Source organism: Paenibacillus sp. J22TS3 (assembly GCF_018403205.1).
GTDB classification, from domain to species: Bacteria; Bacillota; Bacilli; order Paenibacillales; family Paenibacillaceae; genus Fontibacillus; species Fontibacillus tuaregi.
The window spans coordinates 687,853-778,942 of record NZ_BOSF01000003.1 but is presented as its reverse complement, the minus strand read 5'-3'; the positions used below and the strand labels follow the sequence as shown (position 1 = coordinate 778,942).

Sequence of the window (91,090 nt, the reverse complement as noted above, 5' to 3'; positions counted from 1 at the left end):
ACCTACGTGTTACTCACCCGTCCGCCGCTAACCCAACGGTTTCCCGAAGGAAACCATTAGGTCCGCTCGACTTGCATGTATTAGGCACGCCGCCAGCGTTCGTCCTGAGCCAGGATCAAACTCTCCATTAAAGTGTTTGACTTGCTCATTTTGAATCTGACGAGAAAGGATGGAATTTTAATTTTCGCCGAAGCTCAATTGAAATTCATCCATTTTAATTCTCATTCGATCAAAGAACCGAAGTTCTTCAATCTTGTATCTCACTCGTTGTTCAGTTTTCAAAGATCAATTTCTCATGCGTTGTGACGGCGACTTTCTAATATCTCGCCAGCAACTCTTATAATATAACACAGCCACCAAGCAAATGCAAGCACCTTTTCAATTGGTAAAACCTTCAGCCAATCTTTCAAGCTTGCCCTTAAAAGGGGCGACCTATAATATAACCCGACCCCTACTATAAAGTCAACACCTATATTATATTTTCAATATATAAATGTCTCTCATTAACCAAATTAACGATTTGTCCATTAACTGACACAAGCGGTCTGGTTGGATGATTCCGATCCGAGAACACAATTTCCCCTACTCTCTCATCACTAAGCCGCACTCTCGTCCCGTTATGGAATTGGGTAACCTTATTGATGAAGGTCTGTACAATAGCAGGATCTAGCTTGCCGAAAGATTCGGCCTGCAACTGCTCCAACACAAGATATGGCGATTGGGCCTTACGATACCGTTTTTTGAGAGTCATAGCATGAAAAATATCCGCTACCGCCACAATGCGAGAGTAGACATGCATTTTATCCCCAGTCAGACGCAATGGGTATCCCGATCCGTCCACCTTCTCATGATGCTGAAGGGCTGCAAGACGAACCCCCTCATTAAGCGCAGGAGAGTTTCTGAGCATTTGATAACCGTATGTCGTATGCATCCTCATCTCCTCAACTTCATCCGATGAGAGAGGAAGAGGGCTGTACAGCACTTTAGGATCGATCTTAGCGTTGCCAATATCATGGAGCAGACCAGCAAAAGCCACCTGCATCCAATCCTTCTGTGGCAGTCCACTCCATTGCGCAATCAGATAAGAGGTGAGTGCGGACAAAATTCCGTTATGATACATATAGTCATACTCATTCATTGCCCGCGGAGTGAAGGTAAGCACATTATAATATTTCAGTTGGGAAATCAGCGCTTCCAGCTGGTTACGCAAATCCAGTACGGGCAGCTCCGAGGCCAATATAGACTGGAAGGAGCTCTTAATCAAATTAAGCATCCTGTCGTATTCAACATAGAGCTGATCTTGAGGAGACTTCTCGAATTCCACCGTACCGGCTGAGCTCGTCACGGGTCCGTTCTTACTTCCGGTCTCTTTTGTACTAACCACTTTGGAGTCAGCCCCTTCAACCTCCACAGACTGCACCAGAAAGGCCTGTAAGATATCCAGATCACGCGGCAGCAGAATCTTCCCTTTATTAAAAAGAACCCCGCCAAGCGGAGTATGTACAGCCGAAGCAATTTTCACACCTGGTTTTAAATCACTAACTGAAATACTAGCCATGATGAGTATACCTCTCAATTTTAGACTTATTCTTAAAATTTATGGTAAGGTTTCCAAGTTCCTAATATCCGACAGTTCCTATTAAGCCCATTATATTACGTTAACAGCTTCTCTAACAATCAGAAAAAAAGAAGCCCCCACAATAGGGAGGCTCCTTCTGGCCGAATCATTATTCCTCAGTGTCTTCCATATCCGGGAGAATCTCTTCATTCTCAGTAAGATCCATCAGATCCTCCGGACCTGGCAGGGACACTTCTTCTTCAAGGAGTTCTTCAGTTTCTTCTGTTTTGTCTGTCCGACATACAGTAGCCACAGAGTCCTCATCCCGTATATTAATCAGCTTAACGCCTTGGGTGTTACGGCCCATGGTTGAGATTCCAGCCATACTTGTACGGATCAATGTGCCGCTGCTGGTGATAATCATCAGGTCTTCTTCGTCCTTAACCACCTTCAGACCCACCACAACCCCGTTCTTCTCGGTTACATTAATCGTCTTGATGCCTTTACCTCCGCGGCTCTGAACACGATACTCCCCAACCGGGGTACGCTTTCCGTAACCTTTGGCTGTAACGATAAGAACGTCCTGCTCGGGATCAACAATGTCCATACCGATCAGTTGGTCATCCCGATCCAAGGTAATCCCCTTAACCCCAGTCGCACTCCGCCCCATTGAACGCACATCACTTTCAGGGAAACGGATCGACATGCCTTGGGCGGTACCCATGATCAATTCCTGACCTGAGTGTGTGAGCTTCACTTCAATCAGATCATCGTCCTCACGAAGATTAATGGCAATCAGCCCGCCCTTCCGAATGTTCACATAATCATCCAGTGGCGTCTTCTTGACGATACCTTGCCGGGTAGCGAAGAACAGATGCTGGTCCTCTTCAAAATTCTCAACCGGGATGACCGCGTTTACAGTCTCTCCCTGTTCAATTTGAATTAGATTAATAATAGGGGTCCCGCGTGCGGTGCGGCCCAGCTCTGGAATCTCATAGGCTTTAATCCGGTAAGCCTTCCCTTTATCCGTAAAGAACATCAGATAGTGATGTGAGTTCGTTACGAATAAATGCTCCACGAAGTCGCTGTCCTTAGTATCCATGCCGACCACGCCCCGGCCTCCGCGTTTCTGGCTCCGGTAAGTGGATACAGGCAGACGCTTGATATAGCCGGTATGCGTAATGGTAATGACCACATCTTCCCGAGGGATCAGGTCTTCATCGAGAATACTCTCTTCCCCTACGGTAATGACGGTACGGCGATCATCCGTGAATTTCTCTTTAATCTCTTGTAATTCCTGATCAATGATCTCAAGAACAAGAGATTCATTAGCAAGAATCTCACGGTATTCCGCAATTTTCTTAAGCAGTTCGTTATATTCATTCTCAATCTTCTCGCGTTCAAGTCCTGTCAGACGCTGTAGACGCATATCCAGGATCGCCTGGGCTTGTTCAAAGCTCAAACCAAACCGTTCAATGAGTCCTTCACGGGCAATTTCCGCCGTCTGGGAGCTGCGGATCAGTGCGATCACTTCATCCAGATGGTCAAGCGCAATCCGCAAACCTTCCAGAATGTGTGCACGTGCCTCAGCCTTTTTCAGATCAAATTCAGTCCTGCGGCGAATAACCTCAATTTGGTGCTGGAGATAATAATGCAGAACCTCACGAAGAGTCAGAATCTTCGGTTCCTTATTCACAATCGCCAGCATATTGATTCCGAAGGTGGACTGCATCGCTGTATGCTTATACAGATTATTGAGCACCACATTCGGATTTACATCCCGGCGGAGCTCAATCACGATACGCATACCGTTGCGGTCAGATTCATCACGCAGATCCGTAATTCCCTCAATCCGCTTCTCACGGACAAGTTCGGCAATTTTCTCGACAAGGCGAGCTTTATTAACCTGATATGGAATCTCATGCACAATGATCCGTGCCTTGTTGTTATTCTCTTCTATGGTTGCATTGGCACGCATTGTAACCGATCCACGGCCCGTTGTATAAGCCTGACGTATGCCCGAGCGGCCAAGGATAAAGCCTCCAGTCGGGAAATCCGGTCCTTGAATGTAATCCATCAGTTCCAGGGAAGTAATCTCTGGATTCTTGATTAATGCCTGAACCCCATCGATCACCTCACCCAGATTGTGTGGCGGTATGTTTGTAGCCATCCCCACCGCAATCCCGGTTACCCCGTTAACAAGCAGGTTTGGAAAACGTGCCGGCAAGACAACAGGTTCTTGCTCTTCCCCGTCGTAGTTCGGCATGAAATCAATGGTCTCTTTATTGATATCACGGAGCATTTCTATCGCAATCTTGGATAGCCGAGCCTCCGTATATCGCATGGCCGCAGCCATATCACCGTCAATCGAACCGAAGTTGCCATGTCCATCTACAAGCATGGTACGCATTGCAAAATCCTGAGCCATCCGCACCATGGATTCGTATACAGCAGAGTCCCCGTGAGGGTGGTACTTACCGATAACCTCGCCTACGATTCTGGCGGATTTCTTGTAAGGCTTGTCCGGTGACATGCCTAATTCATTCATGGCGTATAAAATACGGCGGTGAACCGGCTTAAGCCCGTCCCGAACATCCGGGAGGGCACGGCTAACAATGATGCTCATAGCGTAATCCATAAAGGATTCCCGCATCTCCACACCAATATCCCGATCTATAATTTGCGAGTGTTTCTCTTCCGCCATGCTGTACCTCCTTATCATCTTCCAAAATGCCTATTTGGTTAAACCCATCCGCTAAATAAACAGCCGCTGTCAACCGTTCATTCCGATCGTCATGTATGCGGAGTAAGCTGTACAAATAGACCTGTAAATCAGTCTCAAGATCAATCCACTTAAGTATGAAAAAAGCCGTAAAATCAGCTTAAACGCCTGAAAACCACTAACATTTATTATATTACTTTCACGATATAAGCACAATTAAACGTTAGCTTCGTAAAACTTCCTTTTCTCCATGCGTTTGATGAAAATTGGGGATGTGTCCATTCCCCTTGCCCACCATTCACATACACTACAATCATAGGCATTCCTGAATTGTCCAAAAAACTTGGAAAATCCCCATATCTTATAATTATATCATTGTTTTTCTCTTCTGTCCTATGTTTTTCGTGTATCCATGGATAACCATCACCTGCTGAGGGAAAGGAAGGAAATTGACCTTGAGAATTCAACGAATAGCAAGCAAGTGGCAAAAAACTCAAATTCTACTGCAGGGTCCGCATCTTCAAGTCTATATTCCAGAGACCCAGAAATTCTCGCTCGAAACTCTAAACACGATGATCCATAAATATGGGCTGGTCTACATCAAGCCGGATAGAGGCACCTACGGTCAAGGGGTTATGAGCGCGGAGTATAACGGACCGCTCACTAGCGATATATTGCCCCAAGCTGAACCACAGGTGCCGCAAATACAGGAGCCTTCACCGCTTCCTCCGTCGTATAAGCATCGTTATGGTGTGCAAACTCAAACCTACCTGAGCATTGATGAGCTTTATGCCGTCTTGATTCACAAAATCCAAGGACGGGAGTATCTCATCCAGCAAGGGATTGACATGCTGACCTATCATAGACGTAAATTTGACCTTCGGGTGCTTGTTCAAAAAAACCTCAAAGGAGAGTGGGAAACAACCGGTTATATCGGGCGTGTAGCCGCGCATCAAAAGATTATTACAAACCACCACGGGGGAGGAACCGCTCTTCCAATTGAGCACTTATTAGGTCCACATATGAATGAACGCCAGCTCCAGCTTATGATTCAAGAACTCCGGCAAATCGGAACTCTGGTTGGGTACCAACTTCAGAGTGCATATCCACGGCTTAAAGAGCTCGGACTGGATGTAGCGGTAGACGCAGGTTTCAAGGCCTGGATTCTGGAGGTAAACACACTGCCTGCGCTTTTCCCATTTAAAGAGCTCAAGGATAAAAGCATTTACAAAAGAATCCGGAAATACGCGATTCATTATGGAAGGTTCTCCAGGTCAAGAAGCGCATCATTCCGGTAACAAGATTCGTGCACAACAAAAAAGCCACAGCCATAGGCTGCAGCTTCATCAATTAAAAATCAAGGTTGGTCACATATTTGGCATGTTCCTGAATGAAATCACGCCGCGGCTCGACATTGTCACCCATCAGCGTATCGAAGATCGAGTCAGCCTGAATGGCATCGGCAATGGAGACCTGCTGCATAGTCCGGCTTTCCGGGTCCATCGTTGTCTCCCACAGCTGAGTGGCATTCATCTCGCCCAATCCTTTGTAGCGCTGAATGTTGACCTTGGCGTTCTCACCAAATTCAGCGATGATCTCGTCACGTTCCTTCTCGGAGCCCGCATAACGGACCGTCTTATTGCGTTCAATCTTGAAGAGCGGCGGCTGTGCAATATACACGTAACCAGCTTCAATGATCTTGCGCATATAACGATAAAAGAAGGTTAGCATCAGAGTACGGATATGCGCCCCGTCCACGTCCGCATCGGTCATAATAATGACCTTGTGGTAACGGGCTTTCTCAAGATCGAAATCATCTCCGATACCGGTACCCAGAGCGGTGATAATCGCCCGGATCTCGGCATTGCCGAGAATACGGTCAAGGCGGGCCTTCTCCACATTCAGGATCTTACCACGGAGCGGCAGAATCGCCTGAAAATGACGATCGCGCCCCTGCTTGGCCGAACCTCCCGCAGAGTCCCCTTCGACAATGTACAGCTCACTGATAGAAGCATCCTTGGAGGAGCAGTCAGCAAGTTTACCCGGCAGCGAGCTGACTTCCAGCGCACTCTTGCGCCGGGTCAGTTCCCGTGCCTTACGGGCCGCTTCACGGGCCCGGGAGGCTTGCAGCGCCTTCTCCAGAATCCGCTTGGAGACCGCAGGGTTCTCCTCCATGAATTCCTGAAGCTTCTCAGCGAACAGGGATTCCACGATGCCGCGCACTTCACTGTTCCCGAGCTTCGTCTTCGTCTGACCTTCGAACTGAGGTTCAGGAATCTTCACTGAGATAATCGCAGTCAGGCCTTCACGCACATCATCACCGGTGAGATTGGAGTCACTATCCTTGATCAGGTTATATTTGCGGGCATAGTCGTTAATAATCCGGGTTAGAGCACTCTTGAATCCGGATTCGTGGGTACCCCCTTCATGGGTATTAATATTATTGGCAAATGAGTAAATATTCTCGGTGTAGCTGTCATTGTACTGGAGAGCAACCTCGACCTGAATCATGTCTCTTGAACCTTCGACATAAATCGGATTCTCATGAAGAGCTTCTTTGTTCTGATTCAGAAACTGTACGTATTCACTGATTCCGCCTTCGTATTTGAACGAATTGGACTGTCCTGTACGCTCATCATGCAGGGAGATGGATATTCCTTTGTTCAGGAAGGCCAGCTCGCGGATACGCGTAAGCAGAATATCGTAATCAAAGACGGTTGTCTCGGTGAAGATTTCCGGATCCGGCACAAACGTTGTTTTGGTTCCTGTCTCATCCGTGTCACCAATAATACGCAGATCATACTGAGGCACACCGCGCCGATATTCCTGCTGATGGATATGACCGTCCCGCTTGACTTCAACAACAACCTTCTCAGACAGTGCGTTTACAACCGATACGCCCACCCCGTGCAGACCGCCGGATACCTTGTATCCTCCACCGCCGAATTTACCGCCGGCGTGCAGCACAGTCATGACTACTTCCAGCGTGGAACGCTTCAGCTTCGGATGTTCTCCTACCGGAATTCCGCGCCCGTTATCAATAACCGTCACACTGTTGTCCTGGTGCACAATAACATCGATGTGGTCGCAGTAACCTCCCAGCGCTTCATCAATACTATTGTCCACGATTTCCCATACCAAATGATGCAGACCTCTGGCGCTGGTAGAGCCGATATACATACCTGGACGTTTCCGTACGGCTTCTAGGCCCTCCAGCACCTGTATCTGATTCTCATCATAGGATTGTTCATTCATCGACATGCTTTCACCTGCTTCTTATAGAAATTCAGTTGTTGCATTTACGCATTTGCAAAAAAATGATGTGCCCGCTTCTTGAGCGTAGCTGAGGAGATCGGTGAATAGTACACAGTCTGCTTCGTCACCACAATCGACTTCGATTCTTCCTCACTAATGTGAACCACCTGCTTCATCTTGAGCGCATGGGTGACGAATTGCTTGGAGATTTTCGAAGACTTCTCGACAGATATATCAAAAATAGCGACAAGCTCAGCAGAAGAAATAATCTTCTCTCCGCCTAAATGAATGTACATACCGTTCCTCCATCCTAGCTATTTACTTGTCCGTCCTGGACATGATAAATACTGGCGTCCTTCAGCTTGCCGGCATTGATCGTCTCAATCCCGGTAGCGGTAATGAACGTCTGTACTTTGCTTTGAAAGGTCTCAATCAATTGAGTCTGGCGGTACGGGTCCAGCTCAGAAAGAACATCATCAAGAAGGAGAACCGGGTATTCTCCGATCTCCTCATGAATCAGCTCGATTTCCGCCAGCTTCAGGGAGAGGGCCGTTGTTCTCTGCTGGCCCTGAGACCCATAAACTTGGGCTTCTTTGCCGTTGATATGGAAGGCCAGATCGTCCCGGTGCGGTCCTGCAAGCGTCATGCCCCGGCGCATCTCCTGATCCTTCATTTGTGATAACTTTATCATAAACTGCCGCAATAAGACAGCTTCATCTTCTTCCTCTGCCTCTCCGAAGGAAGGCAGATAAGCGAGCTCGAGCTTCTCCGTTCCGTTCGTTATGCCCTGATGGATATCAGAGGCCCACTTTTGCAGCTTTCTTATAAATTGTTTCCTTTTCCTGATAATTTTAACACCATGCTCGGCCAGCTGCTCATTCCAAATCTCCAGCATCGTGGACATGTCGCTCCCACTGCCCCAGGATTGCTTAAGCATGTTGTTGCGTTGAATCAGAACTTTCTGATACATCTGCAGATGATACAGATAACTTGGTGTAACCTGTCCAATCTCCATATCCAGGAATCGCCGTCTGATGCCAGGAGTCCCCTTAACAATCTCCAGATCCTCTGGAGCGAACATCACCACATTCAGCGCTCCGATGAAGTCGCTCAGCTTCCGCTGCTCCAAGCCGTTGATCTTAGCCTTCTTCCCCTGGGGAGACAGCCTCAGTTCCAAAGTCACAGCTCCATACTGCTTGTCCACTTCAGCACCTAGATGGGCGGCATTCTCCTGGAATGCGATAAGCTCCCTGTCCTTGCTTGTCCGGTGCGACTTCGTGAGGGCCAGTACAAAGATGGCCTCGAGCAGGTTCGTCTTCCCCTGAGCATTCCGGCCAATGATCAGGTTGACACTGCCGAAGGAATCCATCTTCAGCTCATTATAGTTGCGGTAATGCTGTAGATTTAAATTTTTGACAAACATTGAACGGTTACCCCCTCATCTTACGCTGCCTTTCCCGGGTAGGGCAGTAACGCGGATTACCAGGGAGATTATTCAGCCGTAACTTGAAAAGTACCGCAGTCCTCAACCTCCACAATATCCCCCGGATACAGCTTCCGGCCCCGGCGCTCCTCCGGTTCGCGGTTCACCTTAACCGCTCCCTCCTGCAGCAGGGCCTTCGCCATCCCGCCTGTCGGCACACAATCAGCCAGCTTCAGAAATTGGTCCAGCTTAATATATTCACTGTGGATAAGTATATTTTTCATGCATAATCCCTCCTTCTGAAGTTATCAACAGGTGTATAACTTTTTTTAGTTGGTAGTCCGGTACGGGAGAATCAGGTATAGGCTGCGGCTCTCATCGACCGGCTTAATGATAATTGGACTCATAGGCCCGGTGAATCCAATGTGCAGCTGCTCACTTTCGACAACCTTAAGAACATCAAGCATATATTTAGAGTTAAAAGAAATGCGAAGCGGGTCCCCGGTGAACTCGGCAACATCGAGCTGCTCCGTAACTTTACCAAGTTCAGATGAGCTTGAGGAAATTTCTATTGTACCATCTTCCAAGGTCTGCAGGCGAACAATATTCGTCTTTTCTTCCCTGGAGAGCAAATAAGCACGGTCAATAGATTCGCTGAGCTTCTTGGTATCCAGCACAATCTCCGTTTTGTAGTTGGTTGGAATAATTTTAGAAGTATCGGGATATGTGCCGTCCAATATACGTGAATAGAACAGTACCCGGTCAATTTTGAACAGAACCTGGTTATCTGCCACAACGATATCCACGCGGGTGTTCTGGTCCGGAATGATTTTGCTGAGCTCGTTCAGCGTTTTACCAGAAATGACAATATTGCTGAATCTTACATTCTCGGCATCATCCAATGGAGCCGTACGGCTGGCTAAACGGTGGCGGTCAGTAGCCACGAATTTGAACAGGCTATCACTCAAGTTCCAGAGAACACCTGTAAGAATTGGCGTTGTCTCCTGGGTGGAAATAGAGAAGACCGTCTGCTTAATCATATTGCGGAGCAGATCTCCTGGCATGGAAATAACCTGATCCTCTTCGATGCTTGGAAGTACTGGGAATTCCTCGGGATCAAGCCCTACCATCTGGATGTCGGTTGCGCCAGAGCGGATAAAGGTTTGGAAGCCGTCTCTCACTTCCATCTCAATCTCCTGGGATGGCAGCTTTTTGATGATTTCGACAAAAAACTTCGCAGGCAGTACGACACTTCCCGGACGTTCTACCTGAACGATGGTCTTCTTGTCATCTTCAGCTGGAATAAAAGCCTGAATGGAAATGTCAGTATCACTTGCGGTCAGAATAACGCCTTGAAAGTTAACCTCCAGCTTAATACCGGTCAGAATCGGGATGGTAGTGCGGCTGGAGATTGCTTTGGATACATGCTGGATAGATTCATTCAGATCATTTTTTAATATGCGGATTTTCATAGTTTCAGCTCCTAAAGGTGGTATAGGCAAAAAGTTTGCAGTACAAGGCATATTGGGATTTTGTCATACATATACTCTAATATGCTGCTTATTGGGTTGAAGATGAAGATTGCCGTCAGGGGGATTTCATCTGCACGTGTTATGAAGATGTATATCTTTTAAATAATTATAGAAGTAGTAGGGGGCCTGAATATGTGGATAACCAGGCGAACAACATAAAACGAAGCCTATTCACATGTGTATAAATTGTGCATAGGCTTTTGATCTTTTTATGCTGAAATTTTGAGCTATTTCTGTAAGATGACTTAGGACGAATTCTTGATCTTCTCTGTTAGCGTGTTGATCACTTTATACAGCTCGGGATCGACCTTTAGATGCTGGGTGATCTTCTCATGAGCATGGATAACGGTTGTATGATCCCGGCCTCCGAAGGCATCCCCGATCTTAGGAAGGGAATAATCGGTCAGCTCCCGGGATAGATACATCGCAATCTGCCTTGGGAACGCGATGGCCTTCGTCCGTTTGCGCGCTTTGAAATCCTCCATCCGCAGGTTGTAATAATCGCCAACTTTCTGCTGGATATCCTGGATTGTGATCATCTTCGGCCGGCTGGACGGAATAATATCTTTCAGTGCCTCGGCAGCCAAATGAGTGGTCACATCCTGGTTGATGAGCGAGGAATAAGCTACGACACGGATCAGGGCGCCTTCCAGCTCCCGGATATTCGTATCGATCTGATTCGCGATATACATCATCGCCTCATTCGGAATATCGAGATTCTCAGCCTTGGCTTTCTTGCGGAGAATCGCGATCCGGGTCTCCAGGTCCGGCGGTTGAATATCCGTAATGAGCCCCCATTCAAAGCGGGATCTCAGCCGCTCTTCAAGCGTCGGAATTTCTTTTGGTGGACGGTCACTGGAGATAATGATCTGCTTGCGCTCCTCATGCAGCGCGTTGAACGTATGGAAAAATTCCTCCTGCGTGGACTCCTTGCCGGCCAGGAACTGGATATCATCGATCAGCAGAATATCGATATTCCGGTATTTGTTGCGGAAGCTCTCTGCCCGGTTGTCCCGGATGGAATTAATGAACTCGTTCGTAAATTTCTCGGAAGAAATATAAACCACCTTGCTGCTTGGACTATGTTCGAGAATATAATGTCCGATCGCATGCATAAGGTGGGTTTTGCCGAGACCTACCCCTCCATAGAGAAACAGCGGATTATATGCCCTGGCCGGTGCTTCTGCAACAGCCAAAGAAGCGGCATGTGCGAACCGGTTGCCTGAACCAATAACGAACGTATCGAACGTATATTTCGGATTAAGCATGTGGGTTATCGTGTCTTCACTTGGAACGGGAGGAGGTGTTTGGGCCTGGGGAAGGGATGGTTCGCTTGGTCTTGATTCCTCAATCACAAAGGAAACATCAACTTGCTTGCCCATAATTTCCATGACTGTCGTTGCTACGAGTTTGGTGTAGCGGCTCTCCAGCCACTCCACCGCAAAAGTAGTCGGTGCGGAAATGACGATAGTCTGATCGGTTATAGAAACGGCCTTGGTTGCCTTGAACCAGGTATCATAACTCGGCTTGCTCAGCTTGGTTTGTATGATGGATAAAATTTGCTGCCATATTTCAGAGGTATGGCTGTCCACAGACTGTCACTCCTTTAAAATCATCCAATTGTGGTTAAAGCCATGCGTGGAATGTCGAAAAAAACTGAAATATGGGGGATTTATCCCCATTAATCAGTGAAACGGGAGGATATACACAAAGTATAAAATCGAATTGTTCACAATTTTATCCACAGGCTGTTGATAAGGTTATACGAAAAAGCAAGATATACACAAAGAAAACAATTCAATCATAGCAAAAGAAGTGTTATATTTCAACGCAAAGCCGGAATTTATCCACAAATTCAATAACTTGTGTATAAATATAATTAACACCACTACATATTGTTTATAAATTGTTTAAATTTCGACAGAACCTGTAGAAAACTAAAAAAAATTATTCACAGGTTGTCCGATAACGCAAAAACGGCTGTCCCCAATTTCATGGGGAGCAGCCGTTAGTTTTTTGCCCTAAATTGTGATTTATAGCGCTGATTCTGCATCAAATTTCCGCAAAAATGAAGTTATACACAGCCTGATTTCTGCTTATTGATGGACAATTTTACGCTGATACTCGGATATTGCCATATATTCTTTCTCCAAATTGCGAGAGATCCGGATATAGATCGGCAGGAGCTCCTGATACATCTTTACATGCTCTGGAATCGGGGTATGACGATGGGTTGGCCCTACCATAGTGGAGACAACCGACAAGGAGTCGACCTTGCCTAAAGCGTACAAACCAAGCACAACAGCGCCCAGACAAGAGCTTTCGAAGCTCTCCGGGACAATAACCTCCTGATCAAATATGTCCGCCATCATCTGACGCCAAATTGGCGATCGGGCGAATCCGCCCGTCGCATGAATGACTGAAGGCACCATTTGTTCCTTCATGGCAAGCAGTACGGTGTACATATTGAAAATAACGCCCTCCAGCACGGAGCGCACCATATGTTCCTTTTTATGATGAAGCGTAAGGCCGAAGAACGAGCCTCTGGCATCGGGATTCCACAGTGGAGCCCGCTCACCGGTCAAATAAGGATGGAAGAGCAGCCCGTCAGAGCCGGGCTGAACCCGTTCCGCAATCTTGGTCAGCACATCATAAGGGTTGATCCCCAGTCTCTTGGCAGTCTCAACCTCGGAAGCTGCAAATTCATCCTTGACCCACCGGAAGATCACTCCCCCGTTATTCACAGGCCCTCCGATAACCCAGTGTTTATCGGTAAGCGCATAACAAAAGATCCGCCCCTTCGGATCTGTGACAGGACGGTCTATGACGGTACGGATCGCTCCGCTGGTTCCGATGGTGGCCGCCAGAACTCCCGGTTCAATAGCGTTTACACCGAGATTGGACAGGACTCCGTCACTCGCCCCGATGACAAAAGGGGTTGATGGCAATAGCCCCATCACCCCCGCATATATGGGATCCAATCCTTCGAGCTTGTAAGTCGTCGGTACGAGCTGTGACAGCCGGTCTTTGGTGATCCCAGCCACACGCAGAGCCTCCTCGTCCCAATCCAGGTTCTGAAGATTCATTAGTCCCGTGGAGGAGGCGATGGAATGATCGACGACATATTGTTGGAACAGCTTGGCTGTCACATACTCCTTAATAGAAATAAACTTATCTGTACGGCCGAAAATCTGCGGATGGTCCTCCCGCAGCCAGATCAGCTTAGCAAGAGGGGACATCGGATGAACCGGTGTCCCTGTGCGCAGATATATTTCATGTCCGTTCATGTCCTTCTTAAGCTTGGCAGCCCAGGCTGCACTCCGGTTATCCGCCCAGGTTATGCAGGCCGTCAGCGGCTTGCCTTCCTGATCCACAGCAATGACGCTGTGCATGGCTGAGCTGAATGCGGCGAACATCACCTGCTCCGGCTGTACCCCGCTTGTCTCCATCACTTGCCGGACAGACTGCAGGACCGCAGCAAAAATTTGCTCGGGGTCCTGCTCAGCTACCGAAGAATCAGGAGTATAGAGCGGATATTCTTGGGTCGCTGAGGTAACGACCCGTCCATCTTCTTCAAATAACACGGCCTTTGTGCTTGTAGTTCCCATATCAATGCCAATCATGTAGTTCATATTATTCATGTTTGTACCTTCTTTCTATAATGCTGAGGATGCCTTTATACAAAAGCGCTCAGTATAAGAATGAGGACAAGCCCCATCACGGATAACAGTGTCTCCATCACAGTCCAGGATTTCAGAGTCTGTGGAACCGACATGTTGAAGAATTCCTTAACCATCCAGAAGCCGGCGTCATTGACGTGGGACAGGATGATGGAGCCCGCACCGGTTGCCAGAACTACCAGCTCCACATTGGCTCCTGGAGTCAGTGCAAGTACGGGAGCAACGATGCCTGCTGCCGTTGTCATCGCCACGGTGGCTGAACCAGTGGCCACACGAATCAGAGCTGCAACAAGCCAGGCGAACAAGATGACGTTAACATGTGCGCTTGTGGCTATGTCCGCAATAGCTGTGCCGACGCCGCTGTTAATTAACACCTGCTTAAATGCGCCGCCTGCCCCAATAATTAATATGATGGTCGCTGTAGGGGCCAGACATTCACTGGTGAATTTGCTGATGTCTTCCTTCGAGAATTTTCTGGCAAAGCCAAGTGAGAAGAAGGAGAACACCGCTGCAATCAGAAGCGCAATAATTTCATGGCCAATAAACTCGCAGAACCGGGTAAGCCCGCTTGTGGCCTTGGGATCAATAATATTTGCAACAGATCCAATGAGCATAAGGATGACCGGCAGCAGGATCGTGAACAGGGTGATGCCGAAGCCGGGTAGGCCGCGTTCACTTTTTAGGGCGAACTGTTCAGCCAATTTGGCTGGTGGCTCTACTTTAATGCGCTTACCAATATATTTACCGAACAGAGGACCTGCGAAGATGGCTACAGGGAGTCCGACTAGAATCGAGTATAGAATCGTTTTGCCCAGATCCGCATGGTAGGCTTCAATGGCAATCATCGGAGCTGGATGCGGGGGGACAAGACCATGAACGGTGGATAGACCGGCCAGAATCGGAATCCCAATTTGCAGCAAAGACATCTTTGTCTTCTTGGCCACGGTAAATACAATTGGGATCAGCAGAATCACACCGACCTCAAAAAATACCGGGATACCGACAATAAAACCAACAAACATCATCGCCCAGTGAACTCTCTTCTCACCGAACTTATTCACAAGGGTAGTGGCAATCTGTTCAGCCCCGCCCGATTCGGCCATCATTTTGCCCAGCATGGTCCCAAGAGCTATGACAATCGCAATGGTACCCAGCGTTCCGCCAAGACCACCGGTGATCGATTTAATGACTTCCTCCGGCTTCATGCCAGTAAGCAGACCAAGCATCAGAGCGGAGATAAGCAGGGTCACAAACGGGTTCCATTTGTACTTGGAAATCAGCACAATCAGGAAGACGATAGCGACCAGCGTCCAAACTAACAACGTTGCATTATGACTTAATCCAAAGATGCTGTTCATTGCAATGACTCCTCTGTTTGTAAATTTTTTTATTTCAAGGGTATGAACATAAGAGTGGAAAAGCTGTTCATCCACTTAAAAGCGCTTACAATAACTCTTTGTTTTGACTAGTATGGTTAAAATTAAGATAAATCACTCTTGGCGGTGTATACTTGTCGACAAGTTTGGTGGCAGCAAGTGCTGCTCATCAAAGTCTTATAGGAATGAACTAAATGAAGAACCAAAGACAAGAGGTTGTGTTAAGCCCTTAGTTCATTCCAAAGCCTTCTTATTTATAAAGAAGGAAAGCTGTGGTGAAGTGTATTTCTGGAATCGGAGAAATATTCACGAACCACCTCTTGAATACGCTTCGGGTCCTTGGATTCGAGTCCTTTTACCAGTAGACGGTGTTTATCAATGACAAACTGGACTTTGTCTTCACCTTTGGAGAACACTTCCTCTGTAGTAATCAGCATGACGGTCATGACGATATGGCGGATGCTCTTCCAGAGATGGAGAATCCGGGTGTGGTCGGCTTCCATCACCATCGATTCATGGAATGATAAATCCAAATAAGAAAAATCAACGACATCTTTATGCTTCGCAGCCAGTTCCATCTTATCAATGATCATCTTAAGGCTTGGGATCAGCGTGCCAAGCTTCATCACGGATACCCGCTGCTGAACGAAACTTTCAATCAGGTAACGAACATCATACAGCTCTTCCACATCTTTTAGGCTAAGCCCCAGAACTACGGCTCCCATTCGTTCCAGCCGGATTAGTCCCTCGCTGGCAAGAACCCGCATTGCTTCACGCACGGGCGAGCGGCTTGTGCCGAAATCGGCTGCAATCCGGTTCTCAGACAGAACCTCACCCACCTTGATGGTCCCCTTTATAATTTGTAACCTCAGCTCGCAAGCGATAGATTCACCAAGTGAAGCCCCTTGCAGCCATGATGAAGGATACTGCATCATTTGTAACTCTCCTATCAAGTTCGAGTAACGTTACATTAAACGTATATCCCGATCTTAACACAGGTGCATGAGCAGGTTCTATGGCACATAGCTGATCTGTAAAATCAACTCCTTGTTCATTTGGTATACTTGTATACAACTTGTAAGTGTATATTAACCCAACCAGCTATAACTGTAAACAGGAAATTGTAAGCGATAACAAAAAAGCGCAATATATTTTTTCACACTCTTCTTAAAAAAAGAGGGAGATAAGTTGAACTTAAGAAGAAGCAGGAGTGTGAAATGCTTCAAAAAGAGGGTGAAGCCGTCATGCAACGTCACGCCGCGCGAAGCGTCCGCCTGGGGGACCGGGCTTTTTCTTTATAAGTTTATTTTAAAAAAAATTATTCACATGTGTATAAGTCAAAATAGGGTTTCAAAGGCATTAAACATGTGGATAACTGCATTTATAAAAAATTATCCACTGAAATTTGAATTTAAGATACAGGTTAAGGGGTAGAGGATTGGTTGACTTTCAGCACATTTCATGGTTAAATGTATAAAGGCTTTTTCTGCGGTGATTTTAAAGTAAGAAGAAGACAGTAATCCTGTGAGGGGGTGCAATATATGAAACCGACTTTCAAACCGAATGTGAGCAAACGTAGTAAGGTTCACGGTTTCCGTAAGAGAATGAGCACAAAAAACGGCCGCAAGGTGTTGGCTGCTCGCCGTCTGAAAGGTAGAAAAGTACTTAGTGCGTAAATGATGCGCGTGAAGACCACTGCGGTGGTCTTTTTTTCATAAATGGCAGTAAAAAAGGTAGATCAATCGGATTTTCTTGAATATGATGCTGGTTTAGGGTCTACGGAGATGGTTCATAATACAAGCAATTAACGTACATCTCTTCGGTAAATTGGGTGTGCATTCAAGGAGATTATCGTGCATAAAAAACTGCGTTTGAGAAACCGGGCTGATTTTGGACGGGTATATCGTTATGGCAAGTCCTTTGCCAACCGCCAGCTGGTGGTATATTGGTCTGTTAAAAATGATGTGAAGCAGTTTCGGCTGGGCATTTCCGTCAGCAAAAAGATTGGCAATGCGGTAGTCCGCAACCGGATGAGGCGGCTGATCAAGGAGATTGTCAGGCTGCATAAGCTTGAGATCCGGGATCATGTTGACATTATTTTTATCGTAAGAAAAGCCGCGGTAACGATGGAGTACAAGGAGCTTGAGAAGAGTGTGCTTCATGCGCTCCGAAAAGCAGGCCTTGTAAGGGCTTCACGTGCTTGAGGGGCTTGTTTATTTGTCCTTTCAAATATGGTATGATTTAGGCTGATGGATTGGTTAAGAGAGGGGTTATGAAGTGTCGCGATTGAAGTCAAATAAAAGCAAGTGGCTGCTTATTGCATTGGCCATAGGATTGCTTGTTCTGTTAGCGGGCTGTGCGCCAAGTTCCACCGCCACACATACCACGGCGGATATGGCTAAGAGTGGTTCGTGGTGGACAAGGAATGTGGTTTATTATTTCTCGTATGCTTTGGATACGTTCGCCCAATGGTTCGGCGGCGAGTATGGACTGGCTATTCTGGTCATGGTGATTATTGTGCGGACGATTATTCTTCCGCTTACCCTTAAGCAAGTGAAGAGTTCGAAGGCGATGCAGGCGATTCAGCCGCAGCTGGCTAAGATCAAGGAACAGTATAAGGATAACCCTCAGCTTCAACAGCAGGAGACGATGAAGCTGTTCCAGGAGAATAAGGTAAATCCGATGGCTGGGTGTTTCCCTCTGCTTATTCAGATGCCGGTATTCATCGCGCTGTATAACTCGATTTTCTATAACTCCGCTATTCGGGAGCATCCGTTCTTATGGCTTCAGCTCGGTCAGCCGGATCACTTGTTCATCCTGCCGGCTCTAGCTGCGATCAGTACCTTTGTTCAAACCAAAATGATGTCCAATATGAACCCAGCGGGAATGCAGGGACCTATGCAGTTCATGATGTTTATCTATCCTGTTCTGATCTTCATCATGGCTTACAATTTCCCTTCCGCACTTCCTTTGTACTGGTTCTTCAGTAATATCTATACGATTATTCAGAACTACTTCCTCTACAAGAAGCCAGCTGGTGAAACAGCGGCTGTTGTTGCCGGTGGACCTAGCACAGGCGGCGGTAAATCGAAGAGAGGCGGATCGAATTTGAAGGCCGGAACTCCGGCAAGAGGCACCAACAAGGAGGCCAACAAGAAAAAATGAACAGAGTTGTGACGTCGGGAAAAACCATTGAAGATGCTGTAAAACAAGGATTGGCCAAGCTCGGCACCACCGAGAGTCAAGTCGCCGTGAAAGTGTTAGAGCAGCCGTCAAAAGGATTCCTGGGTCTGTTCGGAGTCAAGGAGGCCAAGGTAGAGCTTACTCTGCTGGCTGACAACGGATCAGAACCGCCTGAGATTGAATCTGCTCATGCAGAGATTGTAGAGCCGCCCGTTACAAGCAGCGATGAATTTCAGCATGAAGATAAAGATCCTTATCAAGAGGCGGCGTCATTTATTACTGAAGTGGGTGCAAGTATGGGCCTGCAGGTTGAAGTTGAGATAGTAAAGCGTAAAGACAGCGCAATACTCAACATCTCTGGCTCTGATCTAGGCCTGTTGATTGGCCGAAGAGGTCAGACACTGGATGCTTTGCAGTATTTGACCAACATTGTAGCCAACCGATACTCGCATAGTTTCATACGTCTGGTACTCGATGCGGAGAACTTCCGGGAGCGCCGGAAGAAGACACTCGAGGAGCTTGCCTTAAGGCTCGCGGGGCGAGTGGTTCGGACACAGAAGGAGGTCTCTTTGGAGCCGATGTCCCCTCAGGAGAGGAAGGTTATTCACTCCAAGCTGCAGGATCATCCCGATGTCAAAACTTACAGTAAAGGCGAGGAACCAAATCGCCGGGTTGTCATTACGGTAAGACAAAGTAAATGAATGTATGGGGAGTGACGTTTGCTTAGGCAATCGTCATTTCTTTTTATCTATATATGAAGAGGTGACTTATGGTTACGGATACGATTGCTGCCATTTCAACGGCAGTGGGAGAAGGCGGAATTGCGGTTATACGTGTGAGCGGTTCTGAATCCATTGCTGAGGTAGGCCGTCTGCTCCGTTCCAGAACACCACTGGTCGAAGCTGACAGCCATACCGTGCATTACGGGTTTATTATAGATCCGGATTCGGGAAATAAATTGGAAGAGGTTCTGGTTACAGTTATGAGGGCCCCACGTTCCTTCACCACGGAGGATGTAGTGGAGATCAGCACGCATGGCGGAGTGATCTCAGTTAAGCGGGTGATGGATCTGCTGCTCCGGCAGCCAGCTATTCGTCTCGCTGAACCGGGTGAGTTCACGAAGCGGGCTTTCTTGAACGGAAGGATTGACTTGTCCCAAGCGGAGGCCGTCATTGATTTGATCCGATCGAAGTCGGACCGCGCTTTCTCAGTGGCTCTAAAGCAGGTCGAGGGAGACCTATCCCGGAGAATTCAAGACATCCGTCAGACGCTTCTAGAGACGCTGGCTCATATTGAGGTGAACATTGATTATCCGGAGCATGACGTGGAGTCTCTAACTTCTGCTTTTATTAAAGATAAATGTTCTCTTGCTATACAGGAAATCGACAAGCTGCTTAAGCGGTCGAACGAAGGTAAAATTCTGCGCGAGGGGATTACAACTGCAATTGTTGGCCGTCCGAACGTGGGCAAATCATCGTTGATGAACGCACTTTCGCGGGAGAATAAAGCTATTGTTACGGATATCCCGGGCACAACGCGGGATGTCATTGAGGAGTTCGTTACGATTAACAATATCCCACTGAAGCTGCTCGATACCGCAGGGATTCGGGAGACGATGGATGTTGTAGAGCAGATTGGTGTGGAGCGCTCCAAAGCGGCGGTGAATGAAGCCGATCTGATCCTGCTTGTACTGAACGGGGCTGAGCCGTTGCATGAGGATGAGGTTAAGTTGATGGAGCAAATCCAAGACCGTCAGGTTATTGTTCTCATCAACAAGAGTGACCTTCCTCAGCAAATTGATCTTGAAACGGTCAGCCGTTATTTTCCGGAGATGAACCGGGTTAAACTGTCGGTACGGACAACGGAGGGGTTGGAGAAGCTGGAGGAGGCAATCACAGAGTTGTTCCTTGGGGGTCAGCTTGAATCCGGCGATCTGACGTATGTCAGCAATGTGCGGCATATTGCTCTGCTTCATAAAGCTGCAGCCTCGCTTAGGGATGCCTATGCGGCCGCAGATGCCGGAATACCTATTGATATTTATCAAATTGATGTACGGCTTGCGTGGGAACAGCTGGGTGAAGTGATTGGAGATTCTGCTCCAGATTCGCTGCTTGATCAAATTTTCTCACAATTTTGCTTGGGGAAATAAAAGGATTTATGCCGGTGTGCCGTTCAGAGGACCCGGATCATGATATGATGGTGAAGGATTGTAATGCAAGGTGAGCTAAAAAATTACCAATAGGCAAAAGTGTGAAATGATTCTGGAGAAGCGAAGCGTTCGCCTTTGTGACCGGGCTTCCACCTTATAAATTTAATTCAAGAAATCTGGGAGCAACAGCGATCGGATGACACGGTTGCTTTACTTGTAAATCAATAGATCAACTTTTCTATTCCATAAATCCAGGAACAATAGTTGATTTTAGGAGCATTTTACGTGCTGTACTTTTCTTGTCCATCATTAGTTCAGCCGTTGTAGGTAATAATGAGATAGATCAGCGTTTCTCGGATGCGGTGAAGATGGAAATCATAAGACGAGAGAAACGCTCTATATAAGGAGGCAAAATATAATGGGATACCCAGCGGGTGAATATGATGTAATCGTCGTGGGCGCGGGTCATGCCGGTGTGGAGGCTGCGCTTGCTGCGGCACGGATGGGCTGCAGTACACTAATGGTCACCATTAATCTGGATATGGTGGCATTCATGCCTTGTAACCCGTCCATTGGCGGCCCTGCTAAAGGCCATGTGGTTCGTGAGATTGACGCGCTTGGCGGCGAAATGGGCCGGAATATCGATAAGACCTTCATCCAAATGCGGATGTTGAACACAGGGAAAGGACCGGCTGTTCATGCTCTGCGGGCTCAGGCGGATAAGTTCCTGTATCAACATGCGATGAAGGAAACGATGGAGAAGGAAGAGAATCTAACTCTTCGCCAAGGTATGGTTGAGAAATTAATTATTGAAGACGGAAACTGTGTCGGCGTTATTACGAAGACTGGAGCAGAGTACCGCGGGAAAGCGGTGGTGTTAACCACCGGTACGTATCTTCGCGGCAAAATTATAATGGGTGAACTGATGTACGAAAGCGGCCCTAATAATCAGCAGCCTTCTGTAGGACTGGCTCACCATTTGAAGGAAATTGGTTTTGAACTGGTTCGTTTTAAGACGGGCACACCGCCGCGTGTTCATAAAGATACGATTGATTTCTCCCAAACTGAAATTCAGCCAGGGGATGATAAGCCGAAGTTCTTCTCTTACGAAACCAAGGGTTCGAATAATGAACAGCTGCCATGCTGGTTGACTTATACTTCAATTGAAACCCACGAGATTATCAATGCGAATCTGCACAGAGCTCCGATGTTCTCCGGAGTTATTGAGGGAACTGGCCCAAGATATTGTCCTTCTATTGAGGACAAAATTGTGCGGTTCAGCGATAAGCCTAAGCATCAGATTTTTCTTGAGCCGGAAGGCAAGAATACTTCTGAGTACTATGTGCAAGGGCTATCCACCAGCATGCCGGAGGATGTTCAGCTGCAGATTCTTCGTTCGATTCCAGGCCTGCAAAATGTGGAGATGATGCGTACAGGTTATGCGATCGAGTACGATGCCATGGTGCCGACTCAGCTCTGGCCTTCGCTGGAGACCAAGCTTGTTCCCGGCCTGTTCACAGCCGGCCAGCTTAATGGGACTTCCGGTTATGAGGAAGCGGCTGGTCAAGGGATTATGGCAGGTATTAATGCCGCACGTAAAGTACAAGGCAAAGAGCCTGTTGTGCTTGACCGCTCTCAAGGTTATATTGGGGTGCTGATTGATGATCTGGTAACCAAAGGAACCAATGAACCTTACCGTCTGCTGACCTCCCGGGCGGAATACCGTCTGCTGCTCCGCCATGATAATGCCGATCTTCGTTTAACTCCAATCGGTTATGAGATTGGCCTGATCAAGCAGGAGCGATATGATCAATTCCTCACCAAAAAGATGAATGTGGAGGTAGAGATTGAGCGGCTCAAGAACACGAAGGTGAAACCGGTGGATGTGAATCCAATTCTGGAATCGATTGGGTCAGCGCCTATTCAGGATGGCAGTACACTGCTGAACATTTTACGTCGTCCTGAAGTTGGCTATGCTCATATTGAGCCTTTGTCTCCTTCTTCGGTAGAACTGGACGAAGAGACCAAAGAGCAGGTTGAAATTCAAGTGAAATACGCGGGATACATCGAAAAGCAATTGCTCCACGTGGAACGTTTGCAGAAGATGGAAAAGAAAAAAATACCGGAGAACATTAAGTATGAAGATATCCATGGCATCGCTATGGAAGCCCGTCAGAAGCTTGATCGGATCCGCCCGATCTCCATTGGGCAGGCATCCCGGATTTCGGGAGTTACCCCAGCCGATATTTCGATCCTGCTTGTCTATCTTGAACACTATAACCGGGTAACCGCAGCAGGGGGATAAGGAATGGATTCTGTTCAGACGGGATTTATAGAATTACTTCAAAATCAAGGTATGGAATTAAGCGAGCATCAGTTGAACCAGTTTGAGATTTATTTCAAGGAACTGGTGGCATGGAATGAAAAAATGAATCTAACCGGGATTACGGAGCGTAATCAGGTTTATCTGAAGCATTTTTATGATTCATTGAGTCTTAGCTTCTATATGGAGATGGGTAAGATAAGCAACCTCATCGATGTAGGTTCTGGGGCGGGTTTTCCAGGCATACCGCTAAAAATCGCTTTTCCTCATTTACGGTTAACGATTGTTGATTCATTAAATAAACGTATTGGCTTTCTTAAACATGTAGTGGATGCTTTGCAGTTGGAGCAGGTTAAGTTAATTCATGGCAGAGCAGAGGACGTGGCCAAACTGGCAGAGCATAGAGACTCTTATGATTTGGCCACGGCGCGCGCTGTTGCACGAATGGCTGTACTGAATGAGTTCTGTCTACCTTTTGTGAAACCCGGTGGGACTTTTACCGCCATGAAGGGCAATGATCCAGAAGAAGAGCTAAAGGAAGCTGCTTTTAGTTTGAAAGAGCTTAAAGGTTCAGTAGTTAAAAACTTCAAGTTTTCACTTCCAGTTGAGCAGTCAGAACGGCATATAATCTTGATTAAAAAGACGGCGGCTACTCCAAAAAAATATCCGCGAAAAGCGGGAACACCATTAAAATCACCTCTAATTTAGGGGTGATTTTTTGGTATATTTTGTGTTCCACGTGAAACAAATACTTGAGGAAGTAAAGTAAATTCCACTTTTCAAAATGTTCTGGAGTCGCCACTTCATTAAAGGGTGGAAAAGAGCAGTTTGGTTTCATGTAAAGTGATGATACATAACGTGTTTACAAAACCTACATTTATCAGAAATCTGGTATGATTCTATAGAAACTGGTAAGATAGAGAATAGGATTATAGAGGAAAAAGTGATAGAATAGATTATATGTATAGCTAACGAATTTCCTTCTGAAATGGGATGGATATCCCGCATGACCTGAGGTAACTTAAGGACCTTATAGGATGCCATTAAACTCATTCCCATGGAATGAAGATCATAAGGCAAGAGAGCCTTATGCTACTTTGAAATTAGGTGGTAATCTACGGAATGAAAGAACAATTTTCTAAATTGTTTGGGTTGACCGAACGAAATCATGGGGAAGAAGTGAAGCAGCTTCCGGTGGACAATATTGTCAGTGGGCCTTATCAGCCAAGGACAATCTTTGATGATGAACGGATTGATGAGTTGTGTCAGACCATCAAGACTCATGGCGTCATTCAACCCATTGTGGTTCGTCTCCGGAATGAGAAATATGAGATTATTGCAGGTGAGCGTCGATGGCGTGCGGTTAGAAAGCTCGGTATCGAGACGATTCCTGCCATTATCCGGGACTTCAATGATTCTCAAGCGGCCTCGATTGCATTGATCGAGAACCTTCAGCGTGAGAATCTGACCTCAATTGAGGAAGCGATTGCTTATCAGAACCTCATTGATCTTCATCAACTAACCCAGGAAAGTCTGGCCCAGAGACTTGGAAAGAGCCAGTCTACCATCGCAAACAAGATACGTCTTCTTCAGCTGCCGGAAGTCGTGAAGAATGCTTTAATGGAGCGTAAAATTACAGAACGTCATGCAAGAGCCTTGCTCTCCCTGGAGACCGAGGAATTGCAGCTGAAAATTCTGGAAGAGATTATTGCCAAAGACCTAAATGTCAAACAGACGGAGGCAAGAATCGCTTTCTACAAAGAAGTAGCTAAAAACAAAAAATCAAAGCGTATTTCTTTCACTAAAGATGTCCGTCTGGCCTTAAATACGATTCGTCAATCCATTGATATGGTATCGGGATCCGGCTTGCAGATTAAGACGGCTGAAACAGATCATGAAGATCATTATGAAATCGTAATCAAAATTCCCAAACGCTAAAACGGGCAAATTTGCGCTAGAAGGCGGCGGCAGAGCCGCTTTTTCTGTCTTTTTGTAGCTGCTTCTTGGTGTTGACTGGCATAGTTGTACAGATATGATAGGCTTAACCGAGATGCTTGGGGAAGAGTACTAGGGTGTTCTGGTTGAATAAGGCAGGGACATTACACTTTAGGTCAGCTATGCTGATACAGGGTGAATTGTCTGATAGTGATGAACAGTGACTGGCAGGGAGTAAGTGATCCTTTGGAACGTAAGTGCTTGCTTTGGTAAGTAGATTTCTATTGTATGACTAGCCATGAAATCATGGAGCCGAGGCACAACGATGAAAGGAACATTTTATTCACGAAAAGGACTGGTCCTGAAATTTCACTATTGAGATTTTCTGTATTAATCAATCCCCTTATTTCAGCAGTTTAACTTAGCTTAAATCGTTCTTCCAGCTTCCGCACAGCCTGTATTCTGTATGGATCTACAAGAAGATTTTTAAATAATATTGAGGTGAACAGGTTGTCTAAAATCATTGCCATTGCCAACCAAAAAGGCGGTGTAGGAAAAACAACAACATCGGTCAATTTGGGAGCCGGGCTGGCTACGTTGGGGAAGAAAGTTTTACTTGTGGATATAGACCCTCAAGGAAATACGACCAGCGGTATTGGTATAAATAAAGCGGACGTTGCCAATTGCATATATGATGTTTTAATTAACGAGGTTCATCCTAAAGAAGCCATCACTTCAACGCAAATTGAAGGGTTAGATATGATTCCGGCAACCATTCAGCTTGCGGGTGCTGAGATTGAACTTGTTCCCACCATTTCGCGTGAGGTGAGACTGAAGAAGTCGCTGCAGATGGTGAAGAGCCAATACGATTATATTATTATCGATTGTCCTCCTTCGCTTGGTATCCTTACGATTAACTCACTGACAGCTGCCGATTCGGTGCTGATCCCGATTCAATGTGAGTATTATGCTCTAGAGGGACTCAGCCAACTGCTTAATACGGTACGTCTTGTTCAGAAGCATCTGAATACCTCGTTGCAGATCGAAGGTGTGCTTCTTACCATGTTTGATGCAAGAACAAATCTTGGTATTCAGGTTATTGAAGAAGTGAAAAAGTATTTTCAGCAGAAGGTATATAAAACTGTTATACCCAGAAATGTCAGACTTAGTGAAGCGCCTTCGCACGGTCAGTCAATTATTACGTACGACCCTCGCTCCAAAGGGGCAGAAGTGTATCTAGAATTGGCAAAGGAAGTGATTTCTTATGAGTAAGCGCCTGGGAAAAGGTCTTGATGCGTTGATTCCATCGCTTACTGTGAGTGAGGACGATAAGGTGGTTGAAATCCCCCTTAATCAACTTCGGGCGAATCCATACCAGCCACGTAAAACTTTTGATGAGGAAGCCATTCGTGATCTTGCGGAATCGATTCGTCAGCATGGTGTTATTCAACCTATTATTGTACGAAGTGTTCTCAAGGGGTATGAGATTATTGCCGGGGAGCGCCGCTTTAGAGCTTCTCAATATTGCGGCAACACAACCGTGCCTGCTGTAGTGAGAAATTTTACCGATCAACAGGTTATGGAAATTGCTTTGATTGAGAACCTTCAGCGTGAGAATTTAAATGCCATGGAAATTGCGGTCGCTTATCAGGGGCTAATGGATCAGTTTGATCTCACACAGGAGGAGTTATCTTTAAAGGTAGGAAAGTCGCGTTCTCATATTGCCAACTTCCTTCGTTTGCTAGCCCTACCTGAAGAGGTGAAGGATTATGTTTCACGTGGAACATTATCTATGGGGCATGCAAGAGCCATAGTTGGATTGAAGGATGCGACTATGATTAAACAGCTTGCTAAGCAATGTATTGAGAATGAGTGGAGTGTTAGAGAACTTGAGGATGCGGTTCAGCAATTAGATCGTAAGAAGCTGGATGCAGCAAAAGTGAAAGTTGCAACTAAGAAACGGGACCCTTATATTGAAGAAGTAGAAGAAAGTTTGCGGGAACGTTTCAAGACAACGGTCAAAATCAAGTCATCTAAGGACAAAGGAAAAATCGAAATTAACTATTTCAGCCAACAGGATCTACAGCGATTACTTGACATGCTTCAATGATGGATTGACATATCTCTCCTTGTAGTCAGGGGCAGGGGTATGTCTTTCTTGATCTTAAAGTCAAAGATTGAAGTGAGCAGAGGGGGAGGGTGAGGAGGAAATGATTTACCTGGATCATGCAGCTACCTCATGGCCCAAACCGGCAGGTGTTATTCAAGCTGTTCAGGAAGTTCTTACCAGCGGCACAACCAATCCTGGACGTGGTACCCATGGGATGGCAATACAGGCGGGCCGGGTTCTGATGCGGACGCGAAGCCGTATAGCACAGCTGTTTAATGTTAAGAATTCAGCAGATATTGCATTTACTTCCAATACTACCAGTGCCCTGAATCTAGCGATCAAAGGGCTGTTAAGGCCAGGAGATCATGTGATAGCTACAATGGTGGAGCATAATTCTGTCCGTAGGCCGTTGGAGTTTCTAAAGAGGGCATACGGGGTTAAGGTTGATTATATAGCTGCGGATCAAGAAGGACAGATTGATCTGGTGGGGTTCGAACGTAGTTTTATGTCCAATAATACAAGGCTGGTTGTCTGCAGCCATAGCTCCAATCTGTTGGGAAGTATTACTCCTGTTAAGGAAATCTCTAAGTTGGCTCATAAGAATGGGGCTTTACTGCTGGTCGATGCTGCCCAGACCGCTGGTGCGTATCCCATCGATGTGGGGGACATGGGCATTGATCTATTGGCTTTCCCCGGGCATAAGGCACTTCTGGGGCCTCAGGGAACCGGTGGGCTCTATATTAGCCCGGAAATTGATTTGGTTCCCCATCTGCATGGTGGGACCGGAAGCCAGTCGGAAGAGCTGGAGCAGCCTTCAGTCCGGCCGGACCGATATGAAGCGGGGACACCTAACACCCCTGGAATAGCCGGCTTGGGAGAAGGGGTTGGTGAAGTATTGTCTGTGGGCGTGGATAACATCCATAAGCATGAGTGGATGCTGACTCAGCTGATCATGAAGGGATTGGCTGAGATTCCTGGAATACACATACTTGGTCCTGCATTGGGCAAGCCAAGAACGGGTATTGTATCTTTTAACGTGGAGAATATGGATGCAGCAGAGGTTGCATTCAAGTTAGACCGCAATTATCAAATTGCTGTGAGGGCTGGTTTTCATTGTACTCCGCTTGGACATGAGACAGCGGGTACACTTCAGAGCGGGGCTGTGAGAGCGAGCGCCGGATATAACACAACGGTAGAGGAAGTTCAGGCGTTGATCACGGCCATGCAGGAGATATATAAGTCATAGATTACTATAGAGGGGTAGAGCCAGGCATGTGGGAGTGGAATAAACTAGTCAGCGAGCAATTGGGATTAATCATCGTAGGTACCGCACTGTTGTTTATCTTATTTCTCATCTGGAATATCGTACAGGGCAGCAAGCTGAAGAAGATGCGCCGGAAATATGAAGTAATGATGGCTGGTGCGGGCGTTGAGAACCTGGAGACTTTATTGATTGATCTTAAAGTGCAGATGGATCAAATTGAGGATGAGCAGGGGGAACAGCAGCGGCAACTGCAGTCCATCCACAAGCTCCTCCCGAAGCAAAAAGCAAAAATAGGCATTAAGCGTTATAATGCCTTTGAAGAACGTGGCAACGAGCTAAGCTTTTCTGTCGCTTTTGTTGATAATCAGCTGGATGGGGTAGTACTTACCGGGATTTACAGCCGGGAGGGCTCCTATGTATACGCCAAGCCCGTAGTTAATGGAGATTCGCCTTATTCATTATCTCCTGAGGAAAAGGACGCCATTCGTCTCGCCGGGCAAGAGGCTTAAAGCTTCGATTCCATTCTTTAATGGCGGCGAACAGGCTGGTCGCAATGATGTCGGATAGACGCATGACCAGACTTAATCTGGTGTTCTGCAGCACAAAATATTCCATAAAGCCGCCGACATTGACGATGCCTGTAAGATGGATATCGCCAACCGGCGGCAGTTCTTTATTTACCCCGGCACCAGGACGCAGAGGGCCCTGCACTACCTGGATGCATCCCACACTGGAAGATTGGCCAAGACAAGCGTCTATTCCTATGACAAAAGGGTTCTCGTGAACCTGCTGAATATGAAGAAGGGTATCTTGAAGATTCATGGCATGTACGGGTTCCTCGAGTGTTCCGTATAAATGATAGCTGCCGCTTTGAAGTTTGGATAAGGCTGTGCCTACCAGAGGGCCTAGACAGTCCCCTGTAGAGCGGTCAGTGCCAATACATACGATTACGATATCTTGCCTGGAAGAGAGCTTGGTGAAATGGAGAAGAAGCCGGTGGATAATAGCCGAATGTATGCCAGGCTCAGTGTGGGGTATTTTTAAATAAGGTGTCTCTTGAGCAGCATGAGTTGGATCTGTAGGGGACATAGTATCTTCCTTTCCATTCAATATAAGAAGAACAAACTTCTGAATAGCCTATGGACTCTAACTTGTATAGTAGTCAGTATATGAATGTATGAAAGATTTTATACTCGCAGGGTATTTTGAAGTTTGGAAGCAAAGGGGTATTCTGATGATGGATAACTGGCTGGTTATGGCTTTTGACTCCACACAGCAGGCGCTGCGGGCGGAAATGCTGCTGGAATATGCGGAGATTGAGATCGACCTGTTTCCCACGCCGAAGGAGATTACAGCCGGCTGTGCACTGTCTATTCAATTTGACAGAGTGGATCTGCCAAGGGTTCAGCGGATTGTCCTGGAAGAAACCGTGGAGATCCGGGGGATATATTCGAAAGATGGCAGAGGTTATGTTAACATTGATATAAATATAGACTAAAGCCGCCATAGAGGACGTAAAGAAAGGCGGAGGTTGGAAGCAGGAGGGAGAGCCATGTACTTTCCATTGAACAATTCGGATGGCGCAGCAGATCAAGCGTTTAAGGGTGTAATGACTTTAAAGGACAAGATTTGGAACTGGTTCACGGATGTAGATATGTGGGAAAAGCTTATGTTTTCCTGCTTAAGAATAATTCTTATCATGGTAATAACGCGGTTATTTATCCGCATTGTCTTTAAGTTTATTGACCACTCCTTGGAGCGGCATGAAGAAAGCCGGATTAACTTGAATCCGCGGCGCTTTGTCACCGTAGGAGCCCTGCTGAAAAATATCATAACTATCACTAGTAATTTTATTATGATCATGCTCCTGCTTCAGGAATTCGGCGTGAATCTGGCTCCGCTGCTGGCTGGAGCGGGCGTTATCGGCTTGGCCGTTGGATTTGGAGCCCAGAGTCTCGTGAAAGATGTCATTACTGGTTTTTTTATCATCTTGGAGGATCAATTTGCTGTGGGTGACGTGATTCAGACGGGAACGCTTAAGGGGACGGTGGAAATTATCGGACTTCGGACCACACGTCTGGTCAGCTGGACGGGAGAGGTGCACATTATTCCTAATGGTATGATCACGAATGTGACCAACTATTCCTTGAATAACGCGCTGGCTGTAGTAGATATCCCCTTCAGCAATCAGAAGAAGCTGGATGATTCCCTTGCGGTTCTGCGCAAATCCATGCAGGAGCTTAAGGATAGCTCCGAGGCTATGGTGAGTGTGCCCAATGTGTTAGGTATTCAGTCGATCACATCAAGTGAGTATGTGGTGCGGATTATCGCGGAGACGCTGCCTGGTAACCGTGCTGATCTGGAGCGTCAAATCCAGACCTACGCCAAGGAAGCGTTGGAAGAGGTTGAAGCAAGGCAGTTGTCTGAGGCCAACGGCGGATAAATCTATAGGTGTAAAGGAGTTGTATCGATTTGGAGCGCAAAGTATTTCAGCTTGGCGATATCGTACAGATGAAAAAAAATCATCCTTGCGGCAGCAATGAAATGGAGATCATCCGCATGGGAATGGATATCCGGATTAAGTGTGTCGGATGCAAGCACAGCGTGCTGATCCCGCGCGCCAAATTCGAGAAGAACATGAAGAAGGTTCTTCGGTCTGCCGAGGCTGAAATGGGTGCAGACGCAAGTCCCAACGACCTTACTTAGGGGCTGAATCCTGAAACACAGGGACCTGGCATGGTTGACGGCCGTCATGAAGCACCCACCTTGTGCTCGGAGCTTCGCAAGGTGCACAATCAGCCAACTAAGAATGTTGCAAAATAACATAGTTTATGCTACAATGTTATTTGCTGCGGAAAGGTACCCAAGAGGCCCAAGGGGGCTGACTCGAAATCAGCTAGGCGTCGCAAGGCGTGCGTGGGTTCGAATCCCACTCTTTCCGCCACTATATATGAACATGAACGCCTCCGTCGATGACGGGGGTTTTTTAGTGCTTATTTATAGAATTTGAACTAACTAAATAAGGATAAGGGAATTAGGCAAAAAGGGAAATGATTCCGAAAAAGCGTAGTGTTTGCTTTTGTGAACGAAAAAGAACATTTCACCCGGAGTCTTCATCCGTGCAGCAAGTTGTTCAACTTATATAAGTTGAAGCCATCTAAGGAAAAAGGCCCCCGAATGGGGACCTCTTTATGGTTGACGGCGTACGAATGGAATTCTTCTCTCACACAAATGCAGGATACGATCCTTCACAGATAATCAAAGCTTACATCCGGCCATCTTCACAGAGGTCAGATATTTCTTCACATTATGCTGAACACTGGTTGTGAATAAGACTCCTGAACAGATGATTCGCTGAAACGGTCCAACGGAACCACACCTCTCTTGTACGCCGTCTGAATATAGAATGTGCAGAAGCTGAGTGGAATATACGAATTGCTTCTGAAAAAGGTAACCGGTTGCTTTAGTGAACTCTGGCTTTCTCGGCCTTCTTCCACTTTCTGTTCTTGTTCGTCGTATCCGGGAACGTGTCTCCACGCTCCAGCTTAATGCGTTTCGGATTTTGAATTTGAGTATGGAAGCTCCGCGCTTCGCCTACCTCGGTATAAACGCCGGGGTTCGGGGCTTTATCCCCTGGTTCGTATTCGGTCTGCTCACCCATATCAGATTAAGCTCCTTTCCTTAAGTTATAAAGAGTACGGATTTATTGTGCACGATTATGGGGAAGTTGATGTGAAGCGAACGGGAGAGCGGTAAGGTAGTTCATGGGATGACTGCTTCCTGGCTCCGGGAGAAGATAGGAAATAACATCACGATGATCTGCGTATGGAAAATGGTGAAAGGCTGCGATGAGCCTAATTAGACTTGCATCGGATGTTCGGATTTGTTATATTATTATGGTGCGAGTTTAGGCTCGCTCCTTGCTCCCAAGCCTTGCATTGGGGGCCGTGAGTCCAAGAGGAGGTGAAAGATATGCGCAAATACGAAGTGATGTACATTATTCGTCCTGATCTTGAACAAGAAGCGGTTCAAGCTGTAGTCGAAAAATTCCAAGGCATCATCCAAAACGGCGGGGAAATTACAAAACATGATGTTTTAGGTAAACGCCGGCTTGCGTATGAGATCAACAAGGTTCGTGATGGAGTTTATGTTCTTGTAAACTTTACTGCGACTCCAGATGTGGTAAACGAGTTGGAACGTATTCTGAAGATTTCCGACGAAGTTATCCGTTATCTCATTACCAAAGACGTTGCTTAAGACCTGTTTGTAAATTATTCGCTCAGAGGAGGAGACCAGATTGTTAAACCGTGTCATTCTCATCGGAAGACTAACCCGTGATCCGGAATTGCGTTATACGCCATCAGGCGTGGCGGTCACCCAGTTTACGATTGCCGTAGACAGACCTTTCACATCCCAAGGCGGAGAACGCGAAGCGGACTTTATACCGGTCGTTACGTGGAGACAGCTGGCTGAGACTTGTGCCAACTACCTGCGTAAAGGTCGTTTGACCGCAGTAGAAGGACGCATTCAAGTACGGAATTACGATAATAACGAAGGTAAACGTGTATACGTGACCGAAGTCATCGCCGATAATGTCCGTTTCTTGGAGTCGAACCGAGAAGGTGGCGGCGGGCAACGGGAAGAAGCTCCATTCGGAGGCGGCAGCGGTGGTAACCGCAGCGGCAGCAGCTCCCGCAGCAATCAGGATCCATTCTCCGATGACGGTAAGCCGATTGATATTTCGGATGACGATTTGCCATTTTAATATTGGAAAGGACTGAAACAGCATGGCTTTTAAACCAAGAGAAGGCGGAGACAACGACAAGAGACCGGCTCGCCGCGGCGGCCGTAACAAACGTCGTAAAGTGTGCTTCTTCACTGTGAACAAAATTACTCACATTGACTATAAAGACACTGAACTGTTGAAGAAATTCATCAGCGAACGCGGTAAAATTTTGCCACGCCGTGTAACTGGCACTAGCGCAAAATACCAACGTTTGTTGACAATTGCTATCAAACGTTCCCGTCAAATCGCATTGTTGCCTTATACGACGGAGTAATAAAGTTAACAGAGCAGCCGAGAAATCGGCTGCTTTTTTGTTTTAAGCAGGATTTATAAATATGCACAAATCTAGGAATTTATACAATCTTATGCATTGAAAATGGAAGTTTTGGAGGCTCCTTTTCTTAAAGAAAAATGAAAATAAGAGGGTGCTACTGAGGGACCTTCCAGGCAAATCGTAGATTGAAAAGTTTTTTCTATACATGACATTAAAAAAAAATTAAAAACAAAACATAAAATTAGTTGGAATTTTGGTAAATTTAATGTATATTATTTACTAATAATGAAACATAGCATTAATAATTCAGATGTTTGTTCGGAAATGTAATAGGGAGACATTAACATTAAATTGACCCGTGGTTAACAAAATTGGTTTTAGGGGACCGCAGCAAGAAATTGTCTTTGAGAATATAATTCCGAGTAAACCCATGTATATTGTGCTTTTTTTATTAGGATATATTGATCAACAATATATTAGAAGTTAATTAAACAGCTTCTCAGATTCTGAACCATGAGGGGGGTCAAAGCCCACGTAGCATGTGAAATGAACTAAAGACTGGTGAAGTCAGCCATGCTGGAGGTGTAGTTGAAGCAGCAATAGCATGTTGTATCTTTAGTTCAATTCATATCGTAGACAGAATTAGGAAAGACGTGAGGTTAGCTTCGACCCGGAGGGCGCTTTACAGCAGTACAATTTTAAAAATGGGAGGAACACGTTAATGGTAAAAACAAAAAAATGGGTTGCCCTATTAGCGACGCTTACACTTGTTGGCGCTCTGTTCGTAGGTTGCAGCAACTCCAACAAATCCGCTGAAGGTGGATCTACTAAAGCGCCTACAGGCTCCGAAACAAATGCCAATAAGTCTACCGATAAACCGGTAGATGGTGGAACACTGACATTCAGCAGCTTCTCTGATATCGTATCGATCAACCCGATCTATATCGATAACACGGCTTCTGCAGATGCAGCCAAGTTCGTGATGGCTAACCTGTATGATCTTGACCGTAAGGGTAACCTTGCTGCTGAACCTTGGTCTCTTGCAGCTGAGCTGCCAAAAGTATCCGAAGACGGCAAAACTTATGAGATCAAGCTGAAGAAAGAAGCTAAATGGAGTGACGGCCAACCGGTTACAGCGGATGACGTTATCTTCACAATTGACACGTTCCGTAACCCTAAAGCAGGTTCTCCGGGTATCGGGCAATTTGACAAAGTGGATAAGCTTGAGAAAATTGACGATCAAACCGTTAAAATTACTTTGAAGCAAGTATTTGCACCGTTCCAATACAGCTTGTTCAACCAGTTGATTCCTTATCACGTGTTGAAGGATGTTAAACCGGAAGAACTGAAGAACAATGCATATGGTAAGGACCCTGCCAAGACTGTAACTAACGGTACTTGGAAATGGACCGAGTGGAAACAAAAGCAGTATCTTACATTTGAGAAAGATCCTAACTACTGGGGTCAACAACCTCACATTGACAAAGTCGTCTACAAAATCTATGCGGACCAAAACACTGAGGTTCAAGCTCTGATTAAAGGCGATGTGGACATGGTCCAAGCGATTCCTGTAACCCAAGTGGAAGCTGTTAAGAAGAAACAAGGCCTGACTGTTCTTCTTGCTCCAGGACCTCAATATGAGTATGTTGCATTCAACTTCAAGCCTGAGAACTTCCCGGACAAATTCGTTCCATTCACTGGCGTGAAGACAAGACAAGCGATTGCTACAGCACTTAACCGCGAAGGTATGATCAACAACATCCTGAAAGGAACTGGTACTAAGCTGAATGCTCCGTTCCTTCCAAATACTTGGGCTGATCCAGGCTCAGCTGTAACTGAGTACAAGTATGACCCAGAAGCAGCTAAGAAGCTTCTTGCTGAAGACGGTTGGGTTGCAGGCTCTGATGGTATCTTGGCTAAAGACGGCCACCGTTTTTCCTTCGAGCTTCAATACAATGCGGGTAACAGCCGCCGTCAACAAGTGGCTACCGTTATCCAACAGAACCTGAAAGAAGTAGGTATCGAGGTTAAACCTAAAGCGATTGACTTCTCTTCCTGGGCTGATAACAACCTGACACCAGGTAAGTTCCCTGCAGTTCTGTTGTCTTGGTCTCTGAACAACCCGGATCCAGATGGAGAGCAAACCTTCTCCTCCAAATACTTCCCACCAAATGGTCAAAACATGGGATGGTATAAAAACGAGAAGCTCGATAAGCTGTGGGTAGATGGATATTCCACAGTTGATCAAGCTCAGCGTAAGAAAATTTATGAAGAAGTGGGTAAGGAAATTTCCACTGACCTGCCATATGTATTCTTGTACCAATATGGACAACCGCAAGGTTTAGGCTCACGTGTAAAATTTGCTGAAGCCGATGCACCTGAAGCATCACTTCCATATGGAGCTTTCTTCCATATTCAAAACTGGTGGGTAACTCAATAATTACACGACTACTAAACGAGGGGGAAGGAGAGTCTTCTCCTCTCCCTTTTTTTGTTTTTAGGCTTAAATCGGTTGTACCATATGTACAATCATGGGAGGATAGTCAATGACTGAATATTTCATTCGCCGTGTCCTGCAGTCTCTTTTGGTTATTGTTTTGGTCAGTATCGTCACTTTCGGTCTGATCCATGCGGCACCGGGCGGCCCTACACAAATTTTCTTAGCTCCGGGCTTATCCCAGGAAGCAGCCAAAATACAGGCTCATAACTTAGGACTTGATAGACCAGTATACGAGCAATACTTCACTTGGGTTGGCGGATTGCTTAAGGGCGATCTGGGTTACACGTTTAAGAACCATGTTCCTGTAGGTCAGATTTTATGGCCAACGGTTGGAAACACTCTTGTCTTGATGAGTGTAGCTTGGCTGCTATCCTTGCTGATAGCGATTCCATGGGGGATTTATAACAGTACTAAAGAATACGGTCTTTCTGACCAAACGGCTTCATTTGTTGCTTATATTGGTTTTGCCATGCCAGCCTTCTGGTTCGGTATTTTGCTTCAGGAACTGTTCGCCCTAAACCTCGATTGGCTTCCACTTTCAGATATGTGGACCATGGGGAAAGAGGGAAATCTGGGCAATTTGTTCATGCATATGATTCTGCCGGTATCTGTATTGACTTTAGGATTCCTGGCCTCTTACTCCAAGTACTCCCGTGCAAGTATGCTGGAAGTGCTTGAGCAGGATTATATCCGTACGGCTCGAGCTAAAGGGGTTAAAGAGAATAAGGTTATTTTCCGTCACGCTCTGCGTAATGCACTGATTCCTATTATTACGGTGCTGGGTCTTGATCTGCCGATCCTGGTGGGTGGTGCCACACTTACGGAAACCGTGTTCAACTGGCCGGGTATGGGCCGTTTGTTTGTTGAAATGGCAAATGCTAGAGAATACTCGGTGTTGATGGCGATTGCCCTGGTTACTGCAGTCGTTGTTATTGTTGGTAATCTGATTGCCGATATCCTCTACGCAGTAGTCGATCCTCGGGTTCAGCTTGGTAAGGGAGGAAAATCGGCATGAGTATGAACGTAAATACAGAAATTGCACAAAGCGGTCAGCCGGGCGTGCAGCCTCCAATGGAGGAGTTCAATTCCACGGCACCTTCCCAGAAACCGCCGGGTCCATGGAAGATCGTCTGGAAGAAGTTCTCCCATAATCCTTATGCGATGACGGGTTTGGTCGTTCTACTTATTTTTGTGCTGGCAGCCATTTTGGCTCCAGTGCTGGCTCCCTATAAGCCGGATGCAATTAATCTGGACGGGGATATGACCGGCGGCAATCATCTGCTAGGCGTGGATGAGATTGGTCGTGACATTTTTTCCAGATTGTTATATAGTGCCCGAATCTCCTTGTTTATCGGCTTTACCGTGGCTGCAGCTTCGGTTATTATCGGATCGTTTGTCGGAGCTGTCTCCGGTTATTTTGGCGGATGGATCGATACGATCTTTATGCGTCTTGTTGACGTTATGAACTCGATCCCATTATTATTCTTGAACATTCTTGTCCTTGCTATTTTTGGATCAAAAGTAAGTTACATGATTATGATCCTGGTATTTACAAGCTGGATGAGCGTAGCCCGGCTGGTACGGGGGAACTTCCTGCAGCTTCGAGAGTCCCAGTACGTGGAAGCAGCCAAAGCAATTGGTGTGTCCAGCTGGGGAATTATATTCAGACATTTGCTTCGCAATGCAAGCTTCCCGATTATTGTTAATGCCACGTTGATGGTAGGGGGCGCTATCCTGAGTGAATCAGCACTATCCTTCCTTGGGCTTGGCATACAGGCTCCGGATACAAGCTGGGGACAAATGCTGAGTAATGCACAGGAATTCATGCTCATTGATCCTATCCAAGCGGTATATCCAGGGCTATGTATCTTTATCGTGGTGTTGTCCGTTAACTTTATCGGTGACGGCATCCGTGATGCTCTTGATCCTAGACAAAAAGCGACGGTATCCCGGAGGAGGCTGAAACAATGGCGGAAAGATTACTCGAAATAGAGAATCTGACAACCGGATTTATGACAGAAAAGGGATTTGTCAAAGCGACAGACAATATCTCTATAAACATAGAAAAAGGAAAGACACTCTGCCTTGTTGGCGAATCCGGTAGCGGTAAGAGTGTAACCTCCTTGTCCATCATGCGGCTGATCGATTATGCGGGCGGAGCCATCTTGGATGGCAAAATTAAATTTCATGGTGAGGATCTGGCCTCCAAAGACCAGGAGGACATGCGCAAGATTCGCGGTAACAAGATCGCGATGATCTTCCAGGACCCAATGTCCGCACTTAACCCTGTATTTACCGTAGGCGATCAGATCGCAGAAAGTATTATTCTGCACCAGAACAAGAGTGAGGCAGAAGCGAAGAAGGAAGCGATCAACCTGCTGAGAATGGTTGGTATTCCTGCGCCGGAAATCCGGGTTAAGCAGTACCCGCATGAATTGTCCGGGGGGATGTGTCAGCGTGTCGTTATTGCGATAGCCTTGGCATGTAATCCCGAGCTGTTGATTGCGGATGAGCCTACCACAGCACTTGACGTAACCGTGCAGGCACAGATTCTTGATCTTCTCCAGCGTTTGAAGGAAGAGCTGGGGATGTCCATTCTTCTTATTACCCACGATATGGGGGTAGCTGCTGAAATGGCAGACCGGATCGCGGTTATGTACGCTGGAGCTATTGTAGAAGAGGGTACTGTTGAGGAGATCTTCTCCAACCCATCCCATCCTTATACCGTAGGTCTGCTGCAATCCATTCCAGGGTTTGAAGGCACGCGTGGAAAAGAACTGTACACCATCAAAGGGACGATTCCGGGTATCGGTAATCTTCCGGGTGGCTGCCGTTTCAATCCCCGCTGTCCGCACGTGATGGATAAATGCAAAGCCCAGGAGCCGCTTAATTTCAAGGTAGGCGACGATCATAGTGCCGTCTGCTGGCTGTATGAGGATAAGGCGCCTGTGGAGATCGGCAGAAACGGGGGCGACACCAAATGAGTATGAAAGAGCCACAAGTACAAGATAATGAGAATCTGATTGAGATTAAACATCTCAAGAAGTATTTCCCGATTAAGGCGGGGTTACTTAACCGCGTTGTCGGCAACGTTAAAGCGGTTGATGACGTATCCGTCACGATCCGCAAGGGTGAGACCTTTGGCCTTGTTGGTGAATCAGGCTGTGGCAAGTCCACATTCGGCCGCGTTGTGCTCAAGCTGCAAAGCGCTACCGATGGAGAAGTCCTGTTCAACGGGAAGAATGTACATTCCCTGAGTGGTTCGGAGCTTCGCAAGCTTCGGGAAGAGATGCAGATTATTTTCCAGGATCCGTTTGGTTCCCTGAATCCGCGCTTCCTGGTCAAAGATATTATCGGTGAGCCGCTGCGCGTTCACCGCAATATGTCCGCCAAGGAGATTGACGACCGGGTGGTCGAGCTTCTGCAGTTGGTCGGACTTGATCCGTCCCGCCGAAACCGGTATCCGCACGAATTCTCCGGTGGACAGCGGCAGCGGATCGGAATTGCCCGGGCAATTGCCCTGAACCCTCAGTTTATCGTAGCGGATGAGGCGGTATCGGCGCTTGACGTATCCGTCCAGTCCCAGGTTATCAACCTGCTGATGAAACTGCAGAAGGAGTTGGGCCTGACCTTCCTGTTCATTGCTCACGGTTTGAATGTGGTGCGCCATATTTCGGACCGCGTTGGAGTTATGTACCTGGGTAAAATGGTTGAGGTATCCGAGACGGAAGAGCTCTTTGCGCATCCGCTCCATCCTTACACGGCGGCACTGCTGTCGGCTATTCCGAAGCCGACTCCAAGCCGTAAGCGGGAGCGTATCGTCTTGAAGGGTGATGTTCCGTCACCTGCAAATCCGCCATCCGGCTGCCGGTTCCATACCCGCTGTCCTCTTGCACAAGAGAAGTGCAGCCAGGTTGAACCGCTGCTGGAAGAAGCTCTTCCAGGCAGACAAGTGGCCTGCCACTTCCCATTGCTGGAAGGCAGCGATGCGCTCAAGAAGCATCAATAGTATGCAGCCTAGGAGCGGGTAAAGGAGTTGTCCTTTACCCGCTTTTTTTGGTGCCTAGGGATAATTAAGTGCTGTGTGCTCACAAGGTCTTATTTAGGAACATTTACAGCTTTCATTCGTATTTTGTTAGAGGATATTTATCATTATAGAAGCGTTATTAGGATAGAAGATCAGGCATATCCCAGTGTTTAATAGTTGATAGATGATAGTTAATTAGGTTATATTGTTCGTTGTGCAAGTGTATTTTAACCTTTTTGTAGTGTTTTGCTGGAAACAACTCAGTACAATGGAAGATAAAGTAGATTTGTGTTGCAAAAGCCTTGATTCTCGTGCTTCGGTAAACGGCTCTAGCGTTTATTAAGGAAGGGGGACGAATACGTTCATTTGAAGCCCAAGGCCACTTATGCCGTAAAAATATGTCGTATGGTATTCTACTATACTTTCGAGTAGGACTTTAATCATGTCTTCTGCTAGGAAAGACATGTATAACATATACATGAAGATGAAGATGTACTCAGGGATCTGAGCTGCGTCTAAATGGAGGCAAATGAATGAGTGATAAACAATTAAGCAGGGTAAAGCCAAAACCCAAAAAGAAAAAGAATAGATTAAGAACATGGGGAATTGTCCTTTTGGTTCTTGTTATTCTGGGTTCAGGCGCTTATGTATACAGGAAACCTCTTGCCATTATGGCATTTGATTTATTTCTGTCTGATCATGTGGAGCAGAAATTGCAGAAATCCTATGCCCCTCTTCAAGGGGAGAAACCCAAGCCGGTGGTCTATCAGACCAAGCCGTTTACCGCGCTTCTTCTTGGGGTAGATCAGCGGGATAACGAGCCAGCACGTTCGGATACGATGATCTATGCGGTGATTCGGCCTAAAGATTCCAAGGTGTTGCTCATTTCAATTCCGCGGGATACGTACACTGAGATTGTAGGCAAGCACAAAAAGGATAAGATCAACCATGCATACGCGTTCGGCGGGGAAAAGATGTCTAAGGATACCGTAGAAGCTTTCCTGGGGCATAAGGTAGAGTATTATGCTGCCATTAACTTCAAAGGTCTGCGGGACGTCGTTGACGCGCTGGGCGGCGTGGAGCTGCCAATTACGAAGGATATTGTGAACAAAGCCAAGGAACACGAGAAGTTCACGATCAAGGCAAACCAGCCTATCTATAACGGGAAGGACGCCCTTAATTTCGTCCGTTACCGGGAAGACAGTGACTTTAACCGGACCAAGAGACACCAAGTCTTCCTGAATGCAATGGTTAGCCGGGTTCTAAAGCTGGATCAAGTCGGTAAAATTCCTGAGCTGATGGACATCGCGGGTGCGAACTTCAAGACAGATATTATGCCAAACAATATTATTGATCTTGCTAAACAGCTGTTGACCGGGGAGAATCCGCCGCAGATTTACAGTTTTACAATCATGGGCAAGGGTGTCCGTATGAATAATATCTTCTATGACCTGGCTGATAAGAAGGATGTGGCTTATGCCGAACAGCTGATTGAAAGCTGGTCTGATCCGAATACAGCAGCTTCACAGCTTATGATTCCTGAGAAGCAGGCCGTTGAATGAGCGTCCTAGAGATGCCATAATATATACAGAAACTGGATGGGTACATCTGCTTTTTGTATGGAGGAGATGTCTGTTCGGCAGTCCGGGGTACCGGCTGCCGATTTTTTCGCCCTGAGAGAAAACGGGCAGGGGTCCATACGGTCCATGGGGGCTTATACTTTCTTGACCTTTAAGAAAGGATAGAGGAGGCTTATTGTTCAATGAATATCGCGTTTTTCCTGCTGCCGAAAAGTGAGGTCGCAACGGTTACTCTGGATTCCACACTAAGACAAACGCTGGAACGCATGGAGTACCATCGTTATACGGCTGTCCCGATTATTGATAAACACGGGGTTTATGTTGGCACAATTACGGAAGGGGATCTGTTGTGGTACATGAAGAATTCTCAAGGTAAGGTGACTTTTGAGAACGCTTCGAAATACTTGCTGAAGGATATTCCGCTTAGACTGGATATCAAGCCAGTCTCGATTGACGAAGATATGGAGGACCTGATTAATTTGGCCAAGGTTCAGAACTTTGTTCCAGTTGTGGATGACATGAACCGGTTCATCGGCATCGTCCGCCGCAGCCAAATCATCGAATACTGTGAGAAATTTGTATCCCGTGGTGAAGCAGCGCCCAGACAATAGGGCACGGGAGCATCCTGTCAGTCACATACCGGCCTTGGGCTGGCCACCGGGTTTTATGCTATAATGGAGAATAAAGCTTTTTCTAGGAGAGAGAGTGATTGGTCTACTATGCATAAAGAAATGGATGTAGCCAAACGGGCGAAGGTCATTGAGTGGCTGAAAACGGAAGTTGTCGATCATGTATCCCGTCTGTTCAAAGCTCTGTGGGAGGGCAGCACGACCCGGATTACCGACAGTCTCGCCAGTCTGATTGTGAGCGGGTATATATTAGGCAGAAGACTGGGCATCTCATATCGTGACTTGGATGAGAATATTATGGAGAAGCTGAAGAAGCACAAGCAGGAAGGCCATCAGCTTGAGGATTGGTATCAAGACATTTCTGCATTGGAAGAACATATGCGTAAGAGGTGAACCTATTTGAAATTTCACTGGACATCCGTTGCCTGGAGCGTGGTCTATTTCCTACTCCTGCTATCTCTGATAACGCCGCTGACTGTGATCACGGCTTTGTTCCTTCTGGTGCCAGGCGTAGTGCTCTACTCAACTTTATCCAAAACATCATTTATTGTGCACATTGTGCCTGTATTAGTTCTCTTATTTTTAGTATTTAATTCAGTATTGTCTAACTCTCTATTTATCTTGATCCCGCTCTATTTCCTGGTTCCTTCTGTGGTTATGGGACATCTGTATAAAAAAAGAGCGTCCGCGCTGCGGACTGTATTATTCGGGGCGGGAACGATCCTGCTGGAGTTCATTCTGCTGCTGCTGATCAGCACACTGTTCTTCGACTTCAATCTTGTACAAACGATTGAGGATGTGATCAACTCGACTGCCTCACCGTTCAGGGACATGGCCGGCAGTGGTCTTGCGCCAGGCCTGGCTTGGACGGAAGAAATGACACGTCAGCTGTCCAGTCTCACGGTGCGGATGATTCCTTTCACCATGACGGTCACCTCGCTTGCTATTGCGATCGTGACCCATGCGGTGACGCGGCCGACGCTCAGCAGCATGGGGCAGATTACACCGAAGATGAAGCCGCTGCGGGACTGGAGACTGCCTCGTTCCCTGGTCTGGTATTATATTATTGGTCTGATCGTGCAGATGTTTGCGGGCGAGGCGGCTCGTCAGGGATTCCTTGGAACAGTGCTGCTTAACCTGATGCCGCTGCTTCAATTCGGTTTCATTATCCAGACAGCAGGTTTCTTCTTCTTTCTGGCCTATCAGAGAAAATGGAACTTGGCCATACCTATCCTGCTGACCATCGCGATTGTGTTCGTTCGCCCTCTATGGCTCATTGGTGTGTTTGACATTGCTTTTCCGCTGCGGGACATGATTACTAGATCAAGACGATAGGGTGAGAAGGCATGCCAAATTTATTGCAAAAGCGCTGGTACGGCTATCAGACCGTGTGGGCGTTCATGCTCATGCTGCTGCTTGTCATTTTCGTATCCTATTACAATTGGATTCTGGGTCTGGTAGGTCTGTGCCTGGTATGTGCGTTAGCCTACATCATGCTTCAAGCGGAGCGAAGATTCCGGAAGGACATGATTCAATATATTACGGAGCTTACCTTTCGCATCAAAAGGGTGGAAGGGGAGGCCATCAGCAGGTTGCCATTCGGCGTCCTGTTGTACGCCGAGGATAAGACGGTAGAGTGGCATAACCGCTTCGTGAAGGGCATGTTCGGCCGCGGGAGTGTGGTCGGGGTTAGCCTGCAGGAGCTTCTGCCGCCCCTCCCTCAGTTAAGCCGTGACAAGCGGGAAGGGGAGCACAACCGTTCGACGGTGGAGGTTGTAGTCAATGGCCGCTATTACGAGCTGACGATTCAGGCTGACGAACGCCTGATCTATGTTCATGATATGACCGAGCTTGCCGTTCTGAGGGAGAAGTATGAAGACGAGCGGCTCGCTCTGGGTATTATTATGCTCGACAATCTGGATGAGGCCTCCCAAGGGATGGATGATCAGCAGAGGGCGGCCCTTATTGCGCGAGTGGCTGCCGCTTTAACGGCGTGGGCGAAGCAGTACAGAGTGTATCTGCGGCGGTTGTCCTCCGAGAGATACCTGATGATGTTCAACCATCTGTCGCTGAAGGAGCTTGAACAGAGCCGGTTCGTCATCCTGGATGAGGTGCGCGAGATGACAGCCGAGCTTAAGGTGCCGATTACCCTCAGCATAGGACTCGCCTTTGGTACGGAGAGCATCAGTGAGCTTGGCGAGCTGGCACAGTCGAGTCTGGATATGGCTCTGGGCCGTGGTGGAGACCAGGCAGCTGTGAAGTCCGGACAGCGGCTGAGCTTCTACGGAGGCAAGACGACAGCTGTTGAGAAGCGGACCCGCGTGCGTGCACGGGTGATTGCCCATGCCCTGCGTGATTTGATGCAGGAAAGCGACCGAGTGATGATTATGGGCCACAGGGTGCCTGATCTCGATGTAATTGGCGCCTCTATCGGAGTGCTGAAAGCAGCGGATATGTACCGTGTGGAAGCTCACATTGTCTTAGAAGGCGTGAATCCAGCGGTCGAGCGAATTATGGAGCGGATTGAGAAGGACGAACCGCTTAGGAAAAGATTCATTTCTCCTGAGCAGGCGATGGCCATGGTAACGGAGAATACGCTGCTTGTGATTGTGGATACACATAAGGCATCTATGACGATGGAGCCGCGGCTGGTGGAAGCCGCACGCCGGGTTGTGATTGTTGACCATCACCGGCGCGGTGAGGAGTTTATTAATGATGCGGTTCTGGTATACCTGGAGCCGTATGCCTCTTCGGCATGTGAGCTGGTCACCGAGCTGCTTCAGTACATTCACGAGAAGGTGGAGCTGAGTCCACTGGAGGCCACGGCCCTATTGGCCGGGATCACTGTGGATACGAAGCATTTTGCGCTGCATACGGGATCGCGGACGTTTGAAGCGGCGGGCTTCCTCCGCCGGAGCGGGGCGGATACCGTTATGGTGCAGCGGATTCTGAAAGAAGACCTTCAAGAATATATCGAGAAGGCCGAGATTATTAAACATGCCCGCATGCTTCATGGGCATATCGCTTTGGCGGTGACGGAGCCGAACCGTAAGATTCCGCAGCTGCTGATTGCCCAAGTGGCCGATACCCTGCTTAACATGACCAATGTTCTGGCCTCGTTCGTGATCAGTGAGCGGCCGGACGGGAAGATCGGCATCAGTGCGAGATCGCTGGGCACGATGAACGTGCAGGTGGTTATGGAGCGGCTGGGCGGCGGGGGACATCTGACCAATGCGGCAGCCCAGCTGGACTGCTCGCAGGCGGAAGCGGAGAAACGGCTGCTTGAAGTGCTTGATGAAATTGAGAAGAAAGAGGGGTTATTCGAATGAAAGTAATTTTCTTGCAGGACGTTAAAGGACAAGGTAAAAAGGGGCAGGTTAAAGAGGTTTCTGAGGGATACGCACAGAATTTCCTGCTGCCTAAGGGTCTGGTTAAGCAGGCGACCCAAGGTAACATGAAGACGTTGGAGAATCAATCTGCTGCAGAGCTTAGACGCAAGCAGCAGGAGAAGGAAGAGGCGATCCAGCTTGGCAAGAAGCTGGAGGAGCTGACTGTAGGTCTGAAAGCAAAATCAGGGGAAGGCGGCCGTCTGTTCGGGGCCATCACCAGCAAGCAGATTGCGGAAGGTCTTCAGGGGCTTGGTATCAAGATTGACAAGCGCAAAATTGAGCTCAATGATCCGATCCGTACGTTGGGGGTTACCCAGGTAACTGTTAAGCTTCATCCAGAAGTAAAAACAACGCTCAAGGTCCAAGTGACGGAGGAGTAAGATGGGCGCAGAGTTATTTATCGACCGAATTCCTCCTCAGAACCTGGAAGCAGAGCAGGCGGTTCTCGGTGCCATTCTGCTGCAGTCTGAAGCGTTAATTACCGCGATGGAACGGGTGCGTACCGAGGACTTCTACGATAAGTCTCATCAAATGATCTATGAAGCCATGATTGAGCTTGGGGAGGCTGGCGAGCCGATTGATCTGATTACCCTGACCTCAAGGCTTCAGGATAAAGGCGAGCTGGAGGAGGTCGGCGGGGTCAGCCATTTGGCCAGATTAGCCCATGCCGTGCCGACAGCGGCCAACGTGGATTATTATGCCCGGATTATAGAAGAGAAGTCGATGCTGCGCAGGTTGATCCGCACAGCCACCCAGATCGTCAGCGATGGCTATACAAGCGGTGACGATGTGGGCGGCATGCTGAGCGATGCGGAGCGCCGGATTCTGGAGATATCCAACGGGCGCTCGGGCAGCGGCTTTATTGCCATCCGCGATGTGCTTATGGAAGTGTTCGAGCGGGTGGAGGAGCTGCATCAGAACCGCGGCACGACTACCGGAGTCTCGTCCGGGTTCGTGGACCTGGACAAGATGACCTCCGGATTTCAGCGTAACGACCTCATAATTGTGGCTGCCCGTCCTTCCGTAGGTAAGACGGCGTTTGCCTTGAATATAGCCCAGAATGCGGCTGTACGCAGCAAGGAGACGGTAGCGATCTTCAGTCTGGAGATGTCCGCCGCCCAGCTGGTGCAGCGGATGATCTGTGCGGAAGCGAACCTGGACGCGGGGGTTATGCGGACAGGGGACTTCAAGAGCGACGATGATTGGTCCAAGCTGACGATGGGCATTGCCGCCCTGTCTGAAGCGGAGATTTATATTGATGATACGCCAGGGGTTACCGTGGCGGATATTCGTGCCAAGTGCCGCCGCCTCAAGAAGGAGAGAGGCCTCGGCATGATTGTAATCGACTACCTGCAGCTGATTCACGGCCGGGGTAAAGCGGGCGAGAACCGTCAGCAGGAGGTCTCGGAGATCTCCCGTACCCTGAAGCAGATTGCCCGTGAGCTTGAAGTGCCGGTTATTGCGCTCTCCCAGCTCAGCCGGGGTGTGGAGCAGCGTCAGGACAAGCGTCCGATGATGTCCGACCTTCGGGAATCCGGTTCTATCGAGCAGGATGCCGATATTGTCGCGTTCTTGTACCGCGATGACTATTACAACCAGGAGACCGAGAAGAAGAATATTATCGAGATTATCATTGCCAAACAGCGTAATGGCCCAGTAGGTACAGTCGAGCTGGTCTTTTTGAAGAACTACAATAAGTTTGCGAATTATGAGCGGGCGCATGCCGATCCTTTTGCAGGATAAATAGAGAAAGCAATCGAACTTTTAACCTTATAAATTTGTATATTCCCGAACAATTCTGCACAGAGGTGTGGAATTGTTCGTTTTTGATTTGACTTTAAAAAAGCGGACTGGTACACTGATATTGCTGCTTTAGGGCAGTAAATGGTTGCAATGCGTATAATGTCCAAGACGTTCCATAAGCTAAGCGAATGGCAGTACCGTTTGCTTTGAAGGTTTGTGGGTGTTTATTTTGAGTGAAAATAAAGGTGCGGGTGCACCGGCGGGGGAATGTACATGTCAACAGTAGTCGTTGTGGGGACACAATGGGGAGACGAAGGCAAAGGCAAAATCACGGATTATCTGGCGGAAAGCGCCGATGTGGTGGCCCGTTATCAAGGCGGTAACAACGCCGGTCACACTATACTGATTGATGGGAAGAAGTACAAACTTAGCTTGATTCCATCCGGAGTTTTTTATGAAGATAAAATCTGTGTCATCGGCAATGGAATGGTTATCAATCCGGAAGCGTTGATTCAGGAGATCACATATATTCATGACAATGGCTTCAGTACAAAGAACTTGAGAATCAGCGACCGCGCACATGTGATACTGCCTTATCATATGCTGCTGGATGCGCTGGAAGAGGACCGCAAGGGGCCGAACAAGATCGGAACGACCCGTAAGGGGATTGGTCCGGCTTATATGGACAAGGCGGCCAGAAACGGAATCCGGATCGCAGACCTGCTTGATGCGGAGGAGTTCGAATTGAAGCTTCGCCATCTGGTCAAGGAGAAGAACCATGTTATTCAGCAGGTATATGGTGCCGAGCCGCTGAATGTGGAGGAGATTCTCAAGCAGTATCTGGAGTATGCAGAATTCATCCGTCCGTATGTCACGGATACTTCTGTTGTTCTGAACGATGCAATTGATGAGGATAAGAAGGTTCTGTTCGAGGGTGCGCAGGGCGTTATGCTGGATATTGACCAAGGGACCTATCCGTTCGTTACTTCTTCCAACCCGTCCGCTGGCGGAGTATGCATTGGCTCAGGCGTTGGACCATCGAAGATCAAACAGGTGATCGGAGTGGCGAAGTCTTACACGACGCGTGTCGGTGATGGCCCATTTCCTACAGAGCTGCATGATGAAATCGGCGATCAGATCCGGGAGACTGGACATGAGTACGGAACCGTTACAGGCCGCCCGCGGCGTGTGGGCTGGTTCGATAGTGTCGTTGTGCGCCATGCCCGCCGTGTGAGCGGTCTGACAGGGTTGTCACTGAACTCTCTGGACGTGCTTACAGGTCTAGAGACCGTGAAGATCTGTACCGGGTACAAGTACCGCGGTGAGGTAATCACACACTATCCGGCAAGCCTTAAGATGCTAGCGGAGTGCGAAGCCGTATATGAAGAGCTTCCAGGCTGGAGCGAAGATATTACCGGCGCTAAGACGCTGGAGGATCTTCCTGAGACAACACGGAATTACGTGAAGCGTGTATCTGAGTTGACGGGTATTCCAATTGCTATTTTCTCCGTTGGACGCAACCGGAATCAGACGAATCAGGTGCTTCCAATTTACGAATAAGCAAAGTAGAGAGCTGTTCCCGGGTCCGGTATGGACCGCGGGGAACAGCTTTTTTATTTTCACAAGCACGGAATGCTGATGTTTGCTGACCCGGAAATATCTACGGTTTTTGGTATCCCTCAGTGATTTCAATGATAGTTACCCAAACCCAAACCCGTTGTAGCCGCGGGATCAAAGAGTCCTCCTCTTGGACTTTTCCCCAAATTCTAGGTAGAAAATGTGCTTAAAAGGGCAATACTTAAGCCTAAGTAAGCCAATGTGCGGCTGGGAAAAGGAGGAGTAACGGATGAAATGGGCCTCAAGGGCTGCTGTGATTGCACTGGGAACCCTATTGGTCTGCGCTATGACTATTCTGACAACGGGATATGTTGTTAATGCGTATGTTCAGTCTTTGTTAACAAGCTTAAATATTAAGTGGGAGGGGCAGCCTTCAAGCTTTGGGGGCATGCTTCAGAGTGCAGTGGGACTTGGTGGGGGTAGTGGGAGCACAGCTAAGAAGGAGAAGGCCGAGTCCAAGGAGCAAGAACAAACGAAGGCACAGACAGGTATGCCAGCAGGAACACAGACAGGGACACATGGAGAAGATCAGGGCCTAAGCGAGTCTGAACATAAGGAGGAGACAGGGAGCCTAGAGCAAAGATCAACGGGCGATAATGCTGCCGCCCTGGGACAAGAGTCCACCGGGGCAGGAGTGCCGGAGAAAGGGCCTAAGTCTGGTGATGGTGCGGAAGACAACGGTGGCACGAAAGGTACCAGCCAGGGGATTCCAGAGAATGCTGTACCGGTAATGGGTGGGGAATCTTCGTCTTCTTCCTCGGCGTCAAAAGATGAGATGGTGATTACACCGGATGATCTGGCGGCGAAGAAGAAGGAACTGGCAGACAAGGACAAAGCGGAAATCTTTCAAATTCTGATGAACAAGCTTCCACAAAAGGAAATGCAGTCGATTACGGCTTCGCTGGAAGACGGTCTGACAGAGACCGAAATGATTGATATTCAGCAGGTGCTGTCCAAATATCTGGACAAGACGGAATATGCTAAAATCATGAAGATGTTAGGGAAATAATCATAGCAGAAAAAATTAACAATATTGTTACTAACGGATGAACGTGCCGGATATAAGCCATAATAGGAAAACCCGCGATTTTAGCGGGTTTTTCATATTTTTGACAAAGTTGAAATAGCCGTTCGAATTATGTTAAGGTTAGTTAGTGTTTAAAAGGTTAATTTTTTGACACTATTTGGGGAGTTATCCACCTCTTTTTGAAATCAGGAAATAAAAAGGAGAGCATCATGAAGGGTTCCAACAAGATACAGAGGTTACGAATCGGTATGGCTGCTGCGGCTGGAGGTTTGCTGGTTGCTGGCACCCTGCTGTGGGCGGGCCATCAATATGTGGAGGCGAATACGGTTCCCTATTACCGGGTATATAAGGATGGCCGGGAGGTTGGCACCGTGCGAAGCAAGGAGTCATTACAGAAACTGTACGACAGCACCCAAGCCGAGTACGAGCGGAAATATCCGGCGGCGGAAATTAAGCTGGATACCCAAGGGATTACTACAGTGTATGAGCAGGCCTATAAGGCGGATATAGAACAGGATACGGCTATCGCGAAGCTTGGCACATTGCTTAAGCCCACCGCTGTGGGCGTGGAGCTGAAGGTAGACGGGAAGACGGTTGGTATTGTCAAAGATCAGGCGACGGCCGACAAGGTACTAAACCAGGTGAAGAGTAAGTACATACCGGAAGCAGCAGTGCCTGTTTTTGCAAGTAAAGTGCAGCGGACCTCTTACACACCGGGTGAAGCCAAGAAACCGGCAGCCGGACAGGCAGCCGCACATATAGAGTCTGCTGTATTTGTGGAGAAAGTTGCGAAAAGGACTGTTGAGACTGACCCTGCAAAGGTGATGACCCCGGAAGAGGCCGTAAACAAGCTCGTTCGCGGAGAGAAAGAGACAGTAACCTATAAAGTTCAGCCCGGCGATACAATCAGCTCGATTGCCAAGGCTGCGGGAATCAGCCAAAAGGAACTGAGAAGCATGAACCCCGGTGTCAAGGAGACCGCGATACAGATCGGAGCCGATCTGAACCTGTCTGTTTCGGAGCCGATCTTAACAGTGAAGACCGTGGAGAGCATCTCGAAGGAAGCGGCGAGCAAGCCGGATGTTCAGATTCGTAAAACCAATCAGCTCCGTAAAGGCGTAACCAAGGTGGTAGCTCCCGGCGTTGAAGGGAAGAAGCTGATGTCCTTCCGCGTCATTAAGGAGAATGGACAAGTTGTACAGAAGCTGTTCTTGAGTCAAAAGGTGATCAGCGCGTCCCAGCCCAAGGTGATCCTGCAAGGGACGAAGGTGGTCAGCACGGCAGGCAGCGGCCGGTTCGCATGGCCGGTCTCCGCTCATTCGATTACAAGCCGCTTCGGGGAACGCTGGAACAAGCTGCACAAAGGGATTGATATGATCTCATCCAACTCCAGCATCATGGCCGCGGACGGCGGGACTGTAAGCTTTGCGGGCGTGAAGACTGGCTATGGCAACTGTATCATCATCAGACATGGCAACGGATATGAGACCTTATACGGGCACCTTAGCCGTATTGATGTGAAGCGGGGGGACAAGGTGGAGAAGGGTGAGCATATTGGAGTGATGGGCGATACGGGCCATTCCTTCGGAATTCACCTTCACTTTGAGATTCACCGGAACGGAGAGCTTCAGAATCCGATCAAGTACTTGAGCTAAAGCAGGTTGAACAGCTGCTTGCACGGATGAGGGCATCCTGGTGAGATAAAATAGGGCTTAGCCGCTCTTCCAAGCTAATTTGGAATTCGTGAATATATACTGCAGCATCCGGGACAAGTAAGGGGTTCCGGGTGCTTTTTTGTGAGTGGAGAGTGGAGGTTATGAGATAGCCTGAGAGGGAATCTGGATTTTAATGGTTATTTTTATGACAGTTTAGGATACGGGGCCTCAGGTGTGCTAAAATAGAGGAAGTGTGGGCGACAGCCTGAAAATATGGGGTGAAAGAGAGAATGCAGGGGAAAATTCTAGTCGTAGATGATGAACAGCCGATTGCGGATATTCTAAAATTTAATTTAGAAAAAGAGGGGTATGAAGTTATTCTCGCCTTCGATGGAATCAGCGCCGCAGAGCTTGCTTTGTCTGAACGCCCGGACCTGATTCTGCTCGACCTGATGCTGCCTGGCAAGGATGGCATGGATGTGTGCCGGGAAGTGCGGGCGAAGCTTGAGACCCCTATTATTATGCTCACAGCGAAGGACGGGGAGATTGATAAAGTGCTCGGTCTTGAGCTGGGTGCCGATGATTATGTGACCAAGCCTTTCAGCACAAGAGAGCTGCTGGCCCGGGTCAAGGCTCAAATGCGGCGGCGCCAGAGCAAGCCGGAAGAGGCGGCAGGGAATGGGGCCGGCAATCAGGGACTTCATTTGTTTGATTTATTCATAGATACAGACATGTATACCGTATATAAGAATGGTGAACCGCTGGATTTGACCCACCGGGAATATGAGCTTGTCTACTATATGGCGCGGAATGCCGGAAAGGTGATGACGCGCGAGCATTTGCTGCAGGCCGTATGGGGCTTTGAGTATTTCGGGGACGTCCGAACGGTGGATGTGACGATCCGGCGGCTTAGAGAGAAGATTGAGGATGACCCGAGCAAGCCGGAATATATTTTAACGCGGCGGGGACTTGGTTATTTGATGAGAAGCTCGAAAACGGGTGGTTTCTAGTCATGAGACTGAAGCTGAAGCTGCCTGCTTTCTTCCGTACAATTCAAGCTAAGCTGATTATTATATATGTCTTGCTAATCCTGATCGCGATGCAGTTGATCGGGGTTTATTTCGTCAGTGCGATGAAAAATTCCCTGACCAGCAATTTCACCCAGGAGCTGAAGGCCCGGGCTGAGCTGCTGTCGGTGCTGGCCGCGCAGAATCTGGGCACCGCAGGGACAGCGGAGACCCGGGGGGAGAAGCTCGATAACCTCGGTGTGCTGGTGGAGAACTTATTCAATCAGCCGGGTGCGGAGATTCAGGTGCTTGATTCCAGCGGCAAGGTGCTTAAGACATCCAAGTGGTCCCATGCTGATTATGTGGGCCGCAAGAATACACAGACAGTAGTCAGTATGGCGCTTCAGGGGATTGAAGATAACGAGGAATATATTATCGATGATGACAATATCCGCAAAAAGGTGGTAGCCAAGCCCGTAGTAAGTGACGGTAAGATCGTTGGCGCCATCTATATTGCCGCTTCGATGAGTGAGCTGTATGCGACCATGGACCGGATCAACAGCATCTTCATCTCGGGGATTCTGCTGGCTCTCGGTCTGACGGCGATCCTGGGCGTAATTCTAGCCCATACCATTACCTCGCCGATCAAAGAGCTTACCCGGCGGGCTACAGCCGTGGCCGAAGGTCAGCTGTACCAGAAGGTGCCTGTGCTGGGGAACGACGAAATCGGCCAGCTCAGTAACGCCTTTAACTATATGACCAGCCGGCTGCGGGATGCGCTCGCTCAGAATGAAGAGGAGAAGGAGAAGCTGGCATCGATTCTCACCAATATGAGCGATGGGGTGATCGCCACCGATGAGCTGGGGACTGTGATCCTCATGAATCGGCGGGCCAGCGCGATGCTGTTCACGGAAGGCGAGGACAAGCTTGGAACGAGCATCCAGAGCCTGCTCAGCCTGCCGAAGGACGGGAATACCACATTCGTGCAGGGCGGCATGCCGACCGAGCTCCTGGAGATCGACACGCCGGAGGGCGGGACATCGTTGATCCGGGTGACCTTTACGCCGATCCACCGGCGTGAATTCGGGATCATCGGTACAATCGCCGTGCTTCAGGATGTCACAGAGCAGGAGAAGCTGGAGGCATCCCGCCGTGAGTTCGTGGCGAATGTCTCCCATGAGCTGCGCACTCCGCTGACGACCATCAAGAGCTACACCGAAGCGCTGGAAGACGGTGCGCTGCAGGACCCGGCTCTTGGACCCCGCTTCGTCGGCGTGATCCAGAACGAGACCGAACGGATGATCCGTCTGGTCACGGATCTGCTGCATCTGTCCCGGCTCGATTCCAAGGAATCGCCGCTGCGGATGCAGATGACCGGGATTGCCGAGATGCTGGACGAGGTGGCTGACCGGTTTTCTTTTCAGATGCAGGAGAAGGAGATCGACATCCATGTTGAAGTGGAGCAAGGCATCCATAAGGTGGCGCTTGACCGGGATCAGATTGACCAGGTGTTGGACAACCTGATTTCCAATGCAATGAAATATACCGCCGGCGGGTCGATTGCAATCAAGGCTCGCAGTACTGAAGATGGAATGCTGGCGATCTCGGTTCAGGATACCGGTATCGGGATTCCCAAGAAGGATTTGGACCGTATTTTTGAACGCTTTTACCGCGTGGACAAGGCCCGCTCGCGCAATATGGGCGGCACTGGGCTTGGATTATCCATTGCCCGGGAAATTGTCAAAGCGCATGGGGGAACGATATCCCTGGAATCCGAACTTGGCAAGGGCACGACAGTCACCTTCACCTTACCGATGGAGATGAGAGGGGGCGGAGAGCTGTGAAGGAGACAGTGAAGTCCACGGTGCTTCTGCTGCTGATCCTCTGCAGCTTGATTCAGAGTTATTTCCTGATTTACCGGCTTCCCGGCAACAATCCGGTGGTAAAGTCGGAGAGCGACTATGTGAAGACGGACAATATGGGTGCGGAGATGAAGGCAGAGGAGCTGGTCTACCCGGCGGAAATGATTATGCATATGGGCAATGGCAAGCATACGATCTTCTATCCAGGATCAACCTTCTACAAGCTGATTAATTCCCGCCTGCAGGGCCGGTTATTCGCCGGGTTCCAGCGATATGACACCAGCGGAATGAACTGGAATACCATCCGGAAGCAGAATGAGGGCATTGAGCTGCGGTTTGGCGCAGGAGTTCCAGTAGCGATGCTGCAGAAGGTTATGCAGATCTCCAATGATCTGATGCTTCAAGAGGAGACGATCAACCGGATTCTGATCTACAATGTGAAGAGCGAGGACAAGGTTCGGGCGTTCTTCTTCAGCTCACGGGGCGGGGCGGTGTATGAAGCCAAGAATGCCGATTTGACGGTGCAGGATGTGCGGCAGCATGTCGGCTTCGGCAAGGAATGGACACCTTCCTACACTCTGATGGACAGCGGTTATTATGTGCCAGATACGAAAATTGGTGCCTTTGAGGTGACTCTGAAGACAGGAGTCTTTACGACGGATCAAATGCAGAAGAGCCTGTTCGCGGACCCGAGCATTACCCGGAATATCCGGGAGAAGGATGGCTCCGAAATTTATACAGATATCAAGCGAAGTCTGCAATTCAAGCAGAATCAGAACTGGATTAACTATACCGACCCGGCGGCATCGGGCGGTACAGATAATAATATCGGAAAGAATGCCCTATCGGCGGTGGAGTTCGTCAACCAGCACGGCGGATGGGATAATGCGGCCGGTTCCTCTTACCGGATGGAAGTAACCAGCGAAGCTGAGTTTAGCGGAGACAGCAAGCGGCGTCAGGATCTGGTGACGTTCCAGCAGTATTATAAGTCCCTGCCGATCCTGGATCTGGATACGTTCCATTATGGCGTGTTGAGGCTGGACATGCATCAGGGGATGGTGACAAGCTATGAGCGGTCACTGATTTATACCCGGAGTATGGATATGAGCAAGACTGTTAAGAGACAACTGCCTGGCGGCAAAGAGCTTGCCGCGCTGGTGAATAAGGCAGCGAAGGACAGAACCGTAAGCTGGCTGTACCCTGCGTATCAGCCGTTCCTTACAGGCGAGGAGCTTCAGCTTCAGCCGGTCTGGGTGCTGGTATTCAGCAGCGGTGAGAAGCAAATTTTGCAGCAGGGTTTCTGAGAATCAACCCGGGAAAGGGGGATGAGGGATGCATTGGGGAAGAGCGAAGAATGTGTTGATCTATGCTTTTCTGCTGCTTAATCTGGTGCTCGGTTATCAGCTGTGGATGGATAAACGCGATCAGGCGAGTGCCAATTTGGACCTCACCTCCTTGACCGAGAGCACACAGCGAAGTATGGATGAGAAACAGATTCAGGTGCGGGCTCAGATTCCGGCAGAGACCCCGGCCCTGCCCAAGATTAATTATAGGCTGATTAAGCCTGCTGGAAGCGAGCCGATCAAGCTGGCAGAGCCGGTCGACAGTCGGTTGATTTTTAATGCGAAGGGGCTCGTAAGTGCTCTGGAGTCTCAAATCCCTCAGATCGGCAGCTACCGTTATGATCAGGAGAGCAGCATGGACAGTGTGTTCATCCTTCATCCCCTAGCTCTGGAGGAATGGCCGCTGTTTAATATTAATCTGGAGCTGAACTATAGCAATCAGAAGGTTACATCGTACCGGATGGAATCGATTGAGGTGGTTCAGATGGATGAGGAGAAGGCGCAGCCGGTGCTGCCCGCTTCCAAGGCGCTTGGGTTTCTGATTGATAAATTTCTGCCGAAAAGGACGATTGTGACCGATATCGAGCTTGGTTATTACGGACAGGTGTTCAATTCGGAGGCCCAGGTGGCTGCGCCAGCCTGGAGATTCACTCTGGGCAATGGGGAGAAGTATTACGTACTAGGCAGCGGAGATGTGATCAGTCCGGATGCAGAGAAAATAAAGGAGTAATCAGCATGGGAATACAATTTACAGTGCTGTCCAGCGGCTCGACCGGGAACGCCACAGTGGTGACGGACGGTCAAGTCACGCTCATGATCGATGCCGGCTTCAGCGCACGGCGTATCGACGAGCTGCTCGGCATGCGTGAAATGACAGGAGATCAACTTCACGGAATACTCATCACCCATGAGCATTCCGATCATATCAAAGGCCTTGGGCCGGTGGCTCGTAAGTACAACCTTCCGGTATATGCTAATGAGAAGACTTGGGAGGCTATTGGCAAAAGTGTCGGGGCGCTTGCTGACGACCAGCGTATCGTCTTCGGAACCGGGGAAGCCCGCGACTTCGGGTCGCTGCGGGTGGAGTCGTTCTCCATTTCCCACGATGCTGCCGATCCGGTGGGTTACGTCTTCCATGATGGCAAGCATAAGCTGAGTGTCGTGACTGACCTCGGTTATGCCAGCGACAAAGTGAAGACGACTATTGCTGATTCGGATGTGCTTGTGCTTGAGGCCAATCATGATATCGAAATGCTTCGTATGGGCCGCTACCCATGGAATACGAAACGCAGAATTCTTGGCGACATGGGGCACTTGTCCAATGAGGCTTCAGGCGAGGTGCTGAGCGAGCTGCTCAACGGCCGGCTGAAGCGCACGTATTTGGCTCACCTGAGCCGGGAGCATAACATGCTTGACCTGGCCAAGCTTGCGGTCCGCGGTGCGATGGAAGACCGGGGCTGCTTCTACAAGGACAGTGAGTTTAAGCTGTGTGAAACTTATTATGATCGGCCTACGCCATGGGATATGGTGGGGGAACCATAAATTGATCGAGTTCGGCGGCCTTCCCCGCGATATCCTCCCGGGTAAGGATGCCCTTCTCAATCAGCAGTTCTATGACTACGCTGAGCGCAAGCACGGTATGATAGTGCTCATCCTTCAGATCCGCCAGCTTGGCCATCACATTCACTTCGTTCATTGGGGATGATAACCGGTCCATAGGTTCAGCTCCTTGAGCGTATTTTTTTTGCAAAAAACGTCCTGGCTCTGCGGGTAAACAGCCCGAAAAAAGGGTAAAAGTACTATACGGTTGCCCCAGTGCAGTACTACCTAATACCCGCTTTACATTCTTCCATTAAAAACCGTAATTTAATTCACCTGCGACGGGATAAAATTTGATAGAATGGACATATCTACTAAGCTTGTACTAGTGTAGTCCAAGACTCGTAGAAACATTCCTTTTTCAGAAAGAAAAAGTTTGTTTTTTATCTTACATTCGGGTAACTATTTGAGTTCTGGTTACGTCAACAATTGCAGAGTGAAGCCAGTATGGTTCGATTGAAGAGACGGGTCTGACAGGAAAATGGAAAATCCGGCGTTTTGCCGGGCATACGGGAACACATCCGGCGCATAACATGAAGAGGCGAATCTCAGCTTAAAGCTTGCTCTCTCATACAGCCGGGCATCAGATTACCTGAACTATTCTCAGGCAGTCCCCTCCATAACCAAGAGCAGTAAGCCACGGGCGAACAGGTGGCTTTAGATAGAGTCTGACAACCATGCAGTTCATATATAGAGATGAGTACAGGTAAGGCGGAGCGCAAGTAACGGAGGGAGAGAATCAACCATGGGATTGTTTGACGACGACTTTTATTCCACAAAAGTATCTAAACGGCTTACCCGCAGGAGCAATACGGACAGCAGCAGATGGTCCTCGGGCACGAAGCGGCGCAAAAGCCTCGGCACCTTTCAAATTTCACTGATCTGTTCAGTACTGAGTGCGGTTGTGGCCGTGGCATTGTACACCTGGATTGCAAGTCCCCCCTCCAGAACCCAGGCGGGAGCGCTTAGCGGCAGCTTCCTGCATAAGACGGATAATGATCCGTATGAGCGGATTGTGCAGGCAGCGGCCAAGGTACGTCCGGCGGTGGTAAGTATTCTGAATCACCGTGATGAATCCTCCAAGGTGGCACCTGATGATGCGGCCCTCGGCTCAGGTGTAATCTTCAAAAAGACAGATAACAAGGCGTACATTATTACTAATGCCCACGTTATTGCCAATACGCAGGATCTGGAGATCGTCACCGTGGATGGGGATTCCCGTACAGCAACGGTGGTAGGCAAGGACACGGTAAGTGATCTTGCGGTGCTTGAGATTAATGCGGAAGGGATCAAGACGGTAGCCGAAATGGGCAATTCCAAGGCTCTCCGGCTGGGCGAGACGGTAATTGCCATCGGCAACCCGCTGGGACTTGGCGATACCTTGACCTCCGGCATTGTCAGCTATCCGAACCGGATTATTCCGGTGTCCCTGAACCAGGATGGTGTCTATGATTGGGAGCAGGAAGTGATCCAGACCGATGCCGCCATCAATGAAGGCAACAGCGGCGGAGCCCTGGTTAACCTGAACGGTCAAGTGATCGGCATCAACACGATGAAGATCTCGGATACCGGCGTGGAAGGGATTGGCTTTGCCATTCCGGTCTCGGATGTGATGAGCACCGTGAACAATCTGATTGAGCACGGCAAGATAGTCCGGCCGTACCTTGGAGTATACTCCCTAGATCTGAACAATCCGTATGCCCCTTTGAGCGAGGATCAGCGCAAGGATCTTAAGCTGCCGCCGGATATCAAGGATGGCGTGCTTGTGCTGGAAGCCCATGGACCAGCGGAGAAGGCTGGTATCAAGCTCAATGATGTGATTACGAAGCTCGATGGCAAGCCTGTAGATTCGACGCTCGCGCTCCGCAAATATTTGTATGATGTGAAGAAGGTTGGCGAAGAGATGGAAGTGACGCTGTACCGGGGCGGGAAGGAAGAGACGGTGAGTGTCACCTTGACCGATAAGCCGACCGAAGACAGCGACGCCGATTCGCAGAAATAAAACAAAATCTAGCCGAAGGCACCTCTTGGAATGTGGAATTCTAAGAAGGTGTCTTTTTTGCGGGGGGAATTTTTGTAGGGGACATCCGGGCTGCTAAATAAAAAAACTTTAAAAATTAACCGATCTCAGCTTCGATCCCGAGTGATTCTGAAGAAGCAGAGCGTCCGCCTTTGTCTCCGAAATGCCCCTACTTGGATGTCTAGTTCAAGCATTTCGGAGACAACAGCGGCCTTAAAGAACACTCGGCATCGCAGCGCCCCATAAGGGTAACCTTCATAAGTACATTTTATATAGCATTATTTATCGGGGGGGGGATCAAGGATTGGACACTTGGGAGGCGGTTTGGTTATTTTTTGGTGTAGGACTTCGTAGATTAGTATTGCAGGCATGTATTTCAGTATGATAAATAAATAGGCAGACTTAAATGGCAATATAACAGAGACTATATAAAATGAACTTTAGAATTAACCGATCTCAGCTTCGATCCCGAGTGATTCTGAAGAAGCATCGCAGCGCCCGAATAGGGTAACTTTCATAAGTTCATTTTATATATATTAAAGGATCGAAAGAGGGACAATATGGCCTTTCATGGACAAAAAATTTTGCCGGCCGCCCGGCATATGAAGCATTTCGAGCGGATTCTGAAAAGTTCTTACGAATATGCGGTCTTTCTGGACACGCATGTGGCCCAGCTGAAGAACATTTACCAAATGGCCCGGGATCACGGTAAAAAAATGCTGCTGCATGCGGATTTGGTTCAGGGGCTGAAAACCGATGATTATGCGGTGGAATATTTGTGTCAGGATATCAAGCCCTACGGGCTGATCTCTACCCGGGCCGGTGTAATTCTTAAGGCGAAGCAGAAGGGCGTAGTTGCAATTCAGCGGCTGTTCCTGCTGGATACCCTGGCTTTGGAGAAGAGTTATGTGCTGCTGGAGAAAACACAGCCAGATTACATCGAGGTACTGCCGGGAATTATGCCTGAAATTATTACTGAGGTGCATGAGCGCACGAATATTCCGATTCTGGCCGGGGGGCTAATCCGCAGCGCTGAGGACGTAGAGAAAGCCATTAAAGCGGGAGCCTCTGCGGTAACCACTTCCAATGAACAGCTTATCAAACAGTACAGCCGGTAAAGAGGGGGCCTGGCAAGGGCCCATTTTTTGGCTTATTTTTATTGTCAATGAAATTTAGTTGTTGACACCGCTTACATTATGATCTATTGTTGAACTACAAGGTACGAACTAACACTCTTACTAAGTGACTTACCTCATGACTTAGTTCGGGCCCGACAAGTTCATAATTGTGGCGGAGATATGGAGACCCACATCAATTTTCTTCCGTGAGGAGGGATTTTTGATGCAGGTCTCTTTTTGTTTGCGCCCGATGAAAGAGGAGGAGAAGATTGTGACGCCATTTGTTGCTGAATTGTTAGGCACCATGATCCTTATTGTGTTAGGAGCTGGCGTATGTGCCGGGGTATCCCTGAAGAAATCCTTTGCCGCAAACTCAGGCTGGATAGTCATCACGATGGGTTGGGGACTTGCGGTGGCTGTGGCCGTCTATGCGGTCGGACAGTTTAGCGGGGCTCACCTGAATCCGGCGGTGACGCTGGCACTGGCACTTAAGGGCGATTTCCCATGGTCAGAGGTACCTAGTTACATGCTTGCGCAGCTGATCGGCGCTATTCTGGGCGCGGTGATCGTGTACTTGCACTATCTGCCGCACTGGAGAGAGACGGAGGATCCCGGCACTAAGCTGGGCGTGTTCGCCACAGGAGGCGCCATTCCTCATGCCTTTTCCAATGTGCTCAGTGAAACCATAGGAACGTTCATCTTCGTTATGGCCCTGCTCGCGATGGGTGCCAACAAATTCACAGACGGATTGAATCCGCTGCTTGTCGGTTTCCTGGTTGTTTCGATCGGGTTATCCCTTGGAGGGACTACAGGATATGCGATTAATCCAGCACGGGATCTTGGACCCCGGATTGCACATATGCTGCTGCCGATTCCCGGCAAGGGATCATCGAATTGGGGGTACGCCTGGATTCCGGTGGTCGGGCCCCTGCTTGGCGGAGGTTTTGCCGGAGTGTTCTACAAAGCGGTGTTCCAGGGTGTATGGACTCAGGCATTCTGGTATGTATTGGCCGCGAATATTATGATATTGTTAATTGCTTTTGTGGCGAGCCGCAAACCTGCCCCACCAGCCCGTCGAGGCAAGGCCGCTGCTTGATCCTTATAAGATTCCTAAATTAAGTACTGGAGGTATCATTCATGGAAAAATATATTATGTCCCTTGATCAGGGTACGACAAGCTCCCGCGCGATACTGTTCAATAAACAAGGCGAGATCGTATATACAGCACAAAGAGAGTTCCCCCAGTATTTCCCTCAGCCGGGCTGGGTGGAGCAGAATGCCAATGAGATCTGGAGCTCCATCCTTGCGGTTATTGCCTCATGTCTTGCGGAGTCAGGCGTAAAGCCTAGCCAGATTGAAGGCATCGGGATCACGAATCAGCGTGAGACCGCAGTTGTATGGGATAAAGAGACCGGAGTTCCGATCTATCACGCGATCGTCTGGCAGTCCCGCCAGACGGCGGATATTTGCGAGCAGCTGAAGGCAGAGGGGCTCGACGATTTGTTCCGGCAGAAGACCGGCCTTCTGATCGATGCGTATTTCTCCGGTACGAAGGTGAAGTGGATTCTGGACCATGTGGATGGAGCCCGGGAGAAGGCGGAGCGCGGCGAGCTGCTGTTCGGCACGATTGATACGTGGCTGATATGGAAGCTGTCGGGGGGAGCCGTACACGTGACCGATTATTCCAATGCTTCGCGGACACTGATGTACAACATACATGAGCTTAAGTGGGATGAAGAGCTTCTGGAGATTCTGAATATACCTAAGGCTATGCTGCCAGAGGTTCGTCCTTCCTCTGAGATATATGGCCATACGGTGGATTATCATTTCTTCGGGGAGCAGATTCCAATTGCGGGAGCAGCCGGAGACCAGCAGGCGGCGTTGTTCGGTCAGGCATGTTATGAGCAGGGCATGGTGAAGTCCACGTACGGCACCGGATGTTTCATGCTGATGAATACCGGTACGGAGCCGGTTACCTCCAAGCATGGGCTTATCACCACAATTGCCTGGGGAATCGACGGTAGGGTGGAGTATGCGCTGGAGGGCAGTATTTTTGTCGGTGGCTCGGCGATCCAATGGCTGCGTGACGGTCTGCGGATGTTCCGTGAGGCCAAGGACAGTGAGCAGTATGCGGCCCGGGTGGAGTCGACGGATGGCGTATATCTGGTGCCGGCCTTTGTAGGTCTTGGCAGCCCGTATTGGGACAGTGAGGTCCGGGGGGCTATGTTCGGATTGACGCGGGGCACGACCAAAGAGCACTTTATCCGTGCTACGCTGGAGTCGCTGGCTTATCAGACGAAGGATATTCTGGATGTGATGGAGCAGGACTCCGGAATTCCGGTGAAGACTCTGCGGGTGGACGGCGGAGCAGTAATGAACAACTTCCTGATGAATTTCCAGAGTGATATTATAGGCCTGCCCGTAGAGCGTCCGGTCATTCATGAGACGACCGCGCTTGGGGCCGCCTATCTGGCAGGGCTTGCCGTCGGATATTGGAAGGATCAAGAGGAAATCTGCAACAAGTGGAGTGTAGAGCGCGTATTTGAGCCGGAAATGGAAGAAGAGCGCAAGAATAAGCTTTATGAGGGTTGGAAAAAGGCAGTTCATGCCGCTATGGCCTTTAAATAATAAAAAATGGGCCAATTCCCCGGTTGGATTGTAATGATTATCATGGTATTATAATTACAAGTTAATAATTTGTCAGGAGATCAGGAGAGACCACATTACATGACAGCCTATGCAAGGCGGCTGGAGTGTATTTGTGGTCTCTTTTGTGTTAATTGGAGGAGGAGCAGGATATGACAACCGCATTTTCAAGCAAGAGAAGAGAGATGACGTTGCAGGACATGGTGAATGGGACTCTTGATGTGCTGGTTATTGGGGGAGGTATTACAGGCTCGGGTATCGCTCTGGACGCGGCATCCCGCGGTATGAATGTCGGCCTGGTCGAGATGCAGGATTATGCTGCTGGTACCTCTAGCCGCTCCACCAAGCTCGTGCACGGGGGACTTAGATATTTGAAACAGCTGGAAGTCGGCGTGGTAGCTGAAGTCGGCAAGGAGCGTGCGATCGTATATGAGAATGGCCCGCATGTGACCACACCGGAATGGATGCTGCTTCCGTTTCATAAGGGAGGAACGTTTGGCAAGTTCACGACCTCCATGGGCCTTCGTGTCTATGACTTCCTCGCTGGGGTGAAGCGCAGCGAGCGGCGCAAGATGCTGTCGGTGTCGGAGACGCTCAGCAAGGAGCCGCTGATCAAGAAGAAGGACCTCAAGGGCGGCGGGTACTACGTTGAATATCGTACCGATGACGCCAGACTGACGATCGAGGTGCTGAAGGAGGCCGTGTCCAAGGGGGCCTTGGCCGTGAACTATGCTAAAGTAACGGAGTTTATTTATGATAAGGATATCGTTGCCGGGGTGGTTATCACCGATCTGCTAAGCGGCAGAACGTATGAGGTCCGCGCCCGGAAGATTGTAAATGCCGCCGGTCCTTGGGTTGATACGCTTCGCGAAATGGATCATTCCAAGATCGGTAAGACGCTGCAGCTGACCAAGGGGATTCATCTGGTAATTGACCAGAAGCGGTTCCCGCTTCGCCAGGCGATCTACTTCGATACGCCGGATGGCCGGATGGTATTCGCCATTCCCCGGGACGGCAAGACATATGTGGGGACGACCGACACCGTCTATAAAGCGGATACCAGCCATCCCCGGATGACGGTAGCGGACCGGAAATATGTGATGGATGCCATCAACTACATGTTCCCGGAGGTGCAAATTACCGAGAAGGATATCGAATCCAGCTGGGCGGGTGTGCGTCCGCTAATTCATGAAGAAGGCAAGGACCCTTCGGAAATCTCCCGCAAGGATGAAATCTGGCAGTCCGATTCCGGACTGATTACGATTGCCGGCGGCAAGCTAACCGGATACCGCAAGATGGCCGAGACAGTCGTGGATAAGGTTGCCTCCCAGCTGCAGGCTGAAGGCCATTCCGCGTTCCCTGCTTGTTCCACCAAGCATATGCCGATATCCGGTGGACATGTTGGCGGCTCTGATAAATTCAAGACTTTTGTGGCAGAGAAGGTGGAGCAGGGAATGAATCAGGGGCTGACAAGAGAGCTTGCGGCCAAATGGACTTCATCTTACGGCTCCAATGTGGACCGTCTGTATGAGATTGCTGCCGAATGCGCGGCTGAGGCTGCGGCAGGACCTCTGCCTCTTGAGGTGCTGGTTCCTCTCCGGTATGCGATGGAAGAAGAGATGACGGTTAAGCCGGCGGATTTCTTCATCCGGCGCACGGGAGCCCTATTTTTCAATATCCAGTGGGTACGCACTTGGAAGCAGCATGTCGTGAACTATATGGCAGAGTCCCTTGGATGGAGCCCGGAACAGAAAATGTCTTACGCCAGCGAGCTTGAAATGTATTTGCATGATGCGGTTGTTCCTGAAGACGCGGAAAATCTGCGTTCAAGTAAGGCGAGAGAGCCTCAGAAGATCAGTTAATGGATAGGATCAAATGCCTTTCGTGTCCCTGGACGTGGGACATATGCGGTTTTCTTTTGGCTGGGAGTATGGTAGAACTGATATAGGGGAGAATCCCCTGACAGACCAAATGGAGATTGCAGCATAGAAAGGATGCGCTTTAGCTTATGTACGTAGTATGCAAAGATCATGTGGAACTGGCGATTGATATGTTCGTGGACGAATTTGAGGATGCCCCGGATATCGTGGATTTGAAGGAGACGGAGTTCTCGGATTGGGATCCGCCAGTCAAGTGCTCGCAGTGTGACCAGGCGGCTGTATTTCTGGTTGTGTAAAGTAAATGTGCAGATGAATCCGGTGAACGAGCGGATATCATAATAGAATCATCAACAAGGGGCGCCCATAGGCGTCCTTTTTTTGTGTGAAAAGGCGCCCGCCGGTGAAGCGAATGGTGGGTGGGGAATAGCTGAAAGCTGGCCAAGGACAAAGAGGTTTAGGGAAGCGGAGAAAGTAAATGATATTTTCCAAATGAGAGGAGTATTGGAATGACCTTAGAAATTGAGACAGCGACAGCAAAGGACAAATAAATGCAGTCCTAAACCGCCGCATCTCTTTTTTTCGAATTTTTTTAGAATCGTAATTTGTTCCGAATCAAGCGACCAGACTGATCAAATTGCCATCAGGGTCCTTTATGATTGCATAACGCTCGTTCCAAGGCGTATCGTTCGGCTCAAGATGCCCTTTATATCCCCGTTCTGTCAATCGGTCATAGGTTTCATCCAGCGCTTCCTTGCTGTCCAACTGGAAAGCAATCTCCATCCGGTAACCGGCAGGCTCCTGCTTGACGCCTAGAACCATCTCCGCTGCTTCCAACGTATCAAAAGCAAGGAGAACATCGTGATATGCTACTTCGACATGTGCTTCTCCATTTGCGCTTTCCGGTATTTCCAAGCCCAATATCCGATAAAATTCTAAGGACTTTTTCATTTCTTTTACGAAAAACGCTATTCTTTTTAACTTAACTGCCATGCTTCCCAGCTCCCATCTAATGAATTGATTGTTCACCTCCCATTGTATCGATGACAAAGACTGCTCAAATAGGAAAAAACGGACTCCTTTTACCTCTTTCTTATCAAGCCTTTAAGAGACATTCCATAATATTGTGTAAAAGTATTGGTAAAATGCGACTCGTCGTAATAGCCATATTTGAGCGCAAGATCCGCTAAACTGGAATACCTGCCTTGATGAAACTCCTGCAGTGTGCTTTGAAACCGGACAATGCCCAGCATCTCCTTCGGACTTAAGCCGAATTCCTGATCGAATACCCTTCTAAGATGCCGTTCACTACAGTGAACTTGATTGGCCAAGTTCGTTACGGATAGATTCCCTTTGCGGTCATAAATAATCTGCATGCTTTGGTACACTAGTGGGGAAATGGCTATATCGCTATCCGCCAAAATCCGATCTAAATGTTGCTCGGCAACCGCAAGAATGTCAGGGATCGTTTGAGCGGCCAATATTTCTTCGACACAGTACATTCCTTTAAGACTCAGGACATCTTCCAAATAGATACGTTCTCCCTTTAACGCCGAAAGGGGCGTTTTTAGAATCGAACGGGCTGACTCCGAGTATAACCGAATGCCAAATAAGGAACGTGCTTCCGAGAACTGAAGTACTTCTGATTGAGTTGTAAGCCCCACAACATAGGCAGCCTTCCGACTGGCGGGAGAAAGAAGATTCACGACAATATCGACACAGCCATCGGGTATAACCCGATGGCCTATTTGGTCCGGAACAGGACGGAAATCCATTGTCCAAAAAGAAGCCACATGCGATTCCAAGCGAGGACTAGGCGGATATTCCCGGCATTTATACCATGGTTGATGCAGCTCTGGCTGCAATTTGGGAGAATGAACGGGATGGAACGAATGAGTCATTCTCAGTCCCTCCTTGATCGAGATCATTTCTGTCACAACTTTGTATTCATTAAAGCCTTTGTATCCCAATACAACCATAACTTTGGGGTAAAGTTCAAGGTCAAGAGTGCAAATATAAAAGACTTTAAACAGAATCAAGTATTTATTTTCAAGGGATAGTATTAAGAAGGGTGACCTTGTCTCGATTGCTTTTCTGAAAATAATGCTTTATTATTATAGTTCTAAAATATTAGAACTATTAAATAAAATATTTGCCTACTGGAGAGTGATTACGTATGACACAGATGTTAAATAACCGTTCTATCCTCCTGCGTTCCCGTCCGCAGGGGCTGCCGACGGAAGACAATTTCGAATTTATACAATCCCCGGTAAGTGAGCTTAAGGAGAATGAGGTGCTCATCCGGTCCATTTATTTGTCCGTCGATCCGTACATGAGGGGACGGATGAGTGAAGGCAAGTCCTATGTGGAGCCGTATCGGGTGGGTGAGCCCATCACCGGCGGTGTGGTGGGTGAGGTTGTAAAGTCCAGCTCTCCACAGCTCAAAGTGGGAGATCACGTTCTGGGTATGCTCGGATGGCAGCTCTATAATGTAGCGGATGCAGGCTCCGTACGCAAAATTGACAGTTCGCTTGCCCCTCTGTCGGCGTACTTAAGCGTCCTTGGCTTAACCGGCCTTACCGCGTATTTCGGGCTGATCGATATCGGAAAGCCCAAAGCGGGGGAGACCGTGGTGGTGTCCGGTGCAGCTGGCGCGGTAGGCATGATTGTCGGGCAGATTGCCAAGATCAAGGGCGCCCGTGTGGTTGGAATCGCCGGAACGGATGAGAAGGTGCGGTATTTGCAGGAGGAGCTTGGGTTCGATGCGGCAATTAATTACAAGACCGCTGCCGATCTGGAGCAAGCCGTGAAACTGGCCTGCCCGGAAGGCGTTGATGTGTATTTTGACAACGTGGGCGGACCGGTGTCAGACGCCGTCATGAATGCACTGAACGATCACGCAAGAATCCCGCTGTGCGGGGCTATTTCCTCGTACAACAATCCCGAGGGAGATATCGGTCCCCGCATTCAGACCAAGCTGATCAAGACCCGGTCCCTGATTCAAGGATTCGTGCTTAGTGATTATTCGGACCGGATGGGTGAGGGAATGCAGGAGCTTGGGCAGTGGGTGGCCCAGGGCCGTCTGAAATACGAAGAGACGGTGATCGAGGGCTTCGATCAAGTACCGCAGGCCTTCCTTAAGCTGTTCCAAGGCTCAAACCTTGGAAAAATGCTCGTAAAGGTGAGCGATGAGGATACTCGCCTTTTACAAACGATTTGAATGAAAGAAAGGCCCTTCACGTTGATGAAGGGCCTTTCTTTAGTATGTATTACGGTTATGAGGGTGGCCCTTGAGCACCGGCATAATCCAGACTCTGTTTCCATATAATGCGGGCTAGATGTGTGTGAATTCAAAAAGGAGAAGGCCCATAGGGCCCTCCGGAACAAGTGATCCTTACCAGCAGTGTTTTCTGTGGTGGTGTTTTCTATGCTTTTTGCAAACTACGACAGCCTTTTGACCAGGTTTGAGGACAACAACCTTTACTTTCTTGTGATGATGGCGACGATGTCCGTCACAGTGGCAGCTTTTACCGAAGTCATATCCGTACAAAGTGATCACCTCCGCTTGTTTGATAATGCAGTGTATTCTGCTGCAGCTCCTCCCGGTTGGGATTCGGACAAAATTGATGGATGATCCTAATTCGTATTTTCTCATCGAAATGGTGGGGAATTCCGATGCGAAGATGGCAAAAAACCCGGTTTCCGTTCAGGGCGGAAGACCGGGCGGGGGCTAGGATATCGTAGTTAGGGGAAAGAGGGATATGGGTGGATACAGCGGTTACTTCACGGTGATTATCTTCTGTTCCTTTCTTTCCGCAGTTCCTCTGCGAGCTGGGCAATCCCCAGCCCGATGTCAGCTTCTTGGATCGTGGTGGCATTAAGCTTCAGCAGGTTCTCTTGACGGTGACCGGGCAGGTAATGACTGTCTATGGGACCCAGGAGAACGTTACGCTTCTTCATCCGCTGAATTATGCGAGGGATGGAGATCCGCTCGTGAAGCACCAGATGGGTATGAATGCTCGGATAACCATTCGCGGGGTACGTGAACGTCCCGCCGCAGAGCGGAAGCTCCTGTGTGATGGACTTGGCAAGCTGCTCTCCCCGCTTCGCATAGGAAGCCCGGATGTTCATTTTATGCCGTTCGAACATGCCGCTCTTTAAATAGATTTCAAGTGCGCCCTGGGACAGCATGGAGCTGTCGATATCCAGGGTGCGTTTGTAGTGGGTGAAGACCTCGACAAGAGACTCTGGCAGAACCGCCAGTCCCACCCGCAGCCCCGGGAAAATAATCTTTGAGTAGCTCTTCAGGTAAATCACCTTCTCATTTCGGTCGAACGCATACATAGGGTCGGCTTTGCTGTCCTGTTCCAAATCAGCCATATAGTCATCCTCCACCAGATAGACATCGTATTTATGGGCGAGTTCCACGATCTCTTTTTTCTGGGCGTTAGTGTAGGAAGTACCTAAGGGATGATGGAACCGGGGCGTTGTGTAAAAGAACTTGATATCCCCCGTACGAAACAGCTGCTCCAGTTCATCGAGGTCCAGCCCCCCGGCTGTCCGGGATATGCCAAGTGCCGGAATCTGGTGTGTCACCAGATGCTGAATGAACAGATGATAACCCGGCTGCTCCATTAAGACGGTCTTCTTCCCGTTTGGGAAGGGAATAGCCGCAAGCACCGCAAGTGCCTGCTGCACCCCGGAGGTCACCACCATATGGCGTTCCGGTGTGAATACCTGCAGATCAGCCAGCTGCTTCTGCATGACAGCAAGCAGGGAGGGTAGCCCCCGCGCCGTTCCGTATATGAACAGATCATTCCTGTAGGTGTCAATGGCTTTATTGATGCAGTGCTGGAAGTCCAGATAAGGGAACAGCTCCGGGTCAGGGGCTGATGCGGCAAAATCAATCGGCTGGGCCTCAGCCTTCTCCTTCTTAGATGAGGTCTGCACCACGTAGTAACCGCTTCTCGGAATCGAATAGATCATATGACGCCGCTCCAGCTCATCTAAAGCAGCCAGGATGGTGCTTGTGCTGCATTGATACTGTTCGGCCAGCCTGCGAATGGAGGGAAGCTTGCTTCCCTGCTTGAGCAAGCCGCTTCTAACAGCGTTTTCCAGTTCATTGCACAATTGCATGTATTTCAGCATGGGGAGCCTCCAGGTGAAGGTAAGATGAAATCTGTACCGGTACAGATTGGTTTTTCTTGAATTGTAACACAGCGTCTGGGGCCTTACTATTAAACTGCGGTCTGAAAGTTAGAAGCATGGCTGCACGCACGATGAAGTGCAGATATGGAGGGATATCTATGAAAATATCGCAGACAGGGCGCGCTTATGCCGCCGCGATTACCTATGCCCTGATTATTGGGTTCTCATTTATGTTTGTAAAAATGGCCTTGACCGTGTCCAATCCACTGGATACCTTGGCGCACCGGTTCACTATTTCTTTGATTTCGATTGGGCTGGTCATGATCATTGCCCGCCGACCGTTCCGTTTCAGCTGGAGGGCCGTGCTGACGATGCTCCCAATCGCTTTGTTCTATCCGTTTCTGTTCTTCCTCTTACAGACCTTTGGCCTTGTGTATACAACCTCTGCAGAGGCAGGAATCGTGAATGCCGCAGCTCCTATATTCACGATGCTGCTGGCGTCTTTTTTCCTGAAGGAACGTTCTACCTGGCTGCAGAAGCTGTTCACGCTGGTGAGTGTGGCAGGAGTGATCTTTATTTTCCTAATGAACGGGGTAAAGCTTGCTTCATCCAGCACGTTAGGGATTGTGCTTATCCTGCTCTCGGCGCTTTCGTTCGCAGCTTACAGTGTGCTGGTTCGCAAGCAGACCCAGAAGTATCACTTTCTGGACATGACGTTCATGGTAACTCTTATCGGCTGCATTCTGCTTAATTTGATTTCGGTATTCAGGCATACCGCAGAGGGAACACTCGGGAGCTATTTCGCTCCGTTCACAGCCCCGGCCTTCATCTGGGCGATCCTGTACCTTGGCATTATGAGTTCGGCAGGCTCATCGCTGTCATCCAACTATGCCTTGTCCAAGCTGGAAGCGTCCAAAATGAGCATCTTCGGCAATCTGGCCACGGTAATCACCCTGTTCGCCGGTGTTCTGGTTCTTCATGAGAAGCTGGCCTACTACCATTTCATTGGTGCAGCTATGGTTATTGCCGGTGTGATCGGAGTAGGGCTGGCTGGGCGCGAGCGCAAGATGCCTGAACGGGTCCCTGCGCGCCCGAGAGAGAAGAAGTCCGATCCGGTAAGGTATGGAGGATAAGGGACTGTAAAGGCTTGAGTTTGCCGGAGGTTGACAGCCGCCATGTAGCGCCACACCGTGCGCTGGGGGCTTCGCGTGGTATGACGAATTAAGGCGGGAACCTCAAACAATAGGATGAGGAATAAGCAATGGTGAAGAATAAGCAATATGGAGTACACCTTGAGATATCGCAGTTAACGAGGGGACAGGGTGACAATTAGAAGGGATAAAGGGGAGAAAGTGCTTCACGTGGAACATTTTGCAGGGAGCATATCTAACTTTGGCTGACAGACAACAAGCTGGGGAGGGGCCGAGGGTTCCCCTGCAATGCGCACTTGGGGAATTTGGAAACAAAGAAAGATAGATACAGAGGCAGAGATAGAGATAGGGACAAAAACAAAGACGAAGATAAAGATAAAGACCGCTCCAGGTAATCCGGCGGCGGTCTTTGTATTTTTGAAGGAAGTTAATCGGAGTCCAGCCGCAAATACTCGGGTGAATCTTCGGACGTTGGAGACAGGTCATCAATGTGTCCTGTTAAGGTATTGACGGAGTATCTTGCTATAACTCTGCCACTCTTATCCAAACCAACCACAACCTTAAGCTCCTTCGTTGCGTAGAGTTCTTCGTTCCATTCCACACTACGGTCCAGCCTGTAGGTCAGAGGCTTCGTATCCTTATTGTTCTTTGTGTATTCCCTGATCAAAGCTACGGGGTCCAGATACGTCATGTCCTTATACGGGTTACGGACCAGGGTCCGTTCGGTCTTGAAAAGCTGTTTAAGCTCATCCTGGCCTGAGCGCAGCTTGAGGCTGATCTTAATCTGCCCGGGTTCAAGCTTAAGGATGCCAGTCCCTTTGCCAGCATCATCGTTGAATTGAAAGGTCGCTTTATTGTTCTTGATCTTAATCTCGGCGCCTGAGTCGGTTACCCGACCGCCTTCATTATACAGCGTAAAGTAAATTGTGCCGCTGTTCCGGCTGCTGCTGTGAATCTCAACGGAATTCTCACTATCATTGGTCGTCGCTAGATTATACTGGGTATCTATCCAGTCGCCTTCGTAGTCCGTCAAGGAATAGACAGTTTTGCTCTGAGCCTGAGAGGGACGAGGGGACTTAGCTGGCTTCGTTTTTTGAGCTGGAGCCTTAGATGAGGTCTCAGCCGGGGTCGAAGTTTGGGTTTGATCTTGGGTGCTGGCATGAAGTTTGTCGGGTTGCCCCTGGACATTAAGATTATCCTCAGGCTGGTCCTTGGATATCTGTGTGGGGTCTGAGTTTTGGGAAGTCTCATGCTCTTTAGAGGCAGTCTGGGGTGCCTGTGTGCCGGCATTCTTGGAAGCTTCCGGTGAACATGCTGCTAAGACCGCCAGTGTTATTAGTACAAGCAGAAGCAGGATTACTTGGTTCATTCGAAATAGTTTCACGAGCTAAATACCACCTTGAGTGTTTGTTTTCTTGTCATGTAGTAATTGATTATGTAATTGATTATGTAATTGGTTATCTGACTGATTATGAACTGATTGGAGTGAGCTCTGGCAAAAGGGTCCAGTCCAGTGTACTACATGGTTTCCAGAAATTCACCAAGAAGTTGGAAGGGGTGCCGGAAGGGGAAGGTATCTAGCAGGGATTAAATTTTGGAGGTATTAGAGTAGGGCAGAAGGGAATCCATGAAAAATACCCGACTCCAGCTAAGCCGGAATCGGGTGAAGGCTGAGAAACTTATTTAAGCTGTTTGATCACAACATTGCTGAAAATCGCGGTACCCCCTTCAGAGAAGAGAGAAATCCCTTGATCTTTCAATTCGGGGAAAATAACGTTGGAATAAACGACAGATCCATCATCAATAAAGACTTCGATGCTTGTTGTATCAACAAAAATTCTCAAGTGAACCTTCTTCTTACTCACGTCAAAGGGAGCCCTGCTCTCCAGATATCTCCCGGTCTTATCGGGGTTTCCTGTGTAAGCCCGATTGGCATAGGTGTACCCGCCTTTTACAAAAACTCCGACATCTACATGCCGCTTCTTGTCCGAGGATTCCCGAAGCCGTAATCCTGCATTCTGGAGCTCTGACCAGGTAATATCGGCGTTAAGCTCATACGAATACCCTGTAAAAGGAAGCGTCGTTGACCCGTTCACAACGATTTGCTTATAGGTAACAGCAGCCTTAGGCGTCTGGCTTAAGGCTTCAAGAGGCTGGGATACGAGATGGTAGCTGCCTGTGCCAGTCTGCTTCATCTCAATCCGGCGCACAATCGAGTCCATACCGTTGAAGCCTTCCCGCAGAGTCGGAGTAGTGTTGGCGTAATCCCAGTTATTCATCCAGGCTAAAGCGTAGCGCTGACGGGTGGGATCTTGGCTAACTGCATCTTCAAAGGTAACGGCAGCGTACCAATCAAATCCATAGTCAAGCCACTGGGGCTCCTGGTGGTCGGGCAGATAGTTCGCTCCATTAAAGTCACCCGTCCAGTAGGCATAGGTGTTAGGCCTTCCGGATGATTTGCCGTTGGCGCTGACGCCAAGCACCCACTTGTAGGTTCCGTCATCCGCACGCATTAGGTAAAGGTCGGGGCATTCCACCAATCCGATGCCTTTGGTAACAAAGCTGCTCATATAACGCCAGGTTTTTAAGTTCTGGGATTCATAAAAGCCAACTTTTGTGCCCTCCGCCAAGGCCATAATCCATTTGTGGGATAAGGAGTCCCAAATAATTTTTGGATCTCTAAAATCAGCGGTCCCTGGATTACGCAAGACGGGAGCCTTGCCATAAGCCTTGAATGTGTATCCGTGGTCGGTGCTGTACCATAAATATTGCTCCTGCTGTCTTCTTCCAGCGGTGGGCTGTGTCATAATCGCAACCACGGCCCCTTGGCCGAACCCCGCTGTACCCGCCTTGTCAACCACAACCGAGCCTGACCAGGGGTCGCCGTTTGGATTCGTATACTTGGGGATGGCAACCCCCTCGTCCTTCCAGTGCACCAGGTCTGTAGAGGTCGCATGCCGCCATTCGGTGCCATTCCCGTTGGGATAATCCCGGTTATAAAGATAATAGTAATGGTATGCCCCATCCAAATAAATCGGCTTCTGCGGATCATTCTTCCACTTATCAGGCGTGGTGAAATGATAGCCAGCCCGATAAGTCTGGGGAGAAGAGGAAGTAGCAGCCTCCGAGATGCTGCTGTTCTTCTCCGCATAGTAGGCTGCTAGTCCTGTTATGATGATCAAGCCAAGTCCGATGAAACAGCAAATACGGAAAGGCCGCTGAAATCCTCGTTTACTCACAATCAAGTGTTAATTGACGGTTAGTTGGCCCTGTTCAAGGACGCTGTCTTTAACAACCGAAGTCTTCGAGCCTTTAATGTTCAGCAGGAAGCTAGGAGCAAAGGTAGAATGCTGGTCGGCGAACAAACCTCTGTTTGTCATGTAGCTGGTGATCACGACATTGTTCCCTTTCGCCTGAGGAACGGCAAAGTGAGAGTAAGTCCAAGTAAGATCTTTAGGGTCCAGACCCATGTGCAGAACCAGTCCGCTTTTGTTCAGGGGTTTATATGGGCCAGTCAATGAATCAGCTACATAACCCAGCATGTATACGTCATTGGCGCCGATTCCATCAATCGTCATCTTGGAGCCCCGGGAATCGGTGAATAAATACCACTTGCCATTCATTTGAAATACGTTTGCGCGTTCAATCTCATCAGTGACGGTATTAGAGGCAATGAGCGGCTTCATGATTTTTTTCAACGAATAGTCATCGTTCAATTCAATAATACCAAGCGAGCCATTCGCTAATGTCGCCAGAGATTTCTTGGAGCCGGACAGCAGCTTGTCTCTCTCAGCCTGGAAGAAGTTCTTATTCCCACCATAGTAGGCTCTGTTGTTCAGCGAGTCGTCTCCTTGATAGCCCGTCTCTGTTCCGGTATTGGATTCAAATACAAGATATTTATGACCTTTGTCTTCCACATAGTGAGGATCTCTCAGGGTGTGGTTATCTGAATAATCTCCTGCGCTGAAGGCTTGATCGACATTTTGATAGAATTTGCCGTCTCCGTCAAAGATTGATTTCAGATCTTCCACGCCATCGATTTTCAGGGTATCCGCATCCGGCTTTGACACATTCACTTGAGCGGTTGTCAGGGTCTGCTTGCCAAAGAATCCATGTTCCGGGTCCCAGCCTTGGCGGTTGGTATAGAACAGACGAACCTTGCCATCCTTCGTCAAGGTGGCGGAACCGGACCATTCCTCGGCTTCATTGTTCAGGATCGGATCGTTCGGAACATACTTATCGCTGTCTTTAAATACTCTGCCGGCATTCTTCCAGCTATCTAAGGATGTATCGCCTACCTTTTGATAGAACATGTAGATGAAGGTGTCCCAGCCTCTTTTCGGGTCACCGGCCAAGGCGAATACGATGTGGTAGCCATTATATTCGGCAACTGTCCCATCCGGATTTTGAAGCGGCCAGCTGTCCCAGACATCAATATCGATGGGATTGCCCCACTGGTCGGTGCCTTTTGCTGAAGGGATATTCTTGATTGTGGACCCGTTGAAGGAAGGGACCTGGAACTGCTGATTATTTTGTTGCGCCGGTATGTTCAGCATGTCAGAACGGGTAATGTGGGAGAACCCGTAGGTTTCTTGGTAATCCTGGCTGGTCTTGTCCTTGGCCATAACTGAAGTCCCGCCGCCTGCGAGTAAAGCTGTAGTAAAGGTTACGGCTGCTGCTCTTCTTACAAACTTTCTGATATTCATGTTTCCTGTCTCCTCTTCTGTTTGATTTGAAATTTGCTCTATTAAACAGAAAAAAAGACCTAAAAATTCCAATGGGGATACGTGTCCGTATCTTGTCCCCAAGCGGATTTTTAGGTCTTGCCTGCTTAACAGTAACAATCCCGACATATGATGTTGCCGCGTTAATCTTATAATTTTGTAGCACAGGGTGGCTATAGACTGAAACTCCTGATTTTGATCCGGCGATAACAAGGGCCCCCGGTAATTTGAGATCAATTTCAAGGGACTATGGACCCGTAATGCCGGTCTTCATTATATTCCCATTTCCCGACCGGGTATTGATCCGGTTGATCTCCAGGGCGAGGAATACCAGCTGGCTGTCGCTCAGCGTATATCCGTAATCCTCCTCCACCTGAGCGCCAACCTCTTGAGCTTGCCGGTAGGCTAGTCCACAGCGCTCTTTGGCGATTCGTACAATTTCGGGATTCAGCTCGTTGAGCAGCTTGCCGGTCTCATCGGATTGCAGAATGTTCTCAAGCTGGGTCACCAGACGTTCGTAGTTGGCAGAGCCCCGCTTGAGCGTAGTCCCAGCGGCCTGTTCTACTCCTTCGGCAATATCCCGGATCATGGCCGCCAGTTCGGCATTGGTTCCGGGTCCTCCGGCATTTTGCCAGGCGGTATGGATATGCATCGCGATATATCCCACCTCATCCTCGGGAATATCAACCTTCAGGGCTTCACGAATGATGTTTCGGGCGTGCAGCCCAATCTGGAACTCCCTAGGATAGAGGATGCGGATTTCATCCAACAGCGTGTTCTGGATGATCATCCCCTTGCTGATCCGCTCCAAGGCGAAGGAGAGATGATCGGTCAGCGCAATATGTATATGCTCATTGAACGTTACTTCCAGTTCACGTTCTGCATAAGAGATAATCTGCTCCGACACCGCGATTTCTTCTTCGGGAAGGGTTCGCAGCATTTCCTGCAGATGACCGTATTGATCCGGGTCGTCCATAATGAATACTTTCTCGATAAGGGAGGGATCAAGAATATCGTTCTTCTTTTTCTGAAAAGCAATTCCAGAACCCATGACAATCTTCTCTTCTCCGAGGTCGTTCACCACAACCGCGTTGTTGTTCAGAATTTTTTTGATTTTCATGTTAATTCTCCTATGCTTTCGTGTTCTTTAGGCAGAGTATGGTTCACATCAAGGAACCAGGTCACCACAAAGGCGGTGACTGCTGCCAGCAGAAAACCGATTATATAATGAATAAGATTCATCTGTCCGAGTTGAACGATAAATGCAATCATCGGAATTCCGGTCAAGCCGAAGGAATCGGCTGCTACCTGATGGAAGGCTACATAAGCCCCTCCCACAGCGCCTCCAGCCGCAGCGCCCAGGAAAGGGCGGCCCAGCTTGAGGTTGATGCCGAAGATAACCGGCTCGGTGATGCCGAAAAAGGCGGTGATCGATGCAGGCAGCGCTAGTTGCCTCAAGGCTGTGTCCTTCGTTCTAGCATAGACGGCCAGTCCAGCCGCCCCTTGGGCGATATTAGCCATGGACCAGATCGGGAGCAGAAAATTGACGCTGATATCCGGATTGGTTATCAGTCCGATCTCCACGGCTTGAATGCCGTGATGCAGTCCGCTTACGACGATCAGGCTGTAGATTCCCCCGAGCAGCAGCCCAAAGGCCATGCCGCCGAAGCTGTACATGAACGCCAGCATGCTGCTGAGAGAGCCGCTAAGCCGGGAAGTAAGCGGGCCTATAACCAAGAGAGCAATAATCCCCCCAATAGCCAGGCTTAGAAAAGGAATCAGCATCCCCGCAGTTGATGATGGAAGCAGCCGGCGCAGCCCCTTCTCGATCAGGGTCATCAGCAATACCGCAAGAATCGTGGGAATGACGGCCCCTTGGTACCAGAACTGCGGGGCCATGATTACATCTGCAGCGCTTGCGGGTGCTCCGCCGAGTCCGGTGACCCGTAGAAGATCGGAATGGGTCATTACCATGCCGATGACGGCGCCGAGCGGCGGAGTGCCTCCGAATCGCTTGGCAGTGTGATAACCGAACATGGCAGCCATAACCTGAAATGCTGACCCGGTTAACAACGCCAAGGTCCGGAACCAGACGCTATCATGGGAGGCCCAGCCGAAGACCTCGATCATGCTGAGTATGCCCAGCAGCAGGCCAGCCCCGATGAAGAGTGGAATGATGGGGACAACGATATCGGAAAAGAAGCTGACCGCATGGGTAATCCGTCTTAGTAAAGCCGGCAAGAAGGAGAACCGCGTCCAGAAAGTCCCGGTATGGCTGCTCTGGCTGAGAGGTTCAATCGGAACCGGAGGCTGCTCCTCCGCCTGCTGCTGGCCTGGCCCCCCGTCTTGAAGGATGCGCACTACTTGCCGGTATACTCTGAAGACGACCGCCGAGCCCAGGATGATCTGCAGCTGTTCTCCCCGGAAGAATACGCCTTGGACCTCCCGCATGCCCGACAGGCGGGCCTCATCTACCCGGGAGCTGTCCCGCAGTCTAAGGCGAAGCCGGGTTGTGCAGTGAACGGCTTCTGATATATTGCCGGTCCCTCCGGCCAGCTCAATCAGACGCAGAGCCAAGCTTTCCGCTGAACCTCGGGACTTCTGCGCAGCCGGTTCAGCTTGATCTGGATAAATACTTTTTTGGGGCATTGCAGCTCCTCCTTACACTTACGCCAGCCGGCTTTCACTAATATCCAGACATTTTATATAATCTCAAGGTATTTTTCTATATAAAAAAAGACCTTATGAAGGATCAGGCAGCGTCCTTCATCTCAAGAACAGCCGAACATGATCTTCCCAGGTCTTTGCCTTGTCTCAAAAAAAGTAACAACTTCGTAATATCTGGCTGCTATCCTATTGTGACAATGATTGTTTGCAAAATCAATGTTAGGAATTACCACCCTGCAACACGGCGAAGGACACATATCAGCCCTATAAGGCTGAGTACGCACAAAAACCACTCCGTTATCCGCGGCTGCGGGTTCGAAGTGGTCCCTGTTATAGTCTATCGAAGTTGAACTAAAGAAAGATTAGGTAATACGGTAGTTTATTTATAAGTTCTGAAAGATCTTGCCTTTGATTTCACCCATTTTAACTTCCCCACTGCCGGTCTGCGTAATCGTCGCATCCTTCTCCACATGGTCGATATCCAGACTGCCGTCACCTACGTGGATCTCGGCTGAGCCGCCTATCCGATTGACCACAATATGACCATTGTTGTTGTCAATCTTCACATCAGAGCCGATATCCTGAACGTTGATGCCGCCGTCTTGATTTTTTATTTTCAGGGTGCCGGATAGTTTGGATACTTCAATGTCACCATTGATGTTGTCGATTGTCCCGTTAGACGATACATCCGAGATTTGAATCTTGCCGTCACGGTGTGACGTGATCTCCAGGTTAAGCTGCTTCGGAACTTTGATCTCCAGGTCAACACTTCCCTCTCCCATAGAGAGGAACTGACCCTTAAACCGTGCATCTAACGATGCGGTATCCTGCTGAGCTTCCAGCTTTAGCTCTAAATTGTCCATACTGATTCCACTGGCCTTAACGGAAGCATCGACTTCGATCTTGTCTGAGTCGGAACGCCCCGTTATTTTCACACTTCCATTCTTATGGTTAATGACCAGCTTTGCCAGACCGGCTGAAGGCAGCTCCATCTTCTTGGCAGTTGATTGCTCCTGACCCCCACAGCCTGAAAGGAGCAGTAATAACACGATCAGCACAGTAGACTGGATTCTCTTTACCTTGTTCATTTGTACGTTCCCCATTTCCCTTCAGAAATTGTCCGAATTTCCCGATATTTATGAATAACAGCGGAGCACCTTGCATGGCAGATGTAAGATTCGAATTTACGCTGCTCAGACTAGACTACATCGCGTTTGACAAACAAAGGGTAGGATATCAGATGCAGAATTGCCAGATGGAGCACGATAAATACAAGAGAGAAACCTAACGTTACACCATCTACGGATGGATTTCCGTATAGGAACGGGGTAAGGTCCGTATGGGAGAAGACGAAGTATTTCGTCCAGTCCCAGCCGTCCATGGCAATTGCAATTACAAATCCGGCTACCGATACGATCAGGGAGATCACGATGGAGAACGTCGCGCTCCGGAAGGCGGCAGAGATCATAAAAGCCAGCGTGATTGTGATGAGCAGGAACGGGATGTTGAGTACAAATCCGGCTAATAAAGCCTGCAGCATCGGAACTTGGCCTACGGCGTGATCTTTTACAAAGAAATAGCTGTCCGCTAATCCGCCAAAACCAAATATGAGGCCTCCGGCCAAGATAGATACCAGTATGCCCGCTGCGGTTACCAGAAGGCCAAACAGAAGGGCGGCGATATACTTGGAGAAATAAATCTTGGTACGGCTCGCTGAGCGTGTCAGCAATAATTTAATCGTTCCAGATGTGAATTCTCCAGCTACGATCTCACCCGCGATAATAATGGAGATCAGGGCTACGGCAATAATAATATTCCGCACTTGGCTCACTGCAAAATTCCATGCATTCGTGCTGGGCGGAATGTTCTTGTCCAGGTGGTATTGGTTCAGCAGCATGTTCTTCTCCGCTTGCTTGACTTCAATGTTCAGTGCACCCGGTTTGGAGGCTTCCTCACGGAGCTTCACGTTCTGTTGTTCTAACTGGGCTCTCCATTTCCCGCTTACAGCATCTCTTCCAGTTGTCTTGATATTCACGATCTGGAGCAGCACGAACAGCAGGACGATGGCGATCATCACCCATGTGCGGTTCCGTTTATAGATTTTCATATTTTCATTGCGAATGAATGGAATCAATAGTCTTCTCCTCCTGTGATCTCCATGAACTTGTCTTCCAGTGTCTTCTTGATCGTGTTGACATTAAATACGTTGATCCCCGCCTCCATGAGCTTCCGATTAATCTCCGGAATCCTCGTCTTAGGGATGTGTACCAGGATATGTCCTTGATCGGTCGTGATTTCGTCGCCCGACATGATCGTCTGCAGAATTTGTACAGCCAGATCCGGCCGATCGACCTCAAATTGGACCCCGGCCCGTTCATCAGCCGCCATATCTCCTATCTTCTGAATGGAGACAAGCCGCCCTTTTTGCACAATCGCAACGCGGTCGCACATCATTTCCATTTCGGACATGAGATGGCTGGAGATCATAATGCCAACGCCTTCTTGATCAGCCAAATGCTTCAGGTGGCCTCTCAGCTCGCGGATACCGGCCGGATCAAGCCCGTTAGTGGGTTCATCGAGCACAAGCAAGGAGGGCTTGTGGACCAGAACGACAGCTAACCCCAGGCGCTGCCGCATGCCCAGCGAGTAGGTGGCAACCTTGTCATGGATGCTGTTCTCTAATCCTACGAGAGTAATGACCTCCTGAATTCTTGACTCCGTGACACCTGGGGTCATCCGGGAGAAGTGCACCAGATTGTCATAACCGGACAAATATTTGTACAAATCCGGGTTCTCCACAATGACACCTACATGTCTCATGGCCTGTTCAAAGTTGGTATTCGTATCCGTACCGTTAATCAAGACTTGTCCTGCGGATTTGGACATTAGGCCAACGATCATCCGGATCGTTGTCGTTTTGCCGGCTCCATTCGGACCGAGCAGGCCCAGGATTTCCCCTTTCTCCATATCTAGCGTTAGCTGATCGACGAGGACTTTGTTTCCTATTTTTTTCGTAAGGCCTCGGATTTGCAGCAGCGACAATGCAACCACTCCTTTTATTGGGAATTAGAATGAGATATAATTTTCCATAATTCTAAAGGGACTATCTCAGCTATCCCCACACTATCAGGGCGTTGTCATAAAGCCGAGTGATTAGCAGTCATCTCTGGATATGACAAGGAAAACCCGGGCCTATACAGGCCGACTTTCGCTTGTTTCAATAAGGTTGAACGGAGTTGTTATATATGCGTTTTCTTAACCTGAACCGGTGGTCATGGCAGGACTGGTCGATGTTGACCATACGTATGTTATGGGTTGTCGCCGTGATCATTTTGATGTATCAGGATCAGCCTGTCTTTCCTTTCTGGGGGGTATTTGTCCCTCTTGTGCTGTGTAATTTGATCCCTTTTATATTTGTAAAAGGTCACTATTACCGTTATTTGATCGCCGAGTGTTTATTTGCGGGTGGCCTGTCTTTATTTCTTGCTTATGAACTTGGCCTGCCTAGACTGTTCTTTCCCGCTCTCTTCACGATAGCGTTCTACAGCCGGGGCCGGGCCCATGCCTACTCACTGCCGATTTCTGTGGCGCTGTTTGCACTCAGTGGGGGGAATTCTGTCAGCTCCTCGTTGTCACATTCTGTCATATGGAAAAGCTTAAGTGATGCGCTCATTCTCTACGCGGCAAGTTATGCCCTGCAGAAAGGGGCCTTGGCGATCAATGCCATCAAGCAGAAGCTCGCGGTAATTAAAGAGCAGTATACGATCCTGGAGCAGTATTCTTCTCAAATTGAAAGAATGACCTTGCTGGAGGAACGCTACCGCATGGCCCGAGAACTGCATGATACGATTGGCCATACGTTCACCTCCATGATTCTGGGCATGGAGACGCTTAAGGCTCATATCCAGACAGAAGAGGGTGAAGAGAAGCTGCAGGGAATACTCAAGCTGGCAAGAACCGGCCTGGACGACATTCGCCGTCAGGTGCATCAGATGGACCCTATCGAGGAGGCGGTGCCGTTAGATAGGTCACTGCTGCAAATTATGGATGAGTTCAAGGCTAATACCGGAATCCGGATTGTATTTCGTACGATGGGTGAGCCTTATCCTGCCATGAAGCCGGTCAAGCTTGCTCTGTACCGCTGTCTGCAGGAGGCTCTAACCAATGCCAGCCGTCATGGGCAGGCCAGCACGATACAAGTGCTTTTGCAATATGATCACACTCAGGTGATGCTGCAGATACAGGATAATGGCAAAGGGGCGGATAACCTCCAATATGGGTTCGGTCTGACGGGTATGAAGGAGCGCCTAGCCTCACTTCAGGGCAAGCTCTACATTCATTCACAGGCGGATGCCGGCACGATGGTCACCTGCACGATCCCGAATTCTTCTCAAGAGGGTGGACAGAAAATCAAAATCCTGCTTGCCGATGATCAGCCCTTGGTCCGTGAAAGCCTTAGACTACTGCTGGGGGAAGAAAAGGATTTCGAAATCAGGGTAGCCGGGGATGGCATGCAGGCCATCGAAGCCTGTAAGAAGGAGCTTCCCGACATTGTATTAATGGATATCAACATGCCGGAGATGGATGGGATCACGGCGACAAAGCAGATGAAAGAGATGTGGCCTCAGCTTCGGATTATTATGATCACGAGTATAGAAGATGTCGCCATGGCGGCTGAGGCGCTTCGGATCGGGGCGGAGGGCTACATGCTGAAATCCATACACCCTAAGGAATTAGCCGCAACGATACGGCTTATTTATGGTGGAGGGACCATGATCTCGCAGGACGTGGCCCATCAGTTGTTTCAGCATCAGATTGAGGAGAGTGCACCGAATCCGTATGAGCTGACCGAGCGGGAGACGGATGTTCTCCGGTGCCTTACGGAAGGACTTCGCAATAAGGAAATTGCCCAGAGGCTGTATCTGTCAGAGGGAACGGTCCGAAATTATATTTCCTCGATATACCTGAAGCTGCAGGTAAACGGCCGGGAAGAGGCCGTGGAGAAGGCAAGAGTTGAGGCTCTAACGAAATGAAGCGGGAGCGAAATGTTCTATCTGTGCGAAGGGGTAAAAGAGTTCCAAGCCCGGTTGAAATAACGACCATGGAAAGGGAAGAGATTAAGAGAGGTAGCCCGGGTACTGAGCTCTCCCAAGCAGTCAGGGCCTTTGGGGTTAATGCCTCAAACAGCGGGTTTCTCTGCCCCTTTGTTACTCCATAACCAACCTTCACAATGAGAAAATTTATTAGGGTTTCATCGTTAGGTTTTTGATTTATGTGGTGTAGGTTATGTGCTCTTTCGGTACATAAATCCATCCAGATGTGGGAGCATAGGGACTGGGTGATCATATGAGAATAAAACTGATGTCCACTCTGATCCTTTCCATTGCCACCGTCCTATTCATGTCGTCAACAAGCTTAGCTAAACCTCAGGATGAAATCATTAAGGAAGAGGATTCGATAGAATGGGTGGCGTTATGGGGATTTCCTCAAACAAGGGAAGAACAACTGGAACGTATTTTAACAACTGAACTACAAAGAAGGACATTAAGGGCACTCCAAGAAAAGCGATATTTAAAGCCAGGGAAAGAAAATGTTTATTACTTTGATCCGTTTCAAGTAACAGATATCAGGGAAGTTAAGGGGGGCTTTTCTGAATTAGATATTTTAGCAAGTGTTCATAAGGTTAGAAATAATAAGATTGAAAAGAAAACAGACAGATACCAAATTACATTCCGTTATAGTTATGATTTGGGGTTTGTAGTCACAAATGTAAGTGGAAAGTAATGTCTCCAATCCCATAGAACTATTGAGCTAACGGGACACGATAGCTCAATAATCGCAGTGGTGAATCAGTCCTTTGAGAGGGCTGTTTTTTCATTTGAGCTTCGGGGGTATGTGTGGGTTTCTCATGCTATAATAGGCTGAATTCAGAATTTACAGACTGGCTTGCCAGTCTTTATTTATATAGGAGGCTTTATGTTTATTCAAATTATTGGGGTTGGTAAGCTGAAGGAGAAATATCTGGTACAGGGTATAGCCGAATACGCTAAGCGGCTTACACCGTATGTGAAATTTCAGGTCATCGAGGTACCTGATGAGAAGGCGCCGGAGACGATGAGTGAGGCGGAGGTGCGGCAGGTCAAGGAGCGCGAGGGCGAGCGCATCCTCGCGCACATCAAGGGCGACGCACATGTCGTCGCCCTCGTCATCGGCGGCCAGCTCTGGAGTTCGGAAGAGCTGGCCGCTGAACTCGACAGGCTCGGCACCTACGGGACGAGCCATGTCGTGTTCATCATCGGAGGGAGCCACGGGCTCTCCGAAGATGTGCTGCGGCGCGCCCAGCAGAAGCTCAGCTTCGGGCGCATGACACTGCCGCATCAGCTCATGCGGCTGGTGCTGGTGGAGCAGATTTATCGGGCGGTGAAGATAAATCGCGGTGAACCGTATCACAAGTGACGCAAATAAATTCTAGACTATGTTGGGATTAATCGTCCAACAAAGAATATATCATTGGTTTTATGGAATTGACAAAATAAAACAACCAATTTATAGTGTAGGCATCTACATAATGTGAGGGAGAAATATATGCCAAGTGTTTTCGAAATGTACCCCTATAGTCTATACATTAAACTTATCGCACAACGGGTCCGGGAAATCATCGACCAGCTTCTGAAGGATCATGGCTTGAACAGCTCACAAGCGATTCTCCTGTCACATATTTATCAATCCATAGAGGACCATATAGAGATCAACCGAAAGTTTCTTGAAAAAACGATGGCCCTAAGTGGTCCGTCTGTGACAAACTTGTTGAACGGTCTGGAGAACTCCGGATATATCACGCGCAGCAGCAATCCTGCCGACGGGCGAAACCTCCGTATCGATATAACAGACAAAGCCAAAAAGTTTCTTAGTGAGAGGAGTGATGCCTTCTCGAAATCTGAAGAGTTGATCACGCAAGGGATGTCTGATGCCGAAAAAGCCATGTTTGTTTCTCTGCTGACCCGAGCTTTTGAAAACGTTGAAAAACGGCTCCCAAAGTGATAAATCTGCCATCAATATTTATTTTTTTAAACAAATGTGTAGACAACTACATGATTTAACTTTAATAAAGTTGAAGGAGGTGGTCATGATGAATGATCAACAAAACAGATTGGAGCTATCCAGAATCGGACTCGGCTGCGCTCATTTGTCAAATGTCAATGAAGCTGTCAAAAGTGCTGGCATTGCCGCCATCCATGCCGCTTTTGAGAGTGGAATCAATCATCTCAACACAGGGGATTTTTACGGTGCAGGCCAAAGCGAGATGGTTATCGCCGAAGCACTAAAGGGGTACAAAAGGGATGACTATTTTATATCGCTGAAGTTCGGGGCATTGAATACGCCGAGCGGCTCCATGTACGGACTGGATGTCTCCCCCCATCATGTTAAGAACTACCTCGCCTATTCACTCAAACGCCTCAATCTTGACTATATTGATCTTTATCAGCCCGCAAGAATCGATCTGGGTATCCCTGTTGAAGAAACGATCGGCGCCATTTCTGAACTGGTTAAGGCCGGCTATGTCAGGCAGATCGGAGTCAGCCAGGTCGATGCAGAGACGTTGAGAAGGGCACATGCCACGCATCCGATCAGTTGGCTGGAAGTCGAATACTCGCTTTTTAACCGAAGCATCGAGAAGTATATTTTGCCGACTTCTAGGGAACTGGGTATCGGCGTTATTGCGTTTGGGGTGTTGGCTCATGGTCTTCTTGCCGGCCATTGGACAAACGAGCGAATCCAAAGGAGCAAAGGCGGCTACGTTCCGTTGTTTTTTGAAGAGAATATTGAAAAAAACGTTGTTATGGCTCAAAAGCTGGGTGAGATCGCCGTAAAAAAACAAATGACGTTATCCCAATTGGCGCTTGCATGGATGTTATCCAAAGGAGAAGACATCATACCGCTTATTGGTACCGTATCGCCGGCTCATCTTCAAGAAGCTTTGCAGTCACTTGATATTCATCTGACTGAAGATGATGTCATGGAAATTGAAGATGCGATCCCAGAGCAGGAGATCGCCGGCGCTTCTTTTCCCAATATGCAATTTAGAAACGGTAAGACTGTTCGCGTATAAACATGATCACACATAATGAAAGGATGTTGTAAGTTATGATTATCGTTACCGGAGCTAACGGGAAATTGGGGCGGGCCGTGGTAGAGCAGTTACTTAAGCGTGTTCCTGCCGAGCAGATCGGTGTCAGCGTCCGTGAACCGAATCAGGCACAAGAGCTTCGGGAATGTGGAGTTCGTGTCCGTCGGGGCGACTTTGACGATGCCGGGAATCTGCACCATGCCTTTGAGGGGGCGTCGCAGGTTCTCATCGTTTCGTCCGGCATTATGGGCGAAGCTGAAATCCCGCATGGTATTCAGCAGCATCAAACCGCGATTGACACGGCAAAGAAGGCAGGGGCTAGTCGGGTGCTATACACAAGTCATATGGGTTCCTCCCCAACATCACACTTCGCCCCCATGATTCACCATGCGGCCACCGAAAAACTACTGGAGAATTCAGGAGTTGCCTTCACGTCGCTCCGTAATGGCTATTACGCCTCAATGGCACTAATGATGATCGATGGAGCAATAAGGACAGGGGAATTGATCGCTCCAGTGGACGGTCCAGTTGCCTGGACTGCTCACTCCGACTTAGCCGAAGCTGCAGCGACGATCATAAGTGAGCAGAAATGGTATGGTATGACCCCCAATCTAACGGGACCCGAAGCCATTGACATGGAGGGAATTGCGACAATTGCATCCGAAGTCTTGGGGCGGAATATCCGTCGAACTATTGTGTCAGACGAAGAGTTTAGGGAGCGCATGATGTCTCAGGGTGTGCCGGAAGCGAGTATAAATATGCGGATGGGGATGTTTCTAGCTAGCCGTCAGGGTGATTTCGCTCAAGTCGATCTTGCTCTGGCTCATTTGATCGGCCGGTCTCCGAAAAGTTTTAGAGAGGTCCTGAAAGAGTCGATTATTCATCAGCAAGGTTGATTGCATGAAAAATGCTAAGAGGGTTTTTCGGCGATACCCCGTTACGGTTAACCGTATCACAAGTAATGGCAAGTTTTCAGACATTTTTTCAGCAAGAACAAAGCTCGCCGTCACTGCGGCAAGCTTTATTTTTCATTGGTGTGGTTATTCAATTTGGTTCTTCGTTGCTTGATACAGTTTTTTCGCGTATTCGTCGATTTCGTCTCGGGACATACGTAAGCGGGCCACGGAAGTACCATACCCGATTTCTATTTTACCCTCAGCTAAATCGTTGAAAATCCCATCCGCGAAGGCATCTAGGGGTTCTCCATGCGTATGCAGCCCTGTCCCTCCTAAGCTTGTATTTACCGCAGGAGGGCAACTTCAATCACTTCGACAGCTGTCTCGGAAAGTTGGTGCCTTAGGCTTATGGTGAATGAATGGAGTGCAGCTTTGGTTGCCGAATACATGGGAGCAATTGCAAACGGTGTAAAAGCCAATCGGATTCCAGATCCAAATCGCACACATGAGTGATGAGATGGGGAATTTTCCCTTTTTCCTGTTGCAGTACATTTTCGCGTCGACCGCAAACTATGACTCGATTTCCGGCTTTGATAAATCTTTCCGCAAAAGCGAGCCCGATGCCGGAGCCTCCCCCGGTAATTAGAATTGTATTTCCTAGAGCTTCACGGTTGTACCTCCTCCAAATGTTTGATATAGCGATCAATTTTAGCATCAATTTTCGGTAGGGTTTCGGTCAGCAATGCAATTTCATCCAGCACTCTTTGCTTATGTTTCTTCATCATGTCAAGCCGACGTTCAATAGTGGCTTCTCCTTCTACGATCCACTCCATATACTGGCGGTGAAAATCCTTTAATGCCGAATCTCCTAACGAAAATGGTCACTCCACACTTCCGGGTTATTATGGGTGCTTCTCCGCTTACCTGACCCGTACGCCTTCGATCCACACGGCTTCAATATTCTGGGTTGCTCGAATATCCTTAGTCGGATCGCCATTAATCAGAACCAGATCGGCTCGGCGACCGGGCTCGATAACGCCGCGGTCTTCGAAGCCAAGCAGAGCCGCAGACGTTCTCGTTGCGCTTTGAAGCGCCTGAGTCGGCGTCATGCCCGCCGCAACGTATTCTTCCAATTCTCTGTGCAGCGACAGGCCGTGTGCCAACTGGTGCGGAGCAAGTGGATTGTCGTTGGCATCCGTGCCGGCGGCGATGGGAACGCCTGATCGGATCAAAGTACGAAGTGTTTCGTCGACGGGGAAATAGGACAAGTTAGGATTCATCCCTTTGAACTTGTCCACAATACCTTTCATCATCAGCACGGTCGGGACGGAGACAATGCCGCGTTCCGCCATCGTTTGCGCCAGCGCTTCCGGAAGCGGACCGTCCAGCGGGACATGAGTCAGCACATCCACGCCGGCTTCGATGCCGATCTCGAAAGACCCCACATTCGGCGCATGGGCGAATGTTCGCAGATCGCGCCGATGCGCGGCGCGGATGATCGCGGCGGCCGCAGCTGGCGTCAGCGCGGTATCGGGGTTGAGCGCTGGATCTTCAAGAATAAGCTTAATATAGTCCGCACCGAATGAGACCTGCCGCTCAACAAACGCTTCGGCATCCTCGGGACGGGCGACGATCGACGTTTCTGGAAAGCCCATCCGCAAAACAGAAGGGCCGCCCGCCGCCGAAGCCGGATGATAGGGGCTGCGTATATCAGGCAGACCGGCCAGGTTGCGCTGGCTGTCGACCAGACGAGGATCGGTGGTGGCCATATCAAGCAAGGTTGTGATTCCCCAGTGGGCGGCGTTTTTTAATACTCCGGTATCTTCGGACAGATGGATATGTGCATCGATCAATCCGGGAATCAGGGTATGACCGCCGCCATCCACGGTTTGTTCGATAGACCCAGTTTCGAGTTTGGGCCATACAATCAGACCGTCTTGTATCGTTACAGTGGTAGGAGAGGACAGCTCGCTTCCGTCAAAAACACGGACATTAGTAATAGCCGTAATGGACATCGTCATCACTCCATTCAATGAATAAAATTTATTCAATAATATATCCCTTTACTTTTTTTGTCAAGAGAACTGTTTAGTCGAAAATGCCAGGCTTCGAGGAGTGAACGAGTCGGTTGACAGAGCATATGCAGGCTGATATTCTTTTACGAATGAATATTATTTACCGGAAGGAGAGCTTTTTTTATGCCTAGAAAGCAAGAGGTGAATCAACAGATCCGCGATGAACGCCGAGAACGGATTTTGCGGGTCGCCGCGGCAATTTTTGCCGAAAAGGGCATTGCTGCGATCAAGATCGGTGAGCTTGCGGAAGCGGCGGGAATGAGCCAAGGGCTTCTGTACCGCTATTTTTCGAGTAAAGAGGAGATTTTTGCCGTTCTGGTGGAAAAGGCTGTTCATTCGCTGATCCGGCCGATGCACGATATACTGGCCGATACGGATAAATCGGCCGCCGAGCGGTTGCACGATCTGACCCGGCTCATGTTGGACGACATTCAGGCTTGTTCGCAGCGACATCGGTTGATCTCGCAAGCGCAAGCGTTACCTGGACAAACGAAGGAAGCTTTAGCGGAAATGGGCAACTACTTACAGCAGGGATTGTGTCAACTGATTGTAGCGGGTCAGCAGGAGAAAAAGATTCGCAGCGGAGACCCGAACCGGCTCTGCGTATTGTACCTCTCCACTTTGCAGGGACTAGCCGCAAGCCTACATCTCTTCGGCGAGCCGATCCGCGAGTATTTTCCGGATGTGGACACCGTGTATCGACTGCTGGAAGCGTAATTTCGGGGACGAATGATAGAAATAACAGTGCTCAATCCGTATTTCATTCTTCTAAATTCAACTTTCGTAGCTTAAACCAGCCTAAACATGGAACTAAGCCATCGATAATCGTTATCTTGACAACAAAGAAAGACACCGCTTCGTTTGGTAAAGTGAGAGTGACGAGCAATCACTACCAGACCGAAGAGGTGCCTCCCAACACGATAGCCCAACAACCATCATTCGATCAACCGCCAAACGAAGTAAAGTCTGCATTTCATGAACTAAATGTACTGAAACACTTGAGTGGCCCAGGATTCGAAAATAAATTCGGTTTTACCTGTGTTTGCTTGTTTCGCCTTGTGTTCAGGCTGCTGTTCCATCAGAAGAACTAGT

Annotated in this window: 82 protein-coding genes, 1 tRNA gene, 1 rRNA gene and 2 pseudogenes; 57 read left to right on the top strand and 29 right to left on the bottom strand. The window is 48.7% G+C overall.

Annotation, left to right across the window (positions count from 1 at the left end; genetic code table 11):
• The 3 genes from KJS63_RS13365 to gyrA all read right to left on the bottom strand — a co-directional run.
• Positions 1–131, bottom strand: a 16S ribosomal RNA gene (locus KJS63_RS13365); the annotation flags it as partial.
• Positions 132–469: 338 nt separating this feature from the next.
• Positions 470–1,558 (bottom strand): HD-GYP domain-containing protein, encoded by a 1,089-nt coding sequence (locus KJS63_RS13360; protein WP_213619554.1) that lies wholly within the window; start codon positions 1,556–1,558, stop codon positions 470–472.
• Positions 1,559–1,727: 169 nt separating this feature from the next.
• A complete protein-coding gene (gene gyrA / locus KJS63_RS13355) occupies positions 1,728–4,262 on the bottom strand; it encodes a DNA gyrase subunit A (protein WP_213619553.1) in 2,535 nt (844 codons plus the stop codon).
• 473 nt (positions 4,263–4,735) lie between these two features.
• Between gyrA and KJS63_RS13350 the strand changes: the two genes are divergently transcribed.
• Positions 4,736–5,578, top strand: a complete 843-nt coding sequence (locus KJS63_RS13350) for a YheC/YheD family protein (protein ID WP_213619552.1) — start codon at positions 4,736–4,738, stop codon at positions 5,576–5,578.
• A gap of 52 nt (positions 5,579–5,630) precedes the next feature.
• On the opposite strand, the gene gyrB is transcribed toward KJS63_RS13350, so the two are convergent.
• The 9 genes from gyrB to KJS63_RS13305 all read right to left on the bottom strand — a co-directional run bounded on the left by gyrB (position 5,631) and on the right by KJS63_RS13305 (position 16,478).
• Positions 5,631–7,541, bottom strand: coding sequence for a DNA topoisomerase (ATP-hydrolyzing) subunit B (gyrB, locus tag KJS63_RS13345; protein WP_213619551.1), 1,911 nt, complete (start codon positions 7,539–7,541; stop codon positions 5,631–5,633).
• A gap of 38 nt (positions 7,542–7,579) precedes the next feature.
• Positions 7,580–7,831, bottom strand: coding sequence for an extracellular matrix regulator RemB (gene remB, locus KJS63_RS13340; RefSeq protein WP_068621657.1), 252 nt, complete (start codon positions 7,829–7,831; stop codon positions 7,580–7,582).
• Between the two features lie 14 nt (positions 7,832–7,845).
• The gene (recF, locus tag KJS63_RS13335) at positions 7,846–8,958 is read right to left on the bottom strand and encodes a DNA replication/repair protein RecF (RefSeq protein WP_213619550.1); all 1,113 of its coding nucleotides are present in this window, start codon (positions 8,956–8,958) and stop codon (positions 7,846–7,848) included.
• 68 nt (positions 8,959–9,026) lie between these two features.
• Complete coding sequence (gene yaaA, locus KJS63_RS13330; protein ID WP_068621653.1) at positions 9,027–9,242, bottom strand: S4 domain-containing protein YaaA; 216 nt, start codon at positions 9,240–9,242, stop codon at positions 9,027–9,029.
• A gap of 45 nt (positions 9,243–9,287) precedes the next feature.
• The gene (dnaN, locus tag KJS63_RS13325) at positions 9,288–10,430 is read right to left on the bottom strand and encodes a DNA polymerase III subunit beta (protein WP_068621651.1); all 1,143 of its coding nucleotides are present in this window, start codon (positions 10,428–10,430) and stop codon (positions 9,288–9,290) included.
• A gap of 305 nt (positions 10,431–10,735) precedes the next feature.
• Positions 10,736–12,082 (bottom strand): chromosomal replication initiator protein DnaA, encoded by a 1,347-nt coding sequence (dnaA, locus tag KJS63_RS13320; protein ID WP_068621650.1) that lies wholly within the window; start codon positions 12,080–12,082, stop codon positions 10,736–10,738.
• A gap of 504 nt (positions 12,083–12,586) precedes the next feature.
• Positions 12,587–14,131 carry a gluconokinase gene (gntK, locus tag KJS63_RS13315; RefSeq protein ID WP_213619549.1) on the bottom strand — a complete coding sequence of 515 codons (1,545 nt, stop codon included), beginning with the start codon at positions 14,129–14,131 and terminating at the stop codon, positions 12,587–12,589.
• A gap of 35 nt (positions 14,132–14,166) precedes the next feature.
• The gene (locus KJS63_RS13310; protein ID WP_213619548.1) at positions 14,167–15,528 is read right to left on the bottom strand and encodes a GntP family permease; all 1,362 of its coding nucleotides are present in this window, start codon (positions 15,526–15,528) and stop codon (positions 14,167–14,169) included.
• 272 nt (positions 15,529–15,800) lie between these two features.
• Positions 15,801–16,478 carry a GntR family transcriptional regulator gene (locus tag KJS63_RS13305; protein ID WP_213619606.1) on the bottom strand — a complete coding sequence of 226 codons (678 nt, stop codon included), beginning with the start codon at positions 16,476–16,478 and terminating at the stop codon, positions 15,801–15,803.
• Positions 16,479–17,087: 609 nt separating this feature from the next.
• Between KJS63_RS13305 and rpmH the strand changes: the two genes are divergently transcribed.
• From rpmH to KJS63_RS13245, 12 genes are all read left to right on the top strand, one after another.
• Positions 17,088–17,222: a 50S ribosomal protein L34 gene (gene rpmH / locus KJS63_RS13300; RefSeq protein ID WP_068621644.1), complete on the top strand. Its 135-nt coding sequence runs from the start codon at positions 17,088–17,090 to the stop codon at positions 17,220–17,222.
• A gap of 177 nt (positions 17,223–17,399) precedes the next feature.
• Positions 17,400–17,750: a ribonuclease P protein component gene (rnpA, locus tag KJS63_RS13295; RefSeq protein ID WP_213619547.1), complete on the top strand. Its 351-nt coding sequence runs from the start codon at positions 17,400–17,402 to the stop codon at positions 17,748–17,750.
• A 73-nt stretch (positions 17,751–17,823) separates the two neighbouring features.
• Positions 17,824–18,711: a YidC/Oxa1 family membrane protein insertase gene (locus KJS63_RS13290; protein WP_213619546.1), complete on the top strand. Its 888-nt coding sequence runs from the start codon at positions 17,824–17,826 to the stop codon at positions 18,709–18,711.
• Positions 18,708–19,430 (top strand): RNA-binding cell elongation regulator Jag/EloR, encoded by a 723-nt coding sequence (gene jag, locus KJS63_RS13285; RefSeq protein WP_068621640.1) that lies wholly within the window; start codon positions 18,708–18,710, stop codon positions 19,428–19,430. The genes KJS63_RS13290 and jag overlap by 4 nt, the downstream gene beginning before the upstream one ends.
• 68 nt (positions 19,431–19,498) lie before the next feature.
• A complete protein-coding gene (mnmE, locus tag KJS63_RS13280; RefSeq protein ID WP_213619545.1) occupies positions 19,499–20,878 on the top strand; it encodes a tRNA uridine-5-carboxymethylaminomethyl(34) synthesis GTPase MnmE in 1,380 nt (459 codons plus the stop codon).
• 418 nt (positions 20,879–21,296) lie between these two features.
• Positions 21,297–23,183, top strand: coding sequence for a tRNA uridine-5-carboxymethylaminomethyl(34) synthesis enzyme MnmG (gene mnmG / locus KJS63_RS13275; protein ID WP_068621635.1), 1,887 nt, complete (start codon positions 21,297–21,299; stop codon positions 23,181–23,183).
• A gap of 3 nt (positions 23,184–23,186) precedes the next feature.
• Positions 23,187–23,909, top strand: coding sequence for a 16S rRNA (guanine(527)-N(7))-methyltransferase RsmG (gene rsmG, locus KJS63_RS13270; RefSeq protein WP_213619544.1), 723 nt, complete (start codon positions 23,187–23,189; stop codon positions 23,907–23,909).
• Positions 23,910–24,323: 414 nt separating this feature from the next.
• Positions 24,324–25,139, top strand: a complete 816-nt coding sequence (gene noc, locus KJS63_RS13265) for a nucleoid occlusion protein (RefSeq protein WP_068621631.1) — start codon at positions 24,324–24,326, stop codon at positions 25,137–25,139.
• 507 nt (positions 25,140–25,646) lie between these two features.
• Positions 25,647–26,408, top strand: coding sequence for a ParA family protein (locus KJS63_RS13260; protein ID WP_068621629.1), 762 nt, complete (start codon positions 25,647–25,649; stop codon positions 26,406–26,408).
• Positions 26,401–27,246 carry a ParB/RepB/Spo0J family partition protein gene (locus KJS63_RS13255; protein ID WP_068621627.1) on the top strand — a complete coding sequence of 282 codons (846 nt, stop codon included), beginning with the start codon at positions 26,401–26,403 and terminating at the stop codon, positions 27,244–27,246. Before KJS63_RS13260 ends, KJS63_RS13255 begins: the two co-directional genes overlap by 8 nt.
• Positions 27,247–27,346: 100 nt before the next feature.
• On the top strand, positions 27,347–28,492 hold the full coding sequence (locus tag KJS63_RS13250) for an aminotransferase class V-fold PLP-dependent enzyme (RefSeq protein WP_213619543.1): 1,146 nt from the start codon (positions 27,347–27,349) through the stop codon (positions 28,490–28,492).
• 26 nt (positions 28,493–28,518) lie between these two features.
• Positions 28,519–29,019, top strand: coding sequence for a DUF4446 family protein (locus KJS63_RS13245; RefSeq protein ID WP_213619542.1), 501 nt, complete (start codon positions 28,519–28,521; stop codon positions 29,017–29,019).
• Here KJS63_RS13245 and yyaC read toward each other — a convergent pair.
• Positions 28,946–29,599, bottom strand: coding sequence for a spore protease YyaC (gene yyaC / locus KJS63_RS13240; protein ID WP_068621622.1), 654 nt, complete (start codon positions 29,597–29,599; stop codon positions 28,946–28,948). The genes KJS63_RS13245 and yyaC overlap by 74 nt on opposite strands.
• A gap of 148 nt (positions 29,600–29,747) precedes the next feature.
• Between yyaC and KJS63_RS13235 the strand changes: the two genes are divergently transcribed.
• From KJS63_RS13235 to KJS63_RS13220, 4 genes are all read left to right on the top strand, one after another.
• A complete protein-coding gene (locus KJS63_RS13235; protein WP_068622655.1) occupies positions 29,748–30,008 on the top strand; it encodes a putative Se/S carrier protein in 261 nt (86 codons plus the stop codon).
• Positions 30,009–30,062: 54 nt separating this feature from the next.
• Complete coding sequence (locus tag KJS63_RS13230) at positions 30,063–30,953, top strand: mechanosensitive ion channel family protein (protein ID WP_213619541.1); 891 nt, start codon at positions 30,063–30,065, stop codon at positions 30,951–30,953.
• Positions 30,954–30,982: 29 nt separating this feature from the next.
• Positions 30,983–31,216: a DUF951 domain-containing protein gene (locus KJS63_RS13225; protein ID WP_068621619.1), complete on the top strand. Its 234-nt coding sequence runs from the start codon at positions 30,983–30,985 to the stop codon at positions 31,214–31,216.
• A 147-nt stretch (positions 31,217–31,363) separates the two neighbouring features.
• Positions 31,364–31,454 (top strand) — tRNA-Ser (locus KJS63_RS13220).
• Between the two features lie 519 nt (positions 31,455–31,973).
• Here KJS63_RS13220 and KJS63_RS13215 read toward each other — a convergent pair.
• A complete protein-coding gene (locus KJS63_RS13215) occupies positions 31,974–32,171 on the bottom strand; it encodes a YjzC family protein (RefSeq protein ID WP_213619540.1) in 198 nt (65 codons plus the stop codon).
• Between the two features lie 311 nt (positions 32,172–32,482).
• Here KJS63_RS13215 and rpsF point away from each other — a divergent pair, with 311 nt between their 5' ends.
• The 23 genes from rpsF to KJS63_RS13100 all read left to right on the top strand — a co-directional run bounded on the left by rpsF (position 32,483) and on the right by KJS63_RS13100 (position 57,491).
• A complete protein-coding gene (gene rpsF, locus KJS63_RS13210; RefSeq protein WP_068621615.1) occupies positions 32,483–32,767 on the top strand; it encodes a 30S ribosomal protein S6 in 285 nt (94 codons plus the stop codon).
• Positions 32,768–32,807: 40 nt separating this feature from the next.
• The gene (gene ssb / locus KJS63_RS13205; RefSeq protein ID WP_068621613.1) at positions 32,808–33,275 is read left to right on the top strand and encodes a single-stranded DNA-binding protein; all 468 of its coding nucleotides are present in this window, start codon (positions 32,808–32,810) and stop codon (positions 33,273–33,275) included.
• A 22-nt stretch (positions 33,276–33,297) separates the two neighbouring features.
• Positions 33,298–33,570, top strand: coding sequence for a 30S ribosomal protein S18 (rpsR, locus tag KJS63_RS13200; RefSeq protein WP_082927055.1), 273 nt, complete (start codon positions 33,298–33,300; stop codon positions 33,568–33,570).
• A gap of 721 nt (positions 33,571–34,291) precedes the next feature.
• Complete coding sequence (locus KJS63_RS13195; protein ID WP_213619539.1) at positions 34,292–36,010, top strand: ABC transporter substrate-binding protein; 1,719 nt, start codon at positions 34,292–34,294, stop codon at positions 36,008–36,010.
• Positions 36,011–36,116: 106 nt separating this feature from the next.
• On the top strand, positions 36,117–37,085 hold the full coding sequence (locus KJS63_RS13190) for an ABC transporter permease (RefSeq protein ID WP_213619538.1): 969 nt from the start codon (positions 36,117–36,119) through the stop codon (positions 37,083–37,085).
• Positions 37,082–38,062: an ABC transporter permease gene (locus tag KJS63_RS13185; RefSeq protein WP_374706284.1), complete on the top strand. Its 981-nt coding sequence runs from the start codon at positions 37,082–37,084 to the stop codon at positions 38,060–38,062. Before KJS63_RS13190 ends, KJS63_RS13185 begins: the two co-directional genes overlap by 4 nt.
• Positions 38,038–39,054, top strand: coding sequence for an ABC transporter ATP-binding protein (locus KJS63_RS13180; protein WP_213619537.1), 1,017 nt, complete (start codon positions 38,038–38,040; stop codon positions 39,052–39,054). Before KJS63_RS13185 ends, KJS63_RS13180 begins: the two co-directional genes overlap by 25 nt.
• Positions 39,051–40,079, top strand: a complete 1,029-nt coding sequence (locus KJS63_RS13175) for an ABC transporter ATP-binding protein (RefSeq protein ID WP_213619536.1) — start codon at positions 39,051–39,053, stop codon at positions 40,077–40,079. The genes KJS63_RS13180 and KJS63_RS13175 overlap by 4 nt, the downstream gene beginning before the upstream one ends.
• Before the next feature lie 551 nt (positions 40,080–40,630).
• The gene (locus KJS63_RS13170; protein ID WP_068621602.1) at positions 40,631–41,659 is read left to right on the top strand and encodes an LCP family protein; all 1,029 of its coding nucleotides are present in this window, start codon (positions 40,631–40,633) and stop codon (positions 41,657–41,659) included.
• 200 nt (positions 41,660–41,859) lie between these two features.
• A complete protein-coding gene (locus tag KJS63_RS13165) occupies positions 41,860–42,288 on the top strand; it encodes a CBS domain-containing protein (RefSeq protein ID WP_213619535.1) in 429 nt (142 codons plus the stop codon).
• A gap of 108 nt (positions 42,289–42,396) precedes the next feature.
• On the top strand, positions 42,397–42,699 hold the full coding sequence (locus KJS63_RS13160) for a MazG-like family protein (protein WP_068621599.1): 303 nt from the start codon (positions 42,397–42,399) through the stop codon (positions 42,697–42,699).
• A gap of 6 nt (positions 42,700–42,705) precedes the next feature.
• On the top strand, positions 42,706–43,641 hold the full coding sequence (locus KJS63_RS13155; protein WP_213619534.1) for a DUF2232 domain-containing protein: 936 nt from the start codon (positions 42,706–42,708) through the stop codon (positions 43,639–43,641).
• Between the two features lie 11 nt (positions 43,642–43,652).
• A complete protein-coding gene (locus tag KJS63_RS13150; protein ID WP_213619533.1) occupies positions 43,653–45,635 on the top strand; it encodes a DHH family phosphoesterase in 1,983 nt (660 codons plus the stop codon).
• A complete protein-coding gene (gene rplI, locus KJS63_RS13145; RefSeq protein WP_213619532.1) occupies positions 45,632–46,075 on the top strand; it encodes a 50S ribosomal protein L9 in 444 nt (147 codons plus the stop codon). The genes KJS63_RS13150 and rplI overlap by 4 nt, the downstream gene beginning before the upstream one ends.
• 1 nt (position 46,076) lies before the next feature.
• The gene (gene dnaB, locus KJS63_RS13140) at positions 46,077–47,438 is read left to right on the top strand and encodes a replicative DNA helicase (RefSeq protein WP_068621594.1); all 1,362 of its coding nucleotides are present in this window, start codon (positions 46,077–46,079) and stop codon (positions 47,436–47,438) included.
• Positions 47,439–47,711: 273 nt separating this feature from the next.
• Positions 47,712–48,998 (top strand): adenylosuccinate synthase, encoded by a 1,287-nt coding sequence (locus tag KJS63_RS13135; protein ID WP_213619531.1) that lies wholly within the window; start codon positions 47,712–47,714, stop codon positions 48,996–48,998.
• A gap of 286 nt (positions 48,999–49,284) precedes the next feature.
• The gene (locus KJS63_RS13130) at positions 49,285–50,064 is read left to right on the top strand and encodes a hypothetical protein (RefSeq protein WP_213619530.1); all 780 of its coding nucleotides are present in this window, start codon (positions 49,285–49,287) and stop codon (positions 50,062–50,064) included.
• Positions 50,065–50,291: 227 nt separating this feature from the next.
• Entirely contained in the window at positions 50,292–51,737 is a 1,446-nt protein-coding gene (locus KJS63_RS13125; protein WP_213619529.1) for a M23 family metallopeptidase, read from the top strand.
• Between the two features lie 290 nt (positions 51,738–52,027).
• On the top strand, positions 52,028–52,747 hold the full coding sequence (yycF, locus tag KJS63_RS13120) for a response regulator YycF (protein ID WP_213619528.1): 720 nt from the start codon (positions 52,028–52,030) through the stop codon (positions 52,745–52,747).
• Positions 52,748–52,749: 2 nt separating this feature from the next.
• On the top strand, positions 52,750–54,588 hold the full coding sequence (gene walK, locus KJS63_RS13115) for a cell wall metabolism sensor histidine kinase WalK (RefSeq protein WP_374706283.1): 1,839 nt from the start codon (positions 52,750–52,752) through the stop codon (positions 54,586–54,588).
• The gene (locus KJS63_RS13110; protein ID WP_213619527.1) at positions 54,585–55,910 is read left to right on the top strand and encodes a YycH family regulatory protein; all 1,326 of its coding nucleotides are present in this window, start codon (positions 54,585–54,587) and stop codon (positions 55,908–55,910) included. The genes walK and KJS63_RS13110 overlap by 4 nt, the downstream gene beginning before the upstream one ends.
• A gap of 28 nt (positions 55,911–55,938) precedes the next feature.
• Positions 55,939–56,679, top strand: a complete 741-nt coding sequence (yycI, locus tag KJS63_RS13105; protein ID WP_213619526.1) for a two-component system regulatory protein YycI — start codon at positions 55,939–55,941, stop codon at positions 56,677–56,679.
• Positions 56,680–56,684: 5 nt separating this feature from the next.
• Positions 56,685–57,491 (top strand): MBL fold metallo-hydrolase, encoded by an 807-nt coding sequence (locus tag KJS63_RS13100; RefSeq protein WP_213619525.1) that lies wholly within the window; start codon positions 56,685–56,687, stop codon positions 57,489–57,491.
• Here KJS63_RS13100 and KJS63_RS13095 read toward each other — a convergent pair.
• Positions 57,460–57,666 carry a hypothetical protein gene (locus KJS63_RS13095; RefSeq protein ID WP_068621582.1) on the bottom strand — a complete coding sequence of 69 codons (207 nt, stop codon included), beginning with the start codon at positions 57,664–57,666 and terminating at the stop codon, positions 57,460–57,462. The two genes, KJS63_RS13100 and KJS63_RS13095, sit on opposite strands and share 32 nt — an antisense overlap.
• A 627-nt stretch (positions 57,667–58,293) precedes the next feature.
• On the opposite strand from KJS63_RS13095, the gene KJS63_RS13090 reads away from it, so the two are divergent.
• The 6 genes from KJS63_RS13090 to KJS63_RS13065 all read left to right on the top strand — a co-directional run bounded on the left by KJS63_RS13090 (position 58,294) and on the right by KJS63_RS13065 (position 65,508).
• A complete protein-coding gene (locus tag KJS63_RS13090) occupies positions 58,294–59,550 on the top strand; it encodes a S1C family serine protease (RefSeq protein WP_213619524.1) in 1,257 nt (418 codons plus the stop codon).
• A 578-nt stretch (positions 59,551–60,128) separates the two neighbouring features.
• Positions 60,129–60,686, top strand: a complete 558-nt coding sequence (locus KJS63_RS13085; protein WP_213619523.1) for a glycerol-3-phosphate responsive antiterminator — start codon at positions 60,129–60,131, stop codon at positions 60,684–60,686.
• 250 nt (positions 60,687–60,936) lie between these two features.
• Positions 60,937–61,782, top strand: coding sequence for an MIP/aquaporin family protein (locus KJS63_RS13080; protein ID WP_374706287.1), 846 nt, complete (start codon positions 60,937–60,939; stop codon positions 61,780–61,782).
• A 41-nt stretch (positions 61,783–61,823) separates the two neighbouring features.
• Entirely contained in the window at positions 61,824–63,314 is a 1,491-nt protein-coding gene (glpK, locus tag KJS63_RS13075) for a glycerol kinase GlpK (RefSeq protein WP_068621576.1), read from the top strand.
• 170 nt (positions 63,315–63,484) lie between these two features.
• Positions 63,485–65,194 (top strand): glycerol-3-phosphate dehydrogenase/oxidase, encoded by a 1,710-nt coding sequence (locus tag KJS63_RS13070; protein WP_213619522.1) that lies wholly within the window; start codon positions 63,485–63,487, stop codon positions 65,192–65,194.
• A gap of 146 nt (positions 65,195–65,340) precedes the next feature.
• Entirely contained in the window at positions 65,341–65,508 is a 168-nt protein-coding gene (locus KJS63_RS13065) for a CxxH/CxxC protein (protein WP_068621573.1), read from the top strand.
• A gap of 316 nt (positions 65,509–65,824) precedes the next feature.
• On the opposite strand, the gene KJS63_RS13060 is transcribed toward KJS63_RS13065, so the two are convergent.
• Both KJS63_RS13060 and KJS63_RS13055 read right to left on the bottom strand, forming a co-directional pair.
• Complete coding sequence (locus KJS63_RS13060; RefSeq protein WP_213619521.1) at positions 65,825–66,202, bottom strand: VOC family protein; 378 nt, start codon at positions 66,200–66,202, stop codon at positions 65,825–65,827.
• Positions 66,203–66,291: 89 nt separating this feature from the next.
• Complete coding sequence (locus KJS63_RS13055) at positions 66,292–67,110, bottom strand: helix-turn-helix transcriptional regulator (protein ID WP_213619520.1); 819 nt, start codon at positions 67,108–67,110, stop codon at positions 66,292–66,294.
• A gap of 275 nt (positions 67,111–67,385) precedes the next feature.
• Between KJS63_RS13055 and KJS63_RS13050 the strand changes: the two genes are divergently transcribed.
• On the top strand, positions 67,386–68,429 hold the full coding sequence (locus KJS63_RS13050; protein ID WP_213619519.1) for an NADP-dependent oxidoreductase: 1,044 nt from the start codon (positions 67,386–67,388) through the stop codon (positions 68,427–68,429).
• Between the two features lie 207 nt (positions 68,430–68,636).
• On the top strand, positions 68,637–68,843 hold the full coding sequence (locus KJS63_RS13045; protein WP_213619518.1) for a hypothetical protein: 207 nt from the start codon (positions 68,637–68,639) through the stop codon (positions 68,841–68,843).
• A 158-nt stretch (positions 68,844–69,001) separates the two neighbouring features.
• Here the strand turns inward: KJS63_RS13045 and KJS63_RS13040 are convergent, their stop codons facing one another.
• A complete protein-coding gene (locus tag KJS63_RS13040; protein WP_213619517.1) occupies positions 69,002–70,357 on the bottom strand; it encodes an aminotransferase-like domain-containing protein in 1,356 nt (451 codons plus the stop codon).
• A 158-nt stretch (positions 70,358–70,515) separates the two neighbouring features.
• Here KJS63_RS13040 and KJS63_RS13035 point away from each other — a divergent pair, with 158 nt between their 5' ends.
• On the top strand, positions 70,516–71,490 hold the full coding sequence (locus tag KJS63_RS13035; RefSeq protein ID WP_213619516.1) for a DMT family transporter: 975 nt from the start codon (positions 70,516–70,518) through the stop codon (positions 71,488–71,490).
• Positions 71,491–71,935: 445 nt separating this feature from the next.
• Here KJS63_RS13035 and KJS63_RS13030 read toward each other — a convergent pair whose 3' ends face one another.
• The 8 genes from KJS63_RS13030 to KJS63_RS12995 all read right to left on the bottom strand — a co-directional run bounded on the left by KJS63_RS13030 (position 71,936) and on the right by KJS63_RS12995 (position 81,941).
• Positions 71,936–72,892: a hypothetical protein gene (locus KJS63_RS13030; protein ID WP_213619515.1), complete on the bottom strand. Its 957-nt coding sequence runs from the start codon at positions 72,890–72,892 to the stop codon at positions 71,936–71,938.
• A 295-nt stretch (positions 72,893–73,187) separates the two neighbouring features.
• Positions 73,188–74,690: a glycoside hydrolase family 32 protein gene (locus KJS63_RS13025; protein ID WP_374706282.1), complete on the bottom strand. Its 1,503-nt coding sequence runs from the start codon at positions 74,688–74,690 to the stop codon at positions 73,188–73,190.
• A gap of 66 nt (positions 74,691–74,756) precedes the next feature.
• Positions 74,757–76,214, bottom strand: a complete 1,458-nt coding sequence (locus KJS63_RS13020; RefSeq protein ID WP_213619514.1) for a glycoside hydrolase family 68 protein — start codon at positions 76,212–76,214, stop codon at positions 74,757–74,759.
• 265 nt (positions 76,215–76,479) lie between these two features.
• Positions 76,480–77,352 carry a PRD domain-containing protein gene (locus KJS63_RS13015; protein ID WP_213619513.1) on the bottom strand — a complete coding sequence of 291 codons (873 nt, stop codon included), beginning with the start codon at positions 77,350–77,352 and terminating at the stop codon, positions 76,480–76,482.
• Positions 77,349–78,881, bottom strand: coding sequence for a PTS transporter subunit EIIC (locus tag KJS63_RS13010; protein WP_213619512.1), 1,533 nt, complete (start codon positions 78,879–78,881; stop codon positions 77,349–77,351). Before KJS63_RS13010 ends, KJS63_RS13015 begins: the two co-directional genes overlap by 4 nt.
• 401 nt (positions 78,882–79,282) lie before the next feature.
• Positions 79,283–79,987 (bottom strand): DUF4097 family beta strand repeat-containing protein, encoded by a 705-nt coding sequence (locus tag KJS63_RS13005; protein WP_213619511.1) that lies wholly within the window; start codon positions 79,985–79,987, stop codon positions 79,283–79,285.
• Between the two features lie 110 nt (positions 79,988–80,097).
• Complete coding sequence (locus KJS63_RS13000) at positions 80,098–81,033, bottom strand: ABC transporter permease (RefSeq protein ID WP_213619510.1); 936 nt, start codon at positions 81,031–81,033, stop codon at positions 80,098–80,100.
• The gene (locus KJS63_RS12995) at positions 81,030–81,941 is read right to left on the bottom strand and encodes an ABC transporter ATP-binding protein (protein ID WP_213619509.1); all 912 of its coding nucleotides are present in this window, start codon (positions 81,939–81,941) and stop codon (positions 81,030–81,032) included. Before KJS63_RS12995 ends, KJS63_RS13000 begins: the two co-directional genes overlap by 4 nt.
• 203 nt (positions 81,942–82,144) lie before the next feature.
• Between KJS63_RS12995 and KJS63_RS12990 the strand changes: the two genes are divergently transcribed.
• From KJS63_RS12990 to KJS63_RS12965, 6 genes are all read left to right on the top strand, one after another.
• Positions 82,145–83,932, top strand: a complete 1,788-nt coding sequence (locus KJS63_RS12990; protein WP_213619508.1) for a helix-turn-helix transcriptional regulator — start codon at positions 82,145–82,147, stop codon at positions 83,930–83,932.
• A 328-nt stretch (positions 83,933–84,260) separates the two neighbouring features.
• A complete protein-coding gene (locus tag KJS63_RS12985; protein WP_213619507.1) occupies positions 84,261–84,683 on the top strand; it encodes a hypothetical protein in 423 nt (140 codons plus the stop codon).
• 192 nt (positions 84,684–84,875) lie between these two features.
• Positions 84,876–85,355: a 23S rRNA (pseudouridine(1915)-N(3))-methyltransferase RlmH gene (gene rlmH, locus KJS63_RS12980; protein WP_213619506.1), complete on the top strand. Its 480-nt coding sequence runs from the start codon at positions 84,876–84,878 to the stop codon at positions 85,353–85,355.
• Between the two features lie 129 nt (positions 85,356–85,484).
• Positions 85,485–85,940, top strand: a complete 456-nt coding sequence (locus KJS63_RS12975) for a MarR family winged helix-turn-helix transcriptional regulator (protein ID WP_374706281.1) — start codon at positions 85,485–85,487, stop codon at positions 85,938–85,940.
• Between the two features lie 85 nt (positions 85,941–86,025).
• A complete protein-coding gene (locus KJS63_RS12970; protein ID WP_244862594.1) occupies positions 86,026–87,009 on the top strand; it encodes an aldo/keto reductase in 984 nt (327 codons plus the stop codon).
• Between the two features lie 35 nt (positions 87,010–87,044).
• Positions 87,045–87,923 carry an SDR family oxidoreductase gene (locus KJS63_RS12965; protein ID WP_213619504.1) on the top strand — a complete coding sequence of 293 codons (879 nt, stop codon included), beginning with the start codon at positions 87,045–87,047 and terminating at the stop codon, positions 87,921–87,923.
• Between the two features lie 144 nt (positions 87,924–88,067).
• Here KJS63_RS12965 and KJS63_RS12960 read toward each other — a convergent pair.
• The 3 genes and pseudogenes from KJS63_RS12960 to KJS63_RS12950 form a co-directional block, all read right to left on the bottom strand.
• Positions 88,068–88,638 (bottom strand): annotated as a pseudogene (locus KJS63_RS12960) (SDR family NAD(P)-dependent oxidoreductase).
• Positions 88,589–88,756 (bottom strand): MerR family transcriptional regulator, encoded by a 168-nt coding sequence (locus tag KJS63_RS12955; protein WP_213619608.1) that lies wholly within the window; start codon positions 88,754–88,756, stop codon positions 88,589–88,591. Before KJS63_RS12955 ends, KJS63_RS12960 begins: the two are co-directional and overlap by 50 nt.
• A gap of 87 nt (positions 88,757–88,843) precedes the next feature.
• Positions 88,844–89,974, bottom strand: a complete 1,131-nt coding sequence (locus KJS63_RS12950; RefSeq protein ID WP_213619503.1) for an amidohydrolase family protein — start codon at positions 89,972–89,974, stop codon at positions 88,844–88,846.
• A gap of 147 nt (positions 89,975–90,121) precedes the next feature.
• Between KJS63_RS12950 and KJS63_RS12945 the strand changes: the two genes are divergently transcribed.
• On the top strand, positions 90,122–90,715 hold the full coding sequence (locus KJS63_RS12945) for a TetR/AcrR family transcriptional regulator (protein WP_213619502.1): 594 nt from the start codon (positions 90,122–90,124) through the stop codon (positions 90,713–90,715).
• Between the two features lie 203 nt (positions 90,716–90,918).
• A pseudogene (locus KJS63_RS26645) lies at positions 90,919–91,086 on the top strand (IS4 family transposase); the annotation flags it as partial.
• Positions 91,087–91,090: the final 4 nt, after the last annotated feature.

Coding starts and splice junctions, on each gene's coding strand:
- KJS63_RS13040 (WP_213619517.1), bottom strand. CDS start 70,357: ATGCTGAAATACATGCAATTGTGCAATGAACTGGAAAACGCTGTTAGA.
- KJS63_RS13170 (WP_068621602.1), top strand. CDS start 40,631: ATGAGTGATAAACAATTAAGCAGGGTAAAGCCAAAACCCAAAAAGAAA.
- yyaC (WP_068621622.1), bottom strand. CDS start 29,599: ATGTCCCCTACAGATCCAACTCATGCTGCTCAAGAGACACCTTATTTA.
- KJS63_RS13100 (WP_213619525.1), top strand. CDS start 56,685: ATGGGAATACAATTTACAGTGCTGTCCAGCGGCTCGACCGGGAACGCC.
- KJS63_RS13050 (WP_213619519.1), top strand. CDS start 67,386: ATGACACAGATGTTAAATAACCGTTCTATCCTCCTGCGTTCCCGTCCG.
- rpsR (WP_082927055.1), top strand. CDS start 33,298: ATGGCTTTTAAACCAAGAGAAGGCGGAGACAACGACAAGAGACCGGCT.
- KJS63_RS13175 (WP_213619536.1), top strand. CDS start 39,051: ATGAGTATGAAAGAGCCACAAGTACAAGATAATGAGAATCTGATTGAG.
- dnaN (WP_068621651.1), bottom strand. CDS start 10,430: ATGAAAATCCGCATATTAAAAAATGATCTGAATGAATCTATCCAGCAT.
- KJS63_RS12955 (WP_213619608.1), bottom strand. CDS start 88,756: ATGGAGTGGATCGTAGAAGGAGAAGCCACTATTGAACGTCGGCTTGAC.
- yycF (WP_213619528.1), top strand. CDS start 52,028: ATGCAGGGGAAAATTCTAGTCGTAGATGATGAACAGCCGATTGCGGAT.
- rsmG (WP_213619544.1), top strand. CDS start 23,187: ATGGATTCTGTTCAGACGGGATTTATAGAATTACTTCAAAATCAAGGT.
- dnaB (WP_068621594.1), top strand. CDS start 46,077: ATGGGCGCAGAGTTATTTATCGACCGAATTCCTCCTCAGAACCTGGAA.
- KJS63_RS13245 (WP_213619542.1), top strand. CDS start 28,519: ATGTGGGAGTGGAATAAACTAGTCAGCGAGCAATTGGGATTAATCATC.
- KJS63_RS13020 (WP_213619514.1), bottom strand. CDS start 76,214: ATGAATATCAGAAAGTTTGTAAGAAGAGCAGCAGCCGTAACCTTTACT.
- KJS63_RS13125 (WP_213619529.1), top strand. CDS start 50,292: ATGAAGGGTTCCAACAAGATACAGAGGTTACGAATCGGTATGGCTGCT.
- yycI (WP_213619526.1), top strand. CDS start 55,939: ATGCATTGGGGAAGAGCGAAGAATGTGTTGATCTATGCTTTTCTGCTG.
- KJS63_RS13070 (WP_213619522.1), top strand. CDS start 63,485: ATGACAACCGCATTTTCAAGCAAGAGAAGAGAGATGACGTTGCAGGAC.
- KJS63_RS13360 (WP_213619554.1), bottom strand. CDS start 1,558: ATGGCTAGTATTTCAGTTAGTGATTTAAAACCAGGTGTGAAAATTGCT.
- gntK (WP_213619549.1), bottom strand. CDS start 14,131: ATGAATAATATGAACTACATGATTGGCATTGATATGGGAACTACAAGC.
- KJS63_RS13230 (WP_213619541.1), top strand. CDS start 30,063: ATGTACTTTCCATTGAACAATTCGGATGGCGCAGCAGATCAAGCGTTT.
- KJS63_RS13080 (WP_374706287.1), top strand. CDS start 60,937: ATGAAAGAGGAGGAGAAGATTGTGACGCCATTTGTTGCTGAATTGTTA.
- KJS63_RS12945 (WP_213619502.1), top strand. CDS start 90,122: ATGCCTAGAAAGCAAGAGGTGAATCAACAGATCCGCGATGAACGCCGA.
- KJS63_RS13045 (WP_213619518.1), top strand. CDS start 68,637: ATGCTTTTTGCAAACTACGACAGCCTTTTGACCAGGTTTGAGGACAAC.
- KJS63_RS13135 (WP_213619531.1), top strand. CDS start 47,712: ATGTCAACAGTAGTCGTTGTGGGGACACAATGGGGAGACGAAGGCAAA.
- KJS63_RS13005 (WP_213619511.1), bottom strand. CDS start 79,987: ATGAACAAGGTAAAGAGAATCCAGTCTACTGTGCTGATCGTGTTATTA.
- yaaA (WP_068621653.1), bottom strand. CDS start 9,242: ATGAAAAATATACTTATCCACAGTGAATATATTAAGCTGGACCAATTT.
- KJS63_RS13095 (WP_068621582.1), bottom strand. CDS start 57,666: ATGGACCGGTTATCATCCCCAATGAACGAAGTGAATGTGATGGCCAAG.
- KJS63_RS13130 (WP_213619530.1), top strand. CDS start 49,285: ATGAAATGGGCCTCAAGGGCTGCTGTGATTGCACTGGGAACCCTATTG.
- walK (WP_374706283.1), top strand. CDS start 52,750: ATGAGACTGAAGCTGAAGCTGCCTGCTTTCTTCCGTACAATTCAAGCT.
- rplI (WP_213619532.1), top strand. CDS start 45,632: ATGAAAGTAATTTTCTTGCAGGACGTTAAAGGACAAGGTAAAAAGGGG.
- remB (WP_068621657.1), bottom strand. CDS start 7,831: ATGTACATTCATTTAGGCGGAGAGAAGATTATTTCTTCTGCTGAGCTT.
- KJS63_RS12965 (WP_213619504.1), top strand. CDS start 87,045: ATGATTATCGTTACCGGAGCTAACGGGAAATTGGGGCGGGCCGTGGTA.
- KJS63_RS12990 (WP_213619508.1), top strand. CDS start 82,145: ATGCGTTTTCTTAACCTGAACCGGTGGTCATGGCAGGACTGGTCGATG.
- noc (WP_068621631.1), top strand. CDS start 24,324: ATGAAAGAACAATTTTCTAAATTGTTTGGGTTGACCGAACGAAATCAT.
- KJS63_RS13305 (WP_213619606.1), bottom strand. CDS start 16,478: ATGCAGTATCCTTCATCATGGCTGCAAGGGGCTTCACTTGGTGAATCT.
- KJS63_RS12970 (WP_244862594.1), top strand. CDS start 86,026: ATGATGAATGATCAACAAAACAGATTGGAGCTATCCAGAATCGGACTC.
- KJS63_RS12985 (WP_213619507.1), top strand. CDS start 84,261: ATGTCCACTCTGATCCTTTCCATTGCCACCGTCCTATTCATGTCGTCA.
- KJS63_RS13055 (WP_213619520.1), bottom strand. CDS start 67,110: ATGACTCATTCGTTCCATCCCGTTCATTCTCCCAAATTGCAGCCAGAG.
- KJS63_RS13185 (WP_374706284.1), top strand. CDS start 37,082: ATGAGTATGAACGTAAATACAGAAATTGCACAAAGCGGTCAGCCGGGC.
- KJS63_RS13310 (WP_213619548.1), bottom strand. CDS start 15,528: ATGAACAGCATCTTTGGATTAAGTCATAATGCAACGTTGTTAGTTTGG.
- KJS63_RS13160 (WP_068621599.1), top strand. CDS start 42,397: ATGCATAAAGAAATGGATGTAGCCAAACGGGCGAAGGTCATTGAGTGG.
- KJS63_RS13150 (WP_213619533.1), top strand. CDS start 43,653: ATGCCAAATTTATTGCAAAAGCGCTGGTACGGCTATCAGACCGTGTGG.
- KJS63_RS13215 (WP_213619540.1), bottom strand. CDS start 32,171: ATGGGTGAGCAGACCGAATACGAACCAGGGGATAAAGCCCCGAACCCC.
- KJS63_RS13090 (WP_213619524.1), top strand. CDS start 58,294: ATGGGATTGTTTGACGACGACTTTTATTCCACAAAAGTATCTAAACGG.
- KJS63_RS13015 (WP_213619513.1), bottom strand. CDS start 77,352: ATGAAAATCAAAAAAATTCTGAACAACAACGCGGTTGTGGTGAACGAC.
- KJS63_RS13165 (WP_213619535.1), top strand. CDS start 41,860: ATGAATATCGCGTTTTTCCTGCTGCCGAAAAGTGAGGTCGCAACGGTT.
- KJS63_RS13035 (WP_213619516.1), top strand. CDS start 70,516: ATGAAAATATCGCAGACAGGGCGCGCTTATGCCGCCGCGATTACCTAT.
- jag (WP_068621640.1), top strand. CDS start 18,708: ATGAACAGAGTTGTGACGTCGGGAAAAACCATTGAAGATGCTGTAAAA.
- KJS63_RS13235 (WP_068622655.1), top strand. CDS start 29,748: ATGGATAACTGGCTGGTTATGGCTTTTGACTCCACACAGCAGGCGCTG.
- KJS63_RS12975 (WP_374706281.1), top strand. CDS start 85,485: ATGCCAAGTGTTTTCGAAATGTACCCCTATAGTCTATACATTAAACTT.
- KJS63_RS13065 (WP_068621573.1), top strand. CDS start 65,341: ATGTACGTAGTATGCAAAGATCATGTGGAACTGGCGATTGATATGTTC.
- gyrB (WP_213619551.1), bottom strand. CDS start 7,541: ATGTCGATGAATGAACAATCCTATGATGAGAATCAGATACAGGTGCTG.
- KJS63_RS13085 (WP_213619523.1), top strand. CDS start 60,129: ATGGCCTTTCATGGACAAAAAATTTTGCCGGCCGCCCGGCATATGAAG.
- KJS63_RS13060 (WP_213619521.1), bottom strand. CDS start 66,202: ATGGCAGTTAAGTTAAAAAGAATAGCGTTTTTCGTAAAAGAAATGAAA.
- mnmE (WP_213619545.1), top strand. CDS start 19,499: ATGGTTACGGATACGATTGCTGCCATTTCAACGGCAGTGGGAGAAGGC.
- gyrA (WP_213619553.1), bottom strand. CDS start 4,262: ATGGCGGAAGAGAAACACTCGCAAATTATAGATCGGGATATTGGTGTG.
- KJS63_RS13195 (WP_213619539.1), top strand. CDS start 34,292: ATGGTAAAAACAAAAAAATGGGTTGCCCTATTAGCGACGCTTACACTT.
- mnmG (WP_068621635.1), top strand. CDS start 21,297: ATGGGATACCCAGCGGGTGAATATGATGTAATCGTCGTGGGCGCGGGT.
- KJS63_RS13255 (WP_068621627.1), top strand. CDS start 26,401: ATGAGTAAGCGCCTGGGAAAAGGTCTTGATGCGTTGATTCCATCGCTT.
- KJS63_RS13180 (WP_213619537.1), top strand. CDS start 38,038: ATGGCGGAAAGATTACTCGAAATAGAGAATCTGACAACCGGATTTATG.
- glpK (WP_068621576.1), top strand. CDS start 61,824: ATGGAAAAATATATTATGTCCCTTGATCAGGGTACGACAAGCTCCCGC.
- KJS63_RS13250 (WP_213619543.1), top strand. CDS start 27,347: ATGATTTACCTGGATCATGCAGCTACCTCATGGCCCAAACCGGCAGGT.
- rpsF (WP_068621615.1), top strand. CDS start 32,483: ATGCGCAAATACGAAGTGATGTACATTATTCGTCCTGATCTTGAACAA.
- recF (WP_213619550.1), bottom strand. CDS start 8,958: ATGTTTGTCAAAAATTTAAATCTACAGCATTACCGCAACTATAATGAG.
- KJS63_RS13010 (WP_213619512.1), bottom strand. CDS start 78,881: ATGCCCCAAAAAAGTATTTATCCAGATCAAGCTGAACCGGCTGCGCAG.
- rlmH (WP_213619506.1), top strand. CDS start 84,876: ATGTTTATTCAAATTATTGGGGTTGGTAAGCTGAAGGAGAAATATCTG.
- rpmH (WP_068621644.1), top strand. CDS start 17,088: ATGAAACCGACTTTCAAACCGAATGTGAGCAAACGTAGTAAGGTTCAC.
- KJS63_RS13190 (WP_213619538.1), top strand. CDS start 36,117: ATGACTGAATATTTCATTCGCCGTGTCCTGCAGTCTCTTTTGGTTATT.